65 protein-coding genes, 5 tRNA genes and 1 other RNA gene are annotated in these 81,360 nt (G+C 42.7%); 30 read left to right on the top strand and 41 right to left on the bottom strand.

All coding sequences use genetic code 11. From position 1 onward, the window contains the following. From ACP7AA_RS12765 to ACP7AA_RS12730, 8 genes are all read right to left on the bottom strand, one after another. On the bottom strand, positions 1-101 hold a 101-nt coding region (locus ACP7AA_RS12765; protein WP_372829846.1), incomplete at its 3' end, for a GTP-binding protein. A gap of 490 nt (positions 102-591) precedes the next feature. Continuing rightward, positions 592-666 (bottom strand) — tRNA-Thr (locus ACP7AA_RS12760). 114 nt (positions 667-780) lie between these two features. After that, positions 781-854 (bottom strand) — tRNA-Gly (locus tag ACP7AA_RS12755). Between the two features lie 85 nt (positions 855-939). Beyond that, a tRNA-Tyr gene (locus tag ACP7AA_RS12750) sits at positions 940-1,023 on the bottom strand. A gap of 65 nt (positions 1,024-1,088) precedes the next feature. Next, positions 1,089-1,164: transfer RNA gene (locus tag ACP7AA_RS12745), tRNA-Thr, on the bottom strand. A gap of 440 nt (positions 1,165-1,604) precedes the next feature. Continuing rightward, positions 1,605-2,696 carry an FHA domain-containing protein gene (locus tag ACP7AA_RS12740; RefSeq protein WP_426223785.1) on the bottom strand — a complete coding sequence of 364 codons (1,092 nt, stop codon included), beginning with the start codon at positions 2,694-2,696 and terminating at the stop codon, positions 1,605-1,607. Positions 2,697-2,846: 150 nt separating this feature from the next. After that, on the bottom strand, positions 2,847-3,701 hold the full coding sequence (locus ACP7AA_RS12735) for an RsiV family protein (RefSeq protein ID WP_426223784.1): 855 nt from the start codon (positions 3,699-3,701) through the stop codon (positions 2,847-2,849). Between the two features lie 231 nt (positions 3,702-3,932). After that, positions 3,933-5,528, bottom strand: a complete 1,596-nt coding sequence (locus ACP7AA_RS12730; RefSeq protein WP_426223783.1) for a peptide chain release factor 3 — start codon at positions 5,526-5,528, stop codon at positions 3,933-3,935. Positions 5,529-5,956: 428 nt separating this feature from the next. Between ACP7AA_RS12730 and ACP7AA_RS12725 the strand changes: the two genes are divergently transcribed. The 4 genes from ACP7AA_RS12725 (at position 5,957) to ACP7AA_RS12710 (ending at position 10,943) form a co-directional block, all read left to right on the top strand. Continuing rightward, the gene (locus ACP7AA_RS12725; protein WP_068034453.1) at positions 5,957-6,370 is read left to right on the top strand and encodes an Ohr family peroxiredoxin; all 414 of its coding nucleotides are present in this window, start codon (positions 5,957-5,959) and stop codon (positions 6,368-6,370) included. A 252-nt stretch (positions 6,371-6,622) separates the two neighbouring features. Beyond that, positions 6,623-9,577 (top strand): DNA polymerase I, encoded by a 2,955-nt coding sequence (gene polA, locus ACP7AA_RS12720; RefSeq protein ID WP_426223782.1) that lies wholly within the window; start codon positions 6,623-6,625, stop codon positions 9,575-9,577. A 239-nt stretch (positions 9,578-9,816) separates the two neighbouring features. Then, entirely contained in the window at positions 9,817-10,353 is a 537-nt protein-coding gene (locus tag ACP7AA_RS12715) for a hypothetical protein (protein ID WP_426223781.1), read from the top strand. A 248-nt stretch (positions 10,354-10,601) separates the two neighbouring features. Then, positions 10,602-10,943 (top strand): hypothetical protein, encoded by a 342-nt coding sequence (locus ACP7AA_RS12710; protein WP_201562155.1) that lies wholly within the window; start codon positions 10,602-10,604, stop codon positions 10,941-10,943. Positions 10,944-11,028: 85 nt separating this feature from the next. Here ACP7AA_RS12710 and hemH read toward each other — a convergent pair whose 3' ends face one another. After that, positions 11,029-12,048: a ferrochelatase gene (gene hemH, locus ACP7AA_RS12705; RefSeq protein ID WP_413500786.1), complete on the bottom strand. Its 1,020-nt coding sequence runs from the start codon at positions 12,046-12,048 to the stop codon at positions 11,029-11,031. A gap of 506 nt (positions 12,049-12,554) precedes the next feature. Here hemH and metX point away from each other — a divergent pair. The 4 genes from metX (at position 12,555) to ACP7AA_RS12685 (ending at position 16,880) form a co-directional block, all read left to right on the top strand. Beyond that, on the top strand, positions 12,555-13,868 hold the full coding sequence (gene metX / locus ACP7AA_RS12700; protein ID WP_426223786.1) for a homoserine O-acetyltransferase MetX: 1,314 nt from the start codon (positions 12,555-12,557) through the stop codon (positions 13,866-13,868). Continuing rightward, positions 13,865-14,482, top strand: a complete 618-nt coding sequence (gene metW / locus ACP7AA_RS12695; protein ID WP_426223780.1) for a methionine biosynthesis protein MetW — start codon at positions 13,865-13,867, stop codon at positions 14,480-14,482. Before metX ends, metW begins: the two co-directional genes overlap by 4 nt. 419 nt (positions 14,483-14,901) lie before the next feature. Further along, on the top strand, positions 14,902-15,483 hold the full coding sequence (locus ACP7AA_RS12690; protein ID WP_426223779.1) for a tetratricopeptide repeat protein: 582 nt from the start codon (positions 14,902-14,904) through the stop codon (positions 15,481-15,483). Positions 15,484-15,794: 311 nt separating this feature from the next. Continuing rightward, positions 15,795-16,880, top strand: a complete 1,086-nt coding sequence (locus tag ACP7AA_RS12685; protein ID WP_426223778.1) for a rhodanese-related sulfurtransferase — start codon at positions 15,795-15,797, stop codon at positions 16,878-16,880. Positions 16,881-17,042: 162 nt separating this feature from the next. Here ACP7AA_RS12685 and serA read toward each other — a convergent pair whose 3' ends face one another. Beyond that, a complete protein-coding gene (gene serA / locus ACP7AA_RS12680; protein ID WP_426223777.1) occupies positions 17,043-18,269 on the bottom strand; it encodes a phosphoglycerate dehydrogenase in 1,227 nt (408 codons plus the stop codon). Positions 18,270-18,783: 514 nt separating this feature from the next. On the opposite strand from serA, the gene ACP7AA_RS12675 reads away from it, so the two are divergent. Beyond that, positions 18,784-20,244, top strand: a complete 1,461-nt coding sequence (locus ACP7AA_RS12675; protein WP_426223776.1) for an FAD-binding oxidoreductase — start codon at positions 18,784-18,786, stop codon at positions 20,242-20,244. 155 nt (positions 20,245-20,399) lie between these two features. Here ACP7AA_RS12675 and ACP7AA_RS12670 read toward each other — a convergent pair whose 3' ends face one another. Beyond that, complete coding sequence (locus ACP7AA_RS12670; protein WP_426223775.1) at positions 20,400-21,032, bottom strand: BLUF domain-containing protein; 633 nt, start codon at positions 21,030-21,032, stop codon at positions 20,400-20,402. Positions 21,033-21,655: 623 nt separating this feature from the next. Between ACP7AA_RS12670 and ACP7AA_RS12665 the strand changes: the two genes are divergently transcribed. The 5 genes from ACP7AA_RS12665 (at position 21,656) to ACP7AA_RS12645 (ending at position 28,746) form a co-directional block, all read left to right on the top strand. Beyond that, the gene (locus ACP7AA_RS12665; RefSeq protein WP_426223774.1) at positions 21,656-23,293 is read left to right on the top strand and encodes a GNAT family N-acetyltransferase; all 1,638 of its coding nucleotides are present in this window, start codon (positions 21,656-21,658) and stop codon (positions 23,291-23,293) included. 136 nt (positions 23,294-23,429) lie between these two features. Continuing rightward, a complete protein-coding gene (locus ACP7AA_RS12660) occupies positions 23,430-24,005 on the top strand; it encodes a protein disulfide oxidoreductase (protein ID WP_426223773.1) in 576 nt (191 codons plus the stop codon). A gap of 427 nt (positions 24,006-24,432) precedes the next feature. Next, positions 24,433-27,291, top strand: coding sequence for an isoleucine--tRNA ligase (gene ileS, locus ACP7AA_RS12655; RefSeq protein WP_426223772.1), 2,859 nt, complete (start codon positions 24,433-24,435; stop codon positions 27,289-27,291). Beyond that, positions 27,284-27,934: a signal peptidase II gene (lspA, locus tag ACP7AA_RS12650; protein WP_372829230.1), complete on the top strand. Its 651-nt coding sequence runs from the start codon at positions 27,284-27,286 to the stop codon at positions 27,932-27,934. The genes ileS and lspA overlap by 8 nt, the downstream gene beginning before the upstream one ends. A 170-nt stretch (positions 27,935-28,104) precedes the next feature. Further along, on the top strand, positions 28,105-28,746 hold the full coding sequence (locus ACP7AA_RS12645) for an O-acetyl-ADP-ribose deacetylase (RefSeq protein ID WP_426223771.1): 642 nt from the start codon (positions 28,105-28,107) through the stop codon (positions 28,744-28,746). A gap of 95 nt (positions 28,747-28,841) precedes the next feature. Here the strand turns inward: ACP7AA_RS12645 and ACP7AA_RS12640 are convergent, their stop codons facing one another. Next, positions 28,842-29,336 (bottom strand): hemerythrin domain-containing protein, encoded by a 495-nt coding sequence (locus tag ACP7AA_RS12640; RefSeq protein WP_426223770.1) that lies wholly within the window; start codon positions 29,334-29,336, stop codon positions 28,842-28,844. A gap of 194 nt (positions 29,337-29,530) precedes the next feature. After that, positions 29,531-30,208: a DUF1294 domain-containing protein gene (locus tag ACP7AA_RS12635; protein ID WP_426223769.1), complete on the bottom strand. Its 678-nt coding sequence runs from the start codon at positions 30,206-30,208 to the stop codon at positions 29,531-29,533. A gap of 157 nt (positions 30,209-30,365) precedes the next feature. Between ACP7AA_RS12635 and fkpB the strand changes: the two genes are divergently transcribed. Then, positions 30,366-30,863: an FKBP-type peptidyl-prolyl cis-trans isomerase gene (gene fkpB / locus ACP7AA_RS12630; protein WP_201625059.1), complete on the top strand. Its 498-nt coding sequence runs from the start codon at positions 30,366-30,368 to the stop codon at positions 30,861-30,863. 41 nt (positions 30,864-30,904) lie between these two features. After that, entirely contained in the window at positions 30,905-31,945 is a 1,041-nt protein-coding gene (locus ACP7AA_RS12625) for an aldo/keto reductase (RefSeq protein WP_426223768.1), read from the top strand. Between the two features lie 186 nt (positions 31,946-32,131). Here the strand turns inward: ACP7AA_RS12625 and ACP7AA_RS12620 are convergent, their stop codons facing one another. Further along, positions 32,132-32,932, bottom strand: coding sequence for a lysophospholipid acyltransferase family protein (locus ACP7AA_RS12620; RefSeq protein WP_298869956.1), 801 nt, complete (start codon positions 32,930-32,932; stop codon positions 32,132-32,134). Between the two features lie 471 nt (positions 32,933-33,403). Here ACP7AA_RS12620 and hflX point away from each other — a divergent pair, with 471 nt between their 5' ends. The 4 genes from hflX (at position 33,404) to ACP7AA_RS12600 (ending at position 37,693) form a co-directional block, all read left to right on the top strand. Next, entirely contained in the window at positions 33,404-34,849 is a 1,446-nt protein-coding gene (gene hflX / locus ACP7AA_RS12615; RefSeq protein WP_298869955.1) for a ribosome rescue GTPase HflX, read from the top strand. A gap of 423 nt (positions 34,850-35,272) precedes the next feature. Further along, positions 35,273-35,725: a CidA/LrgA family protein gene (locus tag ACP7AA_RS12610; protein WP_281490383.1), complete on the top strand. Its 453-nt coding sequence runs from the start codon at positions 35,273-35,275 to the stop codon at positions 35,723-35,725. Positions 35,726-35,747: 22 nt separating this feature from the next. Then, positions 35,748-36,437: an LrgB family protein gene (locus ACP7AA_RS12605; protein ID WP_201620210.1), complete on the top strand. Its 690-nt coding sequence runs from the start codon at positions 35,748-35,750 to the stop codon at positions 36,435-36,437. Between the two features lie 443 nt (positions 36,438-36,880). Further along, complete coding sequence (locus tag ACP7AA_RS12600) at positions 36,881-37,693, top strand: lytic transglycosylase domain-containing protein (protein WP_426223767.1); 813 nt, start codon at positions 36,881-36,883, stop codon at positions 37,691-37,693. A 139-nt stretch (positions 37,694-37,832) separates the two neighbouring features. On the opposite strand, the gene tsf is transcribed toward ACP7AA_RS12600, so the two are convergent. From tsf to ACP7AA_RS12550, 10 genes are all read right to left on the bottom strand, one after another. Further along, complete coding sequence (tsf, locus tag ACP7AA_RS12595; RefSeq protein WP_201562201.1) at positions 37,833-38,714, bottom strand: translation elongation factor Ts; 882 nt, start codon at positions 38,712-38,714, stop codon at positions 37,833-37,835. 350 nt (positions 38,715-39,064) lie between these two features. Continuing rightward, positions 39,065-39,868, bottom strand: a complete 804-nt coding sequence (gene rpsB, locus ACP7AA_RS12590; RefSeq protein ID WP_183619972.1) for a 30S ribosomal protein S2 — start codon at positions 39,866-39,868, stop codon at positions 39,065-39,067. A 399-nt stretch (positions 39,869-40,267) separates the two neighbouring features. Next, complete coding sequence (locus ACP7AA_RS12585; RefSeq protein ID WP_201620207.1) at positions 40,268-40,717, bottom strand: chemotaxis protein CheX; 450 nt, start codon at positions 40,715-40,717, stop codon at positions 40,268-40,270. A 41-nt stretch (positions 40,718-40,758) separates the two neighbouring features. Next, the gene (locus ACP7AA_RS12580) at positions 40,759-41,208 is read right to left on the bottom strand and encodes a chemotaxis protein CheX (protein WP_201620206.1); all 450 of its coding nucleotides are present in this window, start codon (positions 41,206-41,208) and stop codon (positions 40,759-40,761) included. Positions 41,209-41,263: 55 nt separating this feature from the next. Continuing rightward, positions 41,264-41,626 (bottom strand): response regulator, encoded by a 363-nt coding sequence (locus tag ACP7AA_RS12575; protein ID WP_183619966.1) that lies wholly within the window; start codon positions 41,624-41,626, stop codon positions 41,264-41,266. Positions 41,627-41,646: 20 nt separating this feature from the next. Continuing rightward, complete coding sequence (locus ACP7AA_RS12570; RefSeq protein WP_426223766.1) at positions 41,647-43,848, bottom strand: ATP-binding protein; 2,202 nt, start codon at positions 43,846-43,848, stop codon at positions 41,647-41,649. A 12-nt stretch (positions 43,849-43,860) separates the two neighbouring features. Beyond that, positions 43,861-44,733 (bottom strand): transporter substrate-binding domain-containing protein, encoded by an 873-nt coding sequence (locus tag ACP7AA_RS12565; RefSeq protein WP_201629637.1) that lies wholly within the window; start codon positions 44,731-44,733, stop codon positions 43,861-43,863. Positions 44,734-45,121: 388 nt separating this feature from the next. Beyond that, positions 45,122-46,381 carry a multidrug effflux MFS transporter gene (locus ACP7AA_RS12560; protein ID WP_426223765.1) on the bottom strand — a complete coding sequence of 420 codons (1,260 nt, stop codon included), beginning with the start codon at positions 46,379-46,381 and terminating at the stop codon, positions 45,122-45,124. 288 nt (positions 46,382-46,669) lie between these two features. Beyond that, positions 46,670-47,482, bottom strand: coding sequence for a crotonase/enoyl-CoA hydratase family protein (locus ACP7AA_RS12555; RefSeq protein ID WP_372829223.1), 813 nt, complete (start codon positions 47,480-47,482; stop codon positions 46,670-46,672). Positions 47,483-47,663: 181 nt separating this feature from the next. After that, positions 47,664-51,173, bottom strand: a complete 3,510-nt coding sequence (locus ACP7AA_RS12550; protein ID WP_426223764.1) for an ATP-binding protein — start codon at positions 51,171-51,173, stop codon at positions 47,664-47,666. Positions 51,174-51,635: 462 nt separating this feature from the next. Between ACP7AA_RS12550 and cysM the strand changes: the two genes are divergently transcribed. From cysM to ACP7AA_RS12520, 6 genes are all read left to right on the top strand, one after another. Beyond that, the gene (cysM, locus tag ACP7AA_RS12545; protein ID WP_426223763.1) at positions 51,636-52,622 is read left to right on the top strand and encodes a cysteine synthase CysM; all 987 of its coding nucleotides are present in this window, start codon (positions 51,636-51,638) and stop codon (positions 52,620-52,622) included. A gap of 129 nt (positions 52,623-52,751) precedes the next feature. After that, positions 52,752-53,576, top strand: coding sequence for a 3'-5' exonuclease (locus ACP7AA_RS12540; RefSeq protein WP_426223762.1), 825 nt, complete (start codon positions 52,752-52,754; stop codon positions 53,574-53,576). Between the two features lie 132 nt (positions 53,577-53,708). Beyond that, positions 53,709-55,253, top strand: coding sequence for a 23S rRNA (uracil(1939)-C(5))-methyltransferase RlmD (gene rlmD, locus ACP7AA_RS12535; RefSeq protein ID WP_426223761.1), 1,545 nt, complete (start codon positions 53,709-53,711; stop codon positions 55,251-55,253). Between the two features lie 437 nt (positions 55,254-55,690). Then, complete coding sequence (locus ACP7AA_RS12530; RefSeq protein WP_201562215.1) at positions 55,691-58,243, top strand: RelA/SpoT family protein; 2,553 nt, start codon at positions 55,691-55,693, stop codon at positions 58,241-58,243. Positions 58,244-58,309: 66 nt separating this feature from the next. Next, a complete protein-coding gene (gene mutM / locus ACP7AA_RS12525) occupies positions 58,310-59,296 on the top strand; it encodes a bifunctional DNA-formamidopyrimidine glycosylase/DNA-(apurinic or apyrimidinic site) lyase (protein ID WP_426223760.1) in 987 nt (328 codons plus the stop codon). A gap of 329 nt (positions 59,297-59,625) precedes the next feature. Further along, positions 59,626-60,066, top strand: coding sequence for a hypothetical protein (locus ACP7AA_RS12520; protein WP_201619863.1), 441 nt, complete (start codon positions 59,626-59,628; stop codon positions 60,064-60,066). Positions 60,067-60,153: 87 nt separating this feature from the next. Here the strand turns inward: ACP7AA_RS12520 and mscL are convergent, their stop codons facing one another. From mscL to ACP7AA_RS12505, 3 genes are all read right to left on the bottom strand, one after another. Beyond that, positions 60,154-60,597: a large conductance mechanosensitive channel protein MscL gene (gene mscL, locus ACP7AA_RS12515; RefSeq protein WP_281490394.1), complete on the bottom strand. Its 444-nt coding sequence runs from the start codon at positions 60,595-60,597 to the stop codon at positions 60,154-60,156. A 360-nt stretch (positions 60,598-60,957) separates the two neighbouring features. After that, complete coding sequence (gene typA / locus ACP7AA_RS12510) at positions 60,958-62,805, bottom strand: translational GTPase TypA (protein WP_201562223.1); 1,848 nt, start codon at positions 62,803-62,805, stop codon at positions 60,958-60,960. A gap of 351 nt (positions 62,806-63,156) precedes the next feature. Further along, the gene (locus tag ACP7AA_RS12505; protein WP_296173266.1) at positions 63,157-64,341 is read right to left on the bottom strand and encodes an OmpA family protein; all 1,185 of its coding nucleotides are present in this window, start codon (positions 64,339-64,341) and stop codon (positions 63,157-63,159) included. Positions 64,342-64,956: 615 nt separating this feature from the next. Between ACP7AA_RS12505 and ACP7AA_RS12500 the strand changes: the two genes are divergently transcribed. Further along, positions 64,957-65,544, top strand: a complete 588-nt coding sequence (locus ACP7AA_RS12500) for a pilus assembly FimT family protein (protein WP_426223759.1) — start codon at positions 64,957-64,959, stop codon at positions 65,542-65,544. A gap of 21 nt (positions 65,545-65,565) precedes the next feature. Here ACP7AA_RS12500 and ACP7AA_RS12495 read toward each other — a convergent pair whose 3' ends face one another. From ACP7AA_RS12495 to coaD, 13 genes are all read right to left on the bottom strand, one after another. After that, entirely contained in the window at positions 65,566-66,366 is an 801-nt protein-coding gene (locus ACP7AA_RS12495; protein WP_426223758.1) for a pyridoxine 5'-phosphate synthase, read from the bottom strand. A gap of 65 nt (positions 66,367-66,431) precedes the next feature. Beyond that, on the bottom strand, positions 66,432-67,214 hold the full coding sequence (gene recO / locus ACP7AA_RS12490; protein ID WP_426223757.1) for a DNA repair protein RecO: 783 nt from the start codon (positions 67,212-67,214) through the stop codon (positions 66,432-66,434). 80 nt (positions 67,215-67,294) lie between these two features. Continuing rightward, positions 67,295-68,458: a GTPase Era gene (gene era / locus ACP7AA_RS12485; protein WP_426223756.1), complete on the bottom strand. Its 1,164-nt coding sequence runs from the start codon at positions 68,456-68,458 to the stop codon at positions 67,295-67,297. A 218-nt stretch (positions 68,459-68,676) separates the two neighbouring features. Then, entirely contained in the window at positions 68,677-69,474 is a 798-nt protein-coding gene (gene rnc, locus ACP7AA_RS12480; protein WP_183619926.1) for a ribonuclease III, read from the bottom strand. Positions 69,475-69,614: 140 nt separating this feature from the next. Then, a complete protein-coding gene (locus ACP7AA_RS12475; protein ID WP_426223755.1) occupies positions 69,615-70,007 on the bottom strand; it encodes a DUF4845 domain-containing protein in 393 nt (130 codons plus the stop codon). A gap of 195 nt (positions 70,008-70,202) precedes the next feature. Further along, the gene (gene lepB, locus ACP7AA_RS12470) at positions 70,203-71,105 is read right to left on the bottom strand and encodes a signal peptidase I (RefSeq protein ID WP_298909674.1); all 903 of its coding nucleotides are present in this window, start codon (positions 71,103-71,105) and stop codon (positions 70,203-70,205) included. A 107-nt stretch (positions 71,106-71,212) separates the two neighbouring features. Further along, positions 71,213-73,009 carry a translation elongation factor 4 gene (gene lepA / locus ACP7AA_RS12465; protein ID WP_426223754.1) on the bottom strand — a complete coding sequence of 599 codons (1,797 nt, stop codon included), beginning with the start codon at positions 73,007-73,009 and terminating at the stop codon, positions 71,213-71,215. A 430-nt stretch (positions 73,010-73,439) separates the two neighbouring features. Continuing rightward, a tRNA-Met gene (locus ACP7AA_RS12460) sits at positions 73,440-73,516 on the bottom strand. A gap of 134 nt (positions 73,517-73,650) precedes the next feature. Further along, positions 73,651-74,017, bottom strand: an RNA gene (gene rnpB, locus ACP7AA_RS12455) — RNase P RNA component class A. An 86-nt stretch (positions 74,018-74,103) separates the two neighbouring features. Beyond that, the gene (gene bioD, locus ACP7AA_RS12450; protein WP_426223753.1) at positions 74,104-74,832 is read right to left on the bottom strand and encodes a dethiobiotin synthase; all 729 of its coding nucleotides are present in this window, start codon (positions 74,830-74,832) and stop codon (positions 74,104-74,106) included. Beyond that, complete coding sequence (bioA, locus tag ACP7AA_RS12445) at positions 74,829-76,148, bottom strand: adenosylmethionine--8-amino-7-oxononanoate transaminase (RefSeq protein ID WP_426223752.1); 1,320 nt, start codon at positions 76,146-76,148, stop codon at positions 74,829-74,831. Before bioA ends, bioD begins: the two co-directional genes overlap by 4 nt. Before the next feature lie 124 nt (positions 76,149-76,272). Then, entirely contained in the window at positions 76,273-76,521 is a 249-nt protein-coding gene (locus ACP7AA_RS12440) for a YfhL family 4Fe-4S dicluster ferredoxin (RefSeq protein WP_201562243.1), read from the bottom strand. A 298-nt stretch (positions 76,522-76,819) separates the two neighbouring features. Next, a complete protein-coding gene (gene coaD, locus ACP7AA_RS12435; RefSeq protein WP_201562245.1) occupies positions 76,820-77,329 on the bottom strand; it encodes a pantetheine-phosphate adenylyltransferase in 510 nt (169 codons plus the stop codon). A gap of 310 nt (positions 77,330-77,639) precedes the next feature. Here coaD and smpB point away from each other — a divergent pair, with 310 nt between their 5' ends. After that, complete coding sequence (smpB, locus tag ACP7AA_RS12430) at positions 77,640-78,116, top strand: SsrA-binding protein SmpB (protein WP_201562247.1); 477 nt, start codon at positions 77,640-77,642, stop codon at positions 78,114-78,116. A 117-nt stretch (positions 78,117-78,233) separates the two neighbouring features. Here the strand turns inward: smpB and rarD are convergent, their stop codons facing one another. Beyond that, on the bottom strand, positions 78,234-79,256 hold the full coding sequence (gene rarD / locus ACP7AA_RS12425) for an EamA family transporter RarD (RefSeq protein WP_426223751.1): 1,023 nt from the start codon (positions 79,254-79,256) through the stop codon (positions 78,234-78,236). A gap of 244 nt (positions 79,257-79,500) precedes the next feature. On the opposite strand from rarD, the gene ACP7AA_RS12420 reads away from it, so the two are divergent. Both ACP7AA_RS12420 and ACP7AA_RS12415 read left to right on the top strand, forming a co-directional pair. After that, positions 79,501-79,968 (top strand): Lrp/AsnC family transcriptional regulator, encoded by a 468-nt coding sequence (locus tag ACP7AA_RS12420; protein ID WP_201619853.1) that lies wholly within the window; start codon positions 79,501-79,503, stop codon positions 79,966-79,968. A 155-nt stretch (positions 79,969-80,123) separates the two neighbouring features. Then, the gene (locus ACP7AA_RS12415; protein ID WP_426223750.1) at positions 80,124-80,906 is read left to right on the top strand and encodes a hypothetical protein; all 783 of its coding nucleotides are present in this window, start codon (positions 80,124-80,126) and stop codon (positions 80,904-80,906) included. Positions 80,907-81,360: the final 454 nt, after the last annotated feature.

The following is an 81,360-nucleotide window of genomic DNA, read 5'->3' as shown; positions in this document are numbered from 1 at the left end:
GTTGCGATAGCGGCGGTTAGGGTTGTTTTACCGTGGTCAACGTGTCCGATGGTACCGACGTTGACGTGTGGCTTGCTGCGTTCAAACTTGGCCTTTGCCATGGGTATTTCCTCTTTTTTGATGAATCTTTAACAATCAAAGATCGGTAAATAGCTGTTTGACGGCTCATGATGCATAAAAACCATCAAACCGTTGACGCTATGGTTTTACTACTAAAGCTTATTTATTAACAATGCTTGATAGCGCTACAGCTGTCTATATCTTTATATAGAGTCATTATACGTGCTTTTCAATCTCTTGCACATTGCCGCGTATTATAACCCACATTGGTAATGCTACAATGCGACATTGTCGTCCTGTGTTTTTTTAATAAACAGACTTATTAATAAACGGGTTTATTAATAAACTGACAGCACTAAAAGGCAACACCTCAGTGTCACCCTTAAATCATTATCTGCCACACTCTGTTTATAATTTTCAATATTCTATAATTTCGATATCGATATGTATATTTTGTAAAATACAATACTTTATTAAAGTGCCCCGCTTTGTCAAAAGAGCAAAGCCTATATAAAACACTTGAATAATAAATGGAGCTCATATTGAGAATTGAACTCAAGACCTCTCCCTTACCAAGGGAGTGCTCTACCGCTGAGCTATATGAGCGTGCTTTTAAAAACTATAGTAGCCAACCACTGGGTTGCACTAAAAAAAATATCACGATACAGCAATAATAACTGACTGTCGTGATGATTGATAGTTGCTGCGATGGTGCATATATGGAGCGGGTGGCGGGAATCGAACCCGCGTCATTAGCTTGGAAGGCTAAGGTGTTACCATTATACCACACCCGCATTTACTCTTATGCTGCTTGACTCTGATAGCGAGTCCTTCAGGATATAGAGTATGCTTGGCGCTAGGACAAACTTTGAAAAAATATGGTGGTGGGAGAAGGATTCGAACCTTCGAAGCTTTCGCGACAGATTTACAGTCTGTTGGGTTTGACCGCTCCCCAATCCCACCTAGATTGCTTGATATAAAATCACCTTAATGTAAAGCAAATTCATAAAAAGCGACTTTGAAAGAGATGGTGCCGACTGCCGGGATCGAACTGGCGACCTACTGATTACAAGTCAGTTGCTCTACCAACTGAGCTAAGTCGGCTTGTTCTCTCAAAGTGGTGGCTATTCTATCAAATATTTTGATAGACGCAAGCTCTTTTTTGGTTTTTTTAGCATTATTTTCATAAAAACCGTCAAACACTTGATTACGTTACTGTTTTTTCTAGCGTTAAATCGTGTTTTTTATCGCGATTGATATTATCAGCCGCGCGGAAAAGTAAATAGCTTGCCACTACGTCCTCTAGTACCGATTATTTTTATTACCTAAATGCGCAATAAAACCTTTTAATTAACTTTATATTTTATGACTTTTAACAAATGATTCATAAAGTTAATTTTTAAACGGACAATTTATGCAGTAAGTCGGCAAACTGCCAGTGATAATTAGATAACCTTTACAATTTTGCAGGTTAAATAAATAATATCAGCTGGCAGATGCATTTTTTAAGGAATGTTATAAGCGATTTTTAATGATAAATCACCTTATACGATGCCCATATTAAACAACCATAATGCTAGGCCGATAATTAAAACTGCCACAAAGACCCATATAAACCAACCTCCGCTGGGCTTTTTCTCAACCTGTCCCGCATTAGCAGGGTTATTGATGGCTTGATCCATGGCATTATTACCAGCTGTACCAAGGTCGCGAGGTTGACCTAAGTTGGCAGTGCCTGAGAACTGCGAAGTAGCAGCTTGCTTGGCACGCAATACATCAGGATCTGCTTCTTCTTGCAGAGCAGTTTTGGTGGTTTTGTCATGCTTTGCAGCGTCTGCTTCTTCTGGTGCTTGACGAGCGGCCGTCTGTATTGGTTCTTCTACAACAGGCGCGCTCGTTACTGCCTCTGTTGCTACCTCTATAGTCTCTGTAGGCTTGGTTTCCGCCTGTTTAGTAGGCTCAGTGGCCACTGCTGTTTCAATCGGTGCGGCTTCGACTGGTATTGCTTCACTACTATTATCTGTCGCTGACAAGACTTCATCAATTCCTGTTTCTTTTACCACTGGCTCAGCCTCTACAATTTCAACAGGTTCGGCTGGAGTGTCTGTAACAGGTAAGAACTCTTCAATTTTCGTTTCTTTGACCACAGGTTCTTTAATAACAGCCTCTTTAACCACAGGTATAGCGGCAGCAGGTGCTAATTCGCCAACCACATCAGCGCCAGCGCTTAGTGCTGGCTCATCTGTATCTGTCACAAGTGGAGCGGCTTGCTCATTAGCCAACGTCGCAGCAACTGGCGCGCTTACCTGAAAGCTAAAGCTTGCAAAACCTAGCGTATCATTGGCAGCAAGGTTGGTAGATTTATTGGCCTCAATGCGCTGCTCGTTGATAAAAGTACCGTTTGACGATTCTAAGTCCTTCACGTACAACTCACCGTTTAATACGCTCAGCACCGCATGATTGCGTGACACTTGCTTGCTGCCGAGCACCACATCATTGTCGCTACCGCGTCCCACAGACAGGCTGTCACTGACTGTCAACGTCAGATCACCCAAGGCTTCGGTTAGGGCGTTAAGCTGCCATGTTGCGCCATCTGTGGCGACTGGTGTATTGGCATTTTCTATATGGTTCGTCATGCTATCACTCCTTATTTTTATTAAATGTTCAATGGCTATCTTTTTAAATACTTCTCTTTATTAAAAGGATATCTTTATTAAATAGCGTTCCTTATTCAATAACTGTCTTCAAATGATGAGCTTAATATCCGCTGAGATTTATCGTCTGTATTATTTAGGAATAAAGCGGGGGTTTATAATACCGCCAAGTTTCTCGTAGGGGATACTAAGCACGGGCATACCATAGGCATAGGGACTAATAGAGTAATGCTGATAACGAATATCGACCCCTTTATCGGTCAAGGTTACGTTATCACTTAAGGTAAACGGCCAGCTTTTCTCATAGCTTGCAACGTCTTCATCGACCGTTTTGACCCAGTTTTTATAGGCATCATAAGCTAACGCTTTAAAGCGAGGTTTCTTGTTAGGCTGGAGCATATCTGCTAATTGGATTTGTTTTTTGCTCTGTTGGTCAAACACCAGATATTCGCTATATGGCATACCATGAGCGCCGCCCGTATAAACGTACGAGCTAATCTCGAACAGCTCGAAATCGTTTACATGACCCAAGTATTCGGGCGTGACCATTAAGTTATAAACGAAAACGCTGTCTTCGGGCAAATCAGCAAACTGTGAGTTAACAAACCCATCGATAGCAGCTTTGACATCTGCTGGGCTACTTTTTTTAGTAATGGGCGCAGATTCAGTCGGTTTACTATTAACGACCAAATGATTGATACGCTCATTGGTCAGCTTATTTATCCAAGGATGATTGGTCTTGAGATATTTAACCTCAATCTCTGGGCAGTTATCACGCGCCGCGCATTTTTCTTCTATTTTTTTCGGTAGCTCATACTCTAAATACTCAGTGTGGCTAATCAGGCTCCCAGCATGCGCTGATAAGCTTAATGCGCCAAGCAGCAGCCCACCACCTAATGAGGTTATTAGTCGCAGCCAAGCCGTCTGTGAGGCAGAGTTTTGAGACAATTTTGACTTATTAGTATGTGATTGGAGTGTCGCTTTCATATAGCCTCTTTAATATGCAGATAAGGTGTCTTGATATTCTACCGTAACCATTCTGTAGTATTGTAGGTACACTGTTTGTGTTTTTGGATACTTAGTATTTTTGATAATTGGTGTTTTTGATGATCAGTGCTTTTGGCAAACCAGCCTTTATTCGTTGTAAAAATTATCCATAATAAAAAAGACACGATATCGTGTCTTTTCAAGGTAAGCAGGAAGCTTAAAAAGCTGATTTTAATGCTCGCGTGTATTGCTAAACGTCACTTCTGGATAGCGGTCTTGCATCAGCTGTAAGTTCACGCGTGATGGGGCTAAATAGGTCAAATAACCGCCGCCATCTATCGATAACTGGTCATGCGCTTTGCGTTTAAATTTCGCTAATGCCACTTCGTCATCGCAATGAATCCAGCGTACGGTTGCAATAGATACCGGTTCAAAAATACATTGTACCTTGTACTCTTCTTTTAGACGATGCGCGACCACTTCAAACTGTAGGACACCGACCGCGCCCAAGATTAAATCGTTATTAATCTGCGGCATAAAGACCTGCGTTGCGCCCTCTTCACTTAACTGCTGCAGACCTTTTTGCAGCGCTTTTGATTTGAGCGGGTCTTTGAGCACCACACGGCGGAACAATTCAGGAGCAAAATGCGGAATACCGGTAAAGTTCAGCTCCTCGCCTTCGGTAAAGCTGTCACCGATAGAAATCGTTCCATGATTGTGTAAACCGATGATATCACCCGGATAAGCTTCTTCTAACGCTTCACGGTCACCAGCAAGGAAAGTCAAAGCATCGGCAATACGCACGTCTTTACCCAAGCGTACATGCTTCATCTTCATGCCTTTTTCGTACTTGCCTGAGCAGACCCGTAAGAACGCAATGCGATCACGGTGACGCGGATCCATATTGGCCTGAATCTTAAACACAAAGCCGCTAAATTCGGTTTCGGTTGCTGCCACTTCGCGCTCATTGGTCGGGTGCGATTTTGGCGGCGGCGCATATTTGATTAAAGTATCCAGCACCATATTGACACCAAAGTTACCCAGCGCCGTACCGAATAATACCGGTGTCATCTCGCCCGCCAAGAACGCGTCAACACTAAATTCCTCTAGCGCCATTTGTACCAGCTCAAGCGACTCTTCAAAAGCGTCAAACATCAGCTTACCCAAACGCTCACGAATATCAGGATAATCATAGCCTTCGCGCGTCTCAGCGACCGTCATATCACCGCCGTGACCTTTTTCATATAGATAGGTTTTGTTTTCGGTTAAATGATAGACACCAACGAAATCTTGCCCCATACCGATAGGCCAAGTAACCGGAATACATTTAATCTTTAATACCGCTTCGATTTCACTCAATAGCTCAAGTGGCTCACGAATCTGGCGGTCAAGTTTATTGACAAATGAGATGATGGGCGTATCACGCATCCGGCAAACTTCCATCAATTTGATGGTACGTTCTTCGACACCTTTTGCGCCATCGACCATCATCAGCGCACTGTCTACAGCGGTCAGAGTACGATACGTATCTTCACTAAAGTCGGCGTGACCCGGTGTATCTAGCAGGTTGACCATATGGTCTTTATAAGGAAACTGCATGACCGAGGTGGTAATAGAGATGCCACGTTCTTGCTCCATGCTCATCCAATCAGATGTCGCATGGCGGTCGGTTTTGCGGCCTTTAACCTCACCAACCACCTGAATCGCTTGACCCCAAAGCAATAGCTTTTCTGTCATGGTGGTCTTACCCGCATCGGGATGCGAGATAATGGCAAAGGTGCGGCGTTTGGCAACTTCTTTGCTTAATTTTTTTGGATCTACGCTCATAATTTTTGGCTTCAACGTTGGCTAATTTAGAAATCAATCTAAATAAATAGTGTCAATAATGGGCATATTGTAACGGATTTAGCGTCTGGGTGCAGAATTAGCGCATAAAAAAACACTCCCTGATAATCAAACAGAGAGTGTTTAGATGGTTTTATATTTAATAATAGCGCTTGATTTCTCTTTCTAAAAAGTCGGCGGCGACCTCATTGACGATGGTGCAATCAACCACGCTACGAAAGCTATTGGTGCCCTTACAGACATTACCCACTTACAAACTTGTAGCATATGTTTACTACTGTCCCATTGCGCTAATCGAGCAGCTTGCTATGCTATAAGTCCTATTAAGAAAAGGCTTATCGAGAAAGTCTTATCGAGATTGATAGCCAAAGTTTACTTCAATTATAAAAACTGACAACAAAGGATGTGTTATGAAAACTCTATATTCTACTAAAGGCACGGTTACTGGCGGTCGTACAGGTAGTGCTAGCCTTCAAGACAGCGACTTGACGATTAATATGGTTGCACCGGGTTCTGGTAAAGAAGGCAACAATCCAGAGCAACTATTCGCCATGGGCTATGCTGCTTGCTTTGATGGTGCACTTGCTGCCGTCAAAGGGGTAGAGAAAGCAAAGTTTGATTCTACCACTGAAGTATCGGTAGATTTGATGAAAGGTGAAGGCCTAGATTTTCAATTGGCCGTTAAAATCCATGTGATTGGTGAAAATACAGAACTATCAGCGGATGAATTCCAACAGTTGGTTGAGAAAGCCAATAAAGTCTGCCCATATTCTAAAGCTACCCATGGTAATGTCGATAGCGAAGTGACTTCAGAAGTAAAATAAGCGCTTAATAATGACAATGTCATGAAATATATACAGCTATTAAAAATAAAAAAGAACTCAGCTGGTCTGGGTTCTTTTTTTATTGGCGACGAATTTAGCTCGTCAACATCGTAACTGTTTATTATTTTCACTATCCATTTATTAGTTTGCCATCAATTCGGCAAGAAGGTTTTTTATCGTTATAATGAAGGTATCTTTTTATCCAATTTTTTACTCAATACTTGCTGCCCCATATTTGATAAGTGACTTTTTATGACTGCCAACGACCACAACTCGCACTCGCCCATTAATCCCAATACGCTACCAAACTTTGCCTCCATGCCAAATGTGGCGACGATGGATACCAGTCATGTGGACAAAGACCAACCGCCCTTTATTTTGGTCGATGGCTCTTACTATCTGTTTCGCACTTATCATGCTTTGCCAAAGACCATGCAAAACTCTCAAGGTCTGATAACCAATGCCATACGTGGCACGTTGAATGCGCTATTGAAATTAATGCGCCGCTATCACCCAACCCATATGGCGGTCTGCTTTGATACCAAATCACCGACTTTTCGCCATGCGATGTCAGAGGAATATAAAGCCAATCGTCCAAAAATGGATGTGGAATTGGCTGAGCAAATTCCGTATATCCATAGCTTAGTTGCCGCCCTAGGGATTCCCCTACTCCGTATCGAAGGTGCAGAAGCCGATGATATCATTGGTACGCTCGCCTATCGTGCCGTCGCTGAAGGCCATCATGTAGTCATATCAACCGGTGATAAAGACATGATGCAGCTGATTAATGACTGCGTGATATTAGAAGACAGCTTTACCGGTAAAATTACCGATAGCACAGGCGTGGTCGAAAAATTCGGTATCAACCCTGAGCAGATGATTGACTTTTTGACCCTGATGGGTGATTCCTCTGACGGCATCAAAGGCGTACCGGGCATCGGCAAAAAGACGGCCAAAGACTTGCTTAATGAGTATGGCTCTATCGACAATATGCTCAAAAACGTCGCCGATATCAAAGGACGTGCGGGCAAAAATTTGGTGGAATATGCTGATGACATTCCAATGAATGCACAGCTGGCGACCATCGTTACCGATTTAGAAATTGGCCAAGACTGGCAAGATTTAAAAATCAATACCGACCCTTGCGCGCATATCGATGAGCTACGCGCACTATATAGTGAGCTTGAGTTTAGAAATGAGTTGGCCTCACTGGATCACCCCAATCACCCAGCCAATGGTTCGCAAAGTGTCGCCAATAGTCAGGCGGATGCTGAATCACAAGCACAAATCGCTAAATCCTTACAATCAAGCACTATTGATAATATCACCGATAGTAAGAGTCATGATAGAGCATGGCATACGATTTTAGACGAGCCCGCTTTTGACAGCTTGGTTAAACTATTAGCAGCTGCGCCACATTTCGTTATCGATACCGAAACCACCAGTGTCTATTGGCGTCAGGCTGAATTGGTTGGTTTGTCTTTTGCGGTAAAAGCGCACGAAGCCTATTATGTACCGCTCACGCATAATCTAGAAGGCGATGAGCTGACTGCAAAGCAACTTGATCGAGATACGGTATTGGCCAAACTTAAACCTATCTTAGAAAATCCAAACATCGGTAAAATCGGTCAGCATCTCAAATATGATGCCCATATTCTCAGTCATTATGATATCGACTTAGTAGGCAGCATTCATTCCAGCCCTAATAACTGGGCGATGGATACTATGCTTGCCAGCTACGTCATCAATGCCGCCATCACTCGTCATGGTATGGATGACTTGGCGCGCCATTATCTACAAACACAGACTATTAGCTTCGAGGATGTCGCTGGTAAAGGCGCTAAGCAAGTTAGCTTTGACCAAGTGGCCATCGATATTGCCAGCGACTACGCTTGCGAAGATGCCGATATTACCTATCAGCTGTTTGATGTCTTTAATAAGAAGCTATCTGATGACGAAAATAACGCCAAACTACTACATGAGCTAGAGATTCCAACGGCAGAGATACTCTGCCAGATGGAAGCAAGCGGTATTTTAATTAAGCGCCCATTTTTAAATGAGCTATCAAAGCGTTTTGATGAAGAAATCATTGCCCTTGAAAAACGTGCTTATGAAATCGCTGGCGAAGAATTTAATCTCGGCTCACCAAAGCAGCTTGGTGAGATGCTGTTTGATAAGCTTGGCGTCCCTGGTGGTAAAAAAACCAAGTCAGGGCAATACTCTACTGGTGAAGCGGTGTTATCAAAAATTGATCACCCATTGGTCGATATCACCCTTGAATATCGCGGTCTGTCTAAGCTCAAAAGTACTTATACCGATGCGCTTGATAATGTTGCAGATGCGCAGACTGACCGCGTGCATACCAGCTACCATCAAGCACTGACCAGTACCGGTCGTCTGTCATCCACTGATCCTAACTTACAGAATATTCCGATTCGTACTGCCACTGGCCGCCTAATTCGTCAAGCCTTTATCGCACCAGAAGGTCGCGTTATTTTAGCCGCGGATTACTCGCAAATTGAACTGCGTCTCATGGCGCATTTTTCAGGCGATAAAAACCTGACTCATGCTTTTAATGAAGGGCTTGATATTCACGCGGCTACTGCTGCTGAAGTGCTAGGCAAAGAGGTTACTGATGTCACCCCGACCGAGCGCCGTAATGCTAAAGCCATTAACTTTGGCCTACTCTATGGCATGAGCGCTTTTGGGCTTGCCAAGCAGCTACAAATGAGCCGCAGTGAGGCGCAAGACTATATCGATATGTACTTTAAGCGCTATCCGGGTGTCAAAGACTATATGATTAATACTCGTGCCAGCGCCCATGATAAGGGCTATGTCGAGACCATATTGGGCCGTAAGCTTTACACACCTGATATCACCCATAGCAATCGTATGGTCAAACAAGGCGCTGAACGTGCTGCGATTAACGCGCCACTACAAGGTTCTGCAGCTGACCTCATCAAACTTGCCATGATTGCCGTTGATAAAGTGTTGCCAAAAGAGCAAGCCAAAATGCTGCTACAGGTCCATGATGAGCTGGTGTTTGAAGTCGATAGCGACAAGGTCGATGAAATCAGCAAGCTTATTACTGATGCCATGCAAGACGTCTTAACTAACACTGCTGTTGAAAAAGGTTGGAAGGTGGATTTTGCTGTGCCGTTACTGGTTGAGACTGATAGTGGTCAGAACTGGGATGAAGCGCATTAATTGTGCAAACAAAGGCAGTTATAATGGCCTTTAATACTGCTATTAATGCTTCTATTAATACAGCTAAAGATGGTAATTGAACACTGGCGTTTATACTCTGCCATAGCTGTGCAATGACTCTTAGCAGTATAATAAGCACACGTTACTTTTATATATATTAATTTTTAACATATTAATAACGGTTTAAAGTGAGCCTGTGCGCTCACTTTTTTCATTTTTGAAAACTAGGAAGCTTTATTTTGATTGCAGATGGCATCATCGAATTACCGGGTATTATCATATTAATCGCGTGCATATTACGCTGCGTTCAGTATGTGATAAAGAGTGAGCTGAAACTGGGGCACTATTTTTGGTTGGCATCCGTATTGACATTTTTTGCTGTGATTCGCCGTGAGTTGAACTATGTACCCGAGCTCTTGATTCCTAGTGGTTTTACATTTATGAATCACTCGTACGATTGGTGGGAAGACGCTGTGCTGTTAACGGTGTATCTGCTGATTGTGGGCTTATTAGCTTATAGTTGGCGTTATCTGTGGATGGTATTAAAAAAAGTTCCTGTGTCGCTATATATCGCTTTGGCTGCCTTAGCGCTGTTAGAATATATGGGTGAAAATGCCATTTTTATACCAGAAAGCATTGGCGAGATAGTAGAAGAAATCGCAGAGACCGGCGTTTATACGATTGCCTTGATTTATTTGTGGACGTTTAAACTCGGTGAGTTTGAGAGACATTTTTTACCTCAAAAAAATTATCATGCACCGTGTAAAGCCAGTTAACAGAAATTGTCTACTCGCTAAGGTTATAAACCAGCAAAACCTTTATTAACGATAACAACTGAATAACGGCTGCTCAATATGGGCAGCCGTTTTTTGCCTTTATAAACTTGCCGTCTTACATTTTTTGAACATCCTGTGACACCTTACTACTATCAGTTACCATCATAACGCGGCACACTGATAAGCAGATCTTACCAATGACCAATAATAACGTGAATGGCATTTATAACTATAATGAGGACATATCCATGGACAATACAAAAACCCCACTACCAGAAGAGATGGATCATATTGAAGGTGACGACAATATGAATGACAACGAAGTCGGTAGTCAAGAGATTGATTTGAACAACCCTATGCTGCACACCTTTGATAATGACGATATGATTGATAATAGCGCAGGATTTAATAACTCAGAAGTTGGAACAGACGCAACCCAAGGGCTGACACCGATGCATCGGCAAAATATTGATGAAGCTCGGATTGATGAAGTGTTGGTCGAAGACAATTTAGACGATAAAGATTATCCTGATATCGTTGATATTGCAGACAGAGATGCGGCAAAGATTTCTAATGATGACAATTTTTAGAAATCACCTATTCGTAAAATAGAAAATAATTCAGAAAAAAATACCGAACATTATGTCCGGTATTTTTTATGGCTTAAGAAAACAATTAAGCCCAGCCATCCAGGGTTCCTGCCCAGCCTTTGACCAAAGGCAAGCTTAATGCTTCTAGCAAATCAATATGCGCTTCATCAAGATTCAACGCTGGAATATAATGATATTCTTGCCCGCCCGCGTTAAGAAAATTATCACGATTCTCAATCGCCAATTCTTCCAATGTTTCTAAGCAATCAGCGGAGAACGCCGGACTAATCACCTGTACTGAACGCACCCCAGATTTGCCCCAATCTTCTAACACCACATCGGTATAAGGCTTGACCCATTCTTGCTTACCAAAGCGCGACTGGAAACTGATAATCCATTCATCATCTTGCAGACCAAGTTCGTGCGCGACTTGTGCGGCGGTACATTTACAACGTTTTGGATACGGGTCGCCTTTATCGGCGTAAGGCTGTGGAATACCGTGGAAGCTAAACATCAGCTTTTCAGGTTTGCCATGTTCGGCCTGAAAGCGGCGAATCGAATTGGCCAATGCTTTGATATAAAGCGGATGGGCAAAGTAATCTTTGACAATGCTATAGTTTGGCAAGTTACGTTGCTTGAGCGTCCATTTGGTTAACGCATCATATACCGCACCGCCAGATGATGCCGAATACTGCGGAAATAATGGCAAGATAACAAAATGATCAACGCCTTCGCTACGCAAGGTATCCATCACATCAGGCAGGCCAGGATTGCCATAGCTCATCGCCGGATGCACAGACACGCGAAATGGCGCAACACTATCAGCCAAGCGCGGCTCGAGCAGCTCAACTTGGCTTTTTAGTATTTTGCGAATGGGCGAGTCGCCTTCCCAAATACTGGCATACGCTTTTGCCACCCGTTTTGGTCGGCTTGGCAACACAAACAGGTTTAGAATAATTGCCCATAAGAATTTAGGGATTTCAATCACGCGCGGGTCAGATAAAAACTGTTTGAGATAGCGGCGTACGGCTGGTACAGTCGGCTCATCAGGCGTACCTAGGTTAACTAACAAGACGGCAATACGTGGCGGCAATTTAGGTTTCATAGAGTATTATTTATTCACTTATTAAATCATCAGGAAATATATTAGATAGAAACATAACGAGCAAGCAGAGAAGCTTATAAACGAGATATTATAAGGTTTAAAATAGCTGCTATTGTTCGCCTTTAGTGTAGCATTTTATAAGAGCAAAACGCATGGTAAAGGCAACCGTTATACACTTTAATATGTGCTTTGATACCTGCCTTGATACTTGTCTTGATACTGCCCTTAATCGACGCTTAAAATAAAGACTTGGCGCGAAGGTTGTACTCCTACGCACATCGCCATACAATAGACAAGCTTATAACAATAAACTAGTTAGACCAATTACTGTCGCCATCCTAGGTTTGTTTTATTTATAACCGTTTTTTTATCCATGACTATTGTTTTATCCATAACTGTTGTTTTGTGAGGTAGCTTTGAGCGCACGTTCTGATAGTACCAGTGAGCATTCCCCTAATCATGCCGCTAATGCAACCGATACCGTCGGTTCGGTAGGCTCAGTTGGCATCGTCACGCCGCAGACTTTTCATTTCGCTGAGCCGTTGACCTTGGAGTGCAATCGCACCCTGCCCTCATTCGATTTAATCTTTGAAACTTATGGCACGCTCAATAGCGACAAATCGAACGCCATCCTTATCTGTCACGCATTATCAGGTAGCCATCATGCGGCAGGCTTTCATAGTGAAGACGATAAAAAAGCGGGCTGGTGGGACAATATGATTGGCCCTAATAAAGCCATTGATACCAATCAATTTTTTGTCGTTTGCGTCAATAATATCGGCAGCTGCTTTGGCTCTACCGGTCCAACGACCATCAATCCTGAGACCGTCAATTCAAGTCCAAAAAGCACAAACAAGAATAATGAGAACAGTGAGCCACAAGTTTATGGCCCTGACTTTCCCCTTGTCACCATTAAAGACTGGGTAAAAACCCAAGCCATGCTCTCAGACCGTTTGGGCATTGAGGTTTGGCATGCCATCGTCGGTGGCTCAATGGGCGGTATGCAAGCCATGCAATGGTCGGTCGATTATCCAGAGCGCTTAAAACGCTGCGTGGTTATTGCCAGTACGCCAAAGCTTTCTGCGCAAAACATCGCCTTTAATGAAGTTGCGCGTCAGTCCATTTTATCCGACCCTGATTTTAAAGACGGACGCTATTTGCAGGCAGGTACTTATCCTCGGCGCGGGCTTATTCTTGCGCGTATGGTTGGTCATATCACCTACTTGACTGATGATGCGATGAAGGCAAAGTTTGGTCGTGATTTAAAATCTGGTAAGTTTATGTATGGCTATGACGTTGAGTTTCAAGTTGAGAGCTATTTACGCTATCAAGGCGAACGCTTTAGTGAAAACTTCGATGCCAATACCTATCTGCTGATGACCAAAGCCTTAGATTATTTTGACCCGACGCGTGACTATCCATCAGCGGCAACATTAGAATCCGCATCAGTAAAAGCTGAATCTGCCGAAAAAGAGCTTGAGAAAACATTAGAAAATAGCGCGCATATTGATAATGCTGATAACGTTAATGTCGCCAATGAAAAAGAGCTAAGCGCACTTAAAGCCGCCTTTGCCCATACGCAGTGTCAGTATTTGGTGGTGTCATTTACCACCGATTGGCGCTTTGCGCCCGAGCGCTCACAAGAGATTGTCGATGCATTAATGGCGACTGGTAAGCCGGTCAGCTATATCAATGTCGATGCACCGCACGGTCATGATTCGTTTTTATTTGATATTCCGCGTTATATGGGTGCTGTTAAAGGCTTTTTGACCGCGCCATTTATTGCTAATAGCATGATAGCCAAAGGAGCACGCTCATGAGAATGGACCATCAATTGGCTGAGCGTTGGATTGCGCCGCACTCGCATGTGCTTGATTTAGGCTGCGGCAATGGTGAGCTACTCGCGCATTTACAGCAAAATCTAGGGGTGACCGGTTATGGACTTGAGATTGATGAAGATAAAATCAATGAGGCCATCACTAAAGGCCTATCTATCGTCGAGCAAGACCTCAACGATGGCTTAAGCCGTTTTGCAGATAATAGCTTTGATACCGTCGTTATGGCGCGCGCACTGCAAGCGGTAAAAGCGCCTGATGTGCTCCTGCTCGATATGCTACGCGTCGCTCGCGAAGCTGTCATCACCTTCCCTAACTTTGCCCATTGGCAAAACCGCCTGCATTTGGGCTTAAAAGGTCTGATGCCAGTTTCAGAAGCGCTACCTTATGAGTGGTATAACACCCCAAATATTCATCTATGTACCTTTAAGGACTTTGAGCAACTGTGCGCGCAGCATGATATTCATATCATCAACCGCTTTGCTGTCAGTGATTCAGAAAAAGGTCATAACCCGCTGATGACTGCATTAATACGCCAAGCCCCCAACCTTTTAGCAGACGTCGCTATCTATCGCGTCACCAAGCAAAAACGGGATTAATAATCGTATTTTTTATTGTTTATTAAAGTGAATTTAACGCCATTGCTACCTATTTTAATCTTAAGCGATTGTTAATTCCTTCTTACCCTTCAGTAACTCTATGATTTTATTGAGGACAATGAGGTACAGTTAGGAATTAAATCCTGTAATTAGTATTTGAGTTTCGTAAGTTTGGGTGTTAAGCTAGCGAAATAGTGTCAATCACCCCCTAATTACGACCGTTTGTCGGGTTAATCAGGGACGACTATGACACTACCGATATGAAACACTACCAATACGAATTATTTTGCTAATGATTAGGTAAGTTGGTATTGCAAGATTTCACCTAATTGTTATCGCCGTCTAACTGTCTTTAGCGAGACAATCTTTAGCGGTGCAACTTATCTTTTGCTTATTAACTGCCTAATTTTGGAGCTGCTATGAAATTATTAAAAGCTGCGTTGTTTACTGCCCTGTTTTCTTGTGCGGGCCTTGCCAACGCTGAGTTAATATCAAACGTGCCACTTGATACCTCACGTTTTGAGCTAATGCCTATCAGTGAGCTGTCTGCCAGCGCTGCCCAAGGTAACGACCACGCCCAGTTTTACCTAGCCAAGCGTTTGCAAAAAGGTGAAGGCGTTACTCAAAATACCCAACAAGCTGTCCAATGGTATACCAAAGCAGCTCAGCAAGGCGTTGCCCCTGCTCAGTTGAATCTTGCCATCATGTACTTACGTGGTGAAGGTGTCCAACCAAATCTACAGCAAGCACGCCTTTGGTTAGAAAAAGCGGCAATGCGCGGCGATAACCGTGCCAGCTATACGCTTGCTTTGCTAGATGAAAAGCAAAAAAACCTAGTTGATGCTTATAAATGGTACGACTTGGCTGCCCGTGATGGTATGCTCGATGAAAAAGTACGTAACAAAGCTCGCGGTAAAATCGGTCAGCTAGCATTGAACTTATCAAGCTCAGACATTGCTAGTGCCCGTAGCAAAGCCGATACTTGGTTTCAAAGTAAATAAAGCGTAAACCAATAAGCTAAACTTCGATTTTACGCCATGAATATTAAATAAGCTCAGTATCATACTGGGCTTTTTTGTTTGCCATTTTTATTATCTCTCATATTTCTATGAGATTTTAGAATGATAAAACCTCCAACATCTTCCCAAAATTTGCTAAACTACGCGCGCATTAGAGAATTCCACAATTGCGCTAGTGTTATGAGCTTTACCAATTCTGTTATGAGCTTTACCAATTCGTTTTAACCGTTAATTTTAAAAAGCACCTTAAACCCAATGCACTAGGTTTGCGACCTAGCCAGCAGGAGAAAAACATGAGTACCAATCAAGACAGCCATACCAAAAATAGCAGCATCCAACAAAGCACTGCAACTGATAACAAAGCAGCGCCTGCTTACGATAGCGTAACCAATAACATCGTCGTTGCCGCACTTTATAAGTTCACGCGCTTTAGCGATTTTGAGCAATATCGTGAGCCAATTTTAAATACCATGCTTGATAATGATGTCAAAGGCACTTTATTACTGGCCAGCGAAGGCATTAACGGCACAATTTCTGGTAGCCGCCAAGGTATTGATAATGTCTTAGATTATTTGCGCAGTATTGAAGCGATTGGCAGCTTTACTTTTAAAGAATCTTATACTGATGCACAGCCTTTTTATCGCACTAAGGTGAAGCTTAAAAAAGAAATCGTCACCATGGGTGTTGAGAATATCGACCCGTTACAATCGGTCGGTCGCTATGTAAAACCAAGCGAATGGAATGCGCTTATCTCAGATCCTGACGTTATTTTGATTGATACCCGTAACGATTATGAAGTTCAAATCGGTACGTTTCAAAATGCTGTTAATCCAAATACCGAAACCTTCCGCGAGTTTCCAGAGTACGTGGCAAAAGAGCTCGACCCAGCGAAACATAAAAAAGTCGCCATGTTCTGTACCGGCGGTATTCGTTGTGAGAAATCTACTGCTTATATGCGCGAGCAAGGCTTTGAAGAGGTCTATCATTTAGAAGGCGGTATCTTAAAGTATTTAGAAGAAATCCCAGCCAGCGAATCAATGTGGCAAGGCGATTGCTTCGTCTTTGATAACCGCGTGTCGGTCAATCATAACCTAGAAAAAGGCAACTATGAGCAATGCTTTGCTTGTCGTATGCCGATTACTCATGAGGAAATGCAAAGCGCCGCCTATATCAAAGGCGAGTCGTGCCCGCATTGTATCGATAAAGCGACTGAAGAACAAAAAGCCCGCTTCCGTGAGCGCGAGCATCAAATGCAACTAGCGAAAAAACGTGGCGAAGCGCATATCGGTAGCGATGTGGTGGACGTCATAGAAAAGCGTAAAGCCGCTAAGATTGAGGCACGTCGCCAAGCGGAAGCTGCGAATAAAGCCAAAGCTTAATAATTAATTTTTAGTCTATATTTAGCTATAAGTAGGGTGCGCTAAGTGTACCCTACTTTAAACGTTAAACTTTTAAATGATTAGCCATAAAAAAGAGAGGCTCTATTAATAGAGCCTCTCTTTTTTTATACCAGTCGTAAAATTAAATAATAACGCTTAATTTTAGAACAAGATACGTACGCGAATCGTTTCTTCAACGTCTTTTAGTTGATCGAGCGCAGCTGTTGAATCATTATAATCAACATCCATCACCAGATAACCCACATCACCTTCCGTCATTAAGCTCTGCGCTAAAATATTGATATGCGCTTCGGCGAACAGACGGTTAATCTGTGATAGTACGCCTGGGACGTTTCTATGGATATGTAGCAAACGATGCGAGCCTTCTTTAAACGGCACAGAAACTTCTGGGAAGTTTACGGCAGTTGCAGTATCGCCTTGGTCAGAGTATCTAACAAACTTATCGGCAACTTCAAGACCGATATTCGCCTGCGCTTCTTGGGTTGAGCCACCGATATGTGGCGTCAAGATAACGTTATCGAATTTACGTAGTGGTGATTCAAACTCTTCATCAGCAGATTTTGGCTCTTTCGGAAACACGTCAATCGCCGCGCCCAAGATTTTACCAGACTCAAGAACTGCCGCCAAATCATCAATCTCAACACAAGTACCACGAGCCGCATTGATAAAGTAGCTGCCGTCTTTCATATGGGCAAACTGCGCCGCGCCCATCATATAGCGCGTGCTTGGTACATCAGGCACATGCAAGGTGACGATATCAGCGGTTGATAGCAGCTCTTCTAAGCTACCTACTTGCACGGCGTTACCTAGTGGCAATTTGGTCAAGACATCATGATAAATGACTTTCATACCGAAGCTTTCAGCCAATACCGACAATTGCGAACCGATAGAGCCATAACCGACGATACCGATTGTCTTGCCACGTACTTCATGTGAGTTGGTCGCAGACTTGCCCCAACCGCCGCGATGTACGGTGGCGTTCTTCTCAGGGATACCACGATATAGCATAATGGCTTCGGCCAATACCAGCTCAGCGACCGAGCGGGTGTTCGAATATGGCGCGTTAAAGACAGGAATACCCAAATCACGAGCGGCGTCCAAGTCGACTTGGTTGGTACCGATACAAAAGCAGCCAATACCGATAAGCTTATGTGCGTGCTCAAGGACTTCACGCGTCAGCTGCGTACGCGAGCGGATACCGATGAAGTGAGCATCTTTAATCTTTTCGATAAGCTCCTCTTGATCTAAAGCGTGACTGATATTCTCGATGTTATGATAACCAGCCCCTTCCAATACTTTTAACGCATTGTCATGTAGACCTTCAAGCAATAAAAACCGGATTTTGTCTTTTTGTAGTGATAACGCCATGTGAGAACTGTCCTATAATTGTCTTATAAAAATCATCAGTGGGATAAGTATGATGGATGAAACGAAAACAGTCTGGATATCTTACACAAAATTTGGCAGCGATGTTAGCAGATTAGATGAATTATTGCTTATCAAGCCTGAAAACTTTTTATGCTATAGTGAATCACGGTATATAAACCTGATATCTAAACCTTGTACTTAGAGTTTGCGCTTAAACTTTACACTTAGAACTTGTACTTAAAATTTGCATGCAAACGCTGTATCTAAAATTTATTAAACTGTTTTTTTAATTATGAATATTACTTACACTAGTTAGGCGCATGACCGCATATCTATCTATCATTGCGACACGCGCTCACTTATACTTATATCAATTATATGAACCCAGTTGCTTATATAAACCCATAAACCCAATTATTTATATAAACACAGTTATAACCGCTGAGTTATATCCATTTAGCGATATAATAATCCCTTTTATGCATAGCGCTTACGTTTCTACCGAGATTTGACCATGACTTCTTTAGCTAGCCAAAGCAACACTACCGCCCAAAATGACTCTACAACCCCTACTACTGCTGTCCAAAGCATCTTAAGCAACTTGCTTGAGGTGCATCAGTTTGACGCCAGCCAAATCAAAACCGATAGCGAAAGCTTAGAACATTGGGGCAAAGACTGGACCAAGCACTTTGCTCCCGCTGCTGCTGCTATCGTCTTTCCAAAGACCACCGAGCAAGTGCAAGCGATTGTACTGCTTGCCAATGAGCATAACGTGGTATTGACCCCAAGTGGCGGTCGTACCGGTCTGTCTGCTGGTGCAGTTGCCGCTAATGGTGAGATTGTCGTTAGTATGGATAAAATGAATCATATCGGGCAATTCTATCCTGCTGACCGTATGGTTGAGATTGAAGCGGGCGTGGTTACGCAGCAGCTACAACAGTTTGCTGAATCGAAAGACCTATACTACCCTGTCGACTTTGCTTCTGCTGGCTCAAGTCAAATAGGTGGCAATATCGGCACCAATGCCGGCGGTATTAAAGTCATTCGTTATGGCATGACCCGTCAATGGATTATGGGGCTCACAGTTGTCACCGGTAAAGGTGATATCTTGCAGCTTAATCGGGGTATGGTTAAAAACGCCACCGGTTATGATTTACGTCAATTGTTTATCGGTAGCGAAGGTACGCTTGGCTTTGTCACCCATGCCCAAATCAAGCTTGAGCGTCAGCCACAAGATTTAAACGTCATGGTCTTAGGCATGGACAGCTTTAACGATGTCATGAATGTACTCTCTGCCTTTCAAGCCCAAATCGATTTGACTGCGTTTGAGTTCTTTGATGATGTAGCGATTGATAAGCTGATGGCACATGGTCAAGTACAAGAGCCGTTTGAATCACGCACCAAGTTTTATACCCTATTAGAGTTTGAAGCGCCTTATGAGCCTATCATGGATAAAGCCATGGCGATATTTGAGCACTGTATGGAGCAAGGTTGGGTCGTCGATGGCGTGATGAGTCAGAGTCTAGCGCAGGCGGAAGAGTTATGGAAGCTACGCGAATACATCTCTGAAACCATTTCAGTATTTACCCCTTATAAGAATGACGTCTCTGTACTAATCAGCTACGTACCTGAATTTATCGCTGAGATTGATCATATCGTCAGCAGTAACTACCCTGACTTTGAAGTCTGCTGGTTCGGTCATATCGGTGATGGTAACTTGCATCTGAATATCTTAAAGCCTGAAAACATGAGCAAGGATGATTTCTTTAGCGAGTGTCAAATCGTCAATAAATACGTGTTTGAGACGGTGCAAAAATATGGTGGTTCAGTATCTGCTGAACATGGCGTTGGTATGACCAAAAAGCCGTATCTCAATTATAGCCGTAGCGAGACTGAGATTGAGTATTTACGCGCAGTTAAGAAAGTCTTTGATCCCAATAATATTATGAATCGTGGTAAGATTTTTGATATGTAATTAATTGCTTGACCAAAATATTAGAAAGTTTGATGACATAAAAAAAGACGCTAAACGTTAAGTCTAGCGTCTTTTTTACTATTGAGCTGGCAATGCATCGTTTGTATAAAAGACTAAAAGACTAAAAGCGTAAAAGTAGTTAATCTATAAGATATTTATGATAAATAAAGCAGTATCAAGGCGATAATCAGTAAGATACTTAAACAACCTTGAACCATTAGAAAGGCTTGATGCGGGGCGGCGACATGACGCACCATATTGCCAAGCGCATTATAAGTAATGCCTGCCGCTTTAACATGTGGCGGAGTATCAAAGGTTTGGATAATCTGCAAAAACTGCTCGGTACGCTCAGGCGACCAATCTTGCGGCGCAAATGGCAAATATGCTGACAGTTGAGCGGCTTGCTGCTTAGTCGTTGGTGACCACAACCAACGCTCCAAAAACAGCAAACGCATCCGCCAGTCTGAAAAATGACGCTGCTTAATAGTTTTTAAGAGCAATACTTGCACATTTTTATGGCGGGTATCCGCAAAGATACGCTGGGTAAGCGCCGCGACTTTGGCTTTTTCGCCTTCCATACATTGTAAAAAATGACCATTGCCATAACATAATGTACCTGTGATGCCATGCTGCTCATTATAGTCGCGCGCATGGCCTTCCACTTCATCAAATATCGTCGCATTCAACCGTGAGGCAAGCGTCAAGCTGCTAACATACACCAGCTGTACCAAGGCCGTGTCTGCTATTTCATCTAATTTACTCAAGGCATTAGGATGAGTGAGGGGCATAATAAAAATCCTAAAAGGTCACGGTAACAAACAATTGAAAAAATACGCCACATAAGATGACGCTTAAGCAAATAAAACCATCATTCATAAAACATAGTAAGTCACAAAAACCTAGAAAATATTTACGCCGCTTGACTGTCATTGGTTACGGGAATTGCTATCATAAGCCGCGCAGTGTCAGTCATGATTAAGCGTCATAGCAGTTAAAATGAATTTATTAGCACAGCAGCATAAACCCTATAAAATAAGGGTAAGATGCAGTGCCAAGATAAGCACTTGCAAATGGGCTAAATCGCCTCATTAAAATTGATAATGACAGAGGCAGTGTTTATAACTTATTGGCTATAACTTATTGTAAATACAAAGATAATTGATTGTAACGATTATATGCGCCTATTGGTATATTTTTCTCGACATTATTACCTGAAAAGTTATAGCAAAAATGAGTTGCTAGCTTTTTTATTTAGTAAATGCAGCAATATCTAACCGCTTATTACGCGCTTTACTGACGAGTTTTGATAGCCACCTTTTTATGACTCACTTTATTAACATCTAGTAATATCGCTTTATTATTAACACTGATTTATTACCACTGATTTATAGCAACGACAGACAGGAATATTATGAGTAAGATAGAAAAACCAGACGACTTTCACCTCACCATAGCTGAGATTAAGAAAAAAGATTATCCACAACTGAAAGCTTTAATGGATCGCGTTTATGTCAACTTGGGCGGTGCGTGGTCAAAAAATACCATTCATACCTTAATTGACGCCTTCCCTGAAGGACAGATTGCGCTATTTGACCATGATGAGCTGATTGGTATTGTGCTATCGATGCGCGTTGATTACACCAAGTTTTCTAACCCGCATACTTATGATGACTTAATTGGTCATAAAGAGATTATTAGAGACAATCCTGATGGCGATGCTATTTATGGGCTTGATGCGTTAATTGACCCTGAATATCGTGGTTATCGTTTAGGTCGCAGGCTTTATGATGCGCGTAAAGAGCTGTGCCGCCAGTTAAACTTCCGCGCTATTTTAGCCGGTGGTCGTATTCCCAATTATCACAATCACCAAGACTTAACCCCTGGTGAATATATTGAAGCCGTTGAAGCTCGTGAAATTCACGACCCCGCGTTGTCATTTCAGTTATCAAATGGCTTTATCGTTAAACGTATTTTGACCGCTTACTTGCCAGATGATGCCCAATCTAAAGGTTTTGCGACCTTACTTGAATGGGCAAATATTTATTATGAGCCGAAAGATTATAAGCCCAATACGCGTAAATCAGAGGTCAGAATCGGTGGTATTCAGTGGCAAATGCGTGAAGTTGAGTCGCCTGAAGAGCTGTTGCAACAAGTTGAATTCTTCGTCGATATCATGGCTGATTACAACTCTGACTTCGCTTGTTTGCCAGAATTCTTTAACGCACCATTAATGGGTCTGTGTGAATCAACTGACCAAAACGTAGCGATTCGCTTTTTGGCCGGTTATACCGAATGGTTTAAAAACGAGATTTCGCATTTGGCGGTCAGCTATAACGTCAACGTCATCACCGGTTCTATGCCGTTCTTGGACGACGACGATACCTTATATAATGTCAGCTATCTATGCCGCCGTGATGGTACGGTTGAAGAGCAGCGCAAAATTCACATTACCCCGCATGAACGTAGCGCATGGGTGATTGAAGGTGGCGACGAAGTCAAAGTATTTGACACCGATGCTGGTCGTATCGGTATCCTAGTTTGCTATGACGTTGAGTTCCCAGAGCTTGCCCGTTTGATGGCACTTGATGACATGGATATCTTGTTCGTTCCATTTTGGACAGATACCCAGAACGGCTATCTGCGCGTACGCCACTGTGCCCAAGCTCGTGCGATTGAAAACGAATGCTATGTGATGATTTGTGGTTCAGTCGGTAACTTACCGCAAGTTGAAAGCTTGGATATCCAATACGCACAGTCGTCTATCTTTTCACCGTCAGATTTTGCTTTCCCGCATGATGCGATTATGGCGGAAACCACTGCCAATACCGAAATGGTATTCTTCTCTGATTTAAACTTAGACAAGCTTATTCATGTTCGTAATGAAGGCTCGGTGCACAATCTACTTGACCGCCGTGATGATTTGTTTAGCTTGAAATGGAAGAGAAAGGCTAAAATTCCAGCAAGTAAATTGACCGATGAAGAGCGCCGTGAAAATTCAGGCAGCGTGCTTATCGGCGATCCACTGCATGACCGTGCGCAAAAGCCTTAAGCGGTTATTTTAAAAAGTGGTTATTTTAAAAAGTAACCACTCATAACAGTTCCATAGATTTTACGAATAATACGGCTGACCATTCAGCCGTTTATTTTTATCTATTAAACACATTAAGAGCAAAAAAGCAGCCACTATGACGACTGATACTGATACTGAAAAAGACCTTGATATCGACAAAAACCTTGAGACGCCAAAAAAAACGCCAGAGCAAAAGATATTGTCTGTTGCTAAAAATCTGCTTATCTATGGCTTGGTATTTGCTGTCATTTATACCGCTATTAACTGGTGGCGACAACCGGTCATGCCAGCCAATCCGCAGTTGCAGTTGACCGACTATCAAGGGCAGAGCGTTGACTTAGCAGCAATGAGTCGGGATAAACCAACGTTGGTATATTTTTGGGGAACTTGGTGTCCGGTTTGTCGGGTGACGTCGCCGACGATAGATAAGCTTGCCGCAGCAAATGACTATCCTGTGGTGACCATTGCGATTAAATCAGGTTCTGACCAAGAGCTACACAGCTACCTTACTGAACACAATTATCAATTTACCCCCGTCAATGACCAAGAAGGTGAGATATTCGCTGATTGGCAAGGGCAAGTCACGCCGTCTTATGTCGTTCTAAAAGATGGTGAAATGACGCAAGGCTTGACTGGTATGCAGCCACTGTGGTCGCTGAAATTGCGCTTATGGTTGTCAGAAGTTTTTTAGCGCTTAGCCCATTAGGTATAATCTAATAAATAGACAATCAAATTTGCCAGACGTATGATTTAATAGACAAGATATTGATGCTGACATAAGTACTTGGTTTTGGCTAAAAACAGGGCGATACTGGTCAGCTCTTTTTACCCTCCCCGTTTTGTCATATAATAGCTGCCGTTATCATATTCACTTTTCTCATTATTCTGCTATCTGTTAAAGATATTTTTTGTTGCAATCGTCTCATTAGTATTTATGATGGACGTAACTATTTCTATATGCAATTCATAAGCAACACGTTATAAGCAATATCTTTTAAGCAAAGTTTTCTAAGCAAAAGGCTAGCATCGATTATCAAATATTTGACCCCATATTATATTTAACCTTAAGCCTGAATTTCAAACGCAACCTCTAACCATCATCTTATAAGACACCTTCTATGACTGATAAAAGTAACGATACACCAAGCCAAGATTATAAAGACACCCTAAACCTTGCCGATACGCCTTTTGCGATGCGCGCAAACCTTGCCAAGCGCGAGCCAGATTGGCTGGCTGCGTGGGAAGCGGATGACGTGTACGGCAAAATTCGTCAGGCGCGTACAGGTGCGACCAAATACATTTTGCATGATGGCCCTCCATACGCCAACGGTCAGATTCACTTAGGTCACGCGGTCAATAAAGTATTAAAAGACATTATCGTGAAGTCAAAAACCTTATCGGGCTTTGACGCGCCTTATGTGCCAGGTTGGGATTGTCATGGTCTACCCATCGAGCAAAAGGTCGAAGCCAAAGTCGGTAAAGTTGGTCAAAAAGTCTCTGCGACCGAGTTCCGTGGTCTATGCCGCGAGTATGCAAGCACGCAGATTGAGCTGCAAAAGGCAGACTTTAAACGTCTAGGCGTGTTTGGTGATTGGGACAACCCTTATCTAACGATGAACTTCCATCAAGAAGCTAACATCGTACGCGCACTTGCTAAAATTTATGACAACGGGCACGTAACCCGCGGTATGAAGCCTGTTAACTGGTGCTTAGACTGTAGCTCTGCCCTAGCTGAAGCTGAAGTTGAATATCAAGACAAAGTCTCTGACGCTATTTATGTGAGCTTTGATGTGCTTGATACCGAAAAGGTTGCGGCATTAAGCGAAATTGACGGCAATATCGCAGCCGTCATTTGGACGACGACACCTTGGACGCTACCTGCTAACCAAGCAATCGCCGTACATCCTGAGCATGACTATAGTGTGGTCGTAACTGAAAAAGGTAACTTGTTACTGGCCGCTGAACTTGTCGAAACCGCACTAAGCGAGCTTAAACTTAGCAATCAAGGCGTATTGGCGACCGTATCAGGACGCGAGCTTGAAGGTCTGCGCGCCCAGCATCCACTAATTGCAGACCGCCAAGTACCACTAATCCTAGGCGATCACGTGACCACTGATAGCGGTACTGGCCTCGTCCATACGGCCCCTGGTCACGGTCTTGACGATTATATCGTTGGCCTGAAATATAACTTGCCCGTTGAAAACCCAGTAAGTGGTACGGGCGTCTATTTAGACAGCGCGGCGGTATTTGCAGGCGAGCATATCTATAAAGCCAATCCGCAAATTATCGCTACCTTAAATGATAACGGTCATTTGATCAGCCATACCAAAATTGAGCACAGCTATCCGCATTGCTGGCGCCATAAGTCGCCGATTATCTTCCGTGCAACGCCGCAGTGGTTTATCAATATGGAAACCAAAGGTTTGCGTGAGCGTGCGCTTGCCGATATCCCTAAGGTCAACTGGACGCCAGCGTGGGGACAAAACCGCATCGAAGCGATGATGACCGGTCGCCCAGATTGGTGTATCTCGCGCCAGCGTACTTGGGGCGTGCCGATTGCCTTTTTCACTCATAAAGAAACCGGCGAGCTGCATCCTAATACGCTTGAGCTGATGGAAGTTGCTGCACAAAAAATCGATGCAGGCGGCGTAGAAGCTTGGTTTGATGCCAGCTGTGAAGATTTCTTAGGCGCGGAAGCCGCGGATTATGATAAAGCAACGGATACGTTAGACGTTTGGTTTGACTCAGGAACGACGCATTTTGCCGTCCTTGAGCAGCGTGATGAATTAACCAATCCTGCTGATATGTATTTAGAAGGTTCTGATCAGCATCGCGGCTGGTTCCAGACGTCACTGCTTACCTCTGAGGCGATGTACGAGCGCCCACCGTTTAAGCAAGTATTAACCCATGGTTTTGTCGTCGATGAAAACGGCCGCAAGATGAGTAAATCACTGGGCAATATCATCACGCCGCAAGACGAGATTAATAAAACCGGCGCGGATATGCTGCGTTTGTGGATTGCGTCGAGCGATTATCGTTATGAGATGAGCGCAGGTAAAACGGTATTTAAAGGTGCCATCGATATGTATCGCCGTATCCGTAACACCTTACGCTTCTTACTGGCTAATACCGATGACTTTGATCCAGCGACCAATAGCGTTGATATTAATGAGCTGGTTAGCCTCGATAAGTTCATCATTGAGCGTGCGCAAACGGTACAAGCGCAAATCATCAGCGCGTATGATGCGATGGACTTTCACCAAGTCACCCAGCATATCACTGCGTTTTGCTCGCAGGATTTAGGCAGCTTCTATTTAGATATTATCAAAGACCGTCAGTACACGACCCAAACTGATGGACAGCCGCGTCGCTCTGCGCAAACGGCAATTTACCATATCGCTCATGCGTTGATTCGCTGGATTACGCCAATCTTGTCATTCACCGCGCAAGAAGCGTGGGAAGTATTAGAAGGTAAAAACGGCAATGACGCAGGATACGTGTTTACCGAAGAATGGTACACCTTCCCAGAGTTTGAGCTAAGTGCCATCAGTACCGATGACTGGCAACGTATCATGCAAGCAAAAGATATGGTCAATAAGCATATCGAAACCGCACGCGGTGAAAAAATCATCAATGCTAACTTGTCTGCTGGCGTTGATTTATATGCCGACGGTGCGATGCATGAAAGCTTAGCCAAGCTTGGCGAAGAGCTGCGTTTTGTGCTAATCACCAGTAGCGCAACTTTGAAGCCAATGAGCGCTGCTCCTGCTGACAGTCAAAACAATACTGCCCAAACTGATAACAATGCTGATGAATCAGTCGATTTATTGGTCGAAGTCAGCGCCGCCACTGGTACTAAATGCGTACGCTGCTGGCATATCCGCGATGACATCGGTACAGACGCGGCGCATCCTGAACTATGTGCTCGCTGCGTGACCAACGTCAGCGGCGACGGCGAGGTGCGCCATTATGCCTAAATCAGCGCCTAACTCTACGCCTAATCCGACAGACTCATCGGAACATAAGCAGCCGCAGGTGGAGGTTGATCATTCGCCTAAACCTGCACATGCGACCACGGGCAGCTCAACCACGCCCAAAAGTCGCCTGAATAAGACACCAAAAATGGTTGCTAATGGCAGTCGCGCCTTTATGTGGTACTTGCTATCACTGGTCGTCATTATTATTGATCAGTGGACGAAATGGTTGGCTGAAACCAAGCTAAATTTCCTCGAGCCAGTACCCGTGATTGAGCCGTTTTTAAATTGGACGCTTGCTTACAACTATGGCGCGGCGTTTAGTTTCTTAGCAGATCAAGCAGGTTGGCAAAAGTGGTTTTTTGCTGGACTTGCATTGATCATGTCGCTGTTTTTAATCGGCTATTTGGTAAAAGCGCCGCGTAAAGCCAAGTTGTTATCATTGGGTCTAGCCTTGGTACTTGGCGGTGCCATTGGCAACTTGATTGACCGCTTGTTACATGGTCACGTAATTGACTTTATCCATGTGCATTATGCCGACGTTTGGCATTATCCAATCTTTAATATTGCCGATATCGGTATTTGTATTGGTGTGGCACTGATTGTTATTGATATGCTGTTTTTGGAAAAAAAGCGTGATGCTTAAATGATATAAATAAGATGACTTTGCAGATAGGCTACCAAATCGGTAGCCTATTTTTTTTGCGTTTTTGTTGAGAGATAGCCTATCGAATCTTATCGATAACGTAAGCCCTATAGTCGAATGGCGCGAAAAACGCTAAAGTATGATCAGTTCAATATAAAAAGGTTGCTGCCATGTCTGATAGTCAAACGTCTAATACCCAAATGTCTAATAACCCAATAAAACCTATTACCCAGAAGCAAATATCAGCCTCTAGCGACATTCATAATAAGAACAATAGTGGTAATGGCGTGACTTTATCAGTGATACAAGCTGATATCACTACGTTAAATATAGATGCCATTGTCAATGCTGCCAATTCAAGTTTGCTTGGCGGCGGCGGTGTAGACGGTGCGATTCATCGGGCAGCTGGACGTGAGTTATTAGCATATTGTCGTACATTGAATGGTTGCCAGACGGGCGAGGCTAAAATCAGTCCCGCGTTTAAGCTGCCTTGCCAGTATGTGATTCACACGGTAGGCCCTGTTTGGCATGGCGGTCATGATAATGAGGCAGCGTTACTTGCTAGTTGTTATCAAAAGTCTCTAGAACTAGCGACTCAAAATGATGTGACCAGCATTGCCTTCCCCGCTATTAGTACCGGTGTTTATGGTTACCCGCTGGATAAAGCAACCAATATAGCAATTGATACAGTGCAAAATTATGTGTTAAATGCTCAAAAACAGGCGACTAATTTCTCTATCCGCGAAGTTGTCTTTTGCTCCTTTTCAGCCAGCGATGCCGCTATTTACAAACAAGTGTTAGAGTCGATTTAAAGCGGTATTTATAAAATTATTAAACATAAAAAAACCACTAGCAATAGTGGTTTTTTATTTTGAACGTTGCAATTCATTCATTTAAAACAACGTAATCATGCTTCATCTGCATGTGCTTGCTTAAACTCAGCATACTCAACTTGATACAATGAGCCAAGGCGTTGCTGCAAGTCGCTATCTAAAATCTTTTTCGCCTCTTTAAAAAACTTGTTTTCTTCTTCTTTTAAATGATGGCGTACCTTATGAATCAAATCTGCACAGGTGCTATCCCATTTCTTTTGGCTAATACGTCCATCATCCAAGGTTTCCATCATCTCATCCATTTCATGATGCTCAGTAATGGCATGCCGAGACAAATCAAGCCCATCATCATGCTGCATGACGGGCACATATAAATGGCGCTCTTCTGCTGCCGCATGCGAGTGTAATTCAAGCTTTAACTCTTCATAAATGGCTTTACGCTGCGCTTCATCTTTCGTGCTTTCAAGCTTATCGCATAACGCCCGCTGTATCTCATGATTGTCGATTAAGGCTGCAAAAATATCTTGTGTTAAATCAACTTCGTTAGCATTATTATTGTTATTACTCATTACTTTCCTCTTTAAAGTTATTGCTACGTTAAGTATTCAAATGATTCTATTTAATCCTCAAGTATCATAACAATAATAAAAGCCGCTATTGTCATCTATCAGTTAGCAATAGATAGTCATTTGGTTAAGGTCAGCATTCAACAATGATGAATCAAACAGTTATTCAATACTTTAATCAATGCATCTGTCAAAATCTAGACAAAAGGCAAATTTTCCAAGAATTCAACGTCTTTACCCGCCAAAATGAACAACAATCCTGCTAAATTAATAATCACAGTTAAATAATACATGATACGAAATTCAGGCTTTTGTGACTTATGACGCAAGTAGGTTTGCGCGACCATCGCCCCAACCCAACCGCCAAGCGCACTTAGCAGATGCAATGTTGACTCAGGTGTACGCCAATCGCCACTTTGGGCAGCAGCTTTATCTTTGGCATACATGCCGTAGGTTATGACGCCTAATACCGCGTACCAAGCAAGTACCAGCCAGCTTAGCTTATTCATGACCACCAATAAAATTAAAACCCCATAGAAGCCAAGGCCAAGAAACAAGCGTTTCCTTTGTCCTGCTTCAAATTCTGCTTGGGCGCTACGTTTGTGGTTTCGCTGCCGGATTTGACTGTTCTTTTGCGCCATTTTTTGCTGCACAAAGCTGAGCTCTTGCACATCCTTTGCTTGCAGGCGACCCTGATTGTCTTGCTCCACTATAAAAACCACTTGCTCGCCAATTTCGGGACGACGCTGGGCTTTAAACACGCTGACATGAAAAAATACCGACTCACCCGCAGCGGTTTCGATAAAGCCAAAACCTTTATCGTCCTGCCATTTTTTAATATGACCTTGTTGTTTATTTGCCATCAGTTTTGCCATAAATACTTCGCTCTCTTTTAGATTCGCCAAATATATTACACTATTTGCGTTACACTATTTAGGCTTACAACTTATCCCAGATGACTTATCATTTGCGACATTATTCTTAACCATATTTTTAATTATTTTTCGACTCCAGCAATAGGTAGCTTTTACTATGACCGATTCTCAATTTATCACGCCTAATGAAGACATACGTATTACCCACGGCAGCCTTGTGAAGCTGCATTTTGAAGTATCGCTAGAAAACGGTACGATGATTGATTCAACCTTTAACCGCGATGCGCCTGTGACGCTGACGATTGGCGATGAGAGTTTATTGCCAGGCTTTGAGCAAGTGCTGATGAACCTACGGGCTGGCGATACACGTAGCGCCCACCTTGACCCTGAGCAAGCGTTTGGTGAGTGGAATCCTGATAATATTCAGCATTTTAGCCGCACCCAATTTGCCTTGGTCGCTGACAATCCTGAAATCGGTATGCTGGTCGAGTTTGAAGACAAAGGCAAAAACACCCTGCCCGGTACCATTAGCGCCATCAATGACGACGAAGTAGAAGTCGATTTTAACCATCCACTTGCCGGTCAATCGGTACTTTTTAAAGTAAAAATATTCCAAGTCACCCCACCGGGCGTCACGGGTATCAAGCTGATGTAGTATAAAAATAGCTCTGTATTAAAATCAAAAAGGACGGATACATGCAATACCAAACACTGCCGCAACTCAATGAAAAAGTTTCAAAAATTTGCTTAGGGACGATGACCTGGGGACAGCAAAATAGCGAAAGCGATGCGCATGCACAGATGGACATGGCGCTTAGCGCAGGCGTGAACTTTTGGGATACCGCCGAGATGTATCCATCACCGCCTGATAAAGACAAACAAGGCGATACCGAACGCTTTATGGGCACATGGTTTAACAAAACCAAACAGCGTAACAAGGTTATTCTTGCCAGTAAAATATCACCGATGAATTTTTTACGTGACGGTCAGACGCGCTTTAATGCCGCGCATATCAGTAGCGCCATCGATAGCAATCTTGAGCGCCTGCAAACCGATTATATTGATATTTACCAGCTACACTGGCCTGAGCGTCAAACCAATTATTTTAGCCAGCTCGGTTACACTGAAGAGATGGCAGCGCAGTCGCTAGATGACTTGACGCCTTTTTTAGAAACTATCCAAGCACTAAATGATGAGATTAAAAAAGGTCGCATTCGTGCTTATGGACTATCCAATGACACCGCTTGGGGTCTGATGCGCTATCTGTGGGAAGCGGAAAAAAATGGTTTAATCGCGCCTATCACGGTGCAAAATCCTTATAGTTTGCTAAACCGCGTATATGAAGTTGGCATGGCAGAGATTGCCCATCGTGAAAATGTCGGTTTACTTGCCTACTCGCCGCTCGGCTTTGGGGTACTGTCTGGTAAATATCTTGACGGTAAACGTCCTACTGGCGCGCGCCTGACGATGTATGACCGCTTTGCCCGTTATACCAATGAAGAAGCACTCTCAGCCACCGCCAAATATGCCAAAATCGCAGCAGATGCTGGTTTGGATATGGCGCAAATGGCATTGGCCTTTGTCAATTCGCGCTCGTTTGTCACCAGTAATATTATTGGGGCGACCACCACTGAGCAGCTGCAATCCAATATAGATAGCATCAACTTAACTTTAAGCGCAGACGTCTTAGCTGCTATCGAAGCGGTACATACCCAGCATCCTAATCCGTCACCATAATTTTATGTGGTCATAGATTGATATTGTTCAGCTTTCAATAACCTGACGTTCAGGTATTTGTAGAGTAAAGAAAAAGGCGCAAATCGTTAGTATTGACTACTAACGATTTGCGCCTTTTTTATGACTATTTTTCTGCTATTACTTTTTCTATTAAAGCTTTTCTATTTTAGACCGTTTGATGCTTGCTTATACTTTAGCTACTTTCGTTAATACGCGTGAATGTAATTCAGCCAAGCCTTCCTGCATATGCGCTTGTAATAAATCAGTCAGCTCACTTTTGCTTAGGCCTTTAGGATCTATCGGTTCAAGGGGTAAGACGAAAGCCGTCACGTCTTTACTATCAAGCACCTTTTTTAGACTTTGTTTCATCGTCAGCTTACCGTAATAAGGTAACGCTTCACTCAAAGTGCCGTCCTTATTCACATAAGCAATTACTAGCGGGCGTACAGGCACGTCCGCATCTATCGCTGCTTGTAGCAAGGTGCCGTGGATACGCTTAATTTTTTTGCCATCGGTGGTGGTCGCTTCTGGAAAAAAGATTACCGAAAAGCCCTTGGTTAAAAAGGTGGCAATTTGGGCAGCGACCGTGCCAGCATCACCGGAACCACGCTCGATAAATACCGTCCCTGCGGCATGCGCTAATTTACCAAATATCGGCCAATCACCAATCTCAGCTTTTGATAAGAAAAAAGCAGGACTCAACGTACCCACTACCGGAATATCCATCCATGACACATGGTTAGAGACCCATAGACCATGGTGTTGCTCTACGCGCTCGACTGCCACAACCTGTACGCCAAAAGAGCCTGCCATTTTACGGCAAAACGCTTGAATATAGCGCGGCAGTTTTTCGCGTGGTGGTTGTTTAAAGGCACCGATACGTTGGGCTGCGCGTAGTCCGCCAGCGATAGTGGTGGTCATGCCAGCGATTTGTTTGCCGCGACCTAATTGCTGTTTGAGTGAAAAGCCTGACTTAGATTGGCTCATCTGTGTCCCTCGTGGTTAAAAACTTATTTATTAAAAAACTTAATGGCTAAAAAGCTCATTGCTTAAAAAACGTATGATTATATCTCGTAAACAAGCGTCATGAGTATAACAAAATTTATTCATTCAGTGACGACTTGTGCACTGAGTTATGAGTGGCTTTTGTTAATATTTTGCAATAGTTAGCTATCAGCTCATTTTTACGCCGCTCATTTTTACTTTACCACCGCTCAACAGATTAGCATGTTTAAAAAAGCCAACATTGCCGTTAATAGCTTCTTTCCGAAAACCCTCATACTTTCACTACTAAAATATTTGATAATAAACGCTGTAACATAAAAGTATGGCTAATTGCCTTAATACGCTTTAATATCAAGTGATAAGACCACATATAGAGGGTCATACGAAGGCTATAGCGACGCTTAACAAACCGATATTAGCCATCTATTTACTTAATGACATAGGTGATACTCTTTGGATTATTTTGAAAGACATGAAGGTGGCGAGCGCGCCATTATAGTACATTTAGACATCCGCCAAATTCAAGATCCTGATGATCTAAATGAATTTGAGCTGCTTGCAGATTCGGCAGGTGCTGATCGCTTGGCACTGGTCACAGGCTCACGTGCACGTCCTGATGCCAAATACTTCGTCGGTAGCGGTAAAGCACAAGAAATAGCAGAATTGGTACGCGAACACGACGCTGATATCGTCCTTTTTAATCACAATTTATCGCCATCACAAGAGCGTAATATTGAAGCTTTAGTACAATGCCGCGTCCTTGACCGTACGGGCTTAATTTTAGATATTTTTGCCCAGCGTGCCCGTACTTACGAAGGTAAGCTACAGGTTGAGCTTGCACAGTTGAATCACTTATCGACGCGTTTGGTACGTGGTTGGACGCATTTGGAGCGTCAAAAAGGTGGTATTGGTCTACGTGGACCGGGTGAAACTCAGCTTGAAACGGATCGCCGCTTATTACAAGTACGTGTAACCCAGCTAAAAACCAAACTTGAAAAAGTACGCCAAACTCGTGCCCAAGGACGAGCGCGTCGGCAAAAATCAGACGTGCCGACTATCTCACTCGTTGGTTATACCAACGCGGGTAAATCTACCCTGTTCAATCGCTTGGTTGATGAAAACATTTACGCAGCGGACAAATTGTTTGCCACCCTTGACCCGACCTTGCGCCGTTTAGACTGGCAAGGCGTCGGTCGCGTGGTTTTAGTTGATACCGTTGGTTTCGTCCGTCATCTGCCGCATGAGCTGGTCGAGTCGTTCCATGCAACCTTAGAAGAGACGTTAGAAGCTGACTTACTACTGCATGTTATCGATTCGTCTAGTGAAGATATGCACGAGCAGATTCAAGCCGTCAAAAACGTACTTGCTGAAATTGACAACGATGTGCCTGTGCTCAACGTTTACAATAAAATTGATATCACTGATGAGCCTGCACACATTGGCTATGCTAAGGAAGGTCAGCCAAATCGGGTTTATGTTTCTTCTCGCGAAAACTTAGGTATGGAAGAGCTGTCACTTGCTGTGCAGCAGCTATTAATGGGCACTTTGACCACCTTTGATTTGACCCTACCTTATAATGCGGGTCAATTTAAAAATACCTTGTATGAGCTTGGCGTGATTTTAGAAGAAAGCTATGATGATAATGGTCATGAATGCTTAACCATTCGTCTGCCAAGCGACAGGCTTAAGCAGCTATTAGGTCAAGCCAATTTAAAACCGTTAGATGTCTTGCCGTTGGCACAGGCAACATTGCTAATGCCGATACTTGAAGAGTTTGAACAGATTGATGAAGAAGACAATCATGATGAAGAAGAGTCTTTAACGGCAGAAGAAGAAAATGCCTTTGCCGAGTTTGAAGCGTTAAATTCTGCGGCACAAGAATCTGATTCGCAAAGTTAAATAACCTCGCATCAAACTATTTACTCTAAATGATATTTGAAAAAGGACGCTATTGTTTGATAGCGTCCTTTTTTATATGCCCTGTGCATAGTTACTGTTGTATGAGAGATTTAAAACTGCTTCATACCCTTATCATACCTACAATCTACGCTTAGGCTTTATTAGTGCGCCTACTCTCTATATAATCAGGCACTATGCTTGCGTTAAAATGTTACATTTAAAAAGCAGCTGTTAAAATCTCTATGTTAAAACGCATCCGAAAAATAATACCAGTAATACTCAGTTGCTAAGTTGCACAGTTATTAATACTGCTAGCTATTGATGCAGTAGGATTTTTTATAATCGCAGCATTAAATGCTATGTACTTTTATTAACTCCCGTTTATACCCTCTCTTGTTATATTTTATTTGGCCAAAATTGCTTATGAAGCCTTCCTCTTCTTCGAACATACCCTTATGGATGGCGTTAATATTGACGCTGATACTGGTTGTGGTAGTTCGTGAATCCGCCGTTATTGTTTGCCAATGGGCCGGTATCGAAAAAGCCGCCAATATCGTTGGTCTGCTGACGATGTTTGTTATTTTGATGGTTTGGCGACTGATAAAAGGGCTGCCCAGTTGGCTAACCCAAGCAAGTAACACCTTATTGGTTGATAGTGGCTTTGCTTTTTTGCCCGTTTCTGCCGGTGCAGGCTTGCTGCTATTCGCATTAGGCGATGAATTTTGGGGTGTGATGCTGACGATGATTATCAGTACACTTATCCCGCTTTGGGGACTGGCTATCCTTGCCAATCGCTCTCTTAATAACAGCAGCGATACAGACAATACGCTTAACGACAATCTGAATACGACCAACAAGCAGAAGGGACAGCATTAAGCTGTAGGGACAAGGCAACGTTATGAGTTTTGATAGTGTGTTTACAGCAACCCTTGCTGCGATATTATTAACCTTGGCAGCGCACGTCATTGCCCGCGTCCTCGCGCGCAAGCTGTCATGGTTGCCAATGGTCATCACCGCATTGGTATTAGTGCTACTGTTTTTGTTTATTTTGCAATGGGATTACAACCATTATTACAGCGTGGCAAAACCGGTATTTGACCACCTATTAGGCTATGTGACGGTATTACTGGCCGTACCATTGGCAGCGATGAACTTTAAAGGCTTGCCGGTTAAAAAGCTCACTATGATTGTGGCGTTGGCAAGCGTAGTTGGCGCCTTGCTACCCATGTCGCTGGCCTATCTATTTTCACTGAGTAACGAGACCATCTTGGCATTTGCCACCCGTTCAGTGACCACGCCGATTGGTCTCAGTGTGGCGGATTTGATTAAAGCGCCACTGGCGATGGCAAACTTGATTATCATTGTTTCAGGACTTATTGGCGGTACCCTAGCGCGCTTCTTATTTCGCGGTATTGACGATGACCGCGCCAAAGGCTTAGCACTTGGATTGGCTGCCCATGCCTTTGGCACCGTAGAAGCGTGGCAAATCAGTCATACTGCTGGACGTTACGCTGCATTTGGCTTGGCCGTTAATGGTTTGGTTACCGCTATTTGGGTACCTATCTTTATTAGTGCGTTATCGTCTTAGAATAATTTAAGTTAAATGTAAACACAAAGCCCATCATCCTTGATGGGCTTTAACTTTTACCTAAGCTTATTTTACAGTCTTTTTTAGCTTCTTTTCTTAATTGCCTTTACCGCAAATATAAAGGCAAAAACTTCGCCATTATAAGCTGCTGAGCAGCATCCCTTCTATTACCATCTTGATTTAATTCAAATTTTTTTACAAATTAAAATAACTTTTGACTGCGCGTGCACGCATTCAGATGTGGCAAAAACTTATTTTGTGTTATAGTAAACAACTATTATTTTTTGTATCTATTGCAAGTGGTTTTGTTAGACGTGAATTCGTAGGTCGTCGCCATATTGGTTACTATAAAATCCTACAGACGCGATAACCGCTTTGACGCGCGACCTGACGCGCTTATAGGCAAAGCAATTTGCTATTACTCGATAAAAAGTGATAACCCTATGATAAATATTGCACCTTTAATGACGCGCTGCTTGTCTCCCGTTTTACTGACAGCTATTGCCCTCTCTAGCCTCCCTATCGCCGCTCAAGCAGGCAATATGTATATCTACAAAGACAAAGGCGGACAAGTACTCCTTACCAATGTCAATCCTAGTGGTAATTTTGATAAATTTAACAAAAAAGTAAAAACCACCTATTATAAAGATTCTAACGCTTACAATGCTGGTAGCAATACTAGTGCTGACTACGGTAGCAGCACTGCAAGTAGTAGCAGTGGCCGCAACTCTTATGACAGCTATATCCGTGCTTCAGCCGAGCGTCATGGCGTAGATCCTGCGCTGATGAAAGCCATGATGCATACCGAATCTGCGTTTAATCCAAATGCTCGCTCACCTGTCGGTGCCCAAGGTTTGATGCAGCTGATGCCAGCGACTGCCCGTCGCTTTAAGGTCAGTAATCCATGGAATCCTGCCGATAATATCGAAGGCTCAGCGAAATATATCGCTTGGCTGATGCGCCGCTTTAACAATAACGTTGAATTTGCCGTGGCTGGTTATAACGCTGGTGAAGGTAACGTCGATAAATATAATGGCATTCCACCGTTTAAAGAGACGCGTAACTATGTCAAAAGTGTGATGAGCCGTTATCATAGCCTATATAAAAATGATTCAGCGTTATCAGGCAAAACCATGAATGCCAATAATGCTAGCAGTACCACTAACGGCAGTGGTATGCAAAATGTCAGTTATGGTACCAGTAGTAATACCAATAGTGCCAGTTACGCCAACTCTGCTTACTTAGCGCTACGTTAATACTGATCATTAATATTTACACTCAGCATAAATAGCTTGTCTTTTAAAGCTTGCAGAAGTAAACAAACACAAAAAAGCCCGTTATATCAATAACGGGCTTTTTTACGATTTATACTGCTTGTTCTATATTACTTAAAGCTTACTTGCTAGCAGCTTGAGCGGCAGCAACTTCAGCAGCAAAGTCTTCTTGCTTCTTCTCGATGCCTTCACCAACTTCTAGACGTTTGAAATCAAGTACTTTTACGCCTTCAGCTTTTAGTACGTCACCAACTTTTTTCTCATTGTCCATCACGTATGGTTGACGTAGTAACGTTACTTCGTCTAGGTACTTACGTAAGCCACCTTCGATCATTTTCTCAACGATGTTGTCAGGCTTGCCAGACTCTTTCGCTTTTGCTTCGATGATGTCTTTTTCGCGTGCTAATACATCAGCATCTACGCTTTCATCATCTACTGCAACAGGGTTGAATGCTGCAATGTGCATCGCAAGGTTTTTGCCCGTGTCTGCACTGCCGCCTTCATAAGATACAACCACACCGATACGTAGACCGTGACGATATGCAGCAATGTTTGCGCCTTCAAGTACTTCAACACGGCGGATTTGGATATTCTCACCGATTTTTTGTACTAGAGATACACGTGCTTCTTCAACCGTTTGACCACCGCCATAAGGTAATGCAGAGATAGCTGCAACGTCAGTCTCATTGTTTTCTAGGGCGATGTTTGCGACTTTTTCTGCAAAGGCAGTAAAGTTTTCATCTTTTGCAACGAAGTCAGTTTGGCAGTTAACTTCTAACAAGAATGCTTTGTTGTCGCCTTGAGCGATAATGATAGCGCCGTCAGCTGCGATGTTACCCGCTTTTTTAGCCGCTTTCGCTTGACCTGATTTACGTAGGTTATCAATGGCAGTTTCAACATCACCATTTGACTCTTCTAACGCTTTTTTACATTCCATCATGCCAAGACCAGTACGGTCGCGCAATTCTTTTACCATTTTGGCAGATACTTTTACTTCTGACATAAGAGTTACCTTAATATTGTTATGTAGGGGTATGCTTAAAATCTATTCGATAACTTGATTAATATTAAGTAAACATTACTCTTAATATTAGACTTAAGCCTTAATAAAACCACTCATATTTAATGATTATTCATATCATCAAAAAAGCAATGTGGCTCGTATAGACGATAATACTCGCCCAATCATGACACGCTTATTAATTTTGACCATAAACCATTAAGAGCAAGGCATGACGAGTAAAACTACATCATGCCTTTTATGAGCTTATATGCTGTTAATAACCTTATATGAATGCTGACAAGATAACTATCAAGACATCGTTACAAAGTTAAACCTTAGCGGTCAGCGATTTATTCTGCTGGAGTTGCAGCAGCTTCTTCAGCTTTAGCTTCAACTGGCGCTTCTTCAGCAGCAGCAGGTGCTTCTTGGTCAGCTTTACCACCAGCTTGAGTTTGTGCGTATTCTTTACCAGCGATAATCGCATCAGCCATAGAAGTTACATACAAAGTCACGGCACGGATAGCATCATCGTTAGCTGGGATGATGTAATCAACGTTATCTGGGTTAGAGTTAGTATCAACGATACCGATAACTGGAATACCTAGGTTTTTAGCTTCTTTGATAGCAATCGCTTCATGATCTACGTCTACAACGAAGATTGCGTCAGGTAGGCCGCCCATGTCTTTAATACCGCCTAGTGAACGCTCAAGTTTTTCCATATCGCGAGTACGCTCTAACGCTTCACGCTTAGTAAGCTTAGCGAAAGTACCGTCTTCAGCTTGCTTTTCTAGCTCTTTTAGACGGTTGATTGACTGGCGTAGTGTTTTCCAGTTAGTCAACATACCACCTAACCAGCGATGGTCAACGTATGGCATGCCAGCGCGAGCTGCTTGCTCAGCGATGATACCGCTTGCTGCGCGTTTAGTACCCACGAACAATACTTTGTTTTTCTTAGCAGCTAGGCCGTTTACGTAAGTCAATGCTTCGTTAAACGCTTTTACTGTGTGCTCAAGGTTAATGATGTGAATCTTGTTACGGGCACCAAAAATATATGGACCCATTTTTGGATTCCAAAAACGTGTTTGGTGACCAAAGTGAGCGCCGGCTTGTAGTAAATCGCGCATTTCGATTTTGGTTGGATTCTTTGTAGCCATGTTAAATGTCCTGTTGGTTGGGTTATGCCTCCACATCACAAAAACTGCCTATCTAGCGACACGCATCTGCCCTTGTTAATGCTCATCAATAGCGCATTAAGCCAATAGTAACTTTGGGCAAATTAATCAAGTCGCCAAACACCCAGCAATTTTTTGCCATGATGTGTGTGTCATTGGTTGATGGGTTGGTTTAAAAAATGAGCTATGATTTGAACGTAAAGAATCATACTAAATGCTAAAAAATAGCTGGGCTGTATTTTATCATATAAGTGAGAGTGACTGCTAGCGCTATTATGATGTTTAAGGGGATGATATTCCATAAAAAAACGACGTCTAAACGTCGTTTTTACCTGTTAACTTTACTTATAGCATCATTAGCTATCAGTGCTGAGCATTAAGCTAAGCGATAGAAATACCGATAACAGCCTTGTAGCCGCGCCACGTAAAGGGTGTGACATAACTTTGGCGGTCTTTTGGCAGATAAGGAATGCTCGGTATACCTTCAATAATCTTGGGCGGTGAGATAATAAAATCGGCACCAAACTCAGTGCGCGCATTACCTGAAATGGTATTTGCCATCTCACCCAATAAGTCTTTCATCATTGTAATAGAAGAGTCAGGCTCACCCATCACTTTGATTATTTCCCGCAAAATATTGCTCGGGGCGCTGACATACACGCAGCCTTCAAGCGGTCCAGAGATTGTAATCATACCGCTATAATCATAACCCACGGCATTTTTATTACTGTTTAAATACGGCGTATCAATCACCACTGGCTCATCATCAATCTGCGCGAAAAACGCACTGATTGAGCTTAAAAAGACGCCTAACTTGTCTACATTAACCATAATAGTTTATCGTCCATATCAATCATCATTGGGGGTTGGATTTAGTCTTGCAAACAAACCACAATCTCTCCAATTTGACCTCGCCAGCTGACTGGAATGATAAAAGAACGCCCATTTTTAGGCAAAATAATGCTTTGCGGTGAGCCTTTGAACACCAATGGTACAGAGATATGAAACTCTGCGCCAAACTCGTTGCGGGCATTACCAGATACGGTGTTAGCGACCTCTCCTGCCAAATCGACTAAATTGTCTTCGCTCTTATCGGTTTCACCCATACTGTCTAGGATACTGGCCAATAACGCGCTGGTGGCAGAAAAATAAACCACGCCTTTTTGTACCCCTGAGATACCAATGACACCTGTATAATCATGCACTTTAGGCTGCTGATTTTCTAGTAAATAAGGGGTATCAACAATCAGCTCTTCAGTACCAAACTGATTAAAGTAATTGGTAATGATACTCACAAAAATTTGTAACTTTTGCTCTTTCATAATGTGTGTTCTTTAATAAGATATTTACTTAATTTATTAGGGCGTGTCCTAGCGGCTAGTCTTGGACAAGCTCATACAAAGACTCTACCAGCTCTTCTTCTGAAAAAGGCTTGCATAAGAAACCGCTCGCACCCAATGATAATGCTTCAATGCCAGTCGATTTATCAGACAACGCCGATACCACTAAAATCCGCACTTCAGGGTCAATCGCAATGATTTTTGCAATACATTCAAGTCCATCCATTTGTGGCATGGTTAAGTCCATGGTCACCACGTCAGGACGATGGATATTGAATTTCTCGACGGCTTGGACACCGCTGGTTGCCGTAGCAACCAACATAAACTGACCAGAATCATAAGCACGCTGAATACGGTTTCGAATGATATTTGAATCATCCACAATCATTAATTTGTACATAGTTTCTTTATTGTCCTTAATTACGCAGCAGGCAAGGTAATGACAAAACGGGTCATTTTTCCAAGCTCAGTATTAACGTTAAGCTTACCGTTGTGCTCTTTGACTAACGCCTTGATGACGTCTAAGCCCACACCGCGACCGCCATCTTCATCGGCTTGTTCTTTGGTTGAGAAACCAGAAGCAAACAAGGTTTTGAGCAGATCACCATGAGTCATCTGATTTGCCTCTTCTGCACCAAAGCGACCATCAGCAATCAGCTTATGACGAATACCTTCATAGTCGATACCTTGACCGTCATCTTGCAAGGCGATGATTAAGTTTTGATTATCACGCTGCATCTCTAAGTCAATACTACCGATTGCAGACTTACCTGCTGACTGACGCGCTTCAGGTGATTCGATACCATGTACCACCGCATTACGTAACAACTGAATACTGATCTCTTTGATCGGTTGTTTGAGGCGTTCAGGGATGTTTATATGGGCTAAATTATGGCCGTTTAGCTGTACTTGTTTGCCTTGTCTTACCGCAATATCTTTGGCAAAATCTTGATAATAAGATAAATACTCGTCATCTGACTCATCGCTCAAATCAACTTCATTACCGCCATCGAAATTTATGCTAGTGGTAGCAACATCTGCTACTTGGGCTTGGACAATACTTGGTTGTGGCGCAGTCTTTATTGACGCTACAGGGTTTGCACTACTGGGAGCTTTTGGCGCTGCCTGATTAATGCGTTCACCTAGCGTCTCAATGGTGTTCGAGAGGCTGAGTAAGTCATCCAAATGGACCGCTAGCGGCAAGAAGTTATTGCCCGATAGCTTGCCCTGATTTTGCAATGCATCAAGCTTGTCTTCTGCGTCTGACGCAATTTTAGTGAAGCTATGCAGTTTTAGTGCTGATGCTTCGCCTTTTAAGCTGTGCATTTCGCGATAAATCGCATTGAGCTTACCTTCAAGCTCAAATTGCGAGCTCCCAGGGTTTTTCAAAATATTGTTCATTTTATCGATATGAACTTTGGTGTTATTAATAAACTCATTAATGATTTTTGGATTGACGTTTAAGATGGTGGTCAACATCTCAATTTGCATGTCATTTTGTGAACGCTCTTTTTCTAAGCGCTGCTCTAGATAAACGGCATCTGAGACGTCATTAACGTTGACCAGAATACGAGCAATGTCTTTATCTTCATAAACACGTGAAAACTTAAAATCTAGGAAGCGGCTCGTGGTGCTCTCTTCACCAGATGCATTGTGTAGCATGACTTTATGCAATGGGTTTAAAGAATCAACCAATTTTTCTTTAACGCGTGGGTTATACAATTGCTCAATAAACTGACGCGTGGTTTTCAAATCTTTGTCTGAAATACGACCGCGTAGTACATCGGCAAAGTTCTCTCCTGCCAGTCTTTCTTCACCAATAATGCCATTTAAGGCTCGAGAATGCTGCTGACCGATATTCAAATCTTTATCTAACAAGAATAGACCCGTATTGACGGTTTCCATGATTTCTTGTGTTTCGCGGCGAGCAGCCAATGCTTCAGCATCGGTATCACGCAAACGGCGTACAAAGAAGAATACGAAGATTAGGAAGTAAGCAAAAATAGCCGCAACCCCTAATATCTGAATCAGACGTATGGTGTCTGCTTGGCGTTCTGCGTTGATAAACACTTCGTTGGTAAGCTGGTCTAACGAATCATTAATTAGCAAACTTGAAGTCTTTGCCTGCTCTACTGCTTGAGTCAACTCATCAGATGAATCAACCATGATATTATCAGCGTCTTTTAGATAATTTTGAATCTTAGGCTCTAAAAGTAACCACTGCTCATTCGCCGCAGCAACGTTGGTTTGAGAGTTATTATTAATTTTCGGTAAATTATAGCTTTTGCCATCGACATCGGTAATTTCACCACCCTGTTCAATGGCAGTGATAGAGCTAGTAATAAGCGCTGTATTTTGCTCCAAACGCTCTAATACTCGTTGGATATGCGGCGAGTTGGTGTCTTCACCGTAACTGCTATCTAAGTCAAATAAGTCTTTAATTACCGCTTGCGCGCTATTGGCGACTTGGTTGGTTCGATCAATCAAGACTGTATTGCGCTCTAGTAGACTAGAGGTATAAAACGTAAATGCCAGCAAAGCGCCAATCAGTGATAAAAACAGTGCAATTGAAATAATCAGACTGTGATAGCGTTTATTTTCAGTATTATAGGTGGTTGCCATCTTCAGTATTCCTTAATTCGTTTGCTGATTATTTGAAGTGCTTTTGGTCGCAGGCTCAGTCGCACCTAGCCATTTTTCTTCAATTTCTTTAAATGTACCTTTTGCTTTTAGCTTGGTAATACCTTCGTTTACGCTCTTTATGAGCTTGGTATTTTCTTTTGCCATTAAAACGACCTGCTGTGCTGAGGGAGCATCTGCTGCTTCATAAGGTACAATCTTAACTTTATGTTCTGGATAACCTTTTATAATGTATTGTAAAACTGGCATGTCATATAAGAACACATCAGTATTACCTTGAACTAAGTCCTGATAAGCCAAAAATGCTGTAGATCTTGAAACCAGTTCCACTGAACTGCCCATCTCTTTTAGAGTATCTTCTTCTTTAGAACCTTCTAACGTACCTGTTTTTAGACCTTTAATATCGTTTAAATCTTTGATATCAAACTTTCCTTCCAAGTACATAATAGTAGCTGGATTAAAAAAGTAAGGCGTTGATAGACCATATCTAACTGCACGATCATCTTTATAAGAAATACCAGAAATAGCTAAATCACGTTTTCCCGATTCCACGCTATCAAACATGTCCTGCCACGTTTCTTTATAGAACTCGACTTTAAAGCCTTGCTCTTCCCCAATGGCTCTAATCGAATCAACATCAGTGCCTTGCATGTTGCCATAATCATCTTGAAATGAGAAAGGCGGTAAATCACCAGTCATCGCCACCTTTAATGTTGGTGCTGTATCAGGAAGTTTACTTACAAAATTGTCTTTATGTTCCGTTACTGTTGTACCAGATGCACTAGCATTATCTTGGGTAGAAGAATTTCCACATCCAAATAAGCCGACACTCAATATAACTGGTAACACTCGATATAATAGCTTCATCTCTTATCCTTAAGCCTCGATTTTGTTCTAAAAAAATCAGTTATAAAAACAATTCTGTAAGTTTAAGTAAGGTATTAAAACACTTAATTACAGAAAATTACCTTAGATAATAATTGAGCAAGTCTACTATTGCAATAATTTTGTTTAGCTATAGCGTACATATTTTCATATATAACAATAAGCGTATATAAAAATATTATGAATTATTGAAGTTATTGCTTTAGTGTTTAATAGACATACATCCATTAAAAATGGATATTTTAATACAATAGATAGATAAAAAAGGAAAGATGGCATGAAAAGCAGACATAAAAAAAGTATTCAGGCATTTTCTACGCACTGAATACTTTTTTGTATAAGTTAAAATTAAATGAAATTTATCGGTTAATTATTCTGCATTATCCAAATTCAAATTACGATCTATTTGCCAAATTAAATAAGTACCAAGACTCATCAGCGCAAACATCGCGATACCGATTTTCATTACCGGATTGACGGGGAATAAGTTTAATAATAAACCACCGAAGATACCAACCGAAAACATCAACGAGCCTTGTAGCGCACTTGCCATACCAGCGCGGCGTTTTTGAAAAGCGAGCGCAATCGCCGATGCGTTTGGCTGCGTCAAACCCAAACCGGCAATACAGAAGAAAATACAGGCTAAAACCAGCGGCAACCATGCATCAGTACCAAAAACCAAACCTATCCCAAATAGTGCCCCAGCCGAGATAACTTGCATCATCGCCCCAAAACGCAGAATACTCAAAATGCGGAAACGATTGGTCAGCCATTGATTAAGCTGGGTTAAGCCCACAAACCCTGCCGCATTCATGCCAAACAACCAACCGAAATGCGTCGCTGACATGCCGTAGGTATCCATGATTAATTCAGAAGCAGAGCTAATATAGACAAACATCGCCCCCATCAGTAGTCCGCCACCAATCGCTGGATAATTAAAAGTCGGATCCTTTAATAAATCCCAATATTGGCTCAGCACTTCTTTGGCAGGACGAACATTACGATTTTCTTCGGTGAGCGTCTCAAAAAAGAAAAACTTGGTGAGCAATAAGTTTAGCGTGCCAAAGGCCGCTAAAAACCAAAAGATAGAATGCCAGCTAAAGAACTGTAAAAATATAGCACCCAATGACGGCGCTAATATCGGCGCTAAACCCATCACCAATATCATGATAGAAAAGGCTTTCGCTGTTTGCTTGGCAGTCAGGCGATCACGAATGGCAGCACGGGTAACAACCGCGCCAACACACGCACCAAGCGCTTGCAACGTACGACCAACAAACAATACGTATTCATTATCGGTGGTGGCACAAATAATCGAGGCAATCACATACAAGGTCATGCCGATATATAAAGGTTTGACGCGTCCAACGCGATCACTAAATGGGCCATAAAACAGCTGACCAAATACCAAACCGACAAAATAGGCTGGAACGGAGTTGGCCATAAACGCAGTCGAGACACCAAAATCCTCTGCCATCGATGGTAATGCAGGCAAATACATATCAATCGATAATGGCCCGACTGCAACGATAAGCCCAAGCATCATAATCCATGCAACAGGCAAATCGGCAGAGCGCACTCGGTCAGCAGCATTCGGTTTATTAGGCAGGGAGGATTTTGGAGCAGACATAATTAGACCATATGATAGAGTGATTATTATTTTATTATTGATGCCTGATTTGTTTTGTAATTTTAATAAGCTTTTATTTTAAACCAAGCTTTGTTAAAAATAACTTCTACAAACAATCATGCCTACTGACAGGCAGCAACGCAAGCAGGCTTCAGACAGCGAGACAAGCAGTCTAGAAAAACAGATAATGCTATATTGCACTATCTGCTTGTAATTCAATAGACGCTTGATGTGAATAAAACAAACCTGTGTAACTAAAATAATCTATCAATACATGGCTAAATTTTTCTAACGGAATTGACGTTTGCCAAAAGCGGTACTGGCTTGTTTGGCTTTTCTAAGCGCCAGTTTACGATTGCGACCAAACATCATTTTTAACTGCCAGACTTTTTCTTTATATAACGTGGTGGCTGGCTGCTGGAACATCGCATTGATAACGCGCTTGCTTGCCAGCACCGCATCAGGTGAGCGCTCAGCAAACTCAGCGGCAAGCTTTTGTGCCTGCTCAAGTGGCGTCTCACTACAATGGCTGACCAAACCAAGCGCTTTGCCTTCCTCGGCATTCACGGTACGAGCCGTCATTGCCAGCTCCTTTAAGATATCAGCGCGTACGACACCAAACCCTGATTGTGTCAAGCCCATGTCAGGTACGAGTCCCCACTTGGCTTCCATAATAGACAATTTGCAATCAGGATGGCTAATACGCACATCACAAGCCAGCGCCAGTTGTAAGCCTGCACCAATACAATAGCCTTCTAACACCGCAATCACTGGCACGGGGACATCACGCCAAACCAAGCAGACGCGTTGAAATAGGCTTTGCCAAGGTTTAACAAGCTCCCATAGCGCAAAGGCTTGGTTTTTGGGATGGTTTAAATCGCCTAAATCGATACCGGCACAAAACGTGCCTTCAGCGCCATTAAGAATCACTGCGCGTATGCTTTTATCTTTACTGATACGACCGGCGACCGCTATCAACTCTTCGACCACTTTAAAACTCATGGCGTTCTTTTTTTCCGGTCGATTAATGGTCACCGTTAATATATTGTCATTGGCGCTGACTTGTAATGTCTCATACTGGTAAGTGGCAATAGCGTGCATAATCATCCTTAATAATAAATAAAACAAATATAATGGTTGGTGCTCAGATTAATATTAACAGCCTTGCTTCAACCCTTCCTTATCAATAACTGACTGCTAGGGTATCGTTTATCGTCAAGACCATCCAAGTTCTATCTCAACTCTAGCTCAGTTTTGCCTCAGCCCTATAAAACCAGCTGCCTTAAATCATTTTCCACGTCATATCATTTTCACTTAAGCGGTGATAATTAAGCTGCGGATACGCCGATAAATCCAGTGTTTGTAAGTTATTTAACGCGGTCAATAGCGCTTCATAATAAGGCTCAAGCATCGCAAATTGAGCGGGCGTGGTATGTTGAATATTCAACAAGCATTTATCCTCTAAATCTTGGCTGGCCTGCCGTAACTGCGGCACGCCCGTATAGCGACTGCCGCCTAAGATACGATGGGCAATTTGCGCAAGCGCACTGCGGTTGCGACTTTCCCATGCCTGCATCAACGCTTGCTTTTCATCATTAATGGTATCGAGCATCATAATAATCAGCTTGGCAGCCAAATCGGGTTTATTGGCTGAACGCGTCAACGCATCTTGCCAATTTAAAATCTCCGAAGTATCAAGAGTATTTATCCCCAAGTTCGTATTACTTTGCCCTTGCGTTGTCTCTACAGTTTGCTCATCTTTAGCACTCTCTGTCATTTGATAGGGCGGATAACCCAATGATGCTTGCCCCTGCCCTTGATAGCGCAAATTCTCATAGCGTGGCTTTTCATAGCGTGGCTTCTCGTAACGTGGTTGGGTTTCGCGCGGTGTTTCGCGTCTATAATCTTCACGCGGCTGACTGTCACGCAGATAGTCATCGCGAATTTTTTTGAGCGATAAAGGTCGGGTGATTTTTGCTGGACTCATCGCGTCAGCATCTCTATGAGAATCAGCATCGTGATGACTATCATCCCCTTTAACCATTGGATAAGTCGGCGCTGTCAGACCTGTATACGCCGTTAAAGAGTCTTGCGTTAATGTATTGTTAAAATTAGAACTTGGTAAATCCGAGCTGGGCGAATTTTCAGCGTGTAAATCATCATTAGTAAGGGCGGTTATTGGCGGCACTGAAGTGGTACGGCCAAGCCATTTTTGTAGCACTTGTAATAATTGTGGCTGGCTAATAGGCTTACCAACATAATCATTCATGCCGCTAGCAATCAGCTTCTCGCGCTCATCAGCTAAGCCATGAGCAGTCAAGGCAATAATGGGAATATGATGATCAGGGGTTTCGATATTACGGATTTGGCGCGCCGCTTCATGCCCTGACATACGCGGCATTTGAATGTCCATAAATATCAAATCGATACTGTTTTTGTGCGCCGCACTACCTTTATCATCTGTCGTGGCATCGTCAAGATGTAATGAGTTAACCGCTGATTTACTGACATCGTCGCGGGCTTCGGCTTTAGATATTTGGGTCTTTTTCGACAGACTTTGTTTTTCAGTTTTAGCGGTTTTAATATGTTTGGTTTGCTGTTTACTGATGATTTCTATCGCATCAAAACCACTACTGGCGGTAATCACATGGATACCAAGCTCACTTAATAGCGCATCAAGCACCAGTAAGTTTGGCAAATGGTCATCGACGGCTAAGACGGTAACGCCTTTCCAGCGCGGCTCTTGAACGCCACTCGGAGCGCTGCGCTTTTGCGTATCAAGCATCGCATAGAGCTGCCTTTTATCTAATGGCTCATACAAAATATTGGCATGATAACGATTGAGCAGCGCTTGGTCAGCGGCAACTTGATAGCCAAATACTGCCAGCTTACCCTGATAATGCAGGCGAATTTGTTTGAGTAGCGCCATCATATCGTCTTGGGTATCATCATCCACGATGACCCAATCCCAATAGTTGCCGCGCTCTTTGAGCGACTCAAGTACGCCCGGTAAAGAGTTGGCTTGGGTCAGGGTAATCGGTAAATGTTGCAAACTGGCTTTAAGGACCTGTATCGATGCCGTATGATTGATCCAAACCAGCACATTAAACTCGTCCGTATCGCTGGCAAGTGGCGCGAGCACGGGCAACTCAATCGTTTGCCCAGTCGCCGCTTCCAAGACATCGACATGGGCTGGCATCCGAAACCAAAACGTTGCCCCTTGGTTAGAGATATTTTCTTGCACATTGTCATAAAAACCAATATCACCGCCCATCAGCCGCGTTAATTGCTTGGAGATGACCAGACCCAAGCCGGTACCGCCATATTGACGCGTAATTGATGGATCGCCTTGGCTAAAGCTTTGAAAGAGCATTTTTTGGTCAGATAATGAAATCCCTTTACCGCTATCTTGCACGCTAATCATTAAGTAATTGTCACGATGATCATCCAAGCTGACGCGAACGACCACATCGCCGCTATCGGTGAATTTAATGGCATTACCGACGATATTGGTCAGGACTTGTTTAAGACGCAAGGCATCGCCGTTGATACGCATCGGCACGTCGTTATAAAACAGCACCGCCATGCGCAGCCCTTTTTCTGCAGAAACCGGCGATAGCATATCGACGACATCATAAATGGTGTCATAAAGATCAAACTCATGACGGTCAAGTACCAGTTTACCCGCTTCAATCTTGGAAAAATCCAATACGTCATTCACGAGTGCCAATAAATGCGCCGACGATTTACGGATGGTTTGTACATACAAATCTTGTTCAGGATTGAGCTCGCCGTGCCGCGCCAGCAAATTAATAAAACCATCGATACTGTTTAAGGGCGTACGTAATTCATGACTGATATTGGCCAAAAATGCCGATTTTGCTTGGCTGGTTGAGATTGCCGCATCACGGGCATTACGGATAGAGATGTTTTGCATCTCCATCTCATCAAACGCCAAACGCAAATCATCCTCAGTTTGCTCGGCGTGATCTTTTAAATCTTGGAAGCTGGCGTGTAGACGGCGTAAGGTCTTGACCAAATCTTGCTGTAATAAATTCAGCTCACCATTCGATTCAACCGGAATAGGCTGATAAAGATTGTCTACATGGGTACGTTGTAATTGCAAACGCAGCTCGTAAATCGGCGCAATCCAACGTTTTGAATAGATATTTAAGCTTAACAATAAAATTAAAATGGTAAATAAGCCGGTAATCGCCAGCGCCATGGCGATACGATAACGGGCAATATAAAGCGGCTCGTTATCCATATCGACCATCAGCCACACTTGCTGCCCGTCAAACTCACCCAAAGTACTGCCGTAAGCTGTGCCAATAGGCGTAGGCTTTTGCGATAAAAAGCGCTCTGATGCATCTATCAGTGGCCATGCCTCATCGATACCATAGCCGACACTGGCCAATACTTCATTGTTTTGATTGATAATGGCAATACGTTGGACATGCTGCTCCGACTGCATGCGCCCGAGCCTATCTTGAATACCTTCTAACGTCGCTATCGCTGCTTGTGACTTAGTATCGGTCTTGCTTTTACCGTCGCCTGTTTCTGCTTGCTGCTTTTCTTGCTCTAATAGTTCAGGGACGAGCTCCGCAATCGCCGGCGTATAACGAATCAGCACCGCCTCTGCCAATACTTCTTGTTCAGAATTACTGGCGCGCATGGTTTCATAAAACACCAAAATACCACCTACCGCTGCCAATAAACAAATCGGCAAAAATACCAATATAATCAGCTGACCATAAGCACTACTGGTATCAAAACGTTTTTTGTAAGCCATGCTGGGTTTACTCTCCACTGATATTGGTGACAGATATTATTGATGATAAATATTGTACGATGCGCCTATGTGTTAATAATTGGCTAAGCACTAACGGCAAGCCAGCAATTATAACTTGAGATTATCTTAGCAGGATTCTATCAAAGGCAGTTAGCCATTCATTGACTCATCTTCATTAACCAATGCTTATTAAGCAAGCGTTATTGCTCAACAAGTCGCGCCTAATATTTATGCTTAATAACTTATACATTAATGTAAATACACAAGGTTATAAACAAATAAGCTATCCTCAATAAAAATTTATGCATTAAGCGCAGCTGAAAACAAAATGATATAATGACGCAACTTTTTATTGCGTCACCCTCAATACCTGATAGTCATGAAGTACTGGCCTGTTAATGTCTTAGTACCTATCATTTAAACAGCGCCTATTAAAAACTTAATAATTAATAAGGATACCTTATGTCCGCTACGGCCCAGTCAAACGCCAATTTTATTACGCAAATCACTGACCTTGCCGATTGCGTAGGTCAGACGCCATTGGTTAAATTGCATCGTCTGCCTGAGCAAGAGCAGATTGCCAATGGGGCCGTGGTACTTGCAAAGCTTGAAGGTAATAACCCTGCCGGCTCGGTAAAAGACCGTCCAGCGTTCAATATGATTTATCAGGCTGAGCTACGTGGTGATATTAAACCGGGTGATATGCTGATTGAAGCCACCAGCGGCAATACCGGTATAGCTTTAGCCATGGTTGCGGCGATGCGCGGTTATCCGATGACCTTATTAATGCCAACCAACTCGACCCAAGAGCGTAAGGATGCCATGACCGCTTACGGCGCGACGCTAATCGAAGTCGACGAAGGTATGGAGGCGGCACGCGATATGGCGCTGCAGATGCAAGCGGATGGTAAAGGTATCGTCTTAGACCAATTTAATAATCCTGATAATAAACAAGCACATTATCTCACCACCGGTCCTGAGCTATGGGCGCAAACGGACGGCAAAATCACTCACTTTATCAGCTCTATGGGCACCACTGGCACCATCACTGGGGTGGCGCAATATCTTAAAGAGCAAAACCCTGATGTTAAAATCATCGGTTTGCAGCCTGATGAAGAAGCGTCTATCGCCGGAATTCGCCGCTGGCCTGCTGCTTACATGCCGGGTATTTTTGAAGCCGACTTGATTGATGACATCATGGATGTCGATCAACATATTGCCGAAGTCTATATGCGCAAACTGGCCAAAACCGAAGGTATTTTTGCTGGCGTATCCTCAGGCGCGGCCGCTTGGGCAGCCGTCGAAGTCGCAAAAGCAAATCCAGACGCGGTTATTGCCTTTATCGTTTGTGATCGCGGCGATCGTTATTTATCGACCGGCTTATATAATGTTATCGACAACGATGCTGACGACAGTAACGTGAAAGACAATGCAGATAGTGAAAAATAAAAAGTACGCAGTAGAAAGTTAGAAATAGAATGTACGCACAATGCAGCAGCATAAGCGAATAAACCATAAGCTCAGCAATGATAGTTTTATCAGTCATCAACCAAAGCCAATAGTTAGGTAGGATTATTTATGTCAAACGCCCTTTCGTCCAAACCTATCTTGGTCTTTGATATTGAGACGGTTGCCGATACCGAGGCTGCCCGCCGTATTTACCCGCAATTGGCCGAGCTAAACGATGCCGATGCCTTAAGCGCATTGACGGCACTGCGTATTCAAGAAGCGGGACATGACTTTATGCGTTTGCCCCTGCAGCGTATTGTCTGTATTTCTGCCCTTTATATTAAAGACGGTCAATTTTCTTTATTTTCTTTGACGGCAGATAAGTTTAGCGAAAAAGACATTCTGAGCAAATTTTTCCGTGCATTCAGTGACCTTGAAAAGCTGCCGCAGCTGATTAGCTGGAACGGTTCAGGCTTTGATATTCCGGTGCTTATTTATCGCGCGATGCAGTATGACTTATCAGCGCCGTGGTTATTTGAAGAAGGCGAGCGCATCAAAAACATGCGCTTTGATAACTATGTTAATCGTTTCCATACTCGCCATCTTGATTTGATGGACAGATTTAGCCAATACGGTGCCAGCCGCCGTGAAGCTATGGATGTCGTTGCCAGTCTTTATGGCTTACCCGGTAAAACCGATGTCGATGGCAGTATGGTTGGCGATCTGGTCAGCAATGGCGATTGGCAAACGTTGTCAATATATTGCGAATCCGATGTGATGAATACCTGGCTGATATATTTGCGCTGGTTACGGTTGACCGGTCAGTTATCCTCACCGGATTTTGATGCGTGGCAACAGCAAAGCCGTGATTATTTGGCAAATTATACCCAAGCAGATGGCAGCCCACGTCATCATGAATTTATCGCTGATTGGTCATCTGCGCCTGCACCATAGCAGACATTTTTATATAACGGACGTATTTATAAAAGCTTCTTTATAAAGATGACGTTTTAACAACTAACGTCTCACCCTCATTTATCGTTATTTATCATTTATTACTTACTATTTATTATTTAAGGCAGGTTTATGCAACCCACCCATTCAAAAAACTCTACCATCTTAGTAGATACCAGCCAACAGCCTAACGAGACTCAGACTATTACTATTCCACCAAGTAAGAAAAAATCCAAGCCGTCATCAAAAACGCGGCGCCGTTTAAAAGATGCTGAGCCACTACCTTTTAATATCGATGGCTTGTCACATGATGGTCGCGGCGTTGCGGTATACGGCAATGGCTTTGGTGAAGCTGATGGTCATATCGAAGACAAGCATGGCAAAAAGATTTTTGTCAGCTTTGCGCTACCGGGCGAAAGTGCCTTAGTCAAAATTACCAATAGCCGTACCAGCTTTGAAGAAGGTGATGCTGTGAGCATTACTGCCAATCCAAACCCTGAGCGCGCTGTACCACCCTGCCCGCATTTTGGCGTCTGCGGTGGCTGTAATCTGCAACATTGGCAGCCAGATGGCCAAATCAACTTTAAGCAATCTGTGCTTGCTGAGATGCTTATCCATCAAGCGAATGTTGAACCAGATCATTGGCTCGCGCCTGTGGTCGGTGATCGCTTAGGTTACCGTACCAAAGCACGATTGGGTGTCCGTTATGTGGCCAAGAAAGAAACCGCCTTGGTTGGTTTCCGTGAGCGCTCAAGCAACTTTTTAGCGGAATTAAATGAGTGTCATATCTTAGACCCACGGATTGGTTTTGAGATTGAAAATTTAAAAGCACTTATCAGTACCTTAGAGAGCCGTGACAAAATTGCCCAGCTTGAACTGGCTATGGGTGAAGCGATGCCAGAGCTACCTGATGGCAATCAGCCGGTTGCACTTATCGTGCGTAATTTAGCGCCATTATCAGATGCTGATGTCGAGAAGCTAAAAACGTTTTTTGCAGCGCGCAATTGGCAGTTATATTTACAGTCAAAAGGTACCGATAGCATTCAGCGTATTGCCTTGACGGAGAATGACGATATGAGTGAGCAGTTTGGGCGCTTATATTATCAATTACCAGAGTATGATTTGACGTTTGAGTTTATCCCAACGGACTTTACCCAAGTCAATTTATCGGTAAACCGTCAAATGACCAAGCTTGCTTGTGATTTGTTAGATTTAAAAGCGGGCGAACGCGTGCTAGATTTATTCAGTGGTTTGGGCAACTTTAGCTTACCACTCGCGCGTTTAGTCGGCGAAACAGGCTCGGTCGTTGGCGTTGAAGGCAGTGAAGCCATGACTGCCCGTGCTGCTGACAATGCTCGTCGCAACGGTATTAATAATACTGAGTTTTATAGCCAAGATTTAACCCAAGATTGCACCGATAAGCCTTGGGCCAATCAAGGCTTTGATGCATTACTCATTGACCCGCCGCGTTCGGGCGCTTGGGAAATTATGCAATATCTACCGAAATTTAACGCCGAACGTATTGTCTATGTCTCTTGTAACCCTGCTACCCTCGCCCGCGATACCAAAGCCTTGTTAGAGCAAGGCTATCGTTTGACGCATGCAGGCGTGATGGATATGTTCTGTCATACCGGTCACGTCGAGTCGATCGCGCGCTTTGAAAAATTTTCAGCTTAGCACTTGCTTTAAGCGACTAATCTTTCAAAGCATGGCTCTTTAAGCGTGGTTTTTCGAGCATGGCTTTTTAAGTGTGACATTTTAAGAAACATAACGCTCATTTTTAACCGCATCGCTTTATGCAAAAACGGATTAAGCGATAAGGTTAATAATGCTGTATGTTATCAACACCGACATGATCATTACAGAGCCTTGCTTGATTTGTCATTGCAAAATGAGATAATAATAACCAATATATTGAGGCCTTCTTAATCGAGATATCATGAGTCTTGGTACTCATGGCTCTATATGTTATTTATCTCTATCATTTTATAGCTGCTAGAAAAGGATTTTTAGCGGCTGAATTGATTTATCGCTGTTATTTGCCTATCGCAAAATTTAAGTCTGCATGGTAAATGAGGCACTAATCAATTTTGAATAGCTAAGAGGAGTGGGCTATGGTAAAAATTCGTGAAGGATTACCGCTGGTAGATGGACAAACCACGCAAGCCGATAGCGCAACATTGGCAGCTCAACTGGTCGCGAGCCAACGCTCGCACCAGTCTGCTAATAGCTATGCCCAAATTCCACTCGATATCAAACATCAGCTTGCTACTCACAAGCTGCACACCACTTTTGATCGCTCTGCTCAGTATGCTTATCATAGCCATGACCCGAATCTTAAAGATGAGTATTTGAAAAATCAGCTTCTTGATGACAGCTCTACGCTTTCAGAAAAAGAGCTTGAAGCGATTGATTTAGATCAAATAAATATCGACGTCCCCACTTGGCTTGATAATGTCGCCAAGCGTATCGGTCAAGAGTCTGTACCCAATCTTGCCGCTGCTTGCGAGTTTATCCGCAGTCACATGAATACCAGTGAATCTGAGCGCTCAGGCGCTTACGTCACGGGTATTGCGATGACCGATATTTTGACTTACCTATATCAAGATGAAGATGCGCTCGTTGCAGCGATGCTCTATCGCAGCGCCCGTAAATCGATTATCAGCTTAGCTGAAATTGAAAAAAAATTCGGCGCTGATATCTCAACCTTGGTCAAAGATACCTTGGCGATGGGTAAGCTGTCCGAGATTATCGAAAGCAATAAGCGCTTAGAAGATCATTTTGTTAATAATCAACGTGATCAGCTATCGAATATTTATAGCATGCTTATCTCCGTCACCAATGATGTACGCGTCGTGCTGATTAAATTGGCTGAGCGGACCTTTGCCATGCGCGAATTGACTTTTTCTAGTGAAGAGCGACAACACCGTGTCGCGCGCGAGGTCATGACTATTTATGCGCCATTGGCTCATAGGCTTGGTATTGCTCAGCTAAAATGGGAGCTTGAAGATTTAGCCTTCCGCTATCTTGCTCCTGAGCGCTATAAAGAGATTGCTCGGCTATTATCAGAAAAACGTAGCGAACGTGAGTCTTACATTCAGCGTGTACAAGATAAGCTCAATGCAGCCTTAGCAGAAGCCGGTATCGAAGCCGAGGTTTCAGGGCGCGTTAAGCATATCTATTCTATTTACCGGAAAATGAAGCTCAAAGGCTTGTCCTTTGATCAGCTTTATGACATTCGCGCGCTGCGCGTTTTGGTCACCAATCCTTCAGATTGCTATCACGTTTTGGGATTGGTACACGGCTTATGGCGTTATATTCCTGAGCAGTTCGACGACTATATTACCAATCCAAAATCTAACGGTTATCGCTCGCTACATACGGCGGTCATTGCTGAAAACAAATCGCTTGAAGTACAAATTCGTACGCATGAGATGCACTTTGAAGCCGAGCTTGGCATGTGCGCGCACGTCAACTACAAAGAAGGTTTGAAGAACAAAAAGGATAATTACCTTAACCAAAGAATCAGCTCATTACGGCAACTGCTTTCTATCAATAATGAGACGCGCAATCAGCCGCGTTCAGCATTATTAACCGGCGAAGAATTAGAAGAAATCGAGTTTGACGAAGAAGAGCAATTGGTTGATTTTGACGAGCTCGAACGTATTTATATCTTTAGTCGTGATGGCGATATCACTGAGCTGCCAAAAGGCGCGACGGTACTGGATTTTGCCTATTATGTACATACGCAAGTTGGTAACCGTGCCCAAGCAGCGCGCGTCAATCAGCGTTATGTGCCGCTAACTTATCAGTTAAAGACTGGCGAGCAAGTAGAGATTATTACCAAAGCCTCTCGTGAGCCGAACCGCGATTGGCTGGTCGCCTCGCTTGGTTATATTCATACCAACCGCGCGCGCTCAAAGCTGCGTCAATGGTTTAACAAACAAGACCGTGATAAGAATATTGAGATAGGTCGCCAAATGCTTAGCAAAGAGCTTGAGCGTTTATCGGTCCATCCAAATAGTATCGATTTAAACGACTATACGCAGCATTTTAATGTCAATAATACCGATGATATTGTCGTCGGCTTGGTGACCGGTGATATTGGTCTTAACCAGCTGACCAGTCACATCTCTCGTCAGCTCCATCTAGAGCCGGAAAGGCCGGAAGATGACTTTACGCCTAGTATTGACACTAGAGATGCAGGGAAACTTGACGCCTATAAAATCCATATCGACGGTTTGGATAATATCGAGATTAACCTAGCAGGCTGCTGTCATCCCGTCCACGGTGAACCTATCGCAGGCTACATTACTTTGTCACGCGGCGTCAGCGTCCATAATCGCGGCTGCCCTGAATATCTACGCTTGATCGAGCGCGACCCTGAACGCGAAATTGATGCTGCTTGGACGGTTAAATCGGGTCGTTATCAACCGGTAGATATTCATGTAGAAGCTTATGATAGACGCGGATTACTGCGCGATTTGACCCAAATTATTGATAAAGAAAACGTCAATATTCGTCAAGTTGAAACGTTAAGCAATGATGACAATATCGCCTTTTTAAAGTTTCATATTGAAGTCTCGGGGCTGGCCCATTTATCCAAACTACTGGCCAAACTTGAGCAGCAGCATGGTATCTTACATGCGCGCCGCGCGGTTGCCTGATTATTAAGTCAGCACAATTTTCCAAGAACACCTTTAATCCATAATAGAGTTTTCATAAGAAATACTATGCCTGAGTTACCCGAAGTAGAAACCACCAAAACCAGCCTTACGCCGCTATTAGGTCAGCAAGTCACCAATGTCAAAGTCTTCCAACCAAAACTACGCTGGTCGATGCCTGATGATTTGACTCAACTGGTTGATTACACTTTGGATAGCGTTGAGCGCCGAGCAAAGTATTTAATTCTGAATTTTATACCCGTAATTTCTGCGAACACCAACGCCTCTATCCAACCTGAGCAATTAGCCCCGCGTCAACTGTTGATTCATCTGGGTATGTCAGGTAGCTTACAGCAACACAGCTATGGCACTGATAAGCGTAAACACGATCATTTGGTGGTGACTTTTAGCGGCACTGATGATAGCCAAACACAGCTACATTATTATGATCCAAGGCGCTTTGGATCGGTGTTATGGTTTGATGATTATGGCCCCAAGCTATTAGATCATTTGGGTCCCGAGCCATTATCAGCAGAATTTACCGCTGATTATTTATATCATTTAATTCAACGTTCAAATAATCCAAATCCAACCTCTAATGACAGTATCGTTAATCACAGCAGCAATAATCAAAGCAACCCTAAAAAAGCGACGGCCAATAAAACACCTAACAAGCAACCAATCAAACGCGCCATTAAATCCGTTATTATGGAACAACAAATCGTTGTCGGCGTTGGCAATATTTATGCGACTGAAAGTCTTTACTTATCAGGCATTCATCCTGCAACGCCCGCTCATCAAGTTTCCTATGAGCAAATAGTTATTTTGGTTGACCATATCAAAGCAATTTTAAAAAAGGCGATAACCCTTGGCGGTTCCACCTTACGGGATTTTACCGTTGCTAGCGGCCAAACAGGTTATTTTCAGCAAACCTTAAATGTCTACGGCAGACAAGGTGAAACTTGTCCACACTGTGACACACTATTAGGAAACATTAAGCTTAATGGACGTGCCAGTGTTTTTTGCCCTGCCTGTCAGCCAATCAATAGTAAATAATCCCTGCTTAATAAGACTATACAGGTTTAAAGCAATATCATTGCTCAGTTACTTTAAAATGCCTATTTATAGTCCTACCTAAACTCATTTAGCATGACTCATAATAAAAAAACGCTCTGCTAATACAGATATCCTGCGCATTTTTGTTGCTTATTAGCCTACATCTTGCTTTAATAGTGCTAATATTTACATAAATAGTGCAAACCGTTTATTTATCTGTAATATTAAGAATAACTATCGTTGTCGCCTTATTTCTATAGGGAATTTGTCTCTGTGTGGAAATAGCAGCAGCTATTAATCATACTACTTATGAGTTTTAGGATATTATTATGAGTGCTCCAGCTAACATGAAACGCACCGCTAAATATAAGTTACTGACCATGATGGCAAGCGTAAGCTTAATTTTTGCTAGCATGCAACCCGCTTTAGCAGCGATAGAGATTGATGAAACTGATTTTGGCCCTTCTTACGAGACCATGGCAGTAGACACGATTGTCGGTAAACCACTACAATTGGTAGCTGCGGTAGCGGGAACTGCCGCCTATATCGTAAGCTTACCCTTCTCGCTAATTGGAGGCAATGCAGATCAAGCACAGCAAAAGTTATTCGTTGAGCCATGGGATGCGATGGGACGCTGCTTAGGCTGTACGGTTGCTGAAGACAATTACTATAAATCACAAGTCGTTGACAATAATGTCGTGCGTATTGTTGTCGATCGTCCTTCAGAGATTCTAATTAATACCAATGACTATGTAGTAGTTACGCCATAAGTTATAAGCGTTGAACTTATCAATCGACAATAAAAAAGGCTAACGAGAAGTTAGCCTTTTTTATTGTCGTAAATAAATGATATGATTTTATTTTGTAATGTGAGTATTGCTAAGCTTAGCACTAATCTCACGAAGCAATTGCACCTCTTCTGACGGCTCTTCTATTGCTTCTTCTACCTCGTCTTCACGGCGTAATCTATTTACCATTTTTACCATCATAAAGATAATAAACGCTAAAATCAGGAAGTTAATCAATACAGTGATGAAACTACCATAGGCCAATACTGGCACACCTGCCTCTTTAAGCGCATCGTAAGTCATGCCAACGCCTTCAGGTGCATCGCCTAACATGAAAAACATATTTTTAAAGTTGATTTCGCCACCAGCAATAAAAGCGACGATAGGCATAATAATGTCTTCAACTAAAGAGGTCGTGATGGTCGCAAAAGCGCCGCCAATGATGACACCGACCGCTAGGTCCATCACATTACCTTTTACAGCAAATTCTTTAAACTCAGATACCATACTCATAATGTCACTCCTCAAAAGTCTTATCTATGTCAGATAAACCTATGCTCAGATAAACAGCCGAATAGTTAATCTCATTTAGAGACCGTCTCTTAAAAACTACCTCTTAAAAATCACGTTTTAAGGGCAGCGTATTAAAAATGACGTAAGCAATTCTAAACAAACTAATCCAATTGATTAGCCGTATTATTATATATAAAAAACAGGCATAAAAAAAGCAATATAAAGTGAACCATATTCGACTCACTCTATACTGCTGATTATAACTCTGACTTAATATAAATAAAGGATATCTTTACCAATATCAAATACTTCTCTCAATTCTTAACAAAATGTATGATTAATATCATTTTTTGTCAATAATTAAGCACCTTTCTTACGACCGTGACGCTTACGCTCACTCTCAGTCAAGTAGCGCTTACGAAGACGAATGGCCTTCGGTGTTACTTCTACTAGCTCATCATCTTGAATAAATTCAAGTGCTTGCTCAAGGGTAAATTTAACCGCTGGCGTTAGGGTTAGCGCTTCATCAGTACCACTGGCACGGACGTTGGTCAACTGCTTAGCAGTCGTTGGGTTAACTGCCATGTCGTCGTTACGCGAGTTCAAACCAACGATCATACCTTCGTATACTTCTAGCTGTGGCTCAGCGAACAATTTACCGCGTTTTTGTAGGTTAAATAGCGCAAAACCTAGGCAAACACCCTTCGCCATAGAAACCAAGACACCATTAGAGCGAGCACCAACATCACCAACTTTCTGTGGGCCGTAATGTGAGAAGCTTGACGTCATGATACCTGTACCTGAAGTTAAGGTTAGGAACTCTGAACGGAAACCAATCAAACCACGGGCAGGCATTGTCGCTTCGATACGCATACGACCTTTACCATCAAGCTCCATATTGGTCATCTCGCCTTTGCGCAAGCCAACCTGCTCCATGATAGGACCTTGATGCGCGTCTTCGATATCAAAAACAACGTTTTCATACGGCTCTTGTAGCTTACCGTCAACTTCTTTAACGATAACTTCTGGGCCTGAAACACCCATCTCAAAACCTTCACGGCGCATGTTTTCAATCAATACAGACAGATGAAGCTCACCACGACCTGATACTTTAAATTTATCAGGAGACTCAGTGTCTTCTACACGTAGTGCCACGTTATGAATCAATTCACGCTCAAGACGCTCACGAATATTACGTGAGGTCACAAACTTACCTTCACGACCAGCAAACGGTGAATTGTTTACTTGGAAGTTCATAGATACAGTTGGCTCATCGACAGTCAATGCTGGCAACGCTTCAACAGCGCTAGGATCACAAATTGTATCTGAAATATTAAGCGCATCGATACCAGTAATACAAACGATATCACCCGCTTGTGCATCTTCTACATCAATACGATCAAGACCATGATAGCCCATAATTTTTAGAATACGGCCATTACGAGTATCGCCATTTTTATCAATGACAGTTACTGGTGTATTGGTCTTTACTTTACCGCGCTGGATACGGCCAATACCGATAACACCAACGAAGCTGTTGTAATCAAGACTAGAGATTTGCATACGGAATGGCGCTTCAGCATCAACTTGAGGAGGCTGAACCACATCAACGATGGTTTTAAACAGCGGCGTCATATCGTCCGCTAAATTGTCTGCTTCTAAACCAGCAATACCATTCAATGCTGAGGCATAAACAACTGGAAAATCTAATTGCTCATCTGTCGCACCAAGGTTATCAAACAAATCAAAAATCTGATCCATTACCCAATCAGGGCGTGAACCTGGACGGTCAATCTTGTTAATAACAACAATCGGTTTTAGACCTTGCTCGAATGCTTTTTGAGTCACAAAACGTGTCTGTGGCATCGGGCCATCAACGCCGTCAACTACTAATAGTACGCAGTCAACCATTGACATAACACGCTCAACTTCACCACCAAAATCGGCGTGACCTGGGGTATCAACAATGTTAATACGGTATTCAGTGCCATCAGTATCATCTGTCCAGCGGATGGCTGTATTTTTTGCCAAGATGGTAATACCACGCTCTTGCTCAATATCACCTGAATCCATTGCACGTTCAGCAATGTTTGCACGATCGCCAAAAGTACCAGATTGATGTAATAGCTTGTCAACCAAAGTAGTTTTACCGTGGTCAACGTGGGCAATAATTGCAATGTTACGCAGGTGTTTGATATCGTTCGCCATATAAAATGCTCGTTTCGTCTTAAAAAAATGCAGTAGCAGTTAGCACCGCTGGATAAACTGTTACCACCAACCAAATAGACATGATTATTTTATGATTAAATGATTGCGCAATAGGCACAATCGATTAATATTATTAAAATCAAAGACCTATGCTGGTAAATCCATCGTACAGATAGCTATGCTAATGTACACTTTGTCAATTTACAAAGTGTTTGGGTCGTTAGTATAACATTATTGCATCATGATTTTATGCAATAACTTACTTTTCTCAACACATAAATAAAAAAAAGCCACCCAAAGGGTGACTTTTTTTGTAACTAATTACATTATAACATAATTAGTAGCTATTACTTATTGAACAACCATATCTTTAGTTTGTTCAACAGTCATGGTTTTGTCACCAGTGATGATGGCATATACACGACGGTTCATAGCGCGACCTTCTTCAGTGTTGTTGTCAGCGATTGGTTGGTCATAACCATAACCAACTGTTGATAGACGGTTTGGTGCGATACCAAATTCGTTAGTCAACATAGACTTCACTGCAACAGCACGGGCTTCAGATAGACGTTGGTTGTAACGTGCTGAAGGACCAGTTTTAGAAGCATGACCTTCTACGCGTGCTGTAGAGTTAGGATACTCACGCATCTTCTCTGCTACTTTAGCGATTTCTGGTTTGTATTGGTTTTTGATAGCTGATTTGTCGTTATCAAAGAATACACGTAGTTCCATTTTCAGTTCATCAGTAATATCTACTGGTACTGGGCAACCGCGCTCATCAACCACTACGTTCATTGGAGTGCCTGGGCATGCATCGATGCTATCAGGTACGCCATCACCGTCAGAGTCAAGATCAGACTCAACAACAACGATTGGTGGAGTTACTACGTTAGGCTCTTCCATTGGTGGAACAGCTACTGTAGGTGCTAAATGACCACCTAGTACGACTTCTAGACCGGCCAAGGCCATGCCTTCCCACCAGTTGTTATCGAAGTTATGAATCGCACGAGCTTCACCACGTAGGCTTAGTGCATCGTTGATACGATACATAGCACCTAGACCTAGGTTACCGATAGTATCTTTAGTTCCTGAAACTAAATTACCTGCCGAATCTTCGATTTCAATTTTAGACTGACCAGCACCAACTAATGCATATGGTTTAAAGGCATTATCAGTATAGCCACTGAACTCTTCAAAACCAATTAAGAAGTTACCAGAAATCATTTCTTGTTCTGTATCGAAAGAACCAGTACCAGTGCTGCTGATAGCATCAGTATTAGAGACACCATACTCAACTTGGAACTGAGTAGAAGGCGTTAGTTCAATACCTAGTGCTGCACCAGTATATAAACCATTTTCTTTATAGAAGTTTTCACCGCTTCCATCATAGTTTTTTAATAGTTCACGTTGCTCATCATCAGCGCCTTCACTGTAATGATAACCAAGTAGTAATGGGCTAATAGTAACACCAGCGTTTGCTGCTAGTGGGGCCGCTGTGATAGCAAACAATGCCAAAGCAATTTTATTTAATTTCATGAACTTCCTCCAAAGGATAATTTTAGTAATGCGTTAAGCAAAACCGCTTCTCAAGATGGCTGAAAATAGACATCATTTACGAATTTGAAATTACAAAGCAAAACCAATTAAGAAGTAGCTTAGCGATTATCAATTCAGTTTACAACTTTTTTCGTTAACCAGCTACACATTATTACACGATAATGTCATAACTAAAACACATTAGCCAACTTAACTTACTGAGAACTAACACACTTTACACTTTTTATCTTTTGCATGTTAGGTCGCAATAGGTGATGAAACGAATCATACCTATTGTTTGGGTTTATTTTAATACAAAACCTTAGTTTTCTCTATTGATAAAACTGCTCATTCACGAATTGAAACATTTTTTGACAGTAGACATATATTTAGTTTATATTTACATTAATGAACATTCTTTCACTATTTAACTAAACACTTGAAGCTTAATGAAATATTATATACATCAATGATCTAGATTACGCATGATGTTGAATGTTAATAGTTAAGTATAAGCTGAACGTTATTATTGATACTAAAAATATTGATACTAGAAATCCTTGCTCAATGACCTCTCATATATTGCCATACCTCTTATATAGGTAGCAGTTCATCATGATGAAATCATATAAAGTCTTATCCGACAGACAAAAGCAATTTCAGCCAAAGAATGAGCGGGGTTTTACTTTAGTAGAGCTGATCGTCACAATCGCAGTCTTAGCTATCCTAACAATGATTGCGACACCTTACATCCTAGAGCAATTAGCACGCATGGAAGCGAAACGTATTGAAAGTCAAATCAGAAATACGCTGACATTAGCAAAAGCTGAAAGTTATATCAGAAGACAAGACTTGCTGGTTTGCCTGTCTAACAACGGTGCTATCTGCGATAGAGACAGTTATAAGCAGTTATTATTATTCTCAGATAGAAACAATAATAATAATTTTGATTTAGGGGTCGATGACCTGCTAGAAGAACAAGCCTTAGAGCCTAAATACAGTACATTATATTTACGTGTGGGAGATAAGCGCCATTACACTAAATTTTGGGGCGATAGCGGTAAGCCGCGCGGTCATTTCGGACATTTCAAATACTGTCCGACCTCTACCTACAATCATACCATGTATCAAATCTCGTTCAGTCAAGGTGGCCGCGTTACTTATAAGCCTAATGCGAGCTACCCTACTGATTGCGGCAAGTAAAAAACGATAAGGTTAAAATAATTAAGCACTTTCATGCATAGCATTTTTCATCATAATCACCGCCTGCTCTAATCCAACAAAGACGGCATCGGCAATAAGAGCATGGCCGATATTTAGCTCATATATACCGTCAATTTGGGCAATCGCGTGAACATTGTCGCGCGTGAGACCATGGCCTGCATTAATCAGCATATTGCTATTAGCATCTTGGGCAGTCCTTACCGCTTGCTTAATCCGCGTAAGTTCAGCATTCATCTTATCGATGTTACCGGCCAAACCTGCCTCAGCATAGGCACCTGTATGTAGCTCAATCGCATCGGCACCGCAGGTTACCGCTGCAGCAATTTGCTTAGCTTCTGGATCGATAAACAAAGAGACTTTAATACCGACTGCTCGTAACTTGGCGATATAATCCGTCAACCAAGGCATCTGCCCTGCGACATCAAGACCGCCTTCGGTAGTCAACTCAGCACGCTTCTCTGGCACTAAGCATACCCAAAATGGCTTGACCTTGCGAGCAATCTCAAGCATCTCAGTCGTTGCGGCAATCTCTAAATTCATTCTTGTGGTCAGCTGCTCAGCAATCTCGTACACATCGGCATCTTGAATATGACGACGGTCTTCACGTAAATGAATCGTGATGCCATCTGCCCCTACTTGCTCACATAACAGAGCGGCTGCCAACGGACTTGGATAGCTAACACCTCTTGCTTGGCGTAAAGTCGCTACATGGTCAATATTGACCCCTAATAGAGGTTTTTTTAAGCTGCTCTCCAAGGTTTCTGTTGAGTTAGCTGCCTGTACTACCGTTGTATTAGTCATAAAAAATCCTTTCAATAATATCCAGATCATTTACTAAAAAGTGGGATATAAAACCTTTATAAACCCTAGGATTGATAGCGCTGTTGCTGCTGCCAAAGCAAACGACTTTGTAATGGTTGGTAATCAAGCAGATGATCAATCAGTTGTCGATGTAAACGCGACCAAGTATTGAGAGTAACAGCAGATATGCCCTCCTCTACCATCACTAAAACCTCACTACCTTTAAAAACTGTTTGCGCTATTGCGTTTTCGTTATTATCGTTATAGACAATCGCTACCAAGCCCACATCAGGCAAGAAGCGATACATGGCATTGGATTCAATAGGCTGATCTAGACTGTCATGTTTCAACGTTAAGGCAAAGCCCAACTCATTAAACAAATAGGTCTCAAACTGGCGCAAACACAAACGCAACTCGTCCGCAGTTAAAGGTTGCTTAAGCTGGTATAGGCTGTTTTGATAGTGTTGCCATAATACTGGCATAGGATCTTCAGTAGGTAGTAGCCGCCATAATATCTCATTCAAGTAAAGGGCAGCATATTGATGTTGCCCACTAATACTCTCGTGGTGCAACGCTTCTGCTAGGTTTGCCTGACTGTCTTCTGGCGCTAAAAAATTGTGTGTTACAGAACCTTGAATTGAGCTTAATGGCGCAATATTAATCTGACTGAATGTTTTTAAATCGCGTTTACCCGTTGCAAAAAGTTGCAGTGGCATAAAGAGCGGCGCGCCTTTTTTGCCAATCCCATGGATAACCCCATGTTGCTGAGAAAATAAATAGTATAAGGCGCGTTTTTCTTGGTAAGGACGCTGATGTAATAAATAACCGATTAACGCTTCGTTACGCATGGATTATTACCTCAGCAATGATGATATAAATGCATGGCGGCTTGAATATATGACACCATGCCATTTCTGTTAAAGCGCTATTAATATCCCAAACTGGTCAAAGCACGCTCATCATCAGACCAACCACGCTTCACTTTTACCCACAGTGTTAACATGATTTTCTTATCAAACAGCTGTTCCATATCTTTACGCGCATCCATGCCCACTTGCTTGATACGCTGACCTTTATCACCAATGACGATTGCTTTTTGCCCACTGCGCTCGACATAAATGGTCGCATCGATAAAGGTACAAGCTTTACGTGGACGACCAGTTTTTGGGTCTATATGCGCCGCTTCGTCTTTAAAACCATCAATCTGTACCGTTAAATCGTATGGTACTTCATCGCCCGCACTACGCATGATTTTTTCGCGGATAATTTCACTGGCTAAAAAGCGCTCTGAGCGATCGGTAATCTGTTCAGTATCATAGATAGGATCAGCGATTGGCAAATGTGAGGCAATCACTTCTTGCAAACGATCTAAGTTTTGATTTTTCAAAGCAGAAACAGGGACAATATCAGCAAAATCGAAACTGTCACTAAAGGTTTCGATCAGTGGCAACACGCTGCCTTTATCTTTTAAAGTATCGGCTTTGTTAATCACCAATACCACGGTCAGATTGGTATCGCCAAGTTTTTGTAGTGTTAATAAGTCATCGTCGCGCCATTGATCTGAATCAACAACAAATAAGACCAAGTCAACATCAACCAACGCAGATACCGCGGCTTTATTCATGCGCTCATTGATAGCACGTACTTCATTGCGATGAATACCTGGGGTATCAACAAACACCGCTTGCATCTCATCGTTAGACAAAATACCGTGAATACGATGGCGGGTCGTTTGTGGTTTACGCGAGGTGATAGACAGTTTTTGACCCAACAAGTGGTTCATCAAGGTTGATTTACCCACATTCGGGCGACCAACAATGGCGACGTAACCAGTTTTAAAACCATCAGCCATATTTGCATGGTTATTGGGTGAAAAGAACTCTTCAATAGCCGTGTCATTTTCTAGCGCGTTGTCTTCTATTGCGTTATTCTCTAACGTAGCATCTTTTGTGCTATCAACATTTAACTTAGCATCATTTAATCTAGCGTTATTTGATTCAGCATGGTTTTGGGTTGAACTGGTATTGGTGTTTTCGGTCATATTTTTGGCATTATCTTCATTATTTAATGGCAAGTCGTTGTGATTGCTCATGGGTTAATCCTATGGAGGTTGTCATCAGTCACGCCACTTAATTGCTGGTTTGAATTAAAGCGGCATAAATCTGATCATGTTAAGAATATTTGGTATTTCGAATAATCATTTATTGAAACAAGCGAAAACTTAGTATTTAGAAAATTTAGTATTTAGAAAACTGAACATTTAGAAAATGGACTTTAAAAAATTTGTTTGAAACACGTTTGAAAAATTAGCTATGAGCGTTTTTTAGGCTGACCTGGCAATTTATGCAATTGATTAATCATCAGCTCTGCCGCTTTTTGCTCAGCGATACGGCGACTTTCGCCCGATTCAGTAATATCAGGACAGTTATTAATATTTACCTGACAGCGCACCACAAAAATTTGATGCGGGGCATTGCCACGGGTTTCCATCAGCTCATAATGCGGCAAATCAAACTGCTTAGATTGCAACCATTCTTGTAAGCGGCTTTTGGCATCTTTGAGCGCTTTTTGATCATTAACATTGTCAATGAGGTCGCCATACCAAGAAAGCACGCAATCACGGGTAATATCCATATCTTGGCTGTCTAGATAAATCGCCCCAATCAATGACTCGACGGCATCCGCTAGGATAGAAGCACGATTGCGCCCGCCACCTTTACGCTCACCGACTCCCAATATCAATTGATTAGAAAGCTCTAGGTTTTGCGCAATAATAACCAGCGATTCTTGCCGAACTAAAGTTGCGCGCATACGGGTCAGACGACCTTCGTTTTGCGTCGGATAACGGTGATATAACGCTTCACCGACTATCATGCCTAGTAGCGCGTCACCTAAAAACTCTAAACGCTCATAGTTTTTCTTACTATCAAACGAGCGATGGGTGAGCGCCAGCTTAGGCAGACTCAAATCATTAAACACATAACCCAACTTGCGCGTTAATATCGCTAACCGTTGAATAAATTCTGAGCTAATAATAAGCGTGTCATCAGACATGCTACTTTTTTGGTGATTAGGAACCGCCTGAGGATACTGCGAAGTTGGTTTCATGCGTGGTTTGTGATTATCCCTTTTGTTGCATTAATGAATATGAAATATGACGAACTGGTGCTGCATTAAAATCTATTAAATTTATTAAAAAAGTAAATATCAGCTAACAACCTTTGTTTTTCTAAGATGTAGAATGGTCATTATTCGGCTGTGGTTGCATCAATGTCGCCTTCGAAGCGATTAACGATATCGACATTACCAAAAAACTTATTGGTGACTTCATACTGTTTATGAATAGCCAACTGCCCTGTTTTTTTATCCGTAAAGGTAAAAACCTCTTCTGCTTGCGTATCATAATTGGCATTAATAGACAGCTGTTTATTGACACGTTCAACAAACTGTTTGGCTGTTTCTTTATTGGCGTTGGATTCTTTAAGCTGCGCACTTAACGTTTTAGTCAGCTGATAATCACCAATCTGCGCCGGTACGATAGCGACAATCAATTTGGCCGCCACACCCAAAACGATAATGATAAAAACAACACTAGTGACACTAGCACCGCGCTGCGAAGACAAACCAGATAATTGATGCACTATAATACCTCTCAAAGGGTAAATTACTTAAGTTGCTATAGATAAACCGCTAAACGTTCAAAAACCATACTTTTAATCTTACTTAATAACACAGTTTTTAAATCGATATGTCTAAGTCAGTTAGCAGTTTATTAGATAGCCATAATACTAGCACAAACTATTATCGGTAAATCAATCTTTAGCGCATCGATGATATCAATCAATACTACCATTACGTTTAAAGGTCGGTAAGTTAAGACCGGGTGGCTTATGCATCCAGATATAGACCGCTTTACCCGCTAAATTGTCATCAGGAACAAAGCCCCAAAAACGTCCATCAGCACTGCGATCGCGGTTATCACCCATCACAAAGTAATGACCTTCTGGTACATTGATACGCCATTCTGTCCCTTCAGAACTCACTACTTCTGGCGATTCTTGCTGTAAAAATGGCGCATATTGTGCGCTATTCATATCTGGTAAGTAGCGAACCAAGTGTTTGTTGTCCCCTTGAATCTCTTCAAAGTACTGCGCTGCATTTTCTTCTTGTTGACCCATTTGTATAGCATTGTCTTCCGTCAAGACTTGGCCTGGTGCAACTTGTCCTGCTGGATATAACTGTGAGGTCAGCTCAGCATCGGCATCAAAATCTACCGCTTTGGTAGGAACTGGCGTGTCGTTAATCGCTAGCGTACCTTGATTATAACTGACGGTATCACCCGGCAGACCAATGACGCGCTTAATATAATAAATACTTGGATTTTCAGGATAGCGAAACACCGCCACATCGCCATGTTCAGGCGCGCCTGTATCAAGCACCTTATTATAAGTGAGCGGCAGGCGCACACCGTAAGCGTATTTATTGACCGCGATAAAGTCACCGGTGTATAAAGTCGGTACCATAGATGATGAAGGAATATTAAATGGCTCAATCAAGAACGAGCGCACAATTAATACCACCGCTAACACAGGGAAAAAGTCATACGCCCAGCGCACCAGCAAACTTTCTTGACCGCGGCCTCGTGTTTTACGTTGTTTGAGCGTCAGCTTGTCTAATAGCCAAATAATACCTAAACCAATGGTTAAGGGTACTAAAATCAAATTGAAATCAAAATCCATACTTATTTGCCTATTAGCGAGCTACTTATCTGCCAGTCTTTATGATTAATAAATGAGCTATTAAAAAAGATATTAAGACAGATGACGTTTGATCATTTATCGGTGATTTATTCAACTTGCAAAACGGCTAAGAAGGCTTCTTGTGGAATTTCCACATTACCCACTTGCTTCATGCGTTTCTTACCAGCCTTCTGTTTTGAGAGTAGCTTTTTCTTACGCGAAACGTCGCCACCATAACACTTGGCTAGTACGTCTTTACGCATGGCTTTTACGGTACTACGGCCGATAATTTGACTGCCAATTGCGGCCTGAATCGCTACATCAAACATCTGACGTGGAATCAGCTCTTTCATTTTGCCAACCAATGCGTTACCACGGTAGCGTGCTTGATCTTGGTGCACAATCATGGCTAACGCATCGACTTTCTCGCCATTAATCAGCACGTCAACTTTGACCAATTTATCCACTTGATAACGCTCGAAGTTGTAATCCAGCGACGCAAAACCGCGCGAGACTGACTTTAGACGGTCAAAGAAGTCCATGACCACCTCGCCCATCGGGATATCAAAAATCAGCTGTACTTGACGGCCCATAAAACGCATATCGACCTGTACACCACGGCGCTCGATACAAAGCGTCATCACGTTACCCAAGTAATCTTGCGGTACTAAAATCTGACAGCGCGCAATTGGCTCACGGAACTCTTCGATATTATTTGGCTCAGGCAATCTTGATGGATTATCGACATAGATTATTTCGCCGTTCTTCTTTTCAATCTCATAAATAACCGATGGCGCCGTAGTGATTAAATCCAAGTCATATTCGCGCTCTAAGCGCTCTTGGATAATCTCCATATGCAGCATACCTAAGAAGCCACAGCGGAAACCAAAGCCAAGCGCATCAGAAGTATCAGGCTCAAAGAATAATGACGCATCATTAATCTGTAGTTTTTGCAGCGCTTCGCGGAATTTTTCAAAATCGCTAGAATCAACTGGGAACATACCCGAATAAACTTGCGGGGTAATCTGTTTAAAACCAGGAATACGCTCAACGTCAGGAGTTTTAGAATGGGTAATCGTATCACCCACGGGAGCGCCTGCGATGTCTTTAATACCGGCAATGATAAAGCCAACTTCACCGGCTTCTAAAATTCCCGTATCTAAAGGTTTTGGCGTAAAGACACCAATCGAGCTGACCAAATGCGCTTCTTTGGTCGATAAGATATAAATCTTATCGCCTTTTTTGACCGTTCCTTCACGGACACGTACGAGTGAGACCACGCCTAAATAACTGTCAAACCATGAATCGATAATCAATGCTTGGAGCGGCGCATCACGATCGCCAGTCGGTGCTGGAATAAATTCGACCAAGGCTTCTAGCAGCTTATCGACGCCAAGACCAGATTTCGCTGATACGCGCGGCGCATCAACGGCATCAATGCCAATGATGTCTTCAATCTCTTGAATCACACGTTCGGGCTCAACTTGTGGCAAGTCAATTTTATTAAGAACCGCCATTACTTCCAAGCCTTGATCAACGGCGGTATAGCAGTTGGCCACTGACTGTGCTTCTACCCCTTGCGCAGCATCAACGACCAATAGTGCACCTTCACAAGCGGCTAATGAGCGTGATACTTCATAAGAAAAATCGACGTGACCAGGCGTATCAATAAAGTTCAGCTGATAACGCTCACCGTTAGGATGGTCATAAAACAAGGTCACAGACTGGGCTTTAATAGTGATGCCGCGCTCACGCTCAATGTCCATAGAATCGAGGACCTGCGCCTGCATTTCACGGTCTTGCAAGGCACCGCACATCTGAATAAAACGATCAGCAAGGGTCGACTTGCCATGATCAATGTGGGCAATAATAGAAAAGTTACGAATATTGGCTAATGCAGTCACAAAGCGCCTACTAAATAATGGAGGATTGAATAACGAAAATAAATGCTGTCAGATAGAATCAATACAATGCTTACTCATACTTCGTATCAGCCAATACGCCAATACTGTCGTAATAAGTGAAGAGAGTATCGTATCTAAGGTAAAAGCTCATGGCGCTTATCACTACTTACTAACTCAATTGGTCAGTGATTAATACGCGCAGGCATGTGAGGGTATTCTAGCAGTTTTCCACTGTAAAGTAAGGCGATTTTATTAGCAAGATGTTGCGTGATACATGACGGCAATCAAGCATGATTAAAATACAAAAATACTTGCTCATTGAGAAGTAAGATAAAGCTCGCTGAGCTAGACGCCACTTGGCAAAAATCAGGCAAAAAAAAACCAATCACAGAATGATTGGCATTTTTAATACTGCTAGTCTTACTATAAATGGTGGCGATGAAGAGACTTGAACTCTTGACCTCACGATTATGAGTCATGCGCTCTAACCAGCTGAGCTACATCGCCATTTAAGGCTCGGTATAATACCGATAGAGATGACTATCGTCAACCCCTAATTATCGTTTTTTTGCAAAAAATAGGAATTTAATTCAAATTAATGGCAAATATGCATAATACTAACGATAAAAACGAACAATAAAAAAGTTGGTAGACCGATAAGCCGGGTTCTGTCGTGGACGATCATTCCTCTAGGCGTATCATCGCTGATACGCTCAAGCAACCTACCCGCATCGAACGCGGGCCGCGCCATGCCGATGCCTATTTGGTCTTGCTACGCGTGGAGTTTACCATGCCGTGAACTGTTGCCAGCCACGCGGTGCGCTCTTACCGCACCCTTTCACCCTTACCGATAATGTCTTGCGACACTAAAGGCGGTCTCCTCTCTGCTGCACTGGTCGTCAAGTTACCCTGCCCAGCCGTTAGCTGGCACGCTGCCCTATGTAGCCCGGACTTTCCTCCCCTGCGCATCTGTTGCCAGTGTGCAGCGGCGATCGTCTAGTCTACCAAGCGCGCTAGTATAGCAAACCTAAAGGCTGCGTGGGGATGTCTTTTGTGCTTATTTTGATTTTATACCAAATAATTTAAATAATGGCTTAAATAAAATGCTGCGGCAATATTAAATCACCATTTATTTCTTCTTCAAACTTATTTTTAGCTTGGCGTGACAGCTGTAACCAATGGGCATTTGGATAATGTTGCGCTAAGTGGTTTTTTAAATAATCAATCGTGCTATTAGCTATTTGCTTATCCGTCTGGGCAGCACTGTCATGAATATGGTTATAAATGACGCTATGTACCGTTAAGCCACGCGCGTTAATCGCCTCTAAACTAAGCAAGGTATGATTAATACTACCAAGCCGAGCTGATGTGACTAGAATAACTGGATAGCCTTGCTTAGCAATATAATCTAAAGTTAATAGCTGTTCGGTTATGGGTACAAGCAAGCCACCTGCGCCCTCTAATAGCACCACATCGTAGTTTTGTTGTAATTGCTGCGTAGACTTAGTGATGACGTCAGGGTCTAAAACGGACTTGGCAAGTTTCACTGCCAAATGCGGCGACGCCGGCTTCTCATAACGATATGGACAAGTAGTAAAGTCAAAATCACAAGGCTGTAGTGCAATTCCCATTAATTGACGATGAGTAACAATATCATCGGCAATATTCATCTCGCCAGTATCACAATTGACGCTAACACCTGTTTGTACCAGCTTTTGAGTGATGACGTTAATACCTTGCTGCATCAGAGCTTTTGCTATCATGCCTGTGGCATAGGTTTTACCAATATCGGTATCGATACCGGAGATAAATAGCACTCTCATAGCGAGGCTCTATTGGTCGTAGAAATTTGATTCAAGTACGAAGTGACGACGGCTAATAGTGACTGACATAGCATCACCAGTTCATCATCAGTAATGACAAAGGGAGGCATAATATAGACCAATTTACCAAACGGTCGCACCCAAATACCATTGTCAATCAATAAGGATTGAAAAACTGGCATATCAACGGCTGTCTCTAGCTCAATCACGGCAACGGCGCCCAAACAACGTACTTCTTTAACGCCAGCTAACGTCGCTGCAGGGGCGAGCTGTTGTTCCATCACGGCGTGCATATTTGCCGTACACGCTTCGATATCATAGGACAAAATTAAATCAATCGATGCACAAGCAACGGCACACGCCAGCGGATTACCCATAAAAGTGGGGCCATGCATGAGCGCCGGATAAGCACTGTCATGAATGGTATCAGCGACTTTGCGCGTGCATAAAGTCGCAGCAAAAGTCATATAGCCGCCTGTGAGCGCTTTGCCAATGGTCATAACATCAGGGCTAATATTGGCATGTTCGCAGGCAAATAGCTTGCCACTACGACCAAAGCCTGTCGCGATTTCATCAGCAATGAGCAGCACCTTATGCTCATCACACAACTGGCGCAACAGTTGCAGATATTCCGGACTATAAAAGCGCATCCCACCTGCGCCTTGAATAATAGGCTCAATAATGAAACCAGCAAGCTGATCGCTATGTTTAGCAAAAAATGCCGTTAATTCATCACGCTCATTTTGTGTTAGCTCACGCTCAAACCCTAAGGGCGGTGCAGGCACGAAATGCTGCAAAGGTAATTGCTTACCATAGAGGCTATGCATGCCAGCAAGCGGGTCACAAACACTCATTGCATGCCAGGTATCACCATAATAGCCTGATTGTGTCGAGGCAAACTGGCACTTTTGCGGCTGCTTAGCAGCAATTTGATATTGCAGTGCCATTTTTAATGCCACTTCGACGGCAATGCTACCGCTATCGGCATAAAATATCGCATCGAGTCCAGCAGGAACGATAGCAAGCAGTTTTTTACCCAAATCTATCGCTGGCTGATGGGTTAACCCGCCAAACATCACATGCGCCATCCTACCCAACTGTTCAATCATCGCTGCATTTAACTTGGGGTGATTATAGCCATGTACACTCGCCCACCATGACGACATACCGTCAATCAGGCGCGTGCCATCTTTAGTGACGATATAAATACCTTCGGCATGGTCAATAACGATATTTGGATAGGTGGGTGGCAAGCTGGCATAAGGATGCCAAAGGTGTTGCTGGTCGAAGTCGCTGGGTGCAGTATTGACAGTCATAGTACGCTCTCAAACGACAAGCATTTGCTTTCAAAAAAGCGTATGGCAAGTTGAATATCCGTATTCGTCATATTATTCCTAGTGTTTAGCACTTTCGTATATCGATAGCATAATCTGCAACGCATTACTGACCGGTAATACGTTTGTATTTGGCGAGCAAATCACTCTCATTTTCGACATGGTTTGGGTCATGAGGAATGCAGTCAACCGGACAGATGACCACGCATTGCGGCTCATCAAAGTGGCCGACGCATTCGGTGCATAAATCGGGGTCAATGACATAGATATCATCGCCCTCTGAGATGGCTTCATTGGGGCAAGCAGGCTCGCAGACATCACAATTGATGCATTCATCGGTAATTAATAACGCCATAAACTGCTCCTTATTTGCTAGCAGCTGATAATAAATGAGTACATTCGTTGTTTACTACTAAACTCAATATTTTATATCCAGCCAATATTTAACGCTCACTTAATAAATACTCAATTTAACCCCACTCTCAACTTATTTTTCTAAGGTATTGGTTTACTTAGTTTTTAAAATTTCAGTTAAAACAATTAAAATTTTAAATTCTATAAAAATCAAAAGCCTACGATAAGTTGAGATTGGCGTCAATTTAGTAAACGCTCAACTTAGTAAGCACTTAGCTTAGTAAATATTCAGCTTAATACTAGCTGCTGAGTTTTTGTATAAAGGCTTCTGAGACACATGGTGGCACAAACTTGGTCACATCACCGCCAAGCTTGGCAATCTCGCGAATCATCGTTGATGAGATAAACGAGTAATTCTGTGATGGCGTTAAAAATACCGCTTCAAAGTTTTCATCAAGTTCGCGGTTCATATTGGCAAGCTGAAACTCGTATTCAAAGTCTGACATGGCTCGCAGACCACGCAATACCGCCGTGGCGTTCTTTTCGCGCATAAAGTCGACCAGCAAACCTTCAAAGCCAATCACCGACACTTGCGGTAAATCAGCAAATACGGTCTCGACCAAATGAACGCGTTCCTCAAAGTCGAACAACGGCTTTTTATGATGTCCTGAGGCAACCGCGATGACCACCTCGTCGAACAGTTTCGTCGCCCGTTTAACCAAGTCGACATGACCATTGGTAATCGGGTCGAAGGTGCCAGGGTATAAAATCTTAGTATGCAGTTTTGATGAAGTAGCAGAAAGGCTCATAACAGGACTAATATGGTTAATGGTAATGCCCCATATGCTAGCAAATTTTACTCAAACTTAATACTTATCTGCTACATTTGTCCTAACAGCCGATTTACCTTTTCGCCGTCTGCTTTGCTACAATAGTCGGTTCGACTCATCCCTTTTGCTCCGCTCGATTTGCCATGCTCGATATGACAAACCAGCATGACAAAAAAAACCCCTATTAAAGGGTTAGGATGAGGAATAGTTAGACCGGGACACTGTATGTTGAAGCGATACGAGAACAAGATATCCAAAAACAATATATTAAAGTCCTTATGGAGAAATTATGTCAAAAAAATCAAAAAAACCTGACAATCAAATTTGTGCCAATAAAAAAGCTCGTCATGAGTACTTTATTGAAGAGACGTTTGAGGCAGGTCTATCGTTACAAGGTTGGGAAGTTAAGGCCATTCGCGCCGGTAAAATGACCATTACCGAAGCGTATATTATCTTTCGTAATAATGAGGCGTTTTTGTTTGGCGCCCATATTCAGCCGCTGCTCTCAAGCTCAACGCATGTCAGCCCTGATAGCATCCGTACCCGTAAGCTGCTGCTCAATCGCCGTGAAATCGAAAAACTCATGGGCGCGGTCAATCAAAAAGGCTATGCTTGTGTGCCGTTATCTTGCTACTGGAAAAACTCGCTGGTGAAATGCCAAATTGCCCTAGCATTAGGTAAAAAACAGCATGATAAACGTAAAACCCTTAAAGACCGCGACTGGGAACGTGATAAGCAGCGCGGCTTTAAACAGCATTTAGATTAAAAGACGCTATCAGCGATTGATTTTAATCTAATGTAAAAAGGACGATTCAGCATACTGTTGAATCGTCTTTTTTTATTTGGCAAATAAGTTAAATCAATCAATTTAGTGCATCTATTTTCAAACCGTTTGAGCTATTTTATTAAACTGCGACTGCTTATGAGCGCGTCGTAATTGACGGATACCATGCACAATTAAGCAAGCTATACCCAACCAAATCAGACCATAGCTATAAATCATCGCTGATTCAAAAGGATTGCCCAATATCGTAATGGCCAAGATAAATAATAAAGCGGGCTCTATATAACTCATCATGCCATAGACATTGACGGGGAGCATTTGACTGGCATCGACATTGGTTTTCATCGCTAGCACGCTAAGCACACCCAATCCTGTCAGCATCATGATAAAAAAGCCAGAACTGCTAACCAACCCTAAACTACTAGGTGCAATGAATAATAAATAGGCGACAGCAAACGGTGCAAAGATGGTCAAATCTACCAATAATCCAGTAATCGCACCGATACCTTGCAAACGGCGCAAAATATAATAAATAGGATAGCTGCCGCAAACCCATAACGTCGCCCACGATATGCTTTGGGTGCGCACAATCTCACTGCCCACACCGACAGCGGCAAAAGCAACCGCCAACCATTGCAAGCGGCTTAACTTTTCACCAAATAAGACGCAGCCCAATATCACCATCATCAGTGGAAATAGAAAATAACCCATTGCCGTTTGTACGCCTTGGCCATTGACTGGCGCCCACATAAACAGCCAAAACTGACTTAAAAATATCGGCGTTGGCAATAGCAACCATGCCCATTGCTTAACGGTTCGGAGCGCTCTCAACTTATTGATATGCAAACCCAAGCGCCCACTAATCACAAGATAGCCGATTAGCGCTGCCCACATTGCCAGCATCCGCCAGATAAATACTTGCGTCCCAGATAACGGCGCTAAAAAACTGCTATAAGCATAAAGTACGCCAAACAACAGATTTGATAATATCGCCAATGCCACGCCCATGATTAGCGTGCGCTGTTGTTTGCTGCCAGCTGTCCACACCGCAGGCAAAGGCAGACGCGAAATCGTATTTTCTAGTGTATTAGCAAAGACATGAGATAACGTTGAGTGAGACATAATAAACACCGTAAGTATAAATAAACCTTAGATAAACCAATTGCTTTTTATTTTGCTTGCCAGCTTGGATGAATACGGTGTATTTTACGGTGGTGTAACGAGAAACTATCTCTATATAGACATATTTATGAGTAAAATTATCTATTTTATGATTAAATTACGACTATTTTCTTATATTCATAATTTATAACGATAATATTTATAATAGATTTTAAATAATTATGATTTTTTAGAGTTAAATGCTATGAGCCATATTTTAGACGATACCGATAAAGCCATTTTAAATTTGCTACAGGACGATGCGAGCTTACCGTTAAAAACGGTGGCAGAACGCGTGCATGTCTCTATCGCTACGGCTCAGCGCCGCATTCAGGCATTGATAGATAACGGAATAATTACCAAACAAGTCGCTATCGTTGACCCAAATAAGGTAGGTTACGGGCTTACGGCGGTGGTAATGATAGAGATGTCGCGCTCCAATACCTCGATGCAGCATCGATTTGAGCGCTTAATGCATGATCAGCCACGGGTGATGAGCTGTTATGAAGTGTCGGGCGATGCGGATTTTATGTTGATGGTCAATGCCAAAAACATGAATGACTATCATGAATTTACGCGTAATTTACTGACTTACGAGAATAATGTGCGTAGCTTTAAAAGCCAGTTTGTGATGAACTTCACGAAGAGTGGGACAAAGATTTTGCTCGATTAATTTGATGAGAAACGCAGTTTCGCTTTTTAATTAGCTGTAGCTAAGCGGTGATTAAACAAGGTACGATAGCAGTTAAAGTTTAAGAAATTATCAGTATATAAATATCGCTTAAAAACAAAATCCAATCATAGTCAACGTAGACAAGGAAGCCTCACATGACTAACAACACTTTCGCTACCAACAAAAAAAACAATAATGCAGCGCTAAAATTATTCAGCTTAAAGCCATTGAACCGAAAAACACTATATCTAAAAACACTGCTAACAGGCGCATCCCTTGCGGCATTACTCGTAAGCTCAGGTTGCGCAACCAGTTCTTTACTAGAAAGTGACAATCATGTCAGCACTACAAGTACCAAGCAAATCTTATCTGAAGACCAGATTGTGGCCTTTGGTCGTCCTGCGCAGGCATTACCAAAAACGCCAAACGCGACCATGGTCATCGTCGGTGAAAAGAACAGCTATGTGCTGACCCAAGGTGGGACAGAAATGATTGGTTTATTAAGTAATCTGACGCCAAAAAACATCCATGTCGATAACGACATGAGCTTTTTTGTGCCCAATAACGATGGCTATTTTCAGGGTGAAATGAAACTTTCTTACGCCAAATTAAAAGATGAATTCCAGCGCTCAGACTATCAGTTCTTTTTGCAAAATAATGGCCGTGATTGTACTTCAGCCAGCGACCTGCGTATCAACGCTCAGCGCTTTTGCTTTAGCGTTCCTGTTAAAGGTGCTATCTATCCACAAGTCAGTAATTTAAGCTTAATTCAATCTAATTACCGCGCTTTGAGCAAACCTTATATGGTCAGCTTTTATACTCAAAGTCAGCAACAACAAGTGTCTCGTAGTGGTGCCAATACTGTTCAAAAGCTGGTCTTACTGCCTTTTGCCTTAGCCTTTGATGTCGTCACTTTCCCATTCCAATTATTACAGTAGTAAATCTTTCATGCTAACAATGGCCTAAATTAAGAGGGTTTCCAAGTTTCTAGAAATCCTTTTATTGGTATATTATCTTACGCTATCAATAACTTATCGCTTATGAATGCGCCTTAGCTATTTATGTTTTGCGTTATAATTTGGGCAATAGAATTAATTATAGTTATGCCTTCCTTAATATTTTTTTAACCTATTAATATTACTAGGGCACATCCTCACTAACATCTACTCATCAATTGGATTCTTTTGTGTCACTTTTCAAATTAAGATATGTATTAACTTCTTTTTTCATGCTTATCCTAGTGTTATAGTTAAGTCTCTATAAAATCGATACGGCCCATATCATGAAACAGTTTAGGTAGATTATTCTCCATCCACCCTTGGCGTAGAAACTTAGCCTGTGCCCACTTCTTCTCGATAGGGTTCAGATCAGGGCTGTACGGCGGTAGCCAAA

This window comes from Psychrobacter sp. DWR1-2-3 (assembly GCF_049896465.1).
Taxonomy (GTDB): Bacteria; Pseudomonadota; Gammaproteobacteria; order Pseudomonadales; family Moraxellaceae; genus Psychrobacter; species Psychrobacter maritimus.
Note: the sequence above shows the minus strand (reverse complement) of the source record. Positions and strands in the feature narration are given on the sequence as shown.

What these genes read in the sequence shown, in the direction of transcription:
- ACP7AA_RS12640 (WP_426223770.1), bottom strand. Translation starts at nt 29,336, where the DNA reads ATGAGTAATAACAATAATAATGCTAACGAAGTTGATTTAACACAAGAT.
- polA (WP_426223782.1), top strand. Translation starts at nt 6,623, where the DNA reads ATGACTGCCAACGACCACAACTCGCACTCGCCCATTAATCCCAATACG.
- ACP7AA_RS12530 (WP_201562215.1), top strand. Translation starts at nt 55,691, where the DNA reads ATGGTAAAAATTCGTGAAGGATTACCGCTGGTAGATGGACAAACCACG.
- bioA (WP_426223752.1), bottom strand. Translation starts at nt 76,148, where the DNA reads ATGACTGTCAATACTGCACCCAGCGACTTCGACCAGCAACACCTTTGG.
- ACP7AA_RS12735 (WP_426223784.1), bottom strand. Translation starts at nt 3,701, where the DNA reads ATGAAAGCGACACTCCAATCACATACTAATAAGTCAAAATTGTCTCAA.
- ACP7AA_RS12520 (WP_201619863.1), top strand. Translation starts at nt 59,626, where the DNA reads ATGAGTGCTCCAGCTAACATGAAACGCACCGCTAAATATAAGTTACTG.
- cysM (WP_426223763.1), top strand. Translation starts at nt 51,636, where the DNA reads ATGTCCGCTACGGCCCAGTCAAACGCCAATTTTATTACGCAAATCACT.
- ACP7AA_RS12725 (WP_068034453.1), top strand. Translation starts at nt 5,957, where the DNA reads ATGAAAACTCTATATTCTACTAAAGGCACGGTTACTGGCGGTCGTACA.
- ACP7AA_RS12690 (WP_426223779.1), top strand. Translation starts at nt 14,902, where the DNA reads ATGAAATTATTAAAAGCTGCGTTGTTTACTGCCCTGTTTTCTTGTGCG.
- ACP7AA_RS12675 (WP_426223776.1), top strand. Translation starts at nt 18,784, where the DNA reads ATGACTTCTTTAGCTAGCCAAAGCAACACTACCGCCCAAAATGACTCT.
- ACP7AA_RS12625 (WP_426223768.1), top strand. Translation starts at nt 30,905, where the DNA reads ATGCAATACCAAACACTGCCGCAACTCAATGAAAAAGTTTCAAAAATT.
- tsf (WP_201562201.1), bottom strand. Translation starts at nt 38,714, where the DNA reads ATGTCAGAAGTAAAAGTATCTGCCAAAATGGTAAAAGAATTGCGCGAC.
- recO (WP_426223757.1), bottom strand. Translation starts at nt 67,214, where the DNA reads ATGCGTAACGAAGCGTTAATCGGTTATTTATTACATCAGCGTCCTTAC.
- smpB (WP_201562247.1), top strand. Translation starts at nt 77,640, where the DNA reads ATGTCAAAAAAATCAAAAAAACCTGACAATCAAATTTGTGCCAATAAA.
- ACP7AA_RS12415 (WP_426223750.1), top strand. Translation starts at nt 80,124, where the DNA reads ATGACTAACAACACTTTCGCTACCAACAAAAAAAACAATAATGCAGCG.
- metW (WP_426223780.1), top strand. Translation starts at nt 13,865, where the DNA reads ATGAGAATGGACCATCAATTGGCTGAGCGTTGGATTGCGCCGCACTCG.
- rarD (WP_426223751.1), bottom strand. Translation starts at nt 79,256, where the DNA reads ATGTCTCACTCAACGTTATCTCATGTCTTTGCTAATACACTAGAAAAT.
- ACP7AA_RS12565 (WP_201629637.1), bottom strand. Translation starts at nt 44,733, where the DNA reads ATGAAGCTATTATATCGAGTGTTACCAGTTATATTGAGTGTCGGCTTA.
- ACP7AA_RS12645 (WP_426223771.1), top strand. Translation starts at nt 28,105, where the DNA reads ATGTCTGATAGTCAAACGTCTAATACCCAAATGTCTAATAACCCAATA.
- ACP7AA_RS12730 (WP_426223783.1), bottom strand. Translation starts at nt 5,528, where the DNA reads ATGAGCGTAGATCCAAAAAAATTAAGCAAAGAAGTTGCCAAACGCCGC.
- ACP7AA_RS12440 (WP_201562243.1), bottom strand. Translation starts at nt 76,521, where the DNA reads ATGGCGTTATTAATTACCGATGAATGCATCAATTGTGATGTCTGCGAG.
- mutM (WP_426223760.1), top strand. Translation starts at nt 58,310, where the DNA reads ATGCCTGAGTTACCCGAAGTAGAAACCACCAAAACCAGCCTTACGCCG.
- ACP7AA_RS12685 (WP_426223778.1), top strand. Translation starts at nt 15,795, where the DNA reads ATGAGTACCAATCAAGACAGCCATACCAAAAATAGCAGCATCCAACAA.
- ACP7AA_RS12570 (WP_426223766.1), bottom strand. Translation starts at nt 43,848, where the DNA reads ATGGCAACCACCTATAATACTGAAAATAAACGCTATCACAGTCTGATT.
- ACP7AA_RS12420 (WP_201619853.1), top strand. Translation starts at nt 79,501, where the DNA reads ATGAGCCATATTTTAGACGATACCGATAAAGCCATTTTAAATTTGCTA.
- ACP7AA_RS12500 (WP_426223759.1), top strand. Translation starts at nt 64,957, where the DNA reads ATGATGAAATCATATAAAGTCTTATCCGACAGACAAAAGCAATTTCAG.
- rpsB (WP_183619972.1), bottom strand. Translation starts at nt 39,868, where the DNA reads ATGGCTACAAAGAATCCAACCAAAATCGAAATGCGCGATTTACTACAA.
- fkpB (WP_201625059.1), top strand. Translation starts at nt 30,366, where the DNA reads ATGACCGATTCTCAATTTATCACGCCTAATGAAGACATACGTATTACC.
- ACP7AA_RS12540 (WP_426223762.1), top strand. Translation starts at nt 52,752, where the DNA reads ATGTCAAACGCCCTTTCGTCCAAACCTATCTTGGTCTTTGATATTGAG.
- ACP7AA_RS12660 (WP_426223773.1), top strand. Translation starts at nt 23,430, where the DNA reads ATGACGACTGATACTGATACTGAAAAAGACCTTGATATCGACAAAAAC.
- coaD (WP_201562245.1), bottom strand. Translation starts at nt 77,329, where the DNA reads ATGAGCCTTTCTGCTACTTCATCAAAACTGCATACTAAGATTTTATAC.
- ACP7AA_RS12495 (WP_426223758.1), bottom strand. Translation starts at nt 66,366, where the DNA reads ATGACTAATACAACGGTAGTACAGGCAGCTAACTCAACAGAAACCTTG.
- typA (WP_201562223.1), bottom strand. Translation starts at nt 62,805, where the DNA reads ATGGCGAACGATATCAAACACCTGCGTAACATTGCAATTATTGCCCAC.
- rnc (WP_183619926.1), bottom strand. Translation starts at nt 69,474, where the DNA reads ATGAAACCAACTTCGCAGTATCCTCAGGCGGTTCCTAATCACCAAAAA.
- ACP7AA_RS12635 (WP_426223769.1), bottom strand. Translation starts at nt 30,208, where the DNA reads ATGGCAAAACTGATGGCAAATAAACAACAAGGTCATATTAAAAAATGG.
- ACP7AA_RS12600 (WP_426223767.1), top strand. Translation starts at nt 36,881, where the DNA reads ATGATAAATATTGCACCTTTAATGACGCGCTGCTTGTCTCCCGTTTTA.
- hemH (WP_413500786.1), bottom strand. Translation starts at nt 12,048, where the DNA reads ATGAAACCTAAATTGCCGCCACGTATTGCCGTCTTGTTAGTTAACCTA.
- ACP7AA_RS12585 (WP_201620207.1), bottom strand. Translation starts at nt 40,717, where the DNA reads ATGGTTAATGTAGACAAGTTAGGCGTCTTTTTAAGCTCAATCAGTGCG.
- ACP7AA_RS12505 (WP_296173266.1), bottom strand. Translation starts at nt 64,341, where the DNA reads ATGAAATTAAATAAAATTGCTTTGGCATTGTTTGCTATCACAGCGGCC.
- lspA (WP_372829230.1), top strand. Translation starts at nt 27,284, where the DNA reads ATGCCTAAATCAGCGCCTAACTCTACGCCTAATCCGACAGACTCATCG.
- ileS (WP_426223772.1), top strand. Translation starts at nt 24,433, where the DNA reads ATGACTGATAAAAGTAACGATACACCAAGCCAAGATTATAAAGACACC.
- ACP7AA_RS12550 (WP_426223764.1), bottom strand. Translation starts at nt 51,173, where the DNA reads ATGGCTTACAAAAAACGTTTTGATACCAGTAGTGCTTATGGTCAGCTG.
- era (WP_426223756.1), bottom strand. Translation starts at nt 68,458, where the DNA reads ATGAGCAATCACAACGACTTGCCATTAAATAATGAAGATAATGCCAAA.
- ACP7AA_RS12740 (WP_426223785.1), bottom strand. Translation starts at nt 2,696, where the DNA reads ATGACGAACCATATAGAAAATGCCAATACACCAGTCGCCACAGATGGC.
- ACP7AA_RS12610 (WP_281490383.1), top strand. Translation starts at nt 35,273, where the DNA reads ATGAAGCCTTCCTCTTCTTCGAACATACCCTTATGGATGGCGTTAATA.
- ACP7AA_RS12710 (WP_201562155.1), top strand. Translation starts at nt 10,602, where the DNA reads ATGGACAATACAAAAACCCCACTACCAGAAGAGATGGATCATATTGAA.
- ACP7AA_RS12580 (WP_201620206.1), bottom strand. Translation starts at nt 41,208, where the DNA reads ATGAAAGAGCAAAAGTTACAAATTTTTGTGAGTATCATTACCAATTAC.
- mscL (WP_281490394.1), bottom strand. Translation starts at nt 60,597, where the DNA reads ATGAGTATGGTATCTGAGTTTAAAGAATTTGCTGTAAAAGGTAATGTG.
- ACP7AA_RS12670 (WP_426223775.1), bottom strand. Translation starts at nt 21,032, where the DNA reads ATGCCCCTCACTCATCCTAATGCCTTGAGTAAATTAGATGAAATAGCA.
- ACP7AA_RS12560 (WP_426223765.1), bottom strand. Translation starts at nt 46,381, where the DNA reads ATGTCTGCTCCAAAATCCTCCCTGCCTAATAAACCGAATGCTGCTGAC.
- serA (WP_426223777.1), bottom strand. Translation starts at nt 18,269, where the DNA reads ATGGCGTTATCACTACAAAAAGACAAAATCCGGTTTTTATTGCTTGAA.
- rlmD (WP_426223761.1), top strand. Translation starts at nt 53,709, where the DNA reads ATGCAACCCACCCATTCAAAAAACTCTACCATCTTAGTAGATACCAGC.
- bioD (WP_426223753.1), bottom strand. Translation starts at nt 74,832, where the DNA reads ATGAGAGTGCTATTTATCTCCGGTATCGATACCGATATTGGTAAAACC.
- ACP7AA_RS12575 (WP_183619966.1), bottom strand. Translation starts at nt 41,626, where the DNA reads ATGTACAAATTAATGATTGTGGATGATTCAAATATCATTCGAAACCGT.
- ACP7AA_RS12620 (WP_298869956.1), bottom strand. Translation starts at nt 32,932, where the DNA reads ATGAGCCAATCTAAGTCAGGCTTTTCACTCAAACAGCAATTAGGTCGC.
- ACP7AA_RS12555 (WP_372829223.1), bottom strand. Translation starts at nt 47,482, where the DNA reads ATGCACGCTATTGCCACTTACCAGTATGAGACATTACAAGTCAGCGCC.
- ACP7AA_RS12605 (WP_201620210.1), top strand. Translation starts at nt 35,748, where the DNA reads ATGAGTTTTGATAGTGTGTTTACAGCAACCCTTGCTGCGATATTATTA.
- lepB (WP_298909674.1), bottom strand. Translation starts at nt 71,105, where the DNA reads ATGGATTTTGATTTCAATTTGATTTTAGTACCCTTAACCATTGGTTTA.
- ACP7AA_RS12665 (WP_426223774.1), top strand. Translation starts at nt 21,656, where the DNA reads ATGAGTAAGATAGAAAAACCAGACGACTTTCACCTCACCATAGCTGAG.